Raw genomic sequence first — 115,343 nt, 5'->3', positions numbered from 1 at the left:
GGCCAGTGCCCTGATCGACGCGGGGCCGGACGGGCACCACGATCTTCCGTTGAACAGTCGCTGAACAGCTGGAATCCGCTGAAGGTGTGAGAACCGCGGGGCGGCTGGGAATAGACCAGGGAGTGCCGCGGTCCGGGGCGGGAACAAACAGGGGAGGGGGAAGACTTGCAGCCCAGAGTGAACACGACCATGGTCCCCGCACACGAAGCGGGCAAGGCGGTACGGTGGGGTCGTGACATCTCGATCCGCAGTCCGAGGAGGGAGCCACCGATGATCCTGCTCCGTCGCCTCTTGGGTGACGTGCTGCGTCGGCAGCGCCAGCGCCAGGGCCGCACACTTCGCGAGGTGTCGGCCGCCGCACGAGTCTCGCTCGGATATCTCTCCGAGGTCGAGCGCGGGCAGAAGGAGGCCTCCTCCGAGCTGCTCTCCGCGATCTGCGACGCACTCGACGTCCGGATGTCCGAGGTCATGCGAGAGGTGAGCGACGAACTGTCGCTGGCCGAGCTCGCTGCGATGGCCGCGCTCTCCGAGGGCGACCTGCTGCGTCCGGTGCTCGAACCGGTGCAACTCCCGGCCCCGAGCGACCGGATGAGTTCGATCACTCCGAAGGCCGCGGCCGTGGACGTCGTCGCAGCCTGACCTCGCCCTGATCGGGGGATCGAGAGAAGGAGTCGCGGGTGCGCGGTTCTGCCGACAGCGGGACCTCGGGCCGAATAGGCCCGGGCGTCTCAAGTCGTTCTTTAAGGCCAGCACAGGTTTCGGTTCTCCGTGGCCGCGTTTCGGGTGGGTTGCTGCGCTGGGCCCTCGCCGTTCCGCTGGGTGTGCTGTGCTGGTGGCTGCTGCTGACCGGCGGTCCGCCGCCGGGCCCCTTCGGTGCCGTGCTCGGGCTGCTCACGCTCGGCGGCTGGGGCCTCGGCGTGCTGCCGGTGCACTGCGACCGCCGGCTGACCGGCCCCCGGCGGCGGCTAACCGCGCAGCCGCAGACCGCGGGTGGTGGGGTGGAAACCGGCCCCCTCCAGGACGGTGCCCAGCGGTGAGGTGAGCGCCGGCTCGCCGTTCGCACGCTCCACCGTCACGCTGCTCAGCGCCCCCTGCCCGACCGCCTCGGCGAGGGCCCGCGCGGCCGCCGCCAGGATCTCCGGCTCCTCGGACCAGGCCAGCAGCGACTTGCCGCCGCGCTCCACGTAGAACACCAGCTCGCCGTCCACCAACACCACCAGGGCGCCCGCCTTGCGGCCCGGCCGGTGCGCGGTGGCCTGCTCCCCCGGCGGGTCGGGCCAGGGCAGCGCGCCGCCGTACGCGTTGGCCGGATCGGCCGCCGCCAGCAGCTGCACCGCGGGCTCCCGCCCCCGGTCGCGCTGCGGCTGCGTCCAGTCGGACGAGGACGAGGCCGTGCGTTCGAGCTGTCCGTGCACCGAGCGCAGCCGGTCGACCGCGCCGTCCATCGCGAACTGCGCGCCGCCCAGCCCCTCCACCAGGTACCCCCGGCGGGCCCGGCCGCGCTCCTCCAGGGCCGAGAGCACCCGGTAGACGGCGGCGAAACCACCCTGGATCCGCTCGGCCTGGACCGCGCCGCGGGTGAGCACGCCGTGCCGGTCGAGGAGCAGCTGCGCCTGGGCAGTGGCCCGCAGCGTCGGGTCTGCGGCGGGCTCGGCCAGCAGCGACCAGCGGCCGACCACCGTCGGATCGCCGGAGCGGGTGGCGGGGGTGCGGCCCAGCCCGCCGTACCGGCCGCGCGGGACGGCCCGCGGGGAGCGGTGCGCGGTGGAGCCGGCCGTCCGGCCCGAGCCGAGCAGGGCGCGCAGCGGGGCCAGCGTGTCGTTGCTGACGTACCCCGACCAGGTGAGATCCCAGAGCGCCGCGATGACCTCCGGCTCGGGGCTGGGCGCGACCCGCTCCATCAGCTGGCGGAAGAACAGGCCGTAGCCGCCCGCGAGGGCGTCCAGCAGGGCCTGGTGCAGCGGCGTAAGGGTGAGCGGGACGGGTTCGGGGCGCACCAGGTGCGCGGAGTCGGCCAGATGCAGGCTGACCCAGCCGTCCTTGCCCGGCAGCGCGCCGGCCCCGGACCAGCCGACCTCGCCTGCGGCCATCAGCTCGTCCAGCAGGCCGGGGCGGTAGTCCGTCAGCCGGGCGGGCAGGACCAGCTTCTCCAGGGCGGAGGCGGGCAGTGCGGCGCCCTGGAGCTGCTCGACCACCCGGAGCAGGCCGTCCGGGCCGCGCAGCCGGTGGCCGCCGAGGTGCTGCCACTGCGGGAGGAAGGCGGCCAGCGCGCGCGGCGGGACGGCCTCCACCTCCTGGCGCAGCGCGGCCAGCGAGCGGCGGCGCAGTCGGCGCAGCACGTCGGCGTCGCACCACTCGGCCTCGCCGCCGCCGCCCGCCTCGACCGGCCGGAACTCGCCCTGGACCAGCCGCCCGGCGGCGACCAGCCGCTGCAGCACGCCGGCGACCACGGCGCTGCCGAGCCCGAACCGGGCGGCGGCCTGCTGGGCCGTGAACGGACCGTGGGTGCGGGCGTGCCGGGCCAGCAGATCGCCGAGCGGGTCCTTGACCGGCTCGGTGAAGGCCTCGGGGATGCCGACCGGCAGCGGGGTGCCCAGGGCGTCGCTGAGCCGCCCGGCGTCCTCGATCGCCGCCCAGCGGTCCTGACCCGCGATCCTGACCTGCACCACCCGGCGGGCGGCCTGCAACCCGGTGCTCCAGGCGGGCTCGGCGCCGCGGACCGCCAGCTCCTCGCCGCTGAGCGGGCCCAGCAGGCGCAGCGCGTCGGCGACGCCCTCGGCGTCCTTGATCCGCCGCTCGGGGGTGAGCCGTTGCAGCTCGGCCTCCAGCTCGGCCAGCACCGCCGGGTCGATCAGCTCGCGCAGCTCGGCCTGGCCGAGCAGCTCGGCCAGCAGCCGGGAGTCCAGCGCCAGGGCGGCGGCGCGGCGCTCGGCGAGCGGGGAGTCGCCCTCGTAGAGGAACTGCGCGACGTAGCCGAAGAGCAGTGAGCGGGCGAAGGGGGAGGGCTCGGGGGTGGTGACCTCGACCAGGCGTACGGCGCGCGATTCGAGGTCGCGCATCAGCTCGACCAGGCCGGGGACGTCGAAGACGTCCTGGAGGCACTCCCGGACGGCCTCCAGGACGATCGGGAAGGACCCGAACTCGCTGGCCACCTCCAGCAGCTGGGAGGCCCGCTGGCGCTGCTGCCAGAGCGGGGTGCGCCGGCCCGGGCTGCGGCGCGGCAGCAGCAGGGCCCGGCCGGCGCACTCGCGGAACCGCGAGGCGAACAGGGCGGAGCCGCCGACCTGGTCGGTGACCAGCTGCTCGATCTCGGCCGGGTCGAAGAGCGCGGTGTCGGCGCCGACCGGCGCCTCGTCGGCCACCGGGGCGTTCGGGTCGGGGAAGTCGAGCAGGTCCATGTCCGGCAGGCGGAGCACGATGCCGTCGTCGCCGTGCATGACCTGCGGGTCCAGGCCGTGCCGCTCGCGCAGCCGGGCGCCGAGCGCGAGCGCCCAGGGGGCGTGCACCTGGGCGCCGAAGGGGGAGTGGATGACGATCCGCCAGTCGCCCAGCTCGTCGCGGAAGCGCTCCACCACGATCGTCCGGTCGTCGGGCAGGTGGCCGGCGGCCTGGCGCTGCTCGGCGAGGTAGGCGAGCAGGTTGTCGGCCGCCCAGTCGTCCAGACCGGCGGCGAGCAGCCGCTCGCGGGCGGCGGGCTCGGGCAGCGCGCCCAGCTCGCGGACGAAGGCCCCCAGCGCGCGGCCGAGCTCCAGCGGGCGGCCGAGCGAGTCGCCCTTCCAGAACGGCAGCCGGCCGGGCACGCCCGGGGCCGGGGTGACCATGACCTTGTCGTGGGTGATCTCCTGGATCCGCCAGGAGCTGGTGCCCAGGGTGAAGACGTCGCCCACCCGGGACTCGTAGACCATCTCCTCGTCCAGCTCTCCCACCCTTCCCCCACCCTTCTTGGGGTCCGAGCCGACGATGAAGACGCCGAACAGGCCTCGGTCGGGGATCGTGCCGCCGGAGGTGACGGCGAGCCGCTGGGCGCCGGGGCGGCCGGTGACCGTGCGGGCGACGCGGTCCCAGACCAGGCGCGGGCGCAGCTCGGCGAAGGCGTCCGAGGGGTAGCGGCCGGCCAGCATGTCGAGCACTGAGTCGAAGGCGGACTGCGGGAGGGCGGCGAACGGCGCGGCCCGGCGGACCAGGGCGAGCAGCTCGTCGACGTCCCAGGTGTCCAGCGCGGTGATCGCCACCAGCTGCTGGGCCAGCACGTCCAGCGGGTTGCGCGGGATCCGCAGCGCCTCGATCCGCCCGGCCCGCATCCGCTCGGTGACCACAGCGGACTGCACCAGGTCGGCCCGGAACTTGGGGAAGACCACGCCCGTGGAGACCGCGCCGACCTGGTGGCCGGCCCGGCCGACCCGCTGCAGGCCGGAGGCGACCGAGGGCGGCGACTCGACCTGGACGACCAGGTCGACCGCGCCCATGTCGATGCCCAGCTCCAGGCTGGAGGTGGCCACCACGGCGGGCAGCCGGCCGGCCTTCAGCTCCTCCTCCACCAGCGCGCGCTGCTCCTTGGAGACCGAGCCGTGGTGGGCCCGTGCCAGCACCGCCGGGGCGCCCTTGGCGACGCCGGACTCGGCCATCAGCTGGGCCGGGGCGTGCGATTCGGGCAGCGCGACGCCGGTGGCCCGCTCCTGGGCGATCTCGTTCAGCCGGTTGCACAGCCGCTCGGCCAGCCGCCGGGAGTTGGCGAAGACGATGGTCGAGCGGTGCGCCTGGACCAGGTCGACGATCCGCTCCTCGACGTGCGGCCAGATCGAGGCCTTCTGCGCCGGGTCGTCGGTCGCGGGGGAGGGCGAGAGCTCGGCCAGGTCGGCCACCGGCACGACCACGGACAGGTCGAAGCGCTTGGTCGACGGGGGCTGCACGACGGTCGCCCCGCGCCGGGGGCTCAGGAAGCGGGCCACCTCCTCGACCGGGCGGACGGTGGCGGACAGGCCGATCCGGCGGGCCGGGCGCTCCAGCAGCTCGTCCAGCCGCTCCAGGCTGAGCGCCACGTGGGCGCCGCGCTTGGTGCCGGCGACGGCGTGCACCTCGTCCAGGATCACCGTGTCCACGCCGCGCAGCGCCTCGCGGGAGGCGGAGGTGAGCAGCAGGAAGAGCGATTCGGGGGTGGTGATCAGGATGTCCGGCGGGTGGCTCTGGAAGCGCCGCCGGTCGGCCGCCGGGGTGTCGCCGGAGCGGATGCCGACCTGGATCTCGGGCTCGGGCTCGCCGAGCCGGACAGCGGCCTGGCGCAGGCCGACCAGCGGGGCGCGCAGATTGCGCTCGACGTCGACCGCGAGGGCCTTCAGCGGCGAGATGTAGAGCACCCGGCAGCGGCGGCGCGGATCGGCGGGCGGCGGGGTGGTGGCGAGCCGGTCCAGGGCGGAGAGGAAGGCGGCCAGCGTCTTGCCCGAGCCGGTGGGGGCGACCACCAGGACGTCGGCCTGCTGCCGGATGGCGGCCCAGGCGCCGGCCTGGGCGGTGGTCGGGCCGTCGAAGGCCGCGTCGAACCACGCCCTGGTGGCGGGGGCGAACCCGGCCAGGGGGTCGGTGGAGAGCTGCTGGTCCGCCATGCCCCCATGGTGCCGGGTGGCACTGACAGAGCGGGCCTGGACGCGGCTGTGCCGGTGCCTCCGGATGGCGGGCAAAGAGGGGGCAACTCACATAATCCGCTCATATGGTGATGATTCATGTTGCCAATGAGTGGAGGGCACACCATGGCAGAGGTGCGCATGGTGTCCCGCCGCTGCGGCGGACGCCGCTCCCTCCTGCTGCGCAGCTCGCCGGCGGTGCTGGCGCTGATGCTGCTGCTGGGCGGCGCGATGCCGTACGTCGCGGGGGTCGGGCGCTCCTTCCTCAGCTACCTGGTGCTGGCCGAGCGCGTGGACGCGCAGGGGACCGCGACCGCCGAGGACGAGGTCCGGTCGGCCGGCGGGCAGGTGGTCCAGGGCTACCCGCAGATCGGCGCCGTCCTCGCCTACGCCGCGGACGCGGCCTTCGCCGGGCGGCTGCGCGGCCGGCCGGGGATCGCCGCCGTCGGCGCCAGCCGGACGGCGCCGGTGCCCGGGCCGCCCGGGCCGCTCGGCGGCGCGGGGGACTTCCGGCACGGCGCGGCCGCGGACGCCGTCCAGGGGCTGGAGGCGGACGACACGCCGACGGTGCCCGACCCGGGGGAGCGCGAGGGCTGGAACCTCGCCATGATCGGCGCGCCGACCCGGCAGCGGACCCCGGTCGCCCTGCTCGGCACGGCCGCCGCCGACCGCCCGGGACCGGCGACGGCGGCGCTGCGCCGGGTCACCGTCGCGGTGCTGGACTCCGGGGTCGACGACACCCACCCGGACCTGCGCGAGGCCGTCAGCCCCGCCGACTCGGTCTCCTGCGCCGACGGACGCCCGGACGCCCGGTTCGGCGCCTGGCGCCCGGACCCGGGCGTCACCGAGAGCGGCCACGGGACGCACGTCGCGGGCATCATCGGCGCCGCCCGCGACGGGCGCGGTGTCACCGGGGTCGCACCCGGCGTGCGGATCGCGGCGGTGCGGCTGCTCGGGCCGCTCGGCCAGTACTACCCGGAGAACATCGTCTGCGGCCTGCTCTGGGCTGCCGACCACGGGTCCGTCGCGATCAACGACAGCTACTTCGCCGACCCGTGGAAGTACAACTGCCCCGAGGACCCGGACCAGGCCGCGCTGATCCTGGCGGTCGGCCGGGCGGTGGCCTACGCCCAGCAGCACGGCGCCCTGGTGGTGGCCTCGGCCGGCAACGACGGGCTGGACCTCACCGGGCCGCGCACCGACGAGCGCAGCCCCAACGACCGGCTCTCCGGTCCGGCGGAGAGCCGCCGGCTGGGCGCCGAGTGCATCCGGCTGCCCGGGGAGCTGCCCGGCGTGCTGGCGGTGAGCGCGGTGGACCGCAGCGGTGCCGTCGCCGCCTACTCCAACGTCGGCGAGGGCCGGATCGCCCTGGCGGCCCCGGGCGGCGACCCGGACGGCGGCCCGGGCGAGGCGATCGTCTCGGACTGGCCGGGCGGGCGGTTCGCCGCGCTGGCCGGCACCTCGATGAGCGCCGCCCACGTCACCGGCGCCATCGCGGTCGCGGCGGCCGCGCACCCGGGCTGGGGCCCGGACCAGCTGCGTGAGCTGCTGCTGAGCCAGGCCCGGGCGGACTGCCGCTCCGGTCCGCTGCCGGGCCGCTGCCAGGACCAGCGAGGCTACGGCGCCGGGATCGTGGCGCTGCCGCGCTGAGTGCGGGCTGCTGTGCAGTGGGCTGCTGGATACTGGAGCGCATGAGGCTGACCGAGTTCTGGCGACGGATGGACGAGCACTTCGGCACGGCGTACGCGGAGTCCTTCGCGCGCGACCACGTGATGACCGAGCTCGGCGGCCGGACGGTCCAGCAGGCGCTGGACGCGGGGTGGGAGGCCAAGGAGGTGTGGCGGGTGGTCTGCCAGGTGATGGGCGTCCCGGCGCTGCTGCGCTGACGCGAGCGCGCCCGATCGGTTGTGGACAACCGGGGTCGGGTGCGCGACGTGATTCGAACTAATGTTCCCTATACTGAATTCTCGGCGAGTTTTCCACAGGCTGAGCCGGTCCGGGGCCGATTGTCGGTGGCAGGCGCTAGCGTCGAGGACGATGAAGAGCACAGCACAGAAACCGAGGGTGGAAGCCATGGCAGGCACGGACCGCGACAAGGCACTTGAGAACGCGCTCGCCCAGATCGAGCGGCAGTTCGGCAAGGGCTCGGTGATGCGCCTGGGCGACCAGTCGCGCGCCCCGATCGACGTGATCCCGACCGGATCCACCGCACTGGACGTCGCCCTCGGTGTCGGCGGCCTGCCCCGCGGCCGGGTGGTCGAGATCTACGGCCCCGAGTCCTCCGGCAAGACGACCCTGACCCTGCACGCCGCCGCCAGTGCGCAGAAGCTCGGCGGGACGGTGGCCTTCATCGACGCGGAGCACGCGCTCGACCCGGAGTACGCCCGCAAGCTCGGCGTCGACACCGACGCCCTGCTGGTCTCCCAGCCGGACACCGGTGAGCAGGCGCTGGAGATCACCGACATGCTGATCCGCTCCGGCGCGGTCGACCTGATCATCATCGACTCGGTGGCCGCGCTGGTGCCGCGGGCCGAGATCGAGGGTGAGATGGGCGACTCGCACGTGGGTCTGCAGGCCCGTCTGATGAGCCAGGCGCTGCGGAAGATCGCCGGTGCGCTGAACCAGTCGAACACCACGGCGATCTTCATCAACCAGCTGCGCGAGAAGATCGGCGTCATGTTCGGCTCGCCGGAGACCACCACCGGTGGCCGCGCGCTGAAGTTCTACGCCTCGGTGCGCCTCGACATCCGCCGCATCGAGACCCTGAAGGACGGCACCGAGGCGGTCGGCAACCGCACCCGCGTGAAGGTCGTCAAGAACAAGGTCGCCGCGCCGTTCAAGCAGGCCGAGTTCGACATCCTCTACGGCCACGGCATCAGCTGGGAGGGCGGCCTGATCGACATGGGTGTCGAGCACGGCTTCATCCGCAAGGCCGGCGCCTGGTACACGTACGAGGGCGACCAGCTCGGCCAGGGCAAGGAGAACGCCCGCAACTTCCTGCGCGACAACCCGGCGCTGGCCGAGGAGATCGAGAAGAAGATCAAGACCAAGCTGGGGATCGGCGTCGACCCGAACGCCCCGGTCGAGGGCGCCCCCGAGGCGGTGGCGGAGGCGGACGGCGCGGCCAAGCCGATCACCGCCACGGCGGCCAAGGCCGCGCCCGCGAAGAAGGCAGCGGCGGCGGCCAAGGCCTGAGCAACTGATGAGGAGTGAATCGGGTCGCGCGGGCGGCGACGACCGCGCCCCGCAGGGCGGTGCGGACGGGTCGGGCGAGTGGGGGCCGCGCGACTGGTGTGCCAGCGGCGTCGGCGGTGAGAGCTTCGAGCTCGCCGCCGAGCCGGCCGTCGGCCTGCGTACGGGCGCCGGGGGGCGCCGGAGCGCGGCCGGGCCCGAGCACGGGGGCGAGCGCGACGCCGAGACCGGGGGCGGTGCGGAGCGCGCGGCCTGGGGTGAGGGCGCGGGTGGTCGCGGGCGACGGCGCGGGGGGCGCCGGGCGGGTCGCGGCCAGGGGGGCGCGGGTGACGGTGCCGAGCGCCGGTCCGGGGGGTTCGGTGCCACGCGCGGGGAGCGCTCGGCCGAACCTCCCGCCGATCCGGCGGCCCGGGCCCGGGACATCTGCCTGCGGCTGCTCACCGGCACCGCCAAGACCCGCAAGCAGCTCGCCGACGCGCTGCGCAAGCGGGAGATCCCGGACGAGGTGGCCGAGGAGGTGCTCGCCCGCTTCGAGGACGTCGGCCTGATCGACGACGCCGCGTTCGCCGCCGCCTGGGTCGAGTCCCGGCACGCCGGACGCGGGCTGGCCCGGCGGGCGCTGGCCCAGGAGCTGCACACCCGTGGAGTCGCCGCTCCGGTGGTCGAGGACGCGGTCGGCCGGCTCGACCCCGACGAGGAGACGGCCACCGCCCGGGCCCTGGTGGAGCGCAAGCTCCGGGCGACCGCCGGGCTGGACCGGCAGGTGCGGATGCGGCGCCTGGTCGGCATGCTGGCGCGCCGCGGCTACTCCGAGGGCCTGGCCTTCCGGGCGGTGCGGGAGGCGCTGGACGCGGAGGGTGAGTCGGCCGAGGAGCTGGAGGACTGGTCGCTCGGCGACCGGTAGTTCTGACCGCGGGTGCGAAAAACTGACGGTACGTATACCGGCGAGTCCTGATGATGACCTGTCAGTGACGGTCAAAGGTCAGGATTCGGTTACATCTTGACCGTTTCGTAACCCGCGCCTAGCCTCACAACCAGCGAGCGATCATTGGATGTGGGGCGGGATGAGGATCGCACTGAGTACCGGATCGCTGGGTCCCCTGCTGCTGGTCGGCCTGCTCTGCCTGCTGGCCGCCGGGTCGGGCCTGCTGGTCCGTCAGTACCGGGCCGGCTCGGCGCGGTTGCGGGCCGAGCTGGAACGCCGGGAGAAGCGGCTGGTCGAGCGGGAGGCCAGGCTCGACGCCGAACAGGCCCGGCTGCGCGCCGAGAGCGAGGAACTGACCTCCCGCTCGGGCGCGTTGGAGCGCACCCGGGTCGAGTTGGCGCAGACGCAGAGCGAGCGCCGCCGGGTGCTGGAGCTGACGGCCGGCCTGAGCGCCGAGCAGGCCCGCGCCGAACTGCTGCGCGCCGTCGAGGAGGAGGCCAAACGGGAGGCCGCCGTGACGGTGCGGGAGATCGAGCGGCAGGCCAAGCAGGAGGGGGAGGGCCGGGCCCGCGACATCATCGCCCACACGATCCAGCGCCTGGCCGGCGAGCAGACCGCGGAGTCCGTGGTCGCCGTCGTCGCGCTGCCCAACGACGACATCAAGGGCCGGATCATCGGGCGCGAGGGCCGCAACATCCGGGCCTTCGAGGCGGCCACCGGCGTCAACCTGATCGTCGACGACACCCCGGAGTCCGTCCAGCTCTCCTGCTTCGACCCGGTGCGCCGCGAGACGGCCCGGCTGACGCTGGACACGCTGGTGGCCGACGGCCGGATCCACCCGCAGCGGATCGAGGAGGTCCACGAGCGCAGCCGGGCCGAGATCGAGCGGCTCTGCGTGCGGGCCGGCGAGGACGCGCTGCTGGAGGTCCGCGTCACCGACATGCACCCCGAGCTGGTCCGTACCCTGGGCCGGCTGCGCTACCGGACCTCCTACGGGCAGAACGTGCTCGGCCACCTGGTGGAGTCCGCGCACATCGCCGGCATGATGGCGGCCGAACTGGGCGTCGACCCGGCGCTGGTGAAGCGCGCCACGCTGCTGCACGACATCGGCAAGGCGATGACCCACGAGGTGGAGGGCAGCCACGCGGCGATCGGCGCGGAGTTCGCCCGCCGGCACGGGGAGTCCGCGGAGGTGGTGCACGCGATCGAGGCGCACCACGGCGAGGTGGAGCCGCGCACGGTGGAGGCGGTGCTGACCCAGGCGGCCGACGCCTGCTCGGGCGGCCGGCCGGGGGCGCGGCGGGAGTCGCTGGAGGCGTACGTCCGGCGGCTGGAGCGGCTGGAGGAGATAGCCGCCGCGCACGAGGGGGTGGCGAAGGTCTTCGCGATGCAGGCGGGACGCGAGGTGCGGGTGATGGTGCAGCCCGAGGTGGTGGACGACCTGCGGGCGCAGGTGATCGCCCGGGAGGTGGCCAAGCAGGTGGCCGACGAGCTCACCTACCCCGGCCAGATCCGGATCACGGTGGTGCGGGAGAGCCGGGCGACCGAGTTCGCGCGCTGAGCCGGGCCGAGCCTTCAGGCTCGGCCCGGCTCAGCTCAGGCCGACTGCTCAGCGCTGGTGAGCGAGGCCGGCCCGCCGCGCGCGCGGTCGGCCAGCGCCTTGAGGTCCTCCGCCCGGCAGCCCTGGGTGATCCCGACCAGATGCCCGTCCGGCCGCACCAGCAGCACCGTGTGCGGGCTGGCCCCGGGGTAGTCCTCGGTGACCAGCACCTCGGCCGGCACCGGCAGCGCGGCCGCCACCTCGGCCAGCTGCGGCATCAGTCCGGCGCTCATCCAGCGCTCCGAGGACCAGACCGCCGTCCCGGGCGCGACCAGCAGCAGCAGGAAGGTGGCTCCGAGCCGGGAGTACAGCTGGTCGACGGCGCCCTCGGCGGTGACCACCGGGACGTCGGGGACCAGCACACCGGGCGCGGTGGCCGGCAGGTTCTCGGTCAGGGTGGTCGCCCGGGCCGGGCCGCGCGGGGTGTTGCGCTGCACCGGCAGGCCGGCCGGCACCCCGGAGGGCGCGCCGGGGTAGGCCGGCGCCCCACCGAACCGGCCGGTGCCGAGCAGGCCGTCCGCCAGCAGCGGCGCGTGCTTGCGGAACGAGCCGGTGAGCAGCGAGCGGCGGGTCTGCTGCCAGCCGCGCAGCGGCCGCAGCAGCGGCATCGCCTGGTCCACGGCGCGCAGCCGGGCCCCGACCGCGCCGCGCCGCTCCGCCTCGTAGCCGTCCAGCAGCGAGCCGCCGGGCTGCGGGCCGCCCGCGTGAAGGTGCCAGGCGACGGCGAGCCGCCAGGCGAGGTTGTCGGCGTCCCGCAGGCCGTCCGCGAGGTTCTGCATGCCCAGGGCGCCGTGCAGGTGCGCGGCGTCCCCGGCCAGGAAGCAGCGGCCGCTGCGGAACCGGGCGGCCAGCCGCTGCTGGGCGGTGTGGTCGGCCGCCGCGAGCAGGTCGTAGCGGGGGAGTTCGCCGCACCAGCCGGTCAAGGTGGATTTCACCCTTGTGAGCAGGGTGTCTCCGGTGACGATGCCGGGCCAGGTGGCATGCGGGTCCACCGGTTCGGTGGGTGCGGGCCGCCCGGGGGGCAGCCGCCAGTCCAGCCGCCACAGGCCGTCCGGCAGCGGGCGGGCGGAGGCCTCGCGGTCCCCGCGCCAGGGCGGTTCGCGGTGCAGCCGGGCTTCGCCGGCGAACGGCAGGTCGACCCGGACGGTGGCGATGGCGTGCCGGTCCACCGCGGGCCGGCCGGGGAAGCGGATCTTCAGCAGCTTGCGCACCGTGGAGCGGGCGCCGTCGCAGCCGACCAGGTGGCTGGCCCGCCACCAGGTGTCCGAGCCGTCCTGCGGGTGCCGGCTGCGCACGCTGACGCCGTCCTGGTCCTGGGTGAGCTCCTCCACGCGGGAGAGCGGCACCAGCTGGATCAGCGGCGTGGCGGTGACCGCGTCGCGCAGCCCGCGCTGCAGGCGGTGCTGCGGCAGGTGCAGCACCGGATGGTCCGCCAGGTCGAGCCGCAGCACCTCCTGCCGGCGCCGCCAGACGGTCAGCTGTTCCCAGCGTGCGGAGTCCGAGGCCGCCCGCAGATAGCCGAGCCGGGTCAGGAAGGCGATGCTCTCCGACCCGAGCACGGCGCTGCGCGGGCCCTCGGGGCAGACCCCGCTGCCCTGGTCCAGGACGATGCTCGGCACCTCGTGCCGGGCCAGTGCCAGCGCCAGCGCCAGGCCCACCGGCCCGGCCCCGACCACGATCACCGGGTCCATGAGCGGCCTTGCCGGTCGGCGTCGCGGCGGACCCCGGGGCCGGCCGAGGGCGATCCCGTGTCAGGTGGAGCGGGGGAGGTCCCGGGTGGTGTCACGAAGAGCAATGCAACAGATCACCTGGGTGTCCGTCAAGCAGGGGCCGGTGTGCGCCGGTTCGCGCCGCGGCGCCCGCGGGACTCGATCCACCGGGCCAGCGCCGTCAGCGCGAGGCAGAGCGCGATGTAGATCGGTGCGATCACCAGGACCACGGGGATGTAGGGGTAGCCCTGCGGCGTACTGGTGTTGCCCGCGATCAGCTTCCCCGCGTAGAGCAGTTCGGTGTAGGTGATCACGAAGCCCAGCGAGGTGTCCTTGAGGGTGACGACCAGCTGGCCGATCATCGCCGGCAGCATCGCCCGGACGGCCTGCGGCACCAGCACGGTGGCCATCACCTGGGTCTTGCGCAGCCCCAGCGCGTACGCCGCCTCGCTCTGGCCGCGCGGCACCGCGTTGACGCCGCTGCGGATGATCTCGGCCTGCACCGAGCCGTTGTACAGACCCAGGCCCAGCACCAGGGCCCACAGCGGCTGGGAGCTGAACACCGCCTGGTAGAGCGCGAAGATCATGATCAGCAGGGGCATCGCACGGAAGAACTCGACCACCGCGGAGGCCGCCCAGCGCACCGGCCGGTGGTCGGAGAGCCGCCCGGCCGCCAGCAGCGCGCCGAGCACCAGCGAGAGCAGCGCGGCGAGTCCGAAGGCCGTCAGGGTGTCCCGCACCCCGTTCAGGATCAGCTGCTGGACCGCGGTGTACTCGAAGGGGGCCCACATCTGCGCGCTGAACTGGCCGTGCTCGGCCAGCTGGGCGTAGACGTACCAGAGCAGCGCGGCGATGCCGGCTGCGCCGAGCACGCCGAAGGCCCGGTAGCGGGCCCTGGCGCGCGGGCCCGGGACGTCGTAGAGCACACTCGCGCGGGCGGTCATCGGGCCACCGCCGGGCGGTGTTCGAGCCGGCGGAAGGCCAGCCCGACCGCCGCGCTGATGCACAGGTAGGCGAGCGCGACCCAGAAGAAGAGGACGAAGATGGCGTAACCCCGTTCGGACAGTGTCTGCTGCACGCTGTACAGCTCGGCGACGTTGAAGGCGCCGGCGATCGCGGAGTTCCTCGGCAGTGCGATGAAGATGCTGCTCATCGGTCCGAGCACGGCCCGGCCCGCCTGCGGAAGGACGATCTGGACCAGGGTCTGACCGAAGGTCATGCCCAGGCTGCGGGCGGCCTCGGCCTGGCCCACCGGGACGGTGTTGATCCCGGAGCGGACCACCTCGCAGACGAAGCTCGCCGTGTAGCAGCCGAGCGCGAGCACCGCGCCGACGAAGGCCGAGAGGTGGACGTCCACCCGGGGCAGGCCGAAGGTCACCGCGAAGAAGAGCAGGGTCAGCGGGGTGTTGCGGAAGACGCCGACCCAGACGGTCGCGAAGCTCCGCAGCACCGGCACCGGCGAGACCCGGAAGGCGGCCAGCAGGGTCCCGAGGAGCAGGGCCAGCACGGCACTGGCCGCGCTCAGTTCGACGGTCCGCAGGAAGCCGTCGCGAAACAGCCCGAAGTTCCCGTCCTCGAACAGCATGCCCATCTCAGTAGCGTTCGAGGGCGGGCGGCTGCGGGGCGGCCGAGCCCGAGGTGCCCAGCGTCCGGTCGTAGGCGCTCTTCCAGTCGCCGTTGTCCTCGTGCGCCTTGAGCGCGTCGTCGATCGCGGCGCGCAGCACCTTGTCGTCCTTGTTCAGGCCGACGCCGTACTTCTCGGTGCTGAACGGCTTGCCGACCACCTTGAGTTGGGTGGCGTTCTGGGCCGCGTAGCCCTTGAGGATCGCGTCGTCGGTGGTGACCGCATCGACGTCCTTGGTGATCAGCTTGTCGACGCAACTCGAGTAGGAGCCGAAGGTGGTCACGTCGGCGCCGTAGGTCCTGATGGTGTCCACCGAGGTCGATCCGGTGACCGTGCAGACCTTGCGGCCCTTGGTCGACTCGGGCCCGGTGATGTCGGTGTTGTCCTTGCGCACCAGCAGGTCCTGGCCGGCGAGGTAGTACGGGCCGGCGAAGGAGACCTGGGCCTTGCGCTTGTCGTTGATGCTGTAGGTGCCGACGTAGTAGTCGATCTGGCCGCCGGCCAGCGCCGTCTCGCGGTTGGCCGAGTCGATGGTCTTCCACTCGATCTGGCTGTCCGAGAAGCCGAGGTCGGCGGCGACCATCCTGGCGATCTCGATGTCGAAGCCGTTGCGGGTGTTGGTGGTGATGTCCTCGAAGCCGAGGCCCGGCTGGTCGGCCTTGGCGCCGATGACCAGCTTGCCGCGCGCCTTGGCCGCGGCGAAGGTCGGCGAGCCGTCCAGCTTCGCGTCGGTCTTCACGGTGTAGCCGGTGCTCCGCGCGCTGTCCGCGCCGGTGGAGGGCGAGCCGCTCTTGCCGCAGGCGGCGGTGGCGGTGAGCGCCAGCAGGGCCAGGGCGGCTGCGGCGGGCCTGCGGGAGGGCATACGAACGGGCCTGCGAACGGGCATGGTGAAGTGGCTCCTAAGCCGGGAGGTTGCGGTCCGGCGCGTGCGGCCGGAGGGGAACGCCGAGCCGTGCTCAGGCGTGGATGTGCGGGGAGGTTGACGTGCTCAGTGGCGGAGGATCTTGGAGAGGAAGTCCTTGGCCCGGTCGCTGCGCGGATTGGTGAAGAACGCCTCGGGGGTGTTCTCCTCGACGATCCGGCCATCGGCCATGAACAGCACCCGGTTCGCGGCGGAGCGGGCGAAGCCCATCTCGTGGGTGACCACGACCATCGTCATGCCCTCGGCGGCGAGGCCGCGCATGACGTCCAGGACCTCGGTGATCATCTCCGGGTCGAGGGCGGAGGTGGGCTCGTCGAAGAGCAGCACCTTCGGGTCCATCGCCAGCGCGCGGGCGATCGCCACCCGCTGCTGCTGGCCGCCGGAGAGCTGGGCGGGGAACTTGTCCGCCTGCGCCGCCACCCCGACCCGGTCGAGCAGCGCATGGGCCTTGGCCTCGGCCGCCGCCCGATCGGTCCGGCGCACCTTGACCTGGGCGAGCACCACGTTCTCCAGCACGGTCTTGTGCGCGAAGAGGTTGAAGCTCTGGAACACCATGCCGACCTCGGCTCGCAGCCGGGCCAGCTCCCGCCCCTCGGCGGGCAGCGGCTCGCCGTCGATGGTGATCCGGCCGGCGTCGATCGTCTCCAGCCGGTTGATGGTGCGGCAGAGCGTCGACTTGCCCGAGCCGGACGGGCCGATGACGACCACGACCTCGCCCTGGCTGATCGTCAGATTGATGTCCTGGAGGACGTGCAGGGCGCCGAAGTGCTTGTTGACCCCGGTCAGCTCGACCAGGGCCTTGGGCCCGGAGTCCGCGGTCTCGGTCATGTCGCCCCTGCTCCCTGGTACGGCCGGCAGGAGCGACTCCCCCCGGGTCGGACTGGCACCGGGGGCTGATGAGCCGGCGGAGCCCGCAGCCCCCGGTGAGACGACCGTAGGCCGCCTGACGGTGCCACGTCAGCCTATCTGAGCGGAACTTGAGCATCACGAAAGAGACACACGCCCCCCATCGGAGCTTCTCGCCATCCAGGGGCTGGCCCGAGCGGCGACGGTGGGGGAGGATGAGCGCTTCGCCGACAGCCGAGGGCTGCCGGGAGGCGGTTTCCGAGCGGGAAGGTGTGGGATGCGGCTGCTCCTCGTCGAGGACGATGACCGGGTCGCGGCTGCGCTGGTCGCGGTGCTGAGCCGGCACGGCTTCCAGGTGCGGCACGCGCGCAGCGGGCACGAGGCGCTGGACGCCCTGGTGCCGGACGGCTCCGACCCCTACCGGGTGGTGCTGCTGGACCTCGGGCTGCCCGACCGGGACGGGTTCGAGGTGTGCAGCCGGATCCGGGCCGGCAGCGGTGTCCCGGTGATCATGGTCACCGCGCGGGCCGACATACGGTCCCGGATCCACGGGCTCAACCTCGGCGCGGACGACTACATCACCAAGCCCTACGACATGGGTGAGCTGCTCGCCCGGATCCACGCGGTGGCCCGGCGCTTCCAGCCCCCGGCCGCAGGCCAGGCCGAGCAGCCCGAGGCGGTCGGCGGCCTCGGCTCGCTGGAGTCCTGGGGCATCAGCATCGACCGCGAGCGCCGCCGGGTCAGCGTGGCCGGCCGCGACGTCGCCCTGACCCGCAAGGAGTTCGACCTGCTGGCCCTGCTCGCCCAGAGCCCGGGCGTGGTCTACCGCCGCGAGCAGATCTTCAGCGAGGTCTGGCAGAGCGGCTGGGAGGGCAACGGCCGGACCCTGGAGGTGCACATCGGTTCGCTGCGCACCAAGCTCGCGCTGCCCGGACTGGTCGAGGCGGTGCGCGGGGTCGGCTACCGGCTGATCCCGCAGTCGCCCTCGCAGTCCCCGTCGCAGCCCCCGGCGGGCTGATCCGGGCATGCGCACCCGCCTGCTGGGCATCCTGCTCGCCCTGATGGGCTGCGTCATGGCTGCCCTCGGAGTGCCGCTGGCCACCGTGATGGCGGCCGCGGAGCAGAGCCAGGTGGTGGTGGACCGGATGGACGACGCCACCCGGTTCGCCCAGGAGGTGCCCACCCAGGGCCTGCCCTCGCGCTCCGACTCCAGCCAGGACACCGCGTCCGGCGCCGCGCTGCCGGACGCCGCCCAGCTGCACGAGCTGCGGGCCGAGGTGCAGCGCTACCACGACCTCTACGGGGTGAAGATCGGCCTCTTCATGACCGACGGCAGCGTGCTGGCGATCGCCCCCGGCGACTGGAAGCGCCCCGACACCGGCGTCGGCGGCCGGGCGGTCCAGGAGGCCGCCGACGGGCGCCGCAGCCAGGACCCGCCGCAGGTCTGGCCGTGGACCCCGGACCGCACGCTGATCGTCGCCTCCCCGGTGATCCGGGACGGCGACGTGGTCGCGGTCGTCGTCACCGAGTCCCCCTCGGACGCCCTGCGGGTGCGGATCGAGCACCTCTGGATGCTGCTGGCCGCCGGCGAGGCCGTTGCCGTGATCGTCTCGGTGCTGTTCGCGGTGCGGCTCACCGAGTGGGTGCTGCGCCCGGTGCGGACCCTGGACCGGGCGGCCCACGACATCGCCACCGGCCAGATGAACGCCCGGGTGGCCGCGGCCGGCGGGCCGCCCGAGCTGCGCCGGCTGGCGCACTCGTTCAACGACATGGCCGACCACGTGGTGCTGGTCCTCGACCAGCAGCGGGCCTTCGTCGCGGACGCCTCGCACCAGCTGCGCAACCCGCTCGCGGCGCTGCTGCTGCGGGTCGAGCTGCTCGGCCTGGAGCTGCCCGAGCAGCACGAGGCGGATCTCGGCAGCGTGCGCGAGGAGGGGGTCCGGCTGGCCCGGGTGCTGGACGACCTGCTCGGTCTGGCGACCGCCGAGGGCACCCGGCCAGAGCCGGAGCCGGTCGACCTGACGGCGCTGGTGCTGGCCCGGGTGGACGCCTGGCAGCCGCTGGCCCGCCGGCGCGGCCTGGCCCTGACCTCGACGGCCCCGCCGTCGGCCCGCGGCTGGGCCGATCCGATCGGCTTCGGCAGCGCGCTGGACGCGGTGCTCGACAACGCTCTGAAGTTCGGACCGCCGGGCAGCGGGGTGACGCTGGTGGTGGAGGTGCGGGCGCAGGAGGTCGCGGTCACCGTGGCGGACTGCGGTCCCGGCCTCACCGAGGAGGAGCTGGCCCGGGTCGGCGACCGCTTCTGGCGCAGCCCCAGGCACCAGAACGTGGACGGCTCCGGCCTCGGGCTCTCGATCGCCCGGACCCTGCTGACGGCGGGCGGCGGCTCGCTGGAGTTCGCCGCGGTGCGGCCGACCGGGCTGGCCGTCACCTTCACCGTGCCGCGCGCCCTGCTGTAGCGGGCCTCAGGGTTTGGCGGAGCGGTAGTAGCGCTTGGCGCCGTCGTGCAGTTCCAGCGGGTCGGTGTAGACGGCGGTGCTGCGGTCCACCACCTGGGCGGCGTGCACCTGCTGGCCTATCGAGTCCCGGCTGTCGATCACCGCCTTGGTCACCGTCTCGACCAGCGAGGGGTCGACGTCGGCCCGGGTGATCAGCAGGTTGGGCACCGCCATCGTCAGCACCGGGGTGCCGAAGGGCTGGGCCTTCGGGTAGACATCGGCGGGCAGCACGGCGGCCCGGTACGCGCCGGTGTCGCCGCCCTCCTTGTGGAGCGCGTCGATCAGGTCGCCGAGCGGCACCAGCCGGATCGGGAACCGGTTGGACAGGTCGGTGAGCGCGCCGGTGGGCAGCCCGCCGGACCAGAAGAAGGCGTCGATCTTCCCTGACTGGAGCTCGTTCGCGGCGTCCTCCACCCCGAGCGGCTCGGCCGTGATCCCGGTGTCCGGATCGATCCCGGCGGCCGCCAGCAGCTGGTGGGTCACCAGGCTCACGCCGGACTTGGGCTGTCCGACGCCGACCCGCAGGCCCTTGAGCTGGGAGGCCTGGGTCACCGGGGAGTCGGCGGGGACGATCAGCTGGAGGTAGTCGTCGTAGAGCCGGGCGATCGCGCGCAGCCGGTCGCTGCCGGTCTCGTTGAAGTCGGCCACCGAGTCGGCGGTGGCGATGGCGAAGTCGTCGCGGCCCTGGGTGACCCGCTCCAGGTTGTCCACCGAGCCCTGCGAGCCGTCCAGTCGGAGCTGGATGCCGGGCATCTTGTCGTTCAGGTAGTGCCGCAGCAGCTGGCCGTACTTGTCGTAGACACCGCTCTGCACGCCGGTGGCGAAGCCGTACACGCCCTTGGGGTAGGAGGCCGTGCCGCCGCCGTCCAGCCACCAGCCGGCCAGCGCTCCGACCACCAGCAGGAGCGCCGCGGCCGCCCGCCAGAGCCGGTTGCGCGCGGCGGCGCGCATGCGTCCGGTGCTCGGTGTCATGGGGGGATCCTGCCAGGCGCGCGCGGGATCCGGGAGGGGGTGCCCCGGGGCAGCGCCCCTTCTGGGGCTGCCCGGGCTGCCCGTACCCTTGCTGTCGTGGGTATGGGAGAGAGCTTGCGAACTTACAAAGTCGTCACGTACGGCTGTCAGATGAACGTCCACGACTCCGAGCGGCTGTCCGGCCTGCTGGAGGACGCCGGATACGTGAAGGCCGACCAGGGCGGCGACCCCGACCTGGTGGTCTTCAACACCTGCGCGGTGCGCGAGAACGCCGACAACAAGCTGTACGGCAACCTCGGCCAGCTCGCCCCCGCCAAGGCCGCCAGGAAGGGCATGCAGATCGCCGTCGGCGGCTGCCTGGCCCAGAAGGACCGCGCGACCATCGTGCAGAAGGCGCCCTGGGTGGACGTCGTCTTCGGCACCCACAACATCGGTCACCTGCCCGCCCTGCTGGAGCGCGCCCGGATCGAGCAGCAGGCCCAGGTGGAGATCCTGGAGTCGCTGGAGACCTTCCCCTCCACGCTGCCCACCCGCCGCGAGTCGGCCTACGCCGCCTGGGTGGCGATCTCGGTCGGCTGCAACAACACCTGCACCTTCTGCATCGTCCCCGCGCTGCGCGGCAAGGAGGAGGACCGCCGCCCCGGCGACGTGCTCGCCGAGGTCGAGGCGCTGGTCGGCGAGGGCGTCATCGAGGTGACCCTGCTCGGCCAGAACGTCAACGCGTACGGCTCCGACCTGGGCGACCGCGAGGCCTTCTCCAAGCTGCTGCGGGCCTGTGGGCAGGTCGAGGGCCTGGAGCGGGTCCGCTTCACCTCGCCGCACCCGCGCGACTTCACCGACGACGTGATCGCGGCGATGGCCGAGACGCCGAACGTGATGCACCAGCTGCACATGCCGCTGCAGTCCGGCTCGGACACCGTGCTGCGGGCGATGAAGCGCTCGTACCGCCAGGAGCGCTTCCTCGGGATCATCGAGAAGGTGCGCGCCGCGATGCCGGACGCCGCGATCTCCACCGACATCATCGTCGGCTTCCCCGGCGAGACCGAGGAGGACTTCGAGCAGACCCTGCACGTGGTCCGGCAGGCCCGCTTCACCAATGCCTTCACCTTCCAGTACTCCAAGCGCCCCGGGACCCCGGCCGCCGAGATGGCGGACCAGATCCCGAAGGCCGTGGTGCAGGCCCGATACGAGCGGCTGATCGCCCTCCAGGAGGAGATCTCCTGGGAGGAGAACAAGAAGCAGGTCGGGCGGACCCTGGAGATCCTGGTCGCCGAGGGCGAGGGCAAGAAGGACAACCGGACCGACCGGCTCTCCGGCCGGGCGCCCGACAACCGGCTGGTGCACTTCGAGCGGCCGGCCGATCCGGTGCGCCCGGGGGACGTGGTCACCGTGGAGATCACCTACGCGGCCCCGCACCACCTGCTCGCCGAGGGCCCCACGCTCGCCGTCCGCCGCACCCGGGCGGGCGACGCCTGGGAGCGGCGCACGGCGGCGCCGGCGGCCAAGCCGGCAGGCGTCATGCTGGGCCTGCCGACCGTCGGTGTGCCGGTGCTGAGCGCCCCCGCCACCGAGGGCGCCTGCTGCAGCACGGACTGATCCGGGGGCCGCTCGCGGTTTAGAGTGATCGACATGCTGGTTGCCGCCGCCGTCTGCCCCTGTCCGCCGCTGCTGGTGCCCGAGGTCGCCTCGGGTGCCGCAGCCGAGCTCGACGCCCTGCGCGCGGCCTGCGCCGAGGCGGTCGCCGAGCTGCTGGCGGCCGGACCCGAACTGCTCGTGCTGGTCGGGTCCGGCGCCGAGGCCGAGGTGTGGACGGAGGGCGGGGCCGGCACGTTGCGCGGCTTCGGCGTCGACCTCGCCGTCCGGCTGCCCTCCGGCGGGGTCGACGGGCCGCCGCTGAGCCCGGCCCTGACCGTCGGCGCCTGGCTGCTGGACCAGGCCGGCGCCGCCCTGCCGACGCACGCCTGTGCGGTACCGGCCGACGCGCCCGTCGAGCGGCTGCTCGGACTGGGCAAGGGCCTGGCCGGCCTGGCGGACCGGGTCGGACTGCTGGTACTGGGCGACGGCAGCGCCTGCCGCACCGTCAAGGCCCCCGGCTACCTGGACGACCGGGCCGAGGCGTACGACGCGCAGGTCGCGCGGGCGCTGGGCGCGGCCGACACCGCCGCGCTGGCCGCCCTCGACCCCGCGCTCTCCGCCGCTCTGCTGGCCGAGGGCCGCGCGCCCTGGCAGGTGCTGGCCGGGGCCGCGCAGGACGCCGGGCTCGGCGGCCGGCTGCGCTATGAGGACGCGCCGTACGGGGTCGGCTACTTCGTGGCCACCTGGAGCTGACGACGCGGCGGGGTCGGAGAGCGTGCTCTCCGGCCCCGCCGCGTTCGGACGTCAGGACTGCGGGGTGTCGCCCTGCTCGGGCCGGTCCGGCTTCTCGGCGAAGTCGTCGACCACGCCCTTGGCCTTCTCCGTGCCGCTGGCGATCTTGTCGCTGTACTTGCCCTTGGTGGCCTTGTCGATCGCCTCGCCGGCCTTGTCGACCACCTCGTCGATCTTCTCGACGTGCTGACCGGCCAGGTGGCTGGCCTTCTCCTTGAGCTCCTCGGCCTTGCCCTTGAGGTTGTCCATCACGCCCATGGCTTCGTCTCCTGTGTCGGGCCGCTCGGGTCGGCTCTCCTGGTGGCTGTGCTCGGCCGTTACCCGGACCTGCGCCGCCGCGAGCTCCGCGGGCGCGGCGGAGAGCAGCTCGGCGGCGTCCGACGGGCTGTCGGACGGGACCGCGACGATCAGTTCGTCCCGCTCCGCCGGCACCTCGTCGTCCGCCACCGCACCACTCTGCGCCGCGTCCGCGGCTTCGAGCACGACATCGGCGTCCGGGGCGGTCCGGGCGGCCGGGACGCCGTGCAGCGACTGCTGCTCCTCGTCGCCGGCGGGCTCCTGCTCGGTCCGGTCCTGCGGGTCCAGGACGGCGATCGCGCCGCCCGCCTGGTCCTCGATGGCCCGTACCCCGGATCCACGGCGGCGGAACCAGCTCAAAACACTCATATCTTCTCCCAACCTACGCGGTCTGCGGCGGTCCCGGCCGGTTCTGCGGCGAGCCGGTGCAGGGTGCCGCCCACCCGGCCAACGAGCGGGTCGGTGGCCGGTCACGTCCCCCGTTCGGGTCGGCGCCGTCCTTTTGCGAGACTGGGCGGGTGAGCAGCTCTCTTTCCCCCCTCCCGGTGGTCTCGGTGGTCGGTGCGACCGCGGCCGGCAAGTCCGACCTGGCCGTCGCCCTGGCGCGGGCGCTCGGCGGCGAAGTGATCAACACCGACTCGATGCAGCTCTACCGGGGCATGGACATCGGCACCGCCAAGCTCACCACCGCCGAGCGCGGCGGCATCCCGCACCACCTGCTGGACGTCTGGGAGGTGACCGAGGCCGCGAGCGTCGCCGAGTACCAGCGCCTGGCCCGGGCCGAGATCGACCGGCTGCTGGCGGCCGGGCGCACGCCGGTGCTGGTCGGCGGCTCGGGCCTGTACGTCCGCGCGGCGATCGACGAGATGGAGTTCCCGGGCACCGATCCGGCCGTCCGTGCCCGGCTGGAGGACGAGCTGGCCGCCGAGGGCCCGGCCGTCCTGCACGCCCGACTGGCCGCGCTCGACCCGGCCGCCGCGGCCGCCATCCTGACCAGTAACGGGCGGCGGATCGTCCGGGCGCTGGAGGTCATCGAGATCACCGGCCGGCCGTTCACCGCGAGCCTGCCCAGCAACACGGCGGTCTACCGGGCGGTCCAGATCGGGGTGGCCGTGCCGCGGCCCGAACTCGACGCCCGGATCGCGCTGCGGGTCGACCGGATGTGGGAGGCGGGTCTGCTGGACGAGGTCCGCGCGCTGGAATCGGCCGGACTGCGCGAGGGCCTGACGGCCAGTAGGGCGCTCGGTTACCAGCAGGTGCTCGCGCACTTCGCGGGCGAGTGCACCGACTGGGCGGCGCGCGAGGAGACCGTGCGCGCCACCAAGCGGTTCGCACGCCGTCAGGAGTCCTGGTTCCGCCGGGACGACCGGATCCACTGGCTCGCCAGGCCCGCCGGAGCGGACCCCGCCGACCTGCTGGAACGCTCGCTGGAACTGATCGGCGCGGCATCCTGAGCCGGCGTCCGGCCGGTTCCGGCGACCGGATCCGGCCATCCGCCGGTGCACCTGCTCACGCGTCTGCAGGTGCACGGCGAGGCGGGTGTTACAGGCGGATCACGTCCTGGCCACGGATCATCCGGTGACCCGCGCTACGCGCTGTGAGCGAGCCGAGACATGCCATTATCGAACCCAAGAGGGGCCAGTCGCGCGGGCCGGTCCCGCCGTTCGAGAGTTCGTACTCGCGTCGAACTGTCAGGGGAGGCCGCGTGTCCACGGGTCCCGGCCCTGAAACCGAGCAGTTCCGCCTCGCTGCGGACGAACCCTTCGTGCTGCCCTCGCCCGAGCTGCTGCTCGCCGCGGACCCCGACGCACCGCGCGGTCTGCCGGACGACTCCCCGCTGCTCGAACGGGAGATCCGCCCGCGCCGCCGGCTGCGCTGGTGGCAGATCCTGCCGATAGCAGTGATCGGCATCGTCGGCTCGCTGATGTTCGCCTTCCCGTTGGCCTTCGGTTCGGGCAGCGGCGCCGCCATGGTCGCGATGCTCGGCCTGCTGCTCACCGCCGCCTCGCTCGGCTGGGGCGCGATGGCGGCCAGACGCGCCGGCTACGCCTGGCCCGGGCTGCCCCGCCGGGGCTCCGGTCGGCGCGCGAGCTGGCGGTCCATCGTGGTCTACACCCTGATCGTCTGCGCGGCACTCGCGCTGGCCGTCTGGCGCGTCGTCCACCTGCGCGGCTGACGCCGCCCCGCGGCCGGTCAGTACCATCGGCAGGGTGAGCGAAACCACTCAGCGACCCAGCGGCCTCCCCTTCCTCAAGGGACACGGCACCGAGAACGACTTCGTGATCCTCCCCGACCCGGACGGCCTGCTCGACCTGGGTCCCGAGGAGGTGGCCCGGCTCTGCGACCGGCGGGCCGGCCTCGGCGGGGACGGCCTGCTGCGGGTGGTCCGCGCGGCCAAGGACGAGGCCTCGGTGGCCCTGGCCGACCAGGCCGAATGGTTCATGGACTACCGCAACTCCGACGGCAGCATCGCCGAGATGTGCGGCAACGGCGTCCGGGTCTTCGCCCGCTACCTGGTGCACGCCGGACTGGCCGAGCCGGGTCCGATCGCGGTGGCCACCCGGGCCGGCCTGCGCCGGGCGCTGGTCGCCGAGGACGGGCCGGACGGCGCGCCCGGCGAGATCACCGTGGAGATGGGCCGCGTCGCGCTGCCCGGCCCGGACGGCATCGAGGTGACGGTGGGGGAGCGGCACTGGCCGGCCCGCAACGTCAACATGGGCAATCCGCACGCGGTCGCCTTCGTCGCGGACCTCGCCGAGGCCGGCAGCCTGTTCGACGCGCCGCTGGTCGCCCCGGAGGGGGTCTACCCGCAGGGCGTCAACGTCGAGTTCGTGGTCGACCGCGGCGAGCGGCACGTGGCGATGCGGGTGCACGAGCGCGGCTCCGGCGAGACCCGTTCCTGCGGGACCGGCGCCTGCGCGGTGGCCGTCGCCGCGGCCCGCCGGGACGGCGTCGACCCGGCGGTCACCGGACAGCCCGTCAGCTACACGGTCGACCTGCCCGGCGGGCGCCTGGTGATCACCGAGCACCCGGACGGCCGAGTCGAGATGACCGGGCCCGCGGTGATCGTGGCGAGCGGTACCTTCGACCCGACCTGGCTGTAAGGGAGACCCTTTACCCCGTTCCGCGGGGCTGCGAATCCGCCCGTTCGGGTGATCCGGATGACAGACCGGAAGCGCAGCCTCGCGGAACGTGTTGTCCTCGGTAGCATGGACCACCGGGGCAGTCGTCGCTCCGGTGCCCGCTGCCGGAGGTTGCCATGACCGTCGAGACCGGCCGGCCACAGACCGGCCAGCCCACCCCGCCCGCGCCCCCGCAGACCAGACGCCGCCTCGGCCGTGCCGCACTCGGCCGGGCCGGGCGCGCGGCCCTGCTCGCCACCGGCCGCCCGCCGGTGCCGGACGCCATCGAGCCGATCGTCCAGGCGCACCGCCGCCACCATCCGCAGGCCGACCTCGCGTTGCTCAGCCGCGCCTACCGGACGGCCGAGGCCAGCCACCGCGGCCAGAAGCGCAAGAGCGGCGAGCCGTTCATCACGCACCCGCTGGCCGTCACCATGATCCTGGCTCAGCTCGGCGCCGAGACCACCACCCTGGTCGCCTCGCTCCTGCACGACACCGTGGAGGACACCGAGGTGACGCTCGATCAGGTCGCCGCCCACTTCGGCCCCGAGGTGGCCTATCTGGTCGACGGCGTCACCAAGTTGGAGAAGGTGGACTTCGGCGCGGCGGCCGAGGCGGAGACCTTCCGCAAGATGCTGGTCGCCACCGGCGACGACGTCCGGGTCATGGTGATCAAACTCGCCGACCGGCTGCACAACATGCGGACGATCCGTCACATGAAGCCCGCCAGCCAGGTCCGGATCGCCAAGGTCACCCGTGACGTGCTGATCCCGCTGGCCGAGCGGCTGGGCATCCAGGTGGTCAAGACCGAGCTCGAGGACATCGTCTTCGCCACCCTGCACCCCGAGGAGTACGCCCGCACCCGTGCGCTGGTGGCCGGCCACGAGGCGGAACAGGACGAGCTGCTCCCCCCGTTCGCCCTCGCGCTGCGCCGTCAGCTGGCCGAGGCCGGGGTGGCGGCCGAGGTCACCGTCCGGCCGCGGCACTGCGTGTCGGTGCACCGGATGCTGCTCAAGCGCGGCGCCGCCACCGGTCCGTCGCCGGCGCACCCGGCGGACTTCGCCCGGCTGCTGGTGGTGGTCGAGGAGAACGCCGACTGCTACGCCGTCCTCGGCGAGTTGCACACCTGCTGGACCCCGCTGCCCGGCGAGTTCACCGACTTCGTGGCGGCACCCAAGTTCAACCTCTACCAGTCGCTGCACACGGCGGTCTCGGTCGACGGCGCCGCGGTCGAGGTGCTGGTCCGCACCCCGCAGATGCACCGGGTCGCCGAGTTCGGCGTGGTCGCGCTCGGCAGCCCGCAGGCGTCGGGTTTCGAGCAACCGGGCGGTGAGGGGGACGAGCTGGACGGCACCGACCCGGCCAGGCCGGGCTGGCTCAGCCGCCTGCTGGAGTGGCAGCAGGAGACGCCCGACCCGGACGCCTTCTGGTCCACCCTGACCGCCGACCTCTCCGGCGACCGGGAGATCACCGCCGTCACCGAGGAGGGCGACACCGTCGTGCTGCCGGCCGGGGCCAGCTGCGTGGACGCGGCGTACCAGCTCGGCGAGCAGATCGGCCACCGCTGTATCGGCGCGCGGGTCAACGGCCGGCTGGTCGCGCTCTCCACGCCGCTGGGCGACGGGGACGTGGTGGGCATCCTCACCGAGGCGGTGCACCCGCCGGGGGAGGGCGAGCCCTCCGGGCCGAGCCCGCAGTGGCTGGAGCACGCGCGCACGGCGGGGGCCCGGATCGCCATCGAACGCTGGCTCGCCGAGCACCCCGCGCACGCCGACGAGGCATCCGAGCCCTTGGAGCCGTCGGCACCGCCCGCTGCCCCCGCTCAGGAGCCGGGCCGGGTGCCGGGCGGGCGGTCGCGCCCGGTGCTCGTCCCCGGGCACCCGCGGGCGGCCGTCCGGCTGGCGCGCTGCTGCACCCCGGTTCCACCGGACCAGGTCACCGGTTTCGAGATCCGCGGCGGCTCGATCGCCGTGCACCGGGCCGACTGCCCTACCGGAGAGCGGATGCGCACGTCCGGGCGCGGGCCCGTCCAGCTCGGCTGGGCCCCCGGCGCCGGTGCGCCGACCGACCGGCCGGTGACCTACCGGGTCACCCTGCAGGCCGAGGCGCTGAACCGGCCCCGGCTGCTGGCCGACCTGACCGCCGCGATGTCCGCCACCGGCCTGGACATCGTCTCGGCGGTGGTCGAGCCGCCGCAGGAGCTGCGGGTCCGCCACACCTACACCGTCGAGCTGCCGGACGCCCAGACGCTGCCGGTGGTGATGCGCGCCATGCTCCGGGTCTCCGGCGTCTACGACGTGCGCCGCCCCGGGCTCGAGGAGGCGCCCAGGCCGCCGCGGCTGCGCCCGCACAGTCGCGGCACGGTGGTAAATACTGGTGACCAGGCCGCACCGCCCGTGCGACCATCGTGGGGAATTCACGGTGACCCCGCCGCGTTCTCAGGGACGAGTGGGGCACCGGACGCCCACCACCAGTAGCCAGCTAAGGACACGATGACCTCCACGTTCGACACCCGCGACGAATCCAGCGAGTCCGCCGGCCGCAGTTCCCGCCGACCCGCTGACCTCCGGGCCGATGCCCTGATGGACGAGGACCTTGCGGCGATCGACGAGGACTTCGGCCACAGCTACGACGGCGACCAGTACGACCGCAGCGACCGCGCCTCGCTGCGCCGCGTCGCCGGCCTGTCCACCGAGCTCCAGGACGTCACCGAGGTCGAGTACCGCCAGCTGCGCCTGGAGCGCGTGGTGCTGGTCGGCGTCTGGACGGACGGCAGCGTCCAGGAGGCGGAGAACTCGCTCGCCGAGCTCGCCGCCCTCGCCGAGACGGCCGGTTCCGAGGTGCTCGACGGCGTGATCCAGCGCCGCGACAAGCCCGACGCCGCCACCTACATCGGCTCCGGCAAGGCCAAGGAGCTGCGCGACATCGTCGCGAGCACCGGCGCCGACACCGTGGTCTGCGACGGTGAGCTCACCCCGGGCCAGCTGATCCACCTGGAGGACGTGGTCAAGGTCAAGGTCGTCGACCGGACGGCCCTGATCCTGGACATCTTCGCCCAGCACGCCAAGTCCCGAGAGGGCAAGGCGCAGGTCTCGCTCGCCCAGATGCAGTACATGCTGCCGCGCCTGCGCGGCTGGGGTGCCTCGCTCTCCCGTCAGATGGGTGGTGGCGGCGGCTCCTCGGCCGGCGGTGGCGGCGGTATGGCCACCCGTGGTCCGGGTGAGACCAAGATCGAGACCGACCGGCGCCGGATCCGCGAGAAGATGGCGAAGCTCCGCCGGGAGATCGCCGACATGAAGAAGGGCCGGGACACCAAGCGCCAGGAGCGCAAGCGCCACCAGGTTCCCTCGGTCGCGATCGCCGGCTACACCAACGCCGGCAAGTCCTCGCTGCTCAACCGCCTCACCGGCGCCGGCGTCCTGGTGGAGAACTCGCTGTTCGCCACCCTGGACCCGACCGTCCGCCGCGCGCAGACCCCGGGCGGGCGGCTCTACACGCTGGCCGACACGGTGGGCTTCGTCCGGCACCTGCCGCACCATCTGGTCGAGGCCTTCCGCTCGACCATGGAGGAGGTCGCGGACGCCGACCTCATCCTGCACGTGGTGGACGGCTCGCACCCCGAGCCGGAGACCCAGCTGGCGGCGGTCCGCGAGGTGATCGTCTCGGTCGACGCGCAGCACGTGCCGGAGATCGTGGTCATCAACAAGGCAGACGCCGCCGACCCGCACGTGCTGCAGCGCCTGCTGCGCCGCGAGCCGCACGCGATCGTGGTCTCCGCCCGTACCGGTCTGGGCATGGACGAGCTGCTCAAGCTGATCGACGACGAGCTGCCGCGGCCCGCTGTCGAGGTGCACGCGCTGGTCCCCTACACCCGCGGTGACCTGGTCTCCCGGGTGCACGCCGAGGGTGAGCTGCTGGAGACCGAGCACACCGGCGACGGCACGCTGCTGCGCGCCAAGGTGGCCGCCGAGCTGGCCGCCGAGCTGGAGCGCTACGCGGTGGCCGTCCAGCGCTGATCATCCGTACGCCGAAGGACCCCGGTCACGAGACCGGGGTCCTTCGGCGTACGCGGCGGCGTCAGGCCAGCGTCAGGCCAGGTGGGTCATGAAGTCGAACATCTGCGCCGCCTGGTCGTCCAGCGCCGGACCGGCCAGCCAGGACGCCGGGGTCGGGCCGATCGAGGTGTTGCTGACCAGGGCGGGCCTGCCGTCCGGGCCGGTGGCCAGCCAGCCGCCGCCGCTGGCGCCGCCGGTCATCGCGCAGCCGATGGTCAGCATGGTCGGCCGGGTCGGGTCGTAGGAGAGCCGGGAGGCCCGGGCGCTGGTGCAGTGCTCCAGCTCCTGGCCGTCGAACGGCGGGCCGGCCGGGAAGCCGTAGGCGGTCACTGCGCCGATCCGATCGCGCGGGGCGTTGAACCAGATCGGGACCGAGCCGCCGACGGCCTGCTCGAGGGACTCGCCCGGCAGGTCCGGGTCGGTCACCCGGATGATCCCGGAGTCGTACTGGTTGACGGCGCCGCCGCTGTCGTCGCTGCCCTCCGCCATCCACTGCGGGGCCACCGTCGCGTAGTTCGCCCACCAGCGGCCGTCGGGGGCGACCTGCGCCAGGGGCGCCGACCGGCCGCCGCTGGCCGCGCCGGAGTCGTTGTAGGCGGGGATGAAGGCGATGTTCTTCAGCCAGTCGCCGCCCTTGCCGCCGTGCAGGCAGTGGCCGGCGGTCCACACCAGGTTGCTCCTGCCGGGATGCTGCGGGTCGGAGACCACCGTGCCCGAGCAGACGTAGGTGCCCTGCGGGCTCTTCGCGACGATCCTGCCGAAGACCGCGAGCGGGGCGGGGTACGGGTGCTGCTCGGCCAGCGCCGGGGCGGCGGGCGGCAGCGGGTCGTTCTGGTCGTCAGCCGACTTGCTGGGGGTTGGCGCCGGAGCGGGCGAGGGCGCGGGCGCCTTCAGGGCGTCGGGCGACCACAGGTCCTTCGCGATCTGGTTGGTGAAGGCGTGCTGGTGCGCCCAGGCGGCCCAGTCCGCCGACTTCCAGTTCTTCAGGTTCCGTAGCGCGCCGGTCAGCCCGTGCCCGGGCTGCGGGCCCGGCGCGGGATCCGATCCGCACCCGGCGGTGGCGAGGATCAGCGCGGTGGCCAGCGCGGCCGCCGCCGGGATTCGGCGGGAGGTGCGGTGTGCCATGGGTCCGGTCTCCCTGCTGGTGGTGCCGGTGGCCCCGGGCGGGGCCACCGGCTGGGGGTCAGCCCTTCTTGGAGATGTAGTCGAAGGCGCTGGAGGCGACGTCGTCCAGGTACGGGCCGGCCAGCCAGGCGGGGTTGTCCGCCGGGCCGATCGAGGTGTTGCTGACCAGGTAGGCCTTGCCGTTGTAGACCGCGAACCAGCCGCCGCCGCTGGACCCGCCGGTCATCGTGCAGCCGATGGTGTACATCGCCGGACGGGTCGAGTCGAAGGACAGCTTGCTCGGCTTGCCGCCGTTGCACTGCTCCATCTCCGCGCCGTCGAAGGGCGGGGCGGCCGGGTAGCCGATCGCGCTCAGCGAGAGCTGGTCGCGCGGCGCGTTGAAGAGGACCGGGACGGAACCGCCGACGGTCTCCTCCAGCGACTTGGTGCCGCCGTCGGGGTTGCCCACCTTGATGATGCCGAAGTCGTACTGGCTGGCGGGGCCGCCGCTCTCGGTGCCCTCGGACGTCCACTGCGGCGAGCTGATCGCGCTCAGGCCGGGCCACATGCCGAGCGGGGCGAACTTGTCAGGGGTCGACGTCTTGCCCTTGCTGACGGCGCCGGTGCTGTTGAACTCGGGGATGAACGTGACGTTCCGGGCGGGCGAGCCGTCCTTGCCGCCGTCCACGCAGTGGCCCGCGGTCCACACCAGGTTGCTCTTGCCGGGGTGCGCGGGGTCGGAGACCACCGTGCCGGAGCACACGTAGTGCTTGCCGTCCGACTTGTCGAAGAAGATCTTCCCGTCCACCGCGTTCTTCACGCTGTACGGGTGGGGCACGGCGGTGGCCGGAATCGCGCTCGGCAGCGGGTCGTTGCTGCCGGCGCCCGGGTCGGTCGGCGGCTGGGTGGGGGCGACCGGGGCCGCGGGCTTGGCCTGGAGCATCTTCTGGAAGTCCCAGAAGCCCTTCGCAGCCGGGGTGATCACGTGCTGCTTGGCCCAGTTGTCCCAGTCGCCGGCCTTCCACTTCTTCAGGTCGGCCAGGCTGGGCAGCCCGGCCGGCAGGCCCCCCTTGGCGGAGGGGACGGCCGAACTCGGGGCCGGTGCACTGCTCGGCGGCGGGTTCGGGGTGTCGTCCGGACCGCACGCGGTGACCCCGAGCAGGGTCAGGACGGTGACCGCCCCGGCGGCCGCGGCACGCCCGCCGCGGCGCGCGGCGGTGCGGCCTGACGTCGGACGATCGTTGTTCGGGTGTGCTGACATACCTTCGGTTCCCCCATGGGATTTCACTCGGACGGCTGACGAGCCGCCATCGGGCATCAGGGAGTCTCCCATCCGCGGGGGAGGACGGCGCATACCACCCCCTGGTTGCCGGGGCTGACGGAAAGTCACCGTTCTGTGATCGGCCGACCATCGACGCGCTGACGCGGCCGTGATCCCCGGGCCGTTCTCTCGTTAGACCAAGTGGATGTCCCCGCAAGGGCGCGAGCCCCCCGCATCCGCAGTCCGACGCGTCGCAAGGAGCAGCCTTGAGCACCGCCCTGACCGGAGCCCCGGCCACCGTCCCCCGCCAGCTGGACCACTCCGCCGAGTCGGACCCGCTGCTCCACCAGGACCCCGCGGTCGCCGCCGGACAGGCCGCGGTCGAGGCCCTGCTGCGCTGCTGGACCCGGGAGACCGGGGCCGTGCCGGACCCGGACGGCGTGCTGCGGATCCCCGTCCTGGGCGGAGCCGCGCGACTGCTGGCGGACGTCCGGCACTGGTCGCTCTGCGGCTGGCACCGCTTCGGACCGGCTGTGCTGGCACCGGGGCAGGCGGAGAGCGGCGTTGCGGTGGACGCGGTCACCGCGGCCGCGCTGCTGGCCCGTTCGGCCGGCGAGCACCCGGACCCGGAGCAGGTCGCCGACCTCGCCGGACGGGTCGCCGACTCGGTGCGGCGCACCGCCGACATCCTGCTGCACCGGCGCGAACACCCGGGTGCTGGAGGGGAGTCGGCCTTCCTGAGGGCCGAGCAGTCGCTGCTGCTCGGCCACCCGCTGCACCCCACCCCCAAGAGCCGCGACGGCCTCGGCCCGGCCCAGAGCGCCGCCTACTCGCCCGAACTGCGCGGCTCCTTCGCGATGCACTGGTTCGCCGTCGACCGCGAACTGCTGGCCTCCGGCTCGGCGCTGGAGAGCGACGCCGCCCGGCTCACCGCGGACCTGCTCGGCGCCCCCGGCCTGCTGCCGCCCGGCACCGCCGCGCTGCCGCTGCACCCCTGGCAGGCCCGCGAGTTGGCGCTGCGTCCGCAGATCGCCCGGCTGCTGGACGACGGGCTGCTGCACGACCTCGGCGCGCACGGTGAGCCGTGGCACCCGACGTCCTCGGTCCGGACCGTGTTCCGCCCCGGGACACCGTGGATGCTCAAGCTCTCGCTCGGCCTGCGGATCACCAACTCCCGCCGGGAGAACCTGCGCAAGGAGCTGCACCGCGGCGTGGAGGTGCACCGGCTGCTGGAGGCCGGCCTGGGGGCCGAGTGGCGGGCCGCCCACCCCGGCTTCGACATCGTCCGCGACCCGGCCTGGATCGGCGTGGACCTGCCCGGCCTGGACGAGCGCACCGCGAGCGGCCTGGACACCGTCCTGCGGCAGCAGCCCTTCGCGCCGACCGACCGCGCGCTCTGCGTGGCCGGCCTGGTCGCCGAACGCCCGCTCGGCGAGCCCGCGCCCGGCGTACCGTCCGAACTGGGCGACGTGCTGCGGACGCTGGCCCGGCGCAGCGGCCGGCCGCTGCCGACCGTGGCCACCGAGTGGTTCCTGCGCTATCTGGACGCGGTGGTGCTGCCGGTGCTCTGGCTGGACGGTCGGGCCGGCGTCGCGCTGGAGGCCCACCAGCAGAACAGCCTGGTGCTGCTCGACACCGCCGGCTGGCCGGTCGGCGGGCGCTTCCGCGACAACCAGGGCTACTACTTCCGCGCCTCGCACGCCGAGCGGCTCGAACAGCGGCTGCCCGGGCTCGGCAAGGCCAGCGACACCTTCGTCGAGGACGCGGTGGCCGACGAGCGGTTCGCCTACTACCTGGGGATCAACCACATCCTCGGCCTGATCGGGGCCTTCGGCTCGCAGCGGCTGGCCGACGAGCGGGTGCTGCTCGCGGCCCTGCGCCGCTTCCTCTCCGGCCCCGCCGCCACCGCCACCGGCTCCACCCTGCCCGCCCACCTGCTGGACTCCCCGCAGCTGCGCTGCAAGGCCAACCTGCTCACCCGGCTGCACGGCCTGGACGAGCTGGTCGGGCCGGTGGAGACGCAGTCGGTCTACGTCACCGTGCCCAACCCGGTGGCCGCGCGGTGACTGTTCTGCCGACCACCGCAGGGGAGTTCCGGCTGCGACCGGTCGAACCGGCCGACCTCCCGCTGCTCGCCGACTGGATGAACGACCCGGCGGTGGCCGCCTTCTGGGAGCTGGACGGCCCGCCCCAGCGCACCGCGCTGCACGTCCGCAAGGAGCTCGACGCCGGCAACGCGCTGTACCTGGGCGAGCTGGGCGGTGTCCCGATGAGCTACTGGGAGGTCTACCGGGTCGAGCACGACCGGCTGGCCGGGTACTACCCCGCCCAGCCCGGCGACATGGGGCTGCACCTGCTGCTGGGCCCGGCCTCCCACCGCGGCCGGGGCCTGGGCGCCGTGCTGCTCGCCGCGGTCGCCGAGGACCTGCTGCGCGGCGCTCCGCGGGTGGTGGCCGAGCCGGACGTCCGGAACACCGCCTCGATCCGGGCGTTCCGGCGGGCCGGGTTCGCCGCGGTCAGCGAGATCGACCTGCCCGAGAAGCGTGCGGCCCTGATGGTGCGTGAGCGCGCCCGACCTCAAGGAACCGTCTGATGGACACTCGCCCTCCGTACGATCTGCTCGGCGTCGGGATCGGCCCGTTCAACCTCTCGCTGGCCGCGCTGGCCGACCGGGTGGACGGCCTGCGTGCGCTGTTCTGCGACGCCAAGCCGGAGTTCCGCTGGCACCCGGGGATGCTGGTCGAGGGGGCCAGGATGCAGGTGCCGTTCCTGGCCGACCTGGTATCGCTGGTCGACCCGACCAACCCGTGGTCCTTCCTCAACTACCTGCGCGAGCAGGACCGGCTCTTCCCGTTCTACTTCTCCGAGCGCTTCCAGCTGCCCCGCCGGGAGTACGACCACTACTGCCGCTGGGCGGCCGAGCGGCTCGCCTCCTGCCGGTTCGCCACCCAGGTCACCGCGGTGGCCTGGGCGGACGGCGCGTTCACGGCGACGCTGCGGACGGCGGGAGCCGAGCAGCAGGTGCGGGCCCGCAACCTGGTGCTCGGGGTCGGCACCGAGCCGGTCCGCCCGCAGGCCTTCGACGCGCTGGCCGACCACCCCGCTGTGTGGCACTCCGGCGAGTACCTGGAGCGCCGGGCCGGTCTCGACCGGGCCCGCGACATCACCGTGGTCGGCTCCGGCCAGTCCGGCGCCGAGGTCTTCCTCGACCTGCTGCGCACCAGGGCCGGCGACGGCACCCGGCTGCGCTGGCTGACCCGGACCCGGGCGATCGCCCCGATGGAGTACTCCAAGCTCGGCCTGGAGCACTTCACCCCGGACTACACCCGCTACTTCCACACCCTGCCCGGCGAGGTCCGCGACCGGCTGGTGGCCGAGCAGTGGCAGCTGCACAAGGCCGCCAGCGCGGAGACCCTCGCGGAGATCCACGACCTGCTGTACGAGCGGACCATCGGCCGCCCGCCGACCGCCACCGGCGCCGAGATCGCGCCCGGCACCGAGGTGACCCTCGCGCTGCCCGGCCCCTGCGGCGGCCTGGAGCTGCGCTGCCTGCACAGCGACTCGGGTGCGCCCCGGCTGGTGCGCACCGACGCGGTGGTGCTGGCCACCGGCTACCGGGCGGTCCGACCGGCCGCCCTGGAGCCGCTCGCCGAGCTGATCGACTGGGACGAGCAGGGCCGCTACCGGGTCGGCCTGGACCACCGGGTGGCCACCCGGCCGGAGCTGACCGGCGGCCTGTACGTGCAGAACGCCGAGCTGCACACGCACGGCGTCGGCACTCCCGACCTCGGCCTCGGCGCACACCGCGCGGCCGTCATCCTCAACGCGCTCTGCGGCCGGACCGTCCACCGGCTGCCCGCCCGCACGGCGTGGACCAGCTTCGCCCCGTCCGCGCTGCCCGCCCAGTCCGCCGCCTTCTCCGAGGAGTGGAACCGTGCCCCAGCCACCAGCTGTTGAGACGCCCCTGAACCAGGACCGCTGGCGCCGGGCCTGCCGGGCGCTGCTGGCCAAGATGATCGGCGAGTTCAGCTACGAGGAGCTGCTGCACCCCGAGCCGGTGCCCGGCGGCTACCGCCTCGCGCTGCCGGACGGTCCGGAGTACCGCTTCGCCGCGCGCCGCGGCGCGTACGGCAGCTGGCAGGTCGAGCCGGGTTCGGTGCGCGCCGACGGCGTGCCGGCCGAGGACCCGCTGGACTTCCTGCTGGCCGCCCGCGGGCTGCTCGGGCTCTCCGGTGACACCACCGGCCACCTGGTCCGGGAGCTGACGGCGACCCTGCTCGCCGACGTCCGGCTGGCGGCCGGCGAGCTGACCGCCGCCGAACTGGCCGAACTCGGCCACACCGAACTGGAGGGGCACCAGGGCGGCCACCCGTGGATCGTGCCCAACAAGGGCCGGCTCGGCTTCTCGGCCTCCGACGCCGCCGCCTGGGCCCCCGAGGCCCGCACCCCGCAGGCGCTGCCCTGGCTCGCCGTGCACACCTCGCTCGCCCGGTACCGGGGCGTCGGCGAACTGGCCGAGGCCGAGGCGCTCTACCGCGACGAGCTCGACCCGCAGGTGCTGGCCGGCTACCGGGAGCTGCTGGCCGGCCAGGGCCGGGACCCGGGCGCGTACCTGCTGCTGCCCGTCCACCCCTGGCAGTGGGACGAGACCGTGCTGCCGCTGTTCGCCCCCTGGATCGCGGACGGCCGGATCGTCCTGCTGCCCGCCGACCGGGACCGGCGGCTGCCCCAGCAGTCCATCCGCTCGTTCTTCAACGCCACCACCCCGCACCGGCGCACGGTCAAACTGCCGCTCGCGATCCTCAACACGCTGGTCTGGCGCGGACTGCCGACCGAACGCACGCTGGCCGCACCCGCCGTCACCCGCTGGATCCACGGGCTGCGCGACAACGACGCCTTCCTGCGCGAGGAGTGCCGGGTGGTGCTGCTCGGCGAGGTGGCCTCGGTCACCGTCGAGCACCCCTACTACGCCCGGCTGCCCGAGGCGCCCTACCAGTACAAGGAGCTGCTCGGGGCGATCTGGCGCGAACCGCTCGGCGCCCAGCTGGAGCAGGGCGAGCGGGCCCGTACGCTCGCCTCGCTGCTGCAGAGCGGCTCCGACGGGCGCGCGCTGGCCGAGGAGCTGATCCACCGCTCCGGGCTGAGCCCGCGCGCCTGGGTGGGCCGGCTCTTCGCCGCGATGTTGCCGCCGCTGCTGCACTTCCTCTACCGCTACGGGACCGTCTTCTCCCCGCACGGCGAGAACGCGATCGTGGTGTTCGACGCCACCGACACCCCGGTGCGGCTCGCGGTCAAGGACTTCGTGGACGACGTCAATATCAGCGACCAGGACCTGCCCGAGCTGCGCGCGCTGCCGACCGAGGTCTCGAGCGTGCTGCTGCGCGAACCCCCGGCGTTCCTGTGCCAGTTCCTGCACTCCGGGCTCTTCATCGGCGTCTACCGCTACCTCGCGCCGCTGCTGGAGGCCCGGCTCGGCCTGCCGGAGGCGCAGTTCTGGGCGCTGCTGCGCGCCGAGATCCTGCGCCACCAGCAGCGGTTCCCCGAGCTCGGCGAGCGCTTCGCGCTCTTCGACCTGTTCACCCCGGTCATCGACCGGCTCTGCCTGAACCGCAACCGGCTGCTGCTGGACGGCTACCGCGACCGGCCCGAGCGCCCGCACGCGGCCGTCCACGGGCAGGTCGCCAACCCGCTGCATCCGCTCGGTGCGGCGACCCTGCCGCAGCCTCGGGACCGAACTGTCAGTCCTGCCCCGTAGGCTGGGAGCGTCATGACGAACGACTCCGAAACCCAGCTGCCGCCCGACGACGAGGCGGCCGAGTCCGCCTCCCCGCAGCCCGTCGGCCGTGCCCGCATCCCCGAGCTGCTGCACGCCGCGGTCACCGCGGTCGGCGGCGTCGAACGGCCCGGGCAGATCCGGATGGCCGAGGCCGTCGCCGAGGCCGTCGAGAACGCCGAGCACCTGCTGGTGCAGGCCGGCACCGGCACCGGCAAGTCCCTCGCCTACCTGGTGCCCGCCCTCGCCCACGGTGACCGCGTGGTGGTCGCCACCGCCACCCTGGCGCTGCAACGCCAGCTGGTGGAGCGCGACTTGCCGCGTACCGTGGAGGCGCTGCACCCCGTGCTGCGCCGCCGCCCGCTGTTCGCGATGCTCAAGGGCCGCTCCAACTACCTCTGCCTGCACCGGGCGCACGAGGGCACGCCCAGTGACGAGGGCGAGGGCCTCTTCGACCCGGCCGAGGCGCTCGGCGGCCCGAGCGGCAAGCTCGGCCAGGACGTCCTGCGGCTGCGCGACTGGGCCGACGAGACCGAGACCGGCGACCGCGACGACCTCACCCCCGGCGTCTCCGACAAGGCCTGGGCGCAGCTCTCGGTGAGCTCCCGCGAGTGCCTGGGCGCCAGCCGCTGCGCGTACGGCCAGGAGTGCTTCGCCGAGAAGGCCCGGGAGCGCGCCAAGCTGGCCGACGTGGTGGTCACCAACCACGCGCTGCTGGCGATCGACGCGCTGGAGGGCGCGCCGGTGCTGCCCGAGCACGAGCTGCTGATCGTCGACGAGGCGCACGAGCTGGTCAACCGGGTCACCGGCGCGGCCACCGCCGAGCTGACCGTCGGCGCGGTCAACCGCGCTGTGAAGCGGGCCGCCCGGCTGGCCAACGAGAAGGCGGTGGACGCCCTGCAGGCCGCCGCCGAGAGCTACCACGGCCTGATGGAGACCGCCCAGGCCGGCCGGGTCGAGGAGCTGCCGGAGTACCTCGCGTACGCGGTCACGGCGATCCGGGACGCCAGCCGCCAGGTGATCACCTCGCTCGGCGAGACCCGGGACAAGAGCCTCAGCGACGAGGACGCGGTGCGCAAGCAGGCGATGGCGATGGCCGAGACCCTGCACGACACCACCGACCGGCTGCTCGGCGACTCGCCGTACGACGTGATCTGGATCGAGCGCAACGACCGCTTCGCGATGGGCACCGCCTCGCTGCGGGTCGCGCCGATGAGCGTCTCCGGGCTGCTGCGCGAGAACCTCTACAAGGAGCGCTCGGTCGTCCTCACCTCCGCCACCCTCAAGCTGGGCGGCGACTTCAACGGCGTGGCGGCCTCGGTGGGCCTGCCGGGCGAGGGACGGCTGCCGGACGAGCGGACGGCCGCCGAGCCGGAGCGCGGCGAGCGGGGCGAGGACGCCCCGCCGCTCTGGCGCGGGCTGGACGTCGGCTCGCCGTTCTCCTACCCCAAGCAGGGCATCCTCTACGTCGCCAAGCACCTGCCGCCGCCCGGCCGCGAGCCGGAGCGCCCGCAGATGCTGGACGAGCTGGCGGAGCTGATCGAGGCGGCGGGCGGGCGCACGCTCGGCCTGTTCTCCTCGATGCGGGCCGCCCAGACGGCGGCCGAGCAGCTGCGCGAGCGCCTGGACGTCCCGATCCTGCTCCAGGGCGAGGACACCCTGGGCGAGCTGATCCGCAACTTCGCGGCCGACCCGCAGACCTGCCTCTTCGGCACCCTCTCGCTCTGGCAGGGCGTCGACGTGCCCGGCTCGGCCTGCCAGCTGGTGGTGATGGACAGGATCCCGTTCCCGCGTCCGGACGACCCGCTGATGAGCGCCCGGCAGAAGGCGGTGGAGGAGGCCGGCGGCAACGGCTTCATGGCGGTGGCGGCGACGCATGCCGCGCTGCTGATGGCGCAGGGGGCGGGCCGGCTGGTGCGGGCCGCCGAGGACCGCGGCGTGGTCGCGGTGCTCGACCCGCGGTTGGCGACCGCCCGGTACGGCGGCTTCTTCCGCTCCTCGATGCCCGACTTCTGGTACACCACCGACCGCAACCAGGTCCGGCGCTCGCTGGCGGCCATCGCCGCCTCCGCGCCGCCGCCGCGTCCGGTGGCCAAGCGCGGCTGAAACGCGGCCGAGGGACCCTCCGAGCCGGAGGGTCCCTCGTGCATGTGCGCGGCGTCAGAGCCGGCGCAGCACCGCGACGACCTTGCCCAGGATGGTCGCGTTGTCGCCCGGGATCGGGTCGTAGGCCGCGTTGTGCGGCATCAGCCAGATCCGGCCGTCCTCGCGCTTGAGGCGCTTGACGGTGGCCTCGCCGTCGATCATCGCGGCCACGATGTCGCCGTTCTCGGCGACCGGCTGGCGGCGGACGGTGACCCAGTCCCCGTCGCAGATGGCCGCCTCGATCATCGAGTCGCCGCGCACGGTGAGGGCGAACAGCTCACCCTCGCCGACCAGCTGGCGCGGGAGCGGGAAGACGTCCTCGACCGTCTGCTCGGCCAGGATCGGACCGCCGGCGGCGATCCGGCCGACCAGCGGCACGTAGGAGGTGGACGGCCGGCCGGCCGCCTCGGCGGTGTTCGGCCGGCTGACCTCGACCCCGCGCACCTCGTAGGCCCGCGGGCGGTGCGGGTCGCGGCGCAGGAAGCCCTTGCGCTCCAGGGCCATCAGCTGGTGCGCCACCGAGGAGGTGGAGGAGAGGCCGACCGCCTGGCCGATCTCGCGCATGCTCGGCGGGTAGCCGCGGCGCTGGACCGAATCCCGGATGACCTCGATCACCCGGCGCTGGCGCTCGGTCAGCCCGGCCTCGTCGGTCCGGATGCCGGGCGGGCGGCCCGGGAGTGAGCGGGCCTGGCCGTTCGACAGGCCGAGCGGGACGTCCTGGGCGGGCGCGTGCTCGACCTGGGGGTCGGGGAGGTAGCCCGGCGCTCCGGCGGGGCTGTCGCTGCGATCCATGCTCTGGTCCATGCTCTGCTGGTCCAAGGCCGGCCGCCCCCCGGAGTACTGGGAACGGTCCTGCACCGGGATGGTGTGGCTCTCGGCGGTGCTGTTCTGGGTCAGGACGGTGCTGTTGCTGCTGGTCTGTACGGTGCTCACGACGGCCCCTCTCGACGGGCGTTCTCCCTTGTCCAGCCCAACGGCAGCACCTATCGAAAGGTTGCGCCAAACACACGTTCGAGTGAATTATTGAGGAGTCGGCTGACTCGATCAAGGCTTTGGGTGTATGTCGATTAAATGTTCGATCGCCTCATTCTATGGGCGCTCGGGCCCGCCCGCCGAAACCGGGTCGAAGCTGGCCGGAAGGCGCCGCCGAGATGTCTCCGGTGTGCCGTGCCACACGCCTTGGGGCCGGATGGGCGACCCCCGCGGAATGCCGATCAGCGCTGACCAGCACCGATCGCGCCACGTGATGCGGAAGCTACGACACGCGCGGCCGGATGCCACGACACGAACCTAGATCTAGTGGTTACATAGGTGCTCGCAGCCCACAGGTTGTGGTCCCCGGTTTTTTGATCATGGGGGCTTCGCCTAGACTTGGGGAGCCCGGGGGTCCGGTCGGATCCCACGCGGCCAGGTTTCGCCAGTTCCGTCAGGAAGGGAGTCGTACGTGCACTGCCCCTTCTGCCGGCACTCCGACAGCCGAGTCGTCGACAGTCGTACGACCGACGACGGCAGCTCGATTCGCCGCCGCCGCCAATGCCCGGACTGCGGTCGCCGCTTCACCACGGTGGAGACCGCGGCACTGATGGTCATCAAGCGCAGCGGTGTGACCGAACCGTTCAGTCGGGAGAAGGTGATCTCCGGCGTCCGCAAGGCCTGCCAGGGACGCCCGGTCACCGAGGACGCCCTCGCGCTGCTCGGCCAGCGGGTCGAGGAGTGCCTGCGGGCCAGTGGCAGCGCCGAGCTCTCCACCCATGACGTGGGTCTGGCCATACTCGGTCCGCTCAAGGACCTGGACGTGGTCGCCTACCTGCGGTTCGCGTCGGTCTACCAGGCGTACGACGGACTCGCGGACTTCGAGGCGGCCATCGCGCTGCTGCGCGGCACCGAGGGTCCCCCCGGCGAGCAGAGCGGCGGCACGGCCGTCCCCGTTCCCGCCGCAGCAACCTAGGAACCAGGGCGGCGCAGCGCATCCGGCTCGGGCCGGTGGCGCGCGACCAGCCGTCCTGGGTCCACGCGCGCCCTGAAACGGCGCACAGAACATGACAAACCATGCGAACCGGTCGGGCACCCCGACCTGCCCGCATGCCAGGAGAAGCGAAGCAGCAGTGCCCCCTCGGAGCGCGTGGCGCACCGAAAGAAATCGGGCACTCAGGGCGTTTGCCCAGGAGGAGGAGCAGAAGTGACAGACACGACGAGCGGTTCCGCACGCGGGTCGAAGTCCGACAAGGCAGCGAAGGGAGCCGGCAAGGCTCCCAAGGGCGGTCTGCGGATCGAGCGCATCTACACCACCCCTGGCGTCCATCCGTACGACGAGGTCAGCTGGGAGCGGCGCGACGTCGTCATGACCAACTGGCGTGACGGCTCGATCAACTTCGAGCAGCGCGGCGTCGAGTTCCCCGACTTCTGGTCGGTCAACGCGGTCAACATCGTCACCAGCAAGTACTTCCGCGGCGCGGTGGGCACCCCGCAGCGCGAGTGGAGCCTCAAGCAGATCATCGACCGGGTGGTGCTCACCTATCGCGCCGCCGGTGAGAAGAACGGCTACTTCACCTCGCCCGCCGACGCCGAGGTCTTCGAGCACGAGCTGACCCACGCCCTCCTCCACCAGGTCTTCAGCTTCAACTCGCCGGTCTGGTTCAACGTCGGCACCAAGCAGCCCCAGCAGGTCAGCGCCTGCTTCATCCTGGCCGTCGACGACTCCATGGAGTCCATCCTCGACTGGTACAAGGAAGAGGGCATGATCTTCAAGGGCGGCTCCGGCGCCGGCCTGAACCTCTCCCGGATCCGCTCCTCCAAGGAGCTGCTCTCCTCCGGCGGCAACGCCTCGGGACCGGTCTCCTTCATGCGCGGCGCCGACGCCTCGGCCGGCACCATCAAGTCCGGCGGCGCCACCCGCCGCGCGGCCAAGATGGTCGTGCTGGACGTCGACCACCCGGACGTCGAGGCCTTCATCGAGACCAAGGTGAAGGAGGAGGAGAAGATCCGCGCGCTGCGCGACGCGGGCTTCGACATGGACCTCGGCGGCGACGACATCGCCTCCGTCCAGTACCAGAACGCCAACAACTCGGTCCGCGTCTCCGACGAGTTCATGACCGCGGTCGAGAACGGCACCGACTTCGGCCTGCGCGCCCGGATGACCGGCGAGGTCATCGAGACCGTCGACGCCAAGAAGCTCTTCCGCAAGATGGCCGAGGCCGCCTGGGCCTGCGCCGACCCGGGCATCCAGTACGACTCGACGATCAACCACTGGCACACCTGCCCGGAGTCCGGCCGCATCAACGCGTCCAACCCGTGCAGCGAGTACATGCACCTGGACAACTCCAGCTGCAACCTCGCCTCGCTCAACCTGATGAAGTTCCTGCGCGACGACGACACTTTCGACGCCGAGCGCTTCGCCAAGGTCGTCGAGCTGGTCATCACCGCGATGGACATCTCCATCTGCTTCGCCGACTTCCCGACCGAGAAGATCGGCGAGACCACCCGCGCCTACCGCCAGCTGGGCATCGGCTACGCCAACCTCGGCGCCCTGCTGATGGCCACCGGCCACGCGTACGACTCCGAGGGCGGCCGCGCGCTGGCCGGCGCCATCACCTCGCTGATGACCGGCACCGCCTACCGCCGCGGCGCCGAACTCGCCGGCGTGGTCGGCCCGTACGACGGCTACGCCCGCAACGCGGCCCCGCACCAGCAGGTCATGCGCCAGCACGCGGAGGCCAACAGCGCCGCCGTCGCGGTCGACGAGCTGGACGCCCCCGTCTGGGCCGCCGCCACCGAGACCTGGCAGGACGTGCTGCGGCTCGGCGCGCAGAACGGTTTCCGCAACGCCCAGGCCTCGGTGCTCGCCCCCACCGGCACCATCGGCCTGATGATGGACTGCGACACCACCGGCGTGGAGCCCGACCTCGCGCTGGTCAAGTTCAAGAAGCTGGTCGGCGGCGGCTCGATGCAGATCGTCAACGGCACCGTGCCGCGCGCGCTGCGCCGGCTCGGCTACCAGGCCGAGCAGGTCGAGGCGATCGTCGCCCACATCGCCGAGCACGGCAACGTGGTCAACGCCCCCGGCCTCAAGCCGGCGCACTTCGAGGTCTTCGACTGCGCGATGGGCGAGCGGGTCATCTCCGCGATGGGCCACGTGCGGATGATGGCGGCGATCCAGCCGTGGATCTCCGGCGCGATCTCCAAGACGGTCAACATGCCCGAGGTCGCCACCGTCGAGGAGATCGAGGAGATCTACTTCGAGGCGTGGAAGCTCGGCGTCAAGGCGCTGGCGATCTACCGCGACAACTGCAAGGTCGGCCAGCCGCTGTCGGCCAAGACGAAGGCCCCGGCCGCCGTCGAGCCCGCCGCAGCGAAGGCCGTCGAGAAGGTCGTCGAGTACCGCCCGGTCCGCAAGCGCCTCCCCAAGGGCCGCCCGGGCATCACCACCTCGTTCACGGTGGGCGGCGCCGAGGGCTACATGACGGCCAACTCCTACCCGGACGACGGCCTCGGCGAGGTCTTCCTGAAGATGTCCAAGCAGGGTTCGACCCTCGCCGGCATGATGGACGCCTTCTCGATCGCCGTCTCGGTGGGCATGCAGTACGGCGTCCCGCTGGAGACCTACGTCTCGAAGTTCACCAACATGCGCTTCGAGCCGGCCGGTCTGACGGACGACCCGGACGTGCGGATGGCGCAGTCGATCGTCGACTACATCTTCCGCCGCCTGGCGCTGGACTTCCTGCCCTTCGAGACCCGCTCCGCCCTCGGCATCCACTCCGTCGAGGAGCGCCAGCGCCACCTGGAGACCGGCTCCTACGAGCCGCTGGACTCCGACGAGGACATGGACGTCGAGAGCCTGGCCCAGTCGGCGCCGCGCGCCGTCGCCGAGCCGGTCCGGGTCGAGGCCCCCAAGGCCGCCCCCGCCAAGGCCCAGCCGCACAACTCGACCGAGCTGCTGGAGATCCAGCTCGGCCTGAACGCGGACGCGCCGCTCTGCTTCTCCTGCGGCACCAAGATGCGCCGCGCCGGCAGCTGCTACCTCTGCGAGGGCTGCGGCTCCACCAGCGGCTGCAGCTGATCACCTGAAGTAGGTCGAAAGGGTGGGGCGAGGACTTCGGTCCTCGCCCCACCTTTTGCGTTGCGTCTCAGCCTTCGGGTGGTTCGCACCCTGACGTCACTTGTCCGGACCGGGGAGAGCACAATGCGTCAACTGACCGGTTGAGACGCGCATCTGAATCGATATGATCTGTTGACTGCGTGAACTGATCATGTATCTCCCGGTGACGGGAGAGAGGTCCGCCGTCACCCGTTCTGACTCCGACGCTCACCCCGAGGATCAGCTGATGACCGCACGCCTTCGACGCCCGACCGGTGCACCGGTCGGGCTGCTCTGTGCCCTCGCGGCCGTGCTGGCGGGCGCCGGTGCCGTCGTCGCCGCCCGCGCGGCGGCGCCTTCCGCGGAGCGGTCGGTGGTCGCGCTCTGGGCGTCGGCGGCGGCGCTGGCCTGGTGTGCGGCGGTGGTGGCGGCCGTCGTCCTGCGTGGGCGGGTCGGGCGGTTGCGGGTCCAGCTGGCGGAGGGGCAGGCCAGGGTGGAGGCGGCGCACGCCGCCGCGCTGCGGGCCGGTACCGACACGGCGGCCGCGGTGTCCGAGGCGCAGGCCTCCCGGGCGCGCGCCAACGCGGCCCGCACGGAGGCCGAGGCGGCCCGGATCGAGCTGCTGGCCGCCCGTTCGGAGACCGTCGAGGCCCGCGCCGAGGCCGCCGCCGCCCGCGCCGCGGCGGACGACGAGCGGGCCGAACTCGCCCGGCTGGCCGAGCAGACGATTCCCCAGGTGGTGGGCCGGCTGCGGGCCGGGGCCTCGGTGGACACCGTCCTGGTGGAGCACCGGCAGACCGCGCACGAGGACCTGCTGCGGCTGATGGCCCGGGAGGTCGCCTACGGGGAGCGGCAGCGGGCGGCGGCGCTGGCGGTCTGCGCGACGGCCGCCGGGCGGGTCCAGGCACTGGCCACCAGCATGCACGCCGAGCTGCGCGAGATGGAGCACCGGCACGGCGAGGAGGTGCTCGGCGACCTGCTGCGGCTGGACCACAGCACCGCGCAGGCGGGACGGATGGCCGACAGCATCGCCGTGCTCACCGGCGCCCGTAGCGGCCGCCGGTGGACCAAGCCGATCGCGGTGGAGAGCATCCTGCGCGGGGCGCTCGGCCGGATCGGCGCCTACCAGCGGGTCCGGCTGCACTCCGCGAGCACCGCCGCGGTGGCCGGCTACGCGGCCGAGGGCGTGATGCACGCGCTCGCCGAACTCCTGGACAACGCCACCAACTTCTCGGCCCCGCCGGCCGAGGTGCACGTCTACGTCGAGGAGTTGCACTCAGGCCTGGTGATCACCGTCGAGGACGGCGGCCTGGGCCTCTCCGAGGTCTGGCTGCGCCGGGCCGAACGGGCCGTATCGGGCGAGGCGTTGGACCTGACGGCGCTGTCGGCCGGCACCCGGCTCGGCCTCGCCGTGGTCGGCGCGCTGGCGCGCAAGCACGGCCTGTCGATCTCCTTCCGCCCCTCCTCGCGCGGCGGCACGGGCGTCGTGATGCTGATCCCGGAGCAGCTCGTCGCCCACCCCGAGCCCGCCGCGGCGCAGCCGGTCCGGGTGACCGCCCGGCCCGCGCCGGCGGCCACCGCGCCGCAGTCCGTCCCGCCGCCGCCGATCACCGACGGCGGCCTGCCCAAGCGCCGTCGCGGCCAGACCATGTCGGCCGCCACCGGATCGGTCGCCGCCCCCGCGGCGAAGACCGGCCGGCCGGAGACGGCCGGCCGGTTCGGCGCGTTCCGGCAGGCCGTCCAGGGCCCGCAGTCCGTACCTCCCCACCCTGCTCCCCCCGCTGACCTCCCGAAGGACAACTCCTGATGAGCAGCACTGCCGACCGCGATCTCGACTGGCTGTTGGAGAACCTGCTGACCGACACCCCCGGTGCCAGACACGCCCTGGTGCTCTCCGCCGACGGCCTGAAGCTCTGCCACAGCGCCGCGCTCGGCACCGACCAGGCCGACCAGCTGGCCGCGATAGCCTCCGGCATCCAGAGCCTGTCGCACGGCGCCTCGATCGAGTTCGGTGACGGGACGGGCGGGGTGCGCCAGTCGATGACGGAGTTCCACGGCGGCATCCTGTGCATCGTGGAGGCCGGCGCCGGCGCGCACCTGGCGGTGGTGACCGACGAGAGCGCCGACGTCGGGCTGGTCGGCCACCGGATGCACGCGCTGGTGGAGCAGATCGGCACGTTCCTCAGCTCGCCGCCGCGCGGGATCGACGCCACCCCGGCGCCGTGACCCGGGTCGGGCAGCCGGCCCGGGACGACGATCCGGACCGGCTCTACACGGTGACCGGCGGCCGCAGTCAGGCCCCGCAGCACGCCTTCGACGTGGTGACCCTGATCGTCTCGGAGGACGAGCCGCAGCCCGGGATGCAGTCCGAGCACGCCAGGATCCTGCGGCTGTGCGCGCGTCCGACCGCGGTGGTGGAGGTGGCCGCCGAGCTGGGCCTGCCGGTCAGCGTCGTCAAGATCCTGCTCGGCGACCTGCTGGAGGCGGGCCGGATCACCGCCCGCCACCCTCGGTTCGTCCCCGCCCAGGCGAAGTTGCCCGACCTCGACATGCTGAAGCAGGTGCTCCATGGACTCCAGAAGCTCTGATGCCGCGGTTCTGCCCCCCGCCGCGCGGACGCCGCTGCGGAGCACCGCCGACAACGCGCTGAAGATCGTGGTGGTCGGCGGCTTCGGCGCCGGCAAGACCACGCTGGTCGGCTCGGTGAGCGAGATCCGGCCGCTGGCCACCGAGGAGGTGATGACCCGCGCCGGGATCGGTGTCGACGACCCGTCGGCGGTCCGGGACAAGCGCGCCACCACGGTGGCCTTCGACTTCGGCCGGATCACGCTCTCCGCCGAGAGCGTGCTGTACCTCTTCGGCGCCCCGGGGCAGGAACGTTTCTGGTTCCTCTGGGACCGGCTCTTCACCGGCGCGCTGGGCGCGGTCGTGCTGGTGGACACCCGGCGGCTGGACGAGTCCTGGTACGCGATCGACCGCCTCGAGCACCACGGGACGCCGTTCGTGGTGGCCCGCAACAACTTCGAGCCGCCGCGGCACAGCCTCGCGGAGGTCCGCGAGGCCCTGGACCTGTCGCCCGGAGTCCCGCTGCTGGACTGCGACGCACGTGACCGGGAGTCCAGCAAGCAGGTGCTGATCGAGCTGGTCCGCCACCTCTATGCCCGCGCCGAAGCCGAACATCCGCACCGCGTCGAACTGGAGAGCGCACCGTGACCGAGCCAGCGACCACCCCACCGCCGGGCTGTCCGGCGCACGCCGCCGCGGCCCCGCTGCACGGCCCGCGGTTCCAGACCGATCCGAGCCAGGTCTACCGCGAACTGCGCGGCGCGCACGGCCCGGTGGCGCCCGTCGAGCTGGCCGGTGGGGTGCCGGCCTGGCTGGTCATCGGCTACCGCGAGCTCCAGCTGGTGACCAGTCAGCCCAAACTGTTCGGCCGCGACTCCTCCCGCTGGAACGCCTGGCCGAGCATCCCCGCCGACTGGCCGCTCAAGCCGATGATGGCGCCGGTCCCGTCGATCCTGTACGCCGAGGGCGCCGAGCACCAGCGCCGGTCGGCGGCGGTCACCGACGCGCTGTCGGCGGTGGACCCGTACGAGCTGAAGAAGAAGTGCGAGCAGATCGCCGACCTGCTGATCGACGAGTTCGCCGGGCGCGGTGAGGCGGACCTGGTCGCCGAGTACGCGCACCGGGTGCCGCTGCTGGTGCTGTGCTGGATGTTCGGGCTGGACGACGCCCAGGCGCCGGTGCTGATCCGCGGCCTGCTGGACATGCTGGACGGCGGTGCGGACGCGCAGAGCGGGGCGCAGCGGCTGCTCACCGTCATGCTGGAGCTGGTGGAGGCCAAGCGGGACCGGCCGGGATCGGACGTCACCACCAGCCTGCTGATGCACCAGGCCGGGCTGAGCGACGAGGAGATCATGCGCGACCTGCGGGTGCTGCTGATCGCCGGCCACCAGCCGACCTCGTACTGGATCGCCAACGCCCTGCGTCTGATGCTCACCGACGAGCGTTTCGCGGCCTCGCTCTCGGGTGGTCGCCGGAGCATCGCACAGGCGCTCACCGAGGCGCTCTGGGAGGACACCCCGACCCAGATCTTCGCCGGCCGGTGGGCCACCCGGGACACCCGGCTCGGCGGCCAGCAGATCGCCGCCGGCGACATGCTGCTGCTCGGCCTGGCGGGCTCCAACGCCGACCCGGCGGTGCGCCAGGAGAACGGCGCGGCCGCCGAGGGCAACCACGCGCACATGAGCTTCTCGCACGGCGAGCACCGCTGCCCGTTCCCGGCCCAGGAGGCGGCGGAGGTGATCGCCGGCACCGCGATCGAGGTACTGCTCGACCGGCTGCCGGACCTGCGGCTCGCGGTCGCCGAGCACGCCCTGGTCTGGCATCCGTCGGCCTGGGTGCGGGCGCTGGTGGCGCTGCCCGTCGGGTTCACGCCGGGGTTCCGGACTTCTGATGGAGGAGCACTCTGATGAGCACACCGATCGTGCTGGATCCCTTCGCCCGCGACAGCGCCGGCGAGGGCGCGCTGCTGCGGGCCGCCGGTTCGGTGGCCGCGGTGGAGCTGCCGGGCGGCGTCCAGGCCTGGGCGGTCACCCGGCACGCGGCCGCCCGCGCGCTGCTGACCGACCAGCGCCTGGTCAAGGACGCCGCCCACTGGGCCGCCTTCCAGCGCGGCGAGGTGCCCAGGAGCTGGCCGCTGATCGGCCTGGCGGTACCCGGACCGAGCATGGTCACCACCGACGGGGAGGCGCACCGGCGGCTGCGCGCGCTGGTCGCGCAGGCCTTCACGCCGCGTCGGGTGGAGTTGATGCGTCCGCAGATCGAGGCGATCACGGCCGAGTTGCTGGACGGTCTGGAGGCGGGCGCGGCGGAGGTCGACCTGAAGACCGCCTTCGCGTTTCCGCTGCCGATGACGGTGATCGGCACCCTGCTCGGCGTGGACCCGGCCGACCACGCGTACCTGCGGGAGCTGTACGAGCGCTTCTTCAGCAGTGTGCCGGACCCGGCGGGCATCCAGGCGACGATCGCCGCGCTGAACGCCTTCGTCGGCGGTCTGGTCGAGCAGCGGCGCAAGGAGCCGGGCGAGGACCTGACCAGTGCCCTGCTGGCCGCCGACGTCGACGACAGCGGCGGCCAGGGTGACGGGCTGAGCGACGCCGAGGCGGCGGCCACCCTGCGGGTGATCATCGCGGCCGGCCACGAGACGACCGTCAACCTGATCACCAACGCGGTGCGGGCGCTGCTCACCCACCCCGACCAGCTCGCGCTGGTGCGCTCGGGCGAGGTGTCCTGGGCGGCGGTGGTGGAGGAGTCGCTCCGCTGGACGCCGCCGACCAGCAACTTCCTCTTCCGCTTCGCCGCCGAGCCGATCACGGTCGACGGCGTGCTGATACCGGCCGGCGACCCGGTGCTGATCTCGTACAACGCGATCGGCCGCGACCCGTTGCAGCACGGCGTCACGGCGGAGCTCTTCGACGTGACCCGGGACCCGATCCGCCACCTCTCCTTCGGCCACGGCCCGCACGTCTGCCCGGGTTCGCCGCTGGCCCGGCTGGAGGCGCAGGTGGCGCTGCCGGCGCTCTTCGCGCGCTTCCCCGACCTGGCGCTCGCGGTACCGGACGGGGAACTGCGCCCGGGCGCCTCGATCGTGGTCAACAGCCTGCAGACGCTGCCGGTGCGCCTGCGTTGAGTTGAAGCCCTTTTGTGGATAAACCTGAACGTGTCCCTTCACCTCAGGGGGCGGGTGCGTTAACGTCTCCAAGCCAGTGACGGCTTTCGATCTCCGGTTCAGCGCAGCGCCAACTCGTCTCCACCAGGCCGCAGGAGAGCGCTTTGAAGACCACGAAGAGTGTCCGGCTCCGCAATCGTCTACTGGTGGCTCCGGCCGTACTGGGCTTGGCCCTGACCGCCGCCTGCTCCAACAGCTCCAGCTCGGGCGGCTCGGCCCATGCGGGCGCCACCCTGACCGGCGACTGCGCCAAGTACCAGCCCTACGCCGGACACGCCGGGACGCAGGTGACGATGTTCGCCTCGATCCTCAGCCCGGAGTCGGACTCCCTGCAGAAGTCCTGGTCCGAGTTCAGTACTTGTACCGGCATCAAGATCTCCTACGAGGGCTCCAACGACTTCGAGTCCCAACTCCCGGTCCGGGTCGCCGGCGGAAACGCACCCGATCTCGCGATCATTCCGCAGCCCGGTCTGCTCGCCCAGATGGTCAAGACCGGAAAGGTCGTCAAACCGCCGGCCCAGACGGTCGACAACGAGAACAAGTGGAGCCCGGTCTGGAAGACCTACGGCTCGGTCAACGGGACGTTCTACGCCGCGCCGATGAGCGCCAACATGAAGTCGCTGGTCTGGTACTCGCCCAAGGCCTTCCAGCAGGCGGGCTACCAGGTGCCCAAGACCTGGAAGGACCTGATGGCACTCAGCGACAAGATCGCCAAGGCCGGTGGCAGCAAGCCCTGGTGCGGCGGCATCGGCTCCGGCACGGCCACCGGGTGGCCCGCCACCGACTGGCTGGAGGAGGTCGTCCTCGGCGGCCAGGGCGGCGACGTCTACGACAAGTGGGTGAACCACACGATCAAGTTCAGCGACCCGCAGATCACCTCCGCCATGCAGACCGTGGCCGACTGGATGCAGAACCCGGCCTGGGTCAATGCGGGCATCGGCGACGTGAAGTCGATCGCCACCACGACCTTCCAGGACGCGGGCGCCCCGATCCTCACCGGCAAGTGCTGGATGCTGCAACAGGCTTCGTTCTACGAGGCGCAGTGGCCCAAGACCGCCAAGGTCGCGCCCGACGGTGACGTCTTCGCCTTCCAGCTGCCCGCGGTGAACCCGGCCATCGCCAACCCGGTGGAGGGCGGCGGCGAGTTCCTGGCCGCGTTCTCCAGTCGGCCGGAGGTGCAGGCGGTGCAGAACTACCTCTCCACCGCGGACTGGGCGAGCAGCCGGGTGAAGGTCGCCAGCGGGTGGGTCTCGGCCAACCAGGGCGTCGACAAGAGCCTCTACACGGACCCGATCGACCAGCTCTCGGCCGCCGCGCTGACCGACCCGACCGCGACCTTCCGCTTCGACGCCTCGGACATGATGCCCGCGGCGGTCGGCTCGGGCCAGGAGTGGAAGTCGCTCACGGCCTGGTTCGCCGAGGGGCAGTCGATCCAGCGGGTGGCCGCCGACATCGACGCGTCCTGGCCGCAGTAGGAGGGACATCGTGCGCATGCTCCTCGCCGGCACCCAACTCGCCGACTCCGCCTGGAACGACGCCGCGATCAAGCTGGGCAACAGCCTCGGCGCGATCGCCGGCTTCCTGGGCATCCTCCTGGTGGTCTTCTTCGTCGCGGGCCGGGCGACCGGGCGGCTCGGGCGGCCGACGGCGATCGCGGTTCTGCTGGGTCCCGCGGTGCTGCTGCTCCTGGTGGGGCTGGTGGCACCGCTGATCCGGACCCTCTACCTGAGCTTCCGCAACGACGACAGCACCCGCTTCCTCGGCGGCAGGAACTACGGGTGGGCGCTGACCACCGACTCCATCCACCAGGTGCTGCTCAACACGCTGCTCTGGCTGCTGGTCGCGCCGCTCGCGGCGACCGGTCTGGGTCTGGCGCTGGCCCTCGCGGTGGAGCGGATGAAGTGGCAGGCGCTCTACAAGTCGCTGGTCTTCATGCCGATGGCGGTCTCGCTGGTCGGCGCCAGCATCATCTGGAAGTTCGTCTACGAGTCCCGTGAGGCCGGCCAGCCGCAGATCGGCCTGCTCAGCGAGCTGGTCGGCCGGCTCGGCTGGAAGCACCCGCCCAACTGGATCCTCGACCACCCGCTGAACGACTTCCTGCTGATGGCCGTGATGGTCTGGGTGCAGACCGGCTTCGCCATGGTGGTGCTCTCCGCCGCGATCAAGGCGATCCCGGACGAGGTGACCGAGGCCGCCAGGCTGGACGGCGCGAGCGGGCTGCGGCTCTTCTGGTACGTCACCGTCCCGATGATCCGCACCACCCTGGTCGTCGTGCTGACCACCGTCATGATCGTCACGCTGAAGGCCTTCGACATCGTGCGCACCATGACCGGCGGCAACTTCGGCACCCAGGTGCTCGCCAACGAGATGTACTCGCAGTCCTTCGTGCAGTTCAACGTCGGCCGGGGCAGCGCCCTCGCGGTGATCCTCTTCCTCGCGGTGCTCCCGCTGGTCGCCTACAACATCGTCCAGCTGCGCAAGGAGCGGACCACCCGATGACCAGTCAGACGTCCACGGTCTCCGTGCCGTTGCCGGCGGCGAAGGCCGTCCGCAAGTCCTTCAGCAGCCCGCTTGCCTCGGTCTTCGTCGTCGTGGTGACAGTGCTCTGGACCATCCCCACCTTCGGGCTGCTGGCCACCTCGCTGCGCCGTCAGCAGGACGTGGCCGACAGCGGCTGGTGGAACGTCTTCACCCACCCGGAGTTGGTGCTCTCCAACTACCACACCGTGCTCTTCGAGGGCGGGTTCGGCGTCAGCGGCGGCCTGATGCCCTACCTGGTCAACTCGTTGGCCATCAGCGTCCCGGCGACGGTCTTCCCGCTGGTGCTCGCCTCGATGGCCGCCTACGCGCTGGCCTGGGTGCGGTTCCGGGGGAGCGACACGCTCTTCTTCGTGATCTTCGCGCTGCAGGTGGTGCCGCTGCAGATGGCGCTGATCCCACTGCTCCAGCTCTTCTCCGGCGGCGCCCACCTCGGCGGGGTCACCATCGTGCCGTCCTTCGACCTGAGCGGCACCTACCTGCCGGTCTGGCTGGCGCACACCATGTTCGCGCTGCCGCTGGCGATCTTCCTGCTGCACAACTTCATCTCCCAGCTGCCCAGGGACCTGATGGAGGCGGCGGTGGTGGACGGCGCCTCGCACTTCAGGATCTTCCGGTCGATCGTCCTGCCGCTCTGTGCGCCAGCGCTGGCATCGTTCGCGATCTTCCAGTTCCTCTGGGTGTGGAACGACCTGCTGGTGGCGCTGACCTTCGCGGGCGGGACCCCGGACGTCGCGCCGATGACCGTGCGGCTGGCGCAGCTCTCCGGGTCGTTCGGCGGGCGCTGGGAGCTGCTCACCGCGGGGGCGTTCCTGTCGATCATCATTCCGCTGATCGTCTTCTTCAGCCTCCAGCGGTACTTCGTGCGGGGGTTGCTCGCCGGGTCGGTCAAGGGCTGAGCGGATCCGCGCGTCGACGGCTCCGGCCGCCGTAGGGTGAAGCCGACAGCTCGACGCTCTGCCCGAAGGACCACCTGCCATGCCGTACACCCCGCCGACCCACAGTGTGGAGCGCTCCCTGCGCCGGGCCGGAGCGACCGTCGTGGCGGGCCTGGACGAGGTGGGGCGCGGCGCCTGGGCGGGGCCGGTGACCGTCGGCGCCGCCGTGACCGGTCTGCGGCGGCCGCCCGAGGGGCTGACCGACTCCAAGCTGCTCACCGAGCGCCGCCGTACCCAGCTGGCCCCGGTGCTCGCGGACTGGGTCACCGCGCACGCCCTCGGCCACGCCTCCGCCCAGGAGTGCGACGAGCTCGGCATGACGGCGGCGCTGCGGCTCGCGGCCGAACGCGCCCTGGAGGCACTGCCGGTCCGGCCCGACGCGGTGATCCTGGACGGCAAGCACGACTACCTCGGCGGATCGTGGAACGTGCGGACCGTGATCAAGGGCGACCAGAGCTGCGTCTGCGTCGCGGCGGCGTCGGTGCTGGCCAAGGTGCACCGGGACGGCGTGATGGCCGAGCTCGCACCGCAGTACCCGGCATTCGGGTTCGACGACAACGCGGGCTACCCCTCGCCGGTGCACCGCGCCGCGCTGGAGGAGTACGGACCGACCGAGTACCACCGGCTCTCCTGGGCCTACCTCGACGCACTGCCGCAGTGGCGCCACCTCAAGATCACCCGCGAGCTGCCGGCGCCCGCCGACGGGAGCGAACAACTCACGCTGGGTTTCTGACGATCACTCATGAGTAGTCGCGGGCGGTGTACTGCGCCGATCGGCTCGTTCGGACGATGCCCAAAAGGTGGGGCGCCCGTGCGCATCCGACTGGCATTTGATAGATATCCGGGTATGCCTGTCTTCCCCGAGGAGCCGGAGATTCACGAGAGCATCCCGGGCCCCGGCGTTCCCTTCCCCCGCGAGTCGGACGCACAAGCCCTCAGCACGCCTGCCGTCGGCGGCGTTTCCCCTGTCCACCCCGCCCCTGCGGGCGCCGCCGTACCCGGGCCCCGGCCCGGTCCGCCGCGCCCCGCGGCACCGCGTCCCGGGCCGCCGCGGCCCGGAGCGAGGGCGGCGCAGATCCCGATGCCCGGACCGCGCCGGGCCCCGGCCGGCCCGGCCGTCCAACTGCTGCCGTCCACCCCGGCCGCGGCGCTGGAGCGCGCGGACGAGGCGGTCGACCAGCTGCTGGAGTCGGGGCGCGACCCCGGCGACATCCTGGTGCTGACCGCGGCCGCGCCGCACCCGTGGCAGCAGCACGAGCTCACCTTCGGTGAGCAGCACTACTGGGCGCAGCTCGCAGAGGGCGCCGACGTGTTCTACGCGGACCTGGCCACCTCCCGTCCGGTCCGCCGCGAGGTGGTCGTGCTGGTCCTCGACGGGACGTCAGCAGCCAGTGCCGCACAGGCTCTGCAGAAGGCGCTCACCCATGCCGGTGCGCTGCTGGTGGTCTGCGGCGCCACCGCGGGACTGGCCGGGCATCCGGCCGTCGGCGGACAGACCGTCCGGGCCTGACCGGGTCGCGCCGCGCGCGGCGCGACCCGGCCGGCCCTGGCGGTGGCGCCTGCGGGCGCCCGGGCTCAGTGTGCGGCGCGCCGTACGTGCTCGGGCTCGGACGGTACGACCGGGTACCACGCCCACGCGGAGCGCGCGAGCTCAGCACCGCTACGCCCGTCGTCGACGCCCCGCGTCGGCAGTTCGGAGACGGTGCGCACGGGACGCTCGGCCCAGGAGCCGGCGTGCGGGGTGCGTCCGACCCGATCGTCGCCGAACGCCTGCCATCCGGCCGGCGTCAGTGCCACATACGCACCGCATCGCAGGCCGTGCAGCGACGAGGCGTCGCGCAGGGCCCACATCCATGCCCCGTCCTGCTCCGTCCAACCGGGCGCGCCCTCGCGGCAGCGCAGCAGCACGGCGGTCCGCCGGGGTGTGGCGAGCCGCAGGTCGTGCGGGATCACCCGGCGCAGCTGGCCGAGGATCGCGTTGCGGTGGTGCCAGCCGTCCGTCACGTGCGGCCGGGCCGTCACCGAGGCGGAGGCCACCACCCGATGGTCGCCGTCCAGCACCGCGACCACGCTGGTGCCGGGCGGGGGCAGATGGCGCTGGTGCAACTCGGTGACCAGCTCGCGGGGATCGCGCAGCGGCGGCACCGCCGCGTTCGCCCAGCTCTCCAGGTCAATGCTCCGGCGTGGGACGGAGGGGAGCCGATCGCGGTCGATCCCGTGGCGCACGATCCTCCTTCCCGATCCCGCGGAGCGCGCGGGCGCGTGTGTGCGTACGCCGAAAACACGGTCCTGAGGGACCGAGTTCGGGGTACCGGGCAATTGTCACGTCAGATGGGCCTCAGCGGCAACGACGCACTGGCGAATCCCGCCCGAAAGCTCTGTGTCCCCTGGACATATTCCCCGGATGGCCCGCCCTCATCCGGGTGCCGCAGCAGTACGCCGGCCGCCGGGGGGCTATCCCTGCACCGCCAGCACCAGGGGCAGCACGGCTTCCGCTCCGGCCCGGCGGAGCAGCCGGGCGGCGACGGTGACCGTCCAGCCGCTGTCCACCAGATCGTCCACCAGCAGGACGGGCCCGGGCGTGGCGGCGAGCGCCTCGGTGAGCTCGGGAGGCAGCACCAGCGAGCCGGCCAGCGAGTGCAGCCGCTGCGCGCTGTTGCTGCGGGCGCCGTACGGTGCGCGGCCGTCCACGTACTCGATCCGGCCGAGCAGCGGGAGTCGGCCGATCGCGCCGATTCGGGCGCCCAGGCTGGCGACCAGCTCGGGCCTGGAGGCGGACGCCATCGTGACGACGCCCACCGGCCGGGCGGTCTCCGGGCCGCTCCCGGCCCAGCCGCCGGGGCCGCGCGCCCAGTCCGCCAGCACGGTGACCAGCGCGTCCAGCACGTCGGGTGGGACGGGGGCGTCCGGTGCGCCCGCGGTCAGCATGGTGCGCAGCCGACCGCCCCAGCCGATGTCGGAGAGCCGGCCCAGCGCCCGGCCGGACTGCGCCTGCTCGCCGGCCGGGATCCGGCCCTTGAGCGGCACTCCCAGCGCGTCCATCCCGGTCGGCCAGAGCCTGCGCGGCTCGAAGGCCACGCCGGGGCGGCCGAGTGCGGCCCGGGCGGCATCCAGCGCCTCGGCCGAGACGTCCGGCTTCAGCCGCGGGCCCGCGCAGACGTCGCAGCGACTGCAGCTGGTGGCCTCCTCGTCGTCCAACTGGCGGCGCAGGAACTCCATCCGGCAGCGGTCGGTGGTCGCGTACTCGCGCATGGCCTGCTGCTCGGCCTCGCGGGCGCGGGCCACCTTGGCGTACCGCTCGCCGTCGTAGGCCCAGCTCTCGCCGGTGGCGAGCCAGCCGCCGCGCACCCGGCGGACGGCGCCGTCCACGTCCAGCACCTTGAGCATGGTCTCCAGCCGGGCGCGGCGCAGGTCCACCCGGGCCTCCAGGGCCGCGGTGGAGAGCGGCCGACCGGCCTCCTCCAGTGCGGCGAGGGTGCGTCGGACCTGCTCCTCAGGCGGGAAGCCGAGCGAGGCGAAGTAGCGCCAGATCGCCTCGTCCTCTCGGCCTGGGAGCAGCAGAACCTCGGCCCGGTCCACCCCGCGGCCGGCGCGGCCGACCTGCTGGTAGTAGGCGATCGGGGAGCCCGGCGAGCCCAGGTGCACCACGAAGCCGAGGTCGGGTTTGTCGAAGCCCATGCCCAGGGCCGAGGTGGCCACCAGCGCCTTGACCCGGTTGGCCAGCAGGTCGGCCTCGGCGCTGCGGCGCTCGGCGTCCTCGGTCCGGCCCGAGTACGAGGCGACCGCGAAGCCCCGGCCGCGCAGGAAGTCGGTGACCTCGTCGGTGGCGGCCACCGTGAGGGTGTAGATGATGCCCGAACCCGGAAGTTCGTCCAGGTGGTCGGCCAGCCAGCCCAGGCGATGGGCCGGATCGGGGAGGGGGAGCACGGCCAGGCTGAGGCTCTCCCGGTCCAGCGGGCCGCGCAGCACCAGGGCCCGGCCGTCGGAGCCGGCCGTGCCCAGCTGCTCGGCGACGTCCTCGGTCACCCGGGCGTTGGCGGTGGCGGTGGTCGCGAGCACCGGGACGCCGGGGGAGAGTTCGGCGAGCATGGTGCGCAGCCGGCGGTAGTCGGGCCGGAAGTCGTGGCCCCAGTCGGAGATGCAGTGCGCCTCGTCGACCACCAGCAGGCCGGTGGAGGCGGCGAGCTTGGGCAGCACCTGGTCGCGGAAGTCGGGGTTGTTCAGCCGCTCGGGGCTGACCAGCAGGATGTCCACCGAGCCTGCCGACACCTCGGCCTGGATCTCGTCCCACTCCTCCGGATTGGCGGAGTTGATCGTGCGGGCCTGGATACCGGCCCGGGCTGCGGAGTCCACCTGGTTGCGCATCAGGGCGAGCAGCGGCGAGACGATCACCGTCGGGCCGGCTCCGGCGGCGCGCAGCAGCGCGGTCGCGATGAAGTAGACGGCCGACTTGCCCCAGCCGGTGCGCTGGACGACCAGCGCCCGGCGGCGGTCCAGCACCAGCGCTTCGATGGCCAGCCACTGGTCCTCGCGCAGCTGCGCCGCAGGGCCGGCGAGCTCTTGCAGCACCGCCTCGGCGCGGGCGCGGGCCGCCGCGCGGTCGGCGGGGGTGGGAGCGAGGTCGTTGGTGTGCGGCACGGGCTGGTCCATGGGGTCCATGGGGTCCATGTAACAGCGTGCGGCGGACAGCAGGCCAACCGTTGCCCGGAACCTGTGGACAAGTGAACGGGGGAAGCGAGGGTGCTTCACCCGTTCGGAGGCTTGTACGGCCGTGTGGGTGACAGTGATTGTCCCCAGGGAGGTGGTTGTCCACAGGAAAAAAAGAAATCCGGGCTGCGGGCCGAATCGGTCGCACGCTTCCGTCATGACTCACGACGATTCCACCCGCTCGCCCCGCGGTCAGCTCCCCGGCGGGCTTCCCGCCGGGCTGCCGGTCAAGATGCGCAGCCCGGCCGACATGGCCGCGATGCTGCCCTACCTGTTGGGCTTCTACCCCGACGACAGCATCGTCGCCGTCGGGCTCCAGGGCAGCTCGCTCCGCCAGGGCGGGGCGATCCGGCTCGACATCCCGGACGATCCGCAGAGCTGGCCGTTGGTCGCCTCGGAGAGCGCCCGGCTGCTGCTGGAGCTCTCCGAGGAGCGCGACCGCCGTCCGGCGGGCGTGCTGCTCTACCTGTGCCGGGATTCGACGCCCGGCGCACCCCCGGTGGCCGCCGCGCTGCGACCGCTGGCCGATCATCTCGTCCGGGCTTTCCGGGCCCTCGACCTTCCCGTGAAGGAGGCGCTCTGCCTCTGCGACGGTCGCTGGCGGTCGTATCTGTGCCTGGATCCGGCCTGCTGTGATCCGGCGGGGACGCCTGTGCACTCCGGGCACGACCCGGGCGCCGCGGTGGCTGCGGCCACCTTCGCGGGCCTGGCGCCCCGCGGTAGCCGCAAGGCCATCACGGACGCGCTCGGTCCGGTCACAGGCCCCGTCGCCGAGCGTCAACGGGAGGCGTTGCAGCGCCATGCGGACGCCCTGCTGACGGCCGTCGGCGAGCAGGGCGGCCGGGACCGGCTGCTGGACCGTACCGGCCGGCTGATCGACGAGGCGGTGGCCGAGTTCCGGGCAGGCGCCCTGCTGCTGGACGACGAGCGGGCGGCGCGGTTGATTCTCGGCCTGCAGGACAAGATCAGCCGGGACCGGGCCGCGGAGTACGCCGAGGCAGCGGAGCTCGCGCCCGCGCAGCGGCTGTGGCGGTTCCTGGCCCGGCGCTGCGTCCCGCCGTTCCAGGACTGCGCGGCCGCGCCGCTCACGCTGCTCGCCTGGACGGCCTGGCTCGCCGGGGACAGCGCCATCAGCCGGGTGGTGCTGTCGCGGGCGCTCGATCTCGACCCGGACTACACGCTCGCCCAGCTGCTCTACCACTCGCTCAACACCGGCCTGGAGCCGGACCAGCTGCGGGAGACCGTCCGCGCGGAGCGGGCCCGTCGACACCGGCCCGGGGAGCCGCCCGGGACCGCGGTCGCGGACGATCCGGAACAGCCCGGCGGTCCAGTCCCCGGTGGTCCAGTCCCCGGTGGTCCAACCCCCAGTGGTCCAGCCCCTGGTGGCGCCGACCGTCCCGGCGGACCGGCAGGGCGGGCGCAGCAGAGTCGGCCGGCCACCCACACCAGCGATGCCGGGGCGCCCGGCGTGCGCATTCCCGGCCAGCGGTGCGGCGGCGGCAGCCCGCCACCGCCCCGGCTCCCCGGCGGGGTGAGCCGGCCGCCCGGCTCGGACACCCCGCCGAGCGCCGCCGCGGCAGGGCAGCCGGCCGCTGGACACCGCGCGCGGCCGGCCCGCAGCAGCGATCGCCGAACCCTTCGTACCGTCCGTGACACCTCGATCGGAGCCTGAGATGACTCAGCATCAGCACATCGGCACCGGCCCGCAGCCCCGCACGGCAGCGTTCACCGCCTCGCACGACCCCGCGCGCCTCGGCCCCCGGCGCCCGCGACGCCCTCAGCGTCCCGAGCCGCTCCGCCCGCCGGAGCCGTCCCAGCCCTCGGCCACCGTTCAGCTGCGGCTCGCCCCACCGGCCCCGCAGGCGAGGTGCCGAGCCTGGCTGCGCCGCGTGGTCCGCGGGCCGAAGCACCTGCGCGGCCGGCGCCGACCGGCGGCGGTGCGCCGACGCACTCCCCGTTTCCCGTACGGCGGGCGGCTGCTACAGCTCGCCGCGGGACATCCGGATCAGCCGGTCCAGGACGTGGTTGCCACTGACCCGCAGCCCGTCGTGCTCCCACTCGTTGGTCACCCAGGTCCGGAGCCCCCGAACCGAGTCGGCCGTCGCCAGGGAGTCGGCCGTGTCCACGTACATGTCGTCGTGGTAGACCGCTGCCACCACCGGCACCTGATTGGCCGCCAGCACCGCCGGCGCGTACAGGTCGGGCCAGTCGGTGCGCTGGGCGAGCAGCTCGGCGGCCCCCCGCAGCGGGCGCAGCGCCGGGTCGGTCTCGAACATCCAGGGGTAGATCATCTCCCCGGTGAAGTGCACCGGGGTCCCGGCCTCCAGCGCCTGCACGGCGTCGAACTCCGGGAACTCGCTCCGGACGCGCTCGGCGGCCCAGTCGGTCGCCCCCGGGTCCACCGAGCGCTGCCCGTAGATGGACTCGTGCAGCACCGCGTAGAGCGGCCCGTCCGCGTGCGAGAGCTTCGCCTGGGCCCCGGCCAGGAAGCTGTCGGACAGTTCGAGCCCCGCGCTGCCGCGGACCCACGCCTCCTCGAGCAGGTAGTGCAGCGTGTCCGACCCGCTGCCGGCGCCGAGCATCAGGCCGAGCGACTGGAAGGCCTCCACGGTCAGCAGGCCGCCGTCGGGCAGCGGCGCCGCCGTCACAGCCAGGTGCTCGACGATCCGCCGGACCGCCTCGACGTCCTGGGGGTAGCGGGCGTAGTGGCTCTTGTTCTTACGGGCGACCCGGGGGTAGGCGGCCCGGTACACGTCGGCGGCGCTGCTCCGCAGACCGGCCAGCCCACCCGTCACCATGGCCTCGCGCAGGCCCTCGGGGGCGAGCGAGAGGTACGTCAGGGTGCAGAAGCCGCCGAAGCTCTGGCCGAGCAGCGTCCACTGGCCCTGCTCACCGATCAGCTGGCGGCGGATCAGTTCGGCGTCCCGGACGATCGAGTCGGCACGGAAGAACGCGAGGTACTCCGCCTGCTCCTGCGCGCCGCCGCGCAGCAGGAGGGTCTGGCGGGTCGCCGGGGTCGACCGCCCGGTGCCGCGCTGGTCGAGCAGCAGCACCCGGTAGTCGTCCAGCGCCCGGTCCAGCCAGGCGTCCCGGCCCAGCGGCCGCCCAGCCTTGCCACCCGGTCCGCCCTGGAGGAAGAGCAGCCACGGCAGGTCGGCCCGCTCCTTGCCCGCCGCCACGACCTCCCGAGCGTAGACCTCGATCTGCTCACCCTGGGGGGCCTGATGGTCCAGCGGTACCTGGAACAGATGGTCGGTCAGAACGATCCCGGGCTGTCGGCTGACGACGGACATGAGGCTCCTCGGTCTTTGCTCGGTCTGCTGGGCGGTCGCATCAGGTCGGCTGCTCCGGGTGCGACGCCCGTGCTGTTCACGGGCGAGCCCAGGCGCCGGTCGGAGGTCGTTCCGACAGGGTTGGCGCCACCCCGGCACCGTATCCTGACGCCGGGTGAGCCGGATGGGGGCCGTCCTGACCCGGCGACCAGCGTCTTTGTCCCGCCACAGCGGGCGCTGCGGGCCGGCGCCTGTAGGACCGCACGGTCGGCCGATCCGAGCCGCCGCCACCTTGGGCGTGACCTGCGCCCGGTGCACCGCGTTCACTCTGCGGAGCACCGCCGAGGCCGCAGCGCACGGTGGTGGTGCCTGCGGGAGAGCGGGGACGGGCTGCACCCGGATCTGCCCTACCGTGCCCCGGGTGCTCCACGGCGAACCGCCCGAGCGGATCCGCACGGGCAGCAGACGATCCACGGCAGTTGTGGCCCACGGGCCCGCCCTGCCGACCGACAGGAGGAGAACCCGGTGACGGCCCCCAGGCCAGCACAGACTGCGATGCCGGCCGAGACCGTTGGCGGGTCCCGGCCCATGACGCCGGGACGGCCCGAGCCCGTCTCCGCCGGTCCCGTCAGGCCCGCCGCTCAGGCACGACGACAGCCCGTCTCCGCCCACGGCGACGTGCTCTGCGTCAATGCCCCGGCCATGGCGGCCTCAGGCCCCGACGGGCAGCTGCGCGGCGAAGGGCTGCACGGGTTCTTCCGATCGGGCGTCCGGACGCTCAGCAGGATGGAGCTCAGACTGGGCGGGATCGAACCGCTGGCCCTGCAGGGCGACCTCTCCTCCGCCGCCCAGGCCCGCTTCCTGGCCGCGGTGCGCACCCCGGGCGATCTGGACCCCGACCCCGCGCTGACGGTGGAGCGGCTGCGGCACGCCGACGGCGTGGAGACGATCACGGTCCGCAACGCGGGCAGCAGGCCGGCCCGCCTCCCGCTGGAGATCACGCTCGGGACGGATCTCGGCAACCTCGCCGACATCGCTGCCGGACAGCGTCCGCCGGACGTCCCGGGTCAGGTTCAGTCCGCCGGGCTGCGGTGGTCGGCCCGCGGGCACGGAGCAGTCGTCTCGGCCCGGCCCTCGCCGCACGCCGTGCTGGCCGGGGCGGGCGTGCTGCGCTGGGATCTGGAGGTTCAGCCGGGAGCCCGCTGGTCAGTCGAGCTCCAGGTCGAGCTGGAGAGTGCGCCGACGGCGGTGCGACCGCCGATCGGCCGGGGAGCCGGTGTCGCGATTCCCTGGCCGGACCTGGCGATCCGCTGCGACGACTCGCGCGCCGAGGTGCTGGTGCGGCGTTCGCTGGACTCCCTCGGCAGCCTGCTGCTCGCCGACTCCGACCGGCCGACCGATCTGTACGCCGCGTCCGGTGCGCCGTGGAGATTCGGGCTGGCCGCGGCCGACGCCCTCTGGGCGGCCCGGTACTCCCTCCCGCTCGGCACCAGGCTGGCCGGGGGGACACTGCGGGCGCTGGCCCGCCGTCAGCAGGTCGCGGCAGGACCGTCCGGCCGCGCGGAGGGGCTCATCCCCGGGGCGCTGCGCCACGCCGGTCCGGAACTGCCGCCCTCCTGCACGGCCACCGAGGCCACCCTGCTCTTCGTCACCGTGCTTGCCGAGGCCTGGCGTTGGGGGCTGCCCCGACAGGAGGTACTGGAGCTGCTCCCGGCAGCCGAGCGTGCCCTTTGCGCGTTGCGGGCGACTGCGGAGAGCAGCGCCGTCGAGGGCTTTGTCACCGACCTCGGGCGGGCCCCCGACGAACGCGTCGGCTACCTCCCGGCCGCCCGCTGCGAGGTCCAGGCCCAGGCCCATCGCGCGGCGCTGCACGGAGCGGAGCTGCTGGAGGCCTTCGGACGCCCCGGCGGGGCGCAGTGGCGGGAGTGGGCGGCCGGCCTGCGCAGCCGTTTCCGGGAGCGGTTCTGGGTCGACGACCTGTCGGGGGGCCGTCCGGCCGCCGCGCTGACCGCTGACGACCGCACGCTCTCCGCCGTCGCCTGCTCCTTCGTCCATCTGCTGGACCTCGGTCTGGCGGCCGAGGGCGACTCGCTGCCGGGCCTGCTGGACCGCGAGCAGACCAGGCTGCTGGCGCAGCGGCTCGCCGCGCCGGAGCTGGACTGCGGCTGGGGGCTGCGGACACTCAGTTCCAAGTCGGCGCGGTTCAACCCGCTGGGTCACCGCAGCGGCGCCGTGCGGGTCCACGAAACCGCGATGGCGGTGTCCGGGTTGGCGGAGGCCGGGTTCGAACGCGAGGCCGGAGCGCTGCTGGAGGGCCTGCTGGCGGCCTCCGCGCACGCGGGCGGCCGGCTCCCCGAGATGTACGCGGGGGAGCAGCGCCTACCGGACTGCCCGCCCGTCCCGCATCCCGCCGCCTGCCGTCCGGCCGCGGTCTCCACGGCCGCCGCCGCACACGCGGTCTTCGCGCTGGCCGGCGTGCGCCCCGACGTCCCGGCGCGCCGCGTCGTGGTCAGGCCCGCCAGCACCGCGCCGCTGGGGGAGTTGGAGCTCTCCGGGCTGCGGGTGGCGGGCGAGCCGTTCGCGGTCAGGATCAGCCGGATCGGGGTGGCGGTGGTCGAGGAGGCGTCCTCCGAGCTCCAGTTGGGCGCTCGCTGACACCCGGCCGCAGGCGGGTGCGCGGCGAGGTGTGACGCACCCTGTGCTTATCGTCAGAAAGACGACTATGATCGCCCTCATGTCGCGCTATGACCCGTCGGCCTTCCCCCCATTCGCAGTCACGGTCGACCTGGTGGTGCTGACTGTCAGAGAGCACGAGCTCTGCGCGCTGCTGGTGCGCCGCGGCGAGCCGCCCTTTCAGGGCTACTGGGCCCTGCCCGGCGGTTTCGTGCGCCCGGACGAGGGGCTCGGCGAGGCGGCTTCCCGCGAGCTGGCGGAGGAGACCGGTCTGCGCGCCCACGCGACGCCCGGCCAGGGGAGCTCCGGCGCACACCTGGAGCAGCTGGCCACCTACGGCCACCCCCAGCGCGACCCGCGGATGCGCGTGGTGAGCGTGGCCCATCTGGCCCTCGCGCCGGACCTGCCGACCCCCAAGCCCGGTGGTGACGCCCGCGGAGCCCGCTGGGCGCCGGTCAGCGAGCTGCTCGGTCCGGGCCTGGCCGACCACGAGCCGCTGGCCTTCGACCACGCCCTGATCCTGGCGGAGGGAGTCGAGCGGGCCCGCTCCAAGATCGAGTACTCCGCCCTGGCGACCGCGTTCTGCCCCAAGGAGTTCACGGTCGGGGAACTGCGCCGGGTCTACGAGGCGGTCTGGGGCGTGGTTCTGGACCCGCGCAACTTCCACCGCAAGGTCACCGGCACACCCGGCTTCCTGGTCCCCTCCGGGGGCACCACGACCCGGCAGGGCGGCCGCCCGGCCCAGCTGTTCACCGCCGGCCGGGCGACGGTCCTCAACCCGCCGATGCTGCGCCCGGAGTCGTGACCACGGCTGACGCGGAGGCTGTCGCCTGATCGAGTGAGGCGGGCCGCCGAGTTGCCCGTGCCGCTTCCGCAATGCCCGGTTTCTCCCCCCGCTCGTCCTAGGGTGCTGGGACCGGGGCGACCCGCGCCGTCCCGCCAGGGCAGCCGAGCATGTGGGAGCAGCCAGTGATGATCCAGGTCAACGGCCTCACCAAGGTCTACCGCCGCGGCTGTCGCCCGGCGCTCCTCGACCTCGGGTTCGACGTCCGGCCCGGCACCGTCACGGCGCTCCTGGGATCGGCCGACGCCGGCAAGACCACCGCGCTGCGCCTGATGCTCGAACTGGAGCCGGGCCAGGGCGTGACACTCTTCGGCGGCCGGACCTATCGCCGACTGCGCCGACCCGAGCGCGAGGTCGGCGTGCTGCTGCCGCCCGGCCATGGTGCACCCGGCAACCCGGGCCGCACGGCCCGGGGTCACCTGCGGATGCTCGCCGCCGCAGTCGGCGCGCCGGCCCGGCGCGCCGAGGAGCTCCTGGAGCAGACCCGGCTGGCGACGGTGGCCGATCACCGCCTGCGAACGTTCTCCCCCGGCATGAGCCGGCGTCTGGCGCTGGCAGTGGCCCTGCTCGGCGAGCCGAACACCCTGCTGCTCGACGCCCCCTCCCAGGGTCTGTCGCCGCGCAACGCCGAGTGGCTGCACGCCTTCCTACGGGCCTTCCCGGCCGGCGGCGGGACGGTGCTGGTCACCACGCGCAGCCCGCAGGAGGCCGCCCTGCTGGCGGACCGGGTGGTGACGCTGGACGGCGGACGGATGGTCGCGGACCAGCCGATCAGCGACTTCCGCCGCACCAGGCTGCACCCGGAGGTGGCGGTGCGCGGCCCGCAGATGGCCCGCCTCGCCGACCTGGTGCGGGCCCAGGGCGCACAGGTCCGCCAGGACGGCGGCGCGGGTATCGCGGTGAGCGGTCTGGACCGCACGGAGATCGGCGAGTTGGCCTATCGCAGCGGGATCCTGCTGCACGAGCTGGCGGACCGGGTCGTGGAGCAGCCGGCTCCGCGGGCGCTCCAGGTCACCGCCGCCCGTTCCGCCGTGGCCCCGGCGGTGCAGCTGCTCGGGTCGACGGCGCTGACGGTCGGTGCGGCGCGCAGGAGCCGCGAACTCCCTGGCGCCCCGCTCGCAAGTCCCGTCGACACCATCGCGATGCCCACGGTGTCCGCTGCTCCCGCTGCTCCCGTCGGTCCGGCTGCTCCCGCCGTCGCTCCCGTTTCCGTGCACGGCTCGGAAACCGATCTCCTCCCCGAGCCCCTGACCGGGCCCGACCACTGGAACGGGTGATCCTGTGCGCGTCCTGGCCTACGAGGGACGGCGGCTGTTCGGCCTCCGCTCGACCTGGCTGATCCTCGCCGCCGCGCTGTTCGCCGATGCGGCCGTGGCAGCGGTGGTCTCCCGTCAGGCGGCCCCCGGGCCGCTGTCGGTGACCGACGGGACCCGGCTGATCACCGCCGCCGTTCCGCTGCTGCCGATCCCGCTCGCCGCGCTGGCCGCCGGTGCGCTCGGCGCGCTCTCCTCGGCTCACGAGGTGCGGCACCCGGGCCTGGCGGCCTCGCAGGTCCGCTACCAGAGCCGGCTGCGCCTGCTCGCGGCCAAGCTCACGCTCAACGCCGCGGTCTCGGCGACCCTGGCCGCGCTGTCGCTGGCGGTGGACGCCGTGGTCGTCCGCTTCGCCCTGCCGCCCGGTACGTCCGCCGCCCGCCTCTACACGCCGATGTTGCTGCAGGCGGACCCGCGCCCGCTGCTGGTGCTGGTGACCTTCGCCGCCGTGGTGGTCGCGGCGGGCTGGACGGGTCTGCTGGCGGCCGCGCTGACCCGCAGTGCCGCCGCCGGCGTCATCCTGCTCTGCGCGCTGCCCACCCTGATCGAGCCGGTGGCGGCGGCGCTGGCGGAGCGTGCCGGAGCGGGCTGGGCGGTCCGCGCGGAGGAGGCGCTGCCGCTCCAGTACGGCGTGGACCGGCTCTACGGGGCCGGCAGCGGACTGCGGCCGACGGGGTTGGCGGAATCGGTGCGGTCGGCCGGTTCGTCGTTCTCGTCGGGCTCGCTCGCCTCGCTGTTCGAGCTGGCCGACCCGCTCGCCGTGGCGGCCCTGCTGGCGCCGGTCGCCCTGTTGCTGCTGGGTTGTCTGCTGGCGCAGCTGCGCCGGCGCTCGCTCTGACCCCGCGCCCCGCGCCCCCGCGTCAGGTCCCCGGTCCCCGCTGTCGCCGCGTCCGCGTGACGCGGCGGCCGGGGGCCGGTCGGCCTGTGGTCAACTCTCCCACCAGCCATGACCGGTATGGCCATTTCTTCCTGATAAGAAGTCAATTATCCAGTCATGGGCGATCACCCTTTCGTGTGCTTTTCACGAGAATTCTCAAGCCGGACCCGCCGATCGCCGACAAAGGAGCTGTGAGTACCCTTGCGCACCCCGCCATGACCGTCGCTCGCCCCGCCGAGGCCGCTGCCCCCGGCGCTGGCGAGCTCGACCGCTTTTCCTACGCCGATCGGCCCACCCCGCCCGTCCCCCGATGGGACGGTGACAACGACCTCTCCCGGGTCGGCCGCAAGACCACCAGCAGCCGCGGCCGCGGGCTGCACGGCCAGCTCGTCCAGCAGCTCGGCCAGATGATCGTCTCCGGCGACCTGGGCGCCGACCGCCCGCTCGTCCCGGAGGAGATCGGCCAGCGCTTCGAGGTCTCGCGCACCGTCGTGCGCGAGTCGCTGCGCGTGCTGGAGGCCAAGGGCCTGGTCAGCGCCAGGCCGAACGTCGGCACCCGGGTCCGTCCGGTCAGCGACTGGAACCTGCTCGACCCCGACATCATCGAGTGGCGCGCCTTCGGCCCGCAGCGCGACGAGCAGCGTCGCGAGCTGTTCGAGATGCGCTGGGCGATCGAGCCGCTGGCCGCCCGCCTCGCGGCGGGTCACGGCCGGGAGGAGGTCCAGCAGCGACTGGTCGAGATGACCGAGATCATGACCCACTCGGCCGCCCAGGGTGATCTGATCACCTTCTCGCGCGCCGACGCGGAGCTGCACAGCCTGGTCCTGCAGATGGCCGGCAACCGCATGCTGGAGCACCTGGCCAGCATCGTCGGCTCCTCGCTGCAGGTCTCCGGCGGCCCGGCCACCGCCTGCGAGCGTCCCTCGGACTCCTCCGTCAGCGTGCACGCCCGCCTGGTCGACGCGCTGGGCACTGGTGACGGCAGCGCGGCCGAGGCGGCGATGCGCTCGCTGCTCACCGCCGTCCACCCCGACGTCGAGCACTCGGTGCCGGCCCCGCGCGAGCACTGAGCGGGGACGGCCACGGACCCGCTGGGAGTGAGCAGAGCCCTCCGGTCGTCCCGCGCGAAGCCGCGGCGGCAACCGGAGGGCTCGCGGCGGATTGGATCACCTGCACGACGGCGTGTGACCTGTGCCACGAGCGGCATGCGTAACACTTGGGGGGCGGCAGCGATATGTACGGAGCGGAAGCAGCTCCGGAATACCGCGCCATGTCAGAATGCTGTGTTGGTCTGCGGCGCTGCTGCCGTCCCACACACCCAGCGTTCTGCAAACCCAGTCCTCAAGTCCGAGCCGGTCGGAACCGACGTCGTGCCCTGTGGCACGTGATCATTCCTCGCCCTCTCGGGCGTCCGGTACGGGTTCGAGTTCACTCTTCGTCCGAGAGGTTGTTCGTGTCGGCCAGCACATCCCGTTCGCTCCCCCCCGAGATCGCCGAGTCCGCGGCACTGCTTGCGCTCATCGAGCGGGGCAAGGCCCAGGGGCAGATCGCCGGTGACGACGTGCGTCAGGCCTTCGAGGCGGACCAGATCCCGGTCACCAAGTGGAAGAACGTCATGCGCAGCCTCAACCAGGTGTTGATTGAGGAAGGGGTGGACCTGATGGTCAGCGCGGCCGAGCCGTCCGCTGCCAAGCGCAAGAGCGTTGCGGCCAAGAGCACCACCAAGCGCACCGCCACCAAAGCGGTCACCACGCGTACTCCCACTGCCCAGACCAAGCCGCCGGTGCGGATCGCTCCCGCCGCGATGATCTCCCCTTCCGCCGTGACGGTCGAGGCCTCGCTGGGCGACCCCGCCGAGGGCGGTGCCGCCGCACCCAAGAAGATCGCCGCCGCGGCTCCGGCCAAGAAGGCCGTCGCCAAGAAGGCCGCCGCTCCGGCCAAGAAGACCGCTGCCAAGAAGACCGCTGCCAAGGGTGACAAGCCCGAGGACGAGCTGCTCGGCGAGGAGGAGCTCGAAGACGTCGCGACGCCCGGCGCGGCCAAGGCCGACGCCGAGGGCACCGAGGAGGAGGAGGGCACCGAGGGTTTCGTCCTCTCCGACGACGACGAGGACGACGCGCCGGCCCAGCAGGTCGCCGTGGCCGGTGCCACCGCGGACCCGGTCAAGGACTACCTCAAGCAGATCGGCAAGGTCCCGCTCCTCAACGCCGAGCAGGAGGTCGAGCTCGCCAAGCGCATCGAGGCCGGCCTCTTCGCCGAGGACAAGCTCAGCGCTTCGGACAAGCTGGCCCCCAAGCTCAAGCGCGAGCTGGAGATCATCGCCGAGGACGGCCGCCGCGCCAAGAACCACCTGCTGGAGGCCAACCTCCGTCTCGTGGTCTCGCTGGCCAAGCGCTACACCGGCCGCGGCATGCTCTTCCTGGACCTGATCCAGGAGGGCAACCTCGGTCTGATCCGTGCGGTCGAGAAGTTCGACTACACCAAGGGCTACAAGTTCTCGACCTATGCGACGTGGTGGATCCGCCAGGCGATCACCCGCGCGATGGCCGACCAGGCCCGCACCATCCGTATCCCGGTGCACATGGTCGAGGTCATCAACAAGCTGGCCCGCGTCCAGCGCCAGATGCTCCAGGACCTGGGCCGCGAGCCCACCCCGGAGGAGCTGGCCAAGGAACTCGACATGACCCCTGAGAAGGTCATCGAGGTCCAGAAGTACGGTCGCGAGCCGATCTCCCTGCACACCCCGCTCGGCGAGGACGGCGACAGCGAGTTCGGTGACCTCATCGAGGACTCCGAGGCGGTCGTCCCCGCGGACGCGGTCAGCTTCACGCTGCTTCAGGAGCAGCTGCACTCGGTGCTCGACACACTGAGCGAGCGCGAGGCGGGCGTGGTCTCGATGCGCTTCGGCCTGACGGACGGTCAGCCGAAGACGCTGGACGAGATCGGCAAGGTCTACGGGGTCACGCGTGAGCGGATCCGGCAGATCGAGTCGAAGACCATGTCCAAGCTGCGCCACCCGTCGCGTTCCCAGGTGCTGCGCGACTACCTCGACTGACGGAGCCGCCGGGTAGCCGGCGGACCGCAGGCAGTGAACCGGAGGCCCGGGGCGATGACCGCCCCGGGCCTCCGGCGTCCCGCCCTCGGGGTGATCCGCGTCATCCGGAGCTGACCGAGGTCCCCCGTCCGGGTGTCCGGGCGCGCGGCAGCGCACACGCATGGTGATCAAGAGACTACTCTGTGGCGGTTGCCTGCCCTCGAGTCGCTCGGAGCGCCCTGTGATGTCCACCTCGCCCGCCCTGCTCGGCCGCCGCAGGATCGACCCCCGCAGAATCGATCGGGGTCGGCGGCGCCGGTCGGCCGCTCTGGTGGTGCTGGCGGTGCTGCCGGCCGCGCTGGTCTCGCTGGGGGCCGCTCCCGCGCAGGCCGACCGCCGGATCATCGGCGGTGCGGCGGACAGTACGGAACAGCACCCGTGGGTGGTGGCGATCTCCAGTCGGCCGCAGTTCGGGGAGGCCCGGTCCGGGCAGTTCTGCGGCGGGACCCTGGTCTCGCCGACCAAGGTCGTCACGGCCGCGCACTGCCTCTACGACGAGAGCACCGGTCGCCCCACCGACCGGCCGGGGCTGACGGTGATCGTCGGGCGCACCGACCTGACCACCCGGGCCGGCTCCGAGGTCGCGGTGTCGAACGTCTGGATCCACCCGCAGTACTCGTTCGAGCAGAACATGCAGGATGTGGCGGTGCTCACGCTCGCGGTTCCGCAGAACGGTGTCCCGGTGCTGCCGATGGTCGCCCAGGGCGATCAGGGGCCGTACGCGGTCGGGACGCGCGCGCAGGTCTACGGCTGGGGGGACACCACCGGTCGGGCGAACTACGCGGCCGCGCTGCGCGAGGTGGATGTGCCGATCGTCGCTGACGATGTGTGCGCGCGCGACTACCCGGGCGGACCGGACGGCGCCTACGACGCGCGCGGCATGGTCTGCGCCGGTGAGGCGCGCGGCGGCAAGGATGCCTGCCAGGGCGACAGCGGCGGCCCCTTGGTGGTGGAGGGCCACCTGGTGGGCCTGGTCTCCTGGGGCGCCGGCTGCGCGGAGGCCAGGCACCCGGGCGTGTACACCCGGCTCTCCGCCGTGGCGGCTGCGGTCAACGCCCAGCTGTGACCGGGCGATGACCGAGTGTCAGGGTCGGGGAGAACGCTGAGCGGCAGGCTGCATACAGCCTGCCGCTCAGCGGCCGACCCGCAAGGGTCGACCTCAGCCCGTCATGGGAGCGTCGTGATCAGCGCTCGTCGGTATTGGCCGGGGCCGCCGTGGTGGCGAGACGACCGCTCTCGTCCTGTATGTCCACAGCGATCTTCTTGAGCTCCGGCTCGAACTTACGCCCGTGGTGGGCGCAGAAGAGCAGCTCTCCGCCACTCGCCAGTACGACGCGCAGGTATGCCTGGGCGCCGCAGCGGTCGCAGCGGTCAGCCGCGGTGAGCGGGCTCGCAGGTGTCAGAACAGTAGTCACGTCGCCTCTTCTCTAGCTCGACGAGCTGTCGTACCAGGGTCAACATCCAACCAGGCCGAAAACGTTCCCGCTCGTGGCTTTTCTTCTTTGAGGATTCTGCTTGTGTTGATGAGGACGTGCCCCGGCTGCCGGTGGTTCATGCCTACTGGAAACCGTGACCTGTCGATCACTCGAACATTCCATCGAACTGTTGTCCGAGGGTGGGCGTAGCATAATCCTCTACTGGGTTGGAGCATAAGCCCCGTCCTGGGCACCGGTAGCCTGCATCTCAGCAGTTCCAGAGCTCGCGGTTCGTTCGACGGTCCGCCAGGACCCGCGGGGCAGGGGTGAGATGGCGCTTCGGCGCGGCAACCCGGGCCCGGCCCGTGTTCGCGCAGCGCGTACAAGCTGCGGGGTGCGGGCGGAGTGTGCAGCGGGAGCCGAGTAGGGCAGTGTGCGGTCCGGCGGTGTGCGGCCGCTGCGCACCGCACCGGCCGCTGGTGGGACCGCCGCCGGGATCGAGATCAGACGTTCTCATTGGAGGAGTGCACCGCGTGAGTGCCGAAACGACCGTGCCGCCCGCCCTGCGCGCCGCGGATGACGGATCCAACTACACCGCTCGGCACCTGCTCGTCCTGGAGGGGCTCGAGGCGGTGCGCAAGCGCCCCGGCATGTACATCGGCTCGACCGACAGCCGGGGCCTGATGCACTGCCTGTGGGAGATCATCGACAACGCGGTGGACGAGGCCCTCGGCGGTCACTGCGACCACATCGAGGTCGTGCTGCACGAGGACTCCTCGGTCGAGGTCCGCGACAACGGCCGCGGCATCCCGGTCGACGTGGAGCCCAAGACCGGCCTCTCCGGCGTCGAGGTCGTGATGACCAAGCTGCACGCCGGCGGCAAGTTCGGCGGCGGCTCCTACGCCGCCTCCGGTGGCCTGCACGGTGTCGGCGCCTCCGTCGTCAACGCGCTCTCGGCCCGACTGGACGTCGAGGTGGACCGCGGCGGGCACGCCCACGCGATCAGTTTCCGGCGCGGCACCCCCGGCCTCTTCGCCGAGTTGAGCCCGGACGCGCCGTTCGACCCCGCCAGCGGTATGACCAAGGCCCGCAAGGTCCCCAAGACCCGCACCGGCACCAGGATCCGCTACTGGGCCGACCGGCAGATCTTCCTGAAGGAGGCCAAGCTCTCGCTGGAGGGCATCCACAGCCGCGCCAGGCAGACCGCCTTCCTGGTCCCCGGCCTCACCATCGTGGTGCGTGACGAACGCCTGACGGAGAGTGAGAAGGTCGAGCAGACCACCTTCCGCTTCGACGGCGGCATCGGCGAGTTCTGCGAGTTCCTGGCGCCCGACAAGCCGATCTGCGACGTGCTGCGGCTGCGCGGCGAGGGCACCTTCAAGGAGACCGTCCCGGTCCTGGACGACCTCGGCCACATGACCCCGACCGAGGTCACCCGCGAGCTCGGTGTGGACATCGCGCTGCGCTGGGGCGCCGGTTACGACACCACGCTGCGCTCCTTCGTCAACATCATCGCCACCCCCAAGGGCGGCACCCACGTCACCGGTTTCGAGCGCTCGCTCGCCAAGACCGTCAACGAGGCGCTGCGTTCGGCCAAGCTGCTCCGGGTGGCCGAGGACGACATCACCAAGGACGACGCCACCGAGGGCCTCACCGCGGTGGTCACCGTCCGGCTGGCCGAGCCGCAGTTCGAGGGCCAGACCAAGGAGGTGCTCGGCACCTCGGCCGCCAACCGGATCGTCGCCGCCGTCCTGGCCAAGGAGCTCAAGGCCTTCCTGACCTCGGCCAAGAAGGACGAGAAGCTGCAGGCCCGGGCCGTCCTGGAGAAGGTCGCGGCGGCCGCCCGGACCCGGGTCGCGGCCCGCCAGCACAAGGAGGCCCAGCGCCGGAAGACCGCACTGGAGACCTCCTCGCTCCCCGCCAAGCTGGCCGACTGCCGCAGCGACGACGTCGAGCGCAGCGAACTCTTCATCGTCGAGGGCGACTCCGCGCTCGGCACCGCCAAGCTGGCCCGCAACTCCGAGTTCCAGGCGCTGCTGCCGATCCGCGGCAAGATCCTGAACGTCCAGAAGGCCTCGGTCTCGGACATGCTCAAGAACACCGAGTGTGCGGCGATCATCCAGGTGATAGGAGCGGGCTCCGGCCGGACCTTCGACATCGACCAGGCCCGCTACGGCCGGGTGATCTTCATGGCCGACGCCGACGTCGACGGCTCGCACATCCGCACCCTGCTGCTGACGCTCTTCCAGCGCTACATGCGCCCGATGGTGGAGCAGGGCCGGGTCTTCGCGGCGGTCCCCCCGCTGCACCGGATCGAGCTGACCAACCCCAAGCGCGGCATGGAGAAGTACCACTACACGTACTCCGACGCCGAGCTGCGCCGCACCATGCTGGAGTTCCAGAGCAAGGGCCTGCGCTGGAAGGAGCCGATCCAGCGCTACAAGGGCCTCGGTGAGATGGACGCCGACCAGCTGGCCGAGACCACCATGGACCCGCGCCACCGCATCCTGCGCCGGATCAACCTCGGCAACCTGGACGCCGCCGAGCAGGTCTTCGACCTGCTGATGGGCAACGACGTGGCACCCCGGAAGGAGTTCATCGTCGACTCGGCGGCCACCATGGACCGCTCGCGCATCGACGCGTAGCCGGCCCGTCCGAAGGGCTCTCCACCCAGGGGTGGAGGGCCCTTCAACCGTTGCTTCAACCCTGGCGCCGATCAGCCGCGGGGCCGCGATCCGTACCGTCGGAGAAGTCAGCAAGAACCCTTCCGGTGGGACGGAGCGAGTCCGATGAGCGGCCTTGTGAACATCGTTGTGATCGTCGCGGTAGTCGCCCTGGTCGTGCGGCGCCAGTTCCGGGCGCAGAAGTTCGACACCGAGCGGCGCTTCTGGGTCCTGCCGGTGGTGCTCGGGGGGCTCGCACTGCGCGACCCGCACCTGATCGACCCGAACCACAAGGCGGCGGCCATCGCGCTGCTGTTCGCCTCCGTCGTGCTGGTGATGGCGATGGGCACCGTCTGGGGCTGGACCGTACGGCTCTGGCGGGAGGCCGACGGCAGCCTCTGGGTCAAGGGCACCGCCGCCACGCTGGCCGCCTGGGCGGGCATGATCGTCCTGCGGTTCGGCCTCTACGGCATCGGCTCGGCGATGCACGTCCACCAGAGCACCAACGCGCTGCTGCTCACCGTCGGCGTGCTGCTGCTGATCCGCGGCGTCGTGGTGAACTGGAGGGCCCGCAGTGTGGACGCCCTGCCGGGCCTGCGCGCGGTGGGCTGATCACCATCGAGACCACGGAGGGACCGGACGTGCCGCTGGAGACCTGGACCCGCTGGCCCTCCGTGGAGGCCCTGGCCCAGGAGCGGCGCTCCCGGCCCCGGCAGCTGCTCAACGGCTTCAGCCGGACGGTCCTGGTGACGGTGATCGTCTGGGGGACGTACGCGACCGGCCGGTTCACCGGCTGGTCCGCCGTGCTGATGGCAGGCCGACTGCTGATCATCGGCGGACTGTTCTACCTGCTGACCCGGACCAGCAGGCTCCATCGGATCGGGCCGGCCCTGGTGGCGGTGGGGGCCTTGCTGGCCTCCGCGGCACTGGCCCACCACGGCGGGGCGATGCTGCTGGCGAACGCTGTCTGGTGCGGGGTGGCGGTGATCGGACTGCTTCGGCTGCCGCTGGCCGCGGCGCTGCCGACCTGTGCGGCGGCGCTCGCCTCCTACGCGGTGGGCAGCGGCGACGGGTTCGTGGCGATGATGGCCACCGTGGTGGGGATGGTCCTGCTCGGCTATCTGCTCCGGCTGGACGGTGAGGCGCGCAGCAGTGCGCAGCGCCTGGTGGAGCAGGAGCTGGCGGCCCGGGCGGCCGAGGCGGAGAGCGCCGCGCTGGCGGAGCGGGCCAGGATCGCCCGCGAGATCCACGACGTGCTGGCGCACAGCCTCTCCGCCCAGTTGGTCCACCTGGAGGCGGCCCGGTTGATGCTGGACCGGGGTGCCGAGCGGGAGCAGATCAGGGAGCGCGTGGTGGCGGCCCGCCGGATGGCCCAGGACGGGCTGGTCGAGACCCGGCAGGCGCTCTCCGCACTGCGCGGCGAGTTCACCCCGGTCGGGGAGTTCCTGGTGGAGCTGGCCGGTGCGCAGGGGGCGGTGCTGACGGTGCACGGCACGCCGCGCCCGCTCGTCGCCGAGGCCGGCCTGGCCGTGCGGCGCACCGCGCAGGAGGCGCTGACCAACGTCCGCAAGCACGCCTCGGGCGGCGCCTGCACGCTGCGGCTGAGCTACCTGGCCCACGAGGTGGAGCTGGAGATCCGCAACGCCGCGAGCGCTCCCGGCGAGGTGTCGCCAGAGCTGGCGTCCAGTGGCAGCGGGTACGGTCTGCTCGGGATGCGCGAACGCGCGGAACTGCTCGGCGGCAGCCTGCTGGCGGGCCCGGACGACGGAGGATGGCGCGTGCTGCTGCGGGTGCCGGCGTGAGCGGGCAGAGCCCCACCAGGGTGCTGGTGGCCGACGACCAGACGGTGGTGCGCGAGGGCATCGTGATGCTGCTGGGGCTACTGCCCGGCATCGAGGTGGTCGGCGCCGCCGCGGACGGTGAGGAGGCGGTCCGGCTGGTCGCCGAACACGCCCCGCACGTCGTCCTGATGGACCTGCGGATGCCGCGCTGCGACGGGGTGGAGGCCACCCGGCGGATCCGCGCCGAGTACCCGGGCACCGAGGTGGTGGTGCTGACCACCTACGCCGACGACGACTCGCTCTTCCCGGCGCTGCAGGCGGGGGCCCGGGGCTACCTCACCAAGGACGCCGGGGCGGATGAGATCGCCCGGGCCATCGCCGACGTCCGATCCGGCGCGGCCGGGCTCTCCCCGCAGGTGCAGCGGCGGCTGCTGGAGCGGCTCTCCGACCCGGCGCAGCCGCAGCAGGCGTCCCAGCCGCCGTCGAAGTCCGCTCAGCGGGTGCTGCCGGACGGCCTCACGGTGCGCGAGGCCGAGGTGCTCGCGCTGATCGCGGAGGGCCTGTCCAACACCGAGATCGCCGCCGCGCTCTTCGTCAGCCCGGCCACGGTGAAGACCCACATCAACAACCTCTTCGCGAAGACCGCTGTGCGAGATCGTGCACAGGCGGTCAGTTATGCATTTCGTCATGGCATTTCTCGTAGTTCGTAAACTGACTGATCTTCACCATAATGGGTGAAGATTCCTGCTGAATGCCGCAAAATGGTTTCTGACCCGTCATCATGGTCCCGTCAGGGTGCCGTCGGTACGCCGGTTTGGATCCGGGCCGTCCGGAATGCCCGGCGCCGATACCGACGCCCACCGCTCGGTGGCGCATTACGGGCCAGGAGCAGCATTGGCACATCAGGAAGTCACCGGACCAGCGGGTCGTAGGCCCCGAGCGGGCCAGCGGTTCGACTGGTGGTCGGCGCCCGGCCCGGCCGTCGTGGCGCAGCGGGCCAAGGGCCCATCGGCCGCCAAGCCAGTCGTCGCCGTCACCGCCGCTGCCGTCGTCCCGGCGCCGCGTCCGCAGCCGCCGGCCGAGCGCCCGCCGGACCCGGCCGCGGCGCAGGTCTACCGGGAGGTCCAGCGCAGCGACGCCTTCCAGGAGATCCGCCGCAGCTATCGGAAATTCGTATTTCCCGCCACCGCGGTATTCCTCGGCTGGTACCTGTTTTATGTGGCCGCGCAGGCGGCCGCGCCCGACCTGATGCGCCATCAGGTCGCCGGGCCGTTCAGTGTGGCCTGGCTTCTTGGATTGCTCCAGTTCGTCTCCACCTTTGTGATCACCTGGCTTTACTCCCGCAACGCCCGCACGAAGCGCGACCGGGCCGCCCTCGGTCTGCGCTGGGACACCCAGGACCAGCTCCGATGAAACTCTCCGAGGTCCCCGTGCCTCCCGTACCGCCCCTGCCCGTCCACCGGCTGGCGCCGCCACCGCCGCCGGCCGGCCAGCACCACGACCTGGCTATCGTGCTCTTCGCGCTCGTGGTCGTGGTCACCCTGGCGATCACCCTGTGGGTCGGCCGCCGAGGTCAGGCCACCGAGGACTTCTACGCCGGCGGCCGCGACTTCGGGCCGCTGCAGAACGGCATCGCGCTCTCCGGCGACTACCTCTCGGCCGCCTCCTTCCTCGGGGTGACCGGGCTGATCGCGATCTACGGCTACGACGGCATGCTCTACAGCATCGGCTTCCTGGTCGCCTGGCTGGTCGTGCTGATGTGGGTGGCCGAACTGGTCCGCAACACCGGCCGCTACACGCTGGCCGACGTACTGGCCACCCGGATGCGCCAGCGCCCGGTCCGGGCCGCGGCCGGCATCTCCAGCGTGGTGGTCACGCTGCTCTACCTGATCGCCCAGATGGTCGGCGCCGGCAGTCTGGTCGCGCTGCTGCTCGGCAGCACCGGCGCCGCGGCCAAGACCTGGACCATCGTCGCGGTCGGCGCCCTGATGATCATCTACGTCACGGTCGGCGGTATGCGCGCCACCACCTGGATCCAGATCGTCAAGGCGCTGATGCTGATGGTCGGCGCGGTGCTGCTGACCGTCCTGGTGCTGGTCCACTTCCGCGGTGACTTCGCCGAGTTGATGCATGCCGCGGCCCGCGGCAGCGGCGCCGGGGATAAGTACCTGGAGCCCGGTCTCAAGTACGGCGTCAGCGCCACCAGTCGGCTGGACTTCGTCAGCCTGGGCCTGGCCCTGGTGCTCGGTACCGCCGGCCTGCCGCACATCCTCTCGCGCTTCTACACCGTGCCCACCGCCCGCGCCGCGCGCCGCTCCACGATCTGGGCGATCGGCCTGGTCGGCTGCTTCTACCTGATGACCGTGGTGCTCGGCCTCGGCGCCACCGCGCTGGTCGGCTCGAAGGCGGTGCGCGCCGCGAACTCGGCCGGCAACACGGCCGTCCCGCTGCTCGCGCTGAAGCTCGGCGGTGGCGAGGGCAGCACCGGCGGGACGCTCTTCTTCGCCATCACCTCGGCCATCGCGTTCGCCACCATCCTGGCGGTGGTCGCCGGTCTGACCCTTGCCTCGTCGGTCTCCTTCGCGCACGACCTCTATGCGCAGGCGTTCCGCAGCCCGGCCAAGCCGCCGGTCACGGACCGCCGGGAGGTGGTGGTGGCCAGGTTGGCGGCTGTGCTGATCGGCGGGCTGGCGATCGTGCTCAGTCTCTTCGCGCAGCGGCTGAACGTGGCCTTCCTGGTCAGTCTGGCCTTCGCGGTGGCGGCCTCGGCCAACCTGCCGACCCTGCTCTACAACCTGTTCTGGCGCCGCTTCACCACCCGCGGTGCCTGCTGGGCGACGTACGGCGGGCTGGTGCCGGCGCTGGTGCTGGTGCTCTTCTCGCCGGTGGTCTCCGGCAGCAAGACCGCGATGTTCCCCGGCGTCGACTTCCACTGGTTCCCGCTGGAGAACCCCGGGTTGATCTCCATCCCGCTGGGCTTCCTGCTCGGTTGGGTCGGCACGGTCAGCGGTGAGGAGCGCGCGGACGCGGACAAGTTCGCGGAGCTGGAGGTCCGCTCGCTCACCGGCGCCGGCGCCGTCTGAGGAGCCCGCGACAGACGGCCGTCCCCGGCAGCGCGCGCTGCCGGGGACGGCCGTCTGCGACGGTCGCGGGGTCAGGGCCGACCGGTCTGGGTCGGCCAGTTGCCGCTGTTCAGGTGGGAGATCCGGACGTTCGTGCCGGGGTGCGCCGCCTCGACGTACTGGTTGTCGCCGAGGTAGATGGCGGTGTGGTGGATCTGGCCGGGGGAGCCGTCGTAGGACCAGTAGAGCAGGTCGCCGCGCTGCAGATCGCTGGAGCTGATCGGCGTGGTGGCGCCGTACTGCTCGTCGGCGATCCGCGGCAGCGAGATGCCGGCGCGCAGGTAGGCCTGCTGGACCAGGCCCGAGCAGTCGTAGTCGTCCGGCCCGTTGCCGCCCATCTCGAACGGCTTGCCGACCTGGGCGAGGGCGAACTCGACGGCCGCCTCGGTGTCGCCGCTGCCGCGGGCGGCGGAGTCCGAGGGGCCGGAGGCCGTGCTGTCACCGGCAGAGCCGGATCCGGAGCCGGATCCGATCCGGTCGAGGTAGATGTCCTCGTGGCTGGTGTAGCGCCAGGTGCCGCTGCTGTTCTTGAACCAGTAGACCGATCCGTCCCAGCCCTGCTGGATGTCGCCGTTCGAGGCGCTCGGGCCGTCGCTGCCGCTGTCGTTGTAGCTGCTGTCGGAGGAGTAGCCGCTGTCGTCGGCGCCGGTCCGCTCCAGGTAGATGTCCTGGTGGCTGGTCCAGCGCCAGTCGCCGTCGCTGTTGGTGAACCAGTAGACCGAGCCGTCCCAGCCCGCATGGCTGGGGGCGGGCTCGGCGCTCGCGGTTCCGGCGGCGGCGCCGAGGCTGATCGCCCCGGCACCCGCCACCACCGCGGTGGCGATGCCGATGCCGCGCCGAAGTCGGGCGGCCCGGTGGCCGCGCGGTCGGTCCGGTTTCACGACGGTCTGGGTGCGTATGTCCATGGCGCCACGCTAGGCACCGGTTCGGCCGCGGCGCCCGGTGGAATCCTCCGGACGAGCGGTCACGCCTGGTGAGCGCCCACCGGATCCACCGCCGTGACGGAGCGGACGGCCATCCGGCTCGGGGTGCCCGGCGTCTTGCCGCAGCTCTCCGGACGCGCGGGCAGGCTCAACTCCTGTGCCACCTCCACCTGCCAGCTCCGGCCGTCCAGGTGCGACACCAGGCAGTCCCAGTGCTCCTCGCCGGCCGGCTGCTGGGCGATCGTCAGGACGTCGGCGGCCGTGTCGCCGGTGAGTTCCCGTACCGCCTGCTCGGCCGCCTGCGCCGGACGGTCCCAGTACGAGCGCCCCCGGGAGAATTGCGGCACCGTGTGCCCGGCGGCCGTCGCGGCCAGGATCTCCTTGGCGCGGGCCTCGGTCAGCCGTCCGTAGGCGTATCCGTAGGGCAGCACCAGCATGGTGGGGGAGAAGCGGTGGCCGCCGAGGTGGGTGACCTCCCAGACCTCGCTGTGCCCGGCCGCCGCCAGCTCGGCGGCCAGCGGACGGCCCAGCAGCGCGCAGCAGCGGTCGCGGCGGCCGTTGGTGCACACCAGCGCCAGCGGGCCGCCGGTGTGCGCGGCGCCGAAGCCGCCGTGCTCCCCGGCGCCCGCGGCTGCCAGATCCAGCGTCAGCAGCTCGCTCAGGTCGGCGAGTTCGGCCCGTCGCAGCCAGGAGTTGCCCGGCGCTGTGTGCGCCAGCACGACCTGGTGCCCGGAGTCGGCGTGGGTGTCGGCATGCCGTCCCGGGCGCCGGATCAGCGCCGGGCGCACGCCGGTTCCCGCGCAGGCCGCGTCCAGGGCTCGGCCCAACCCCGCAGGGAGGTGGCTCTCATCGAGCGCCTTGGCACCCCACGGCCCGGACTGCTCTATCAGCAGCCACGTGGTGGCAGTGGCGGCGGTGGCGGACAGGGGCTCGGTCAGCTCGCTCGACAGCGTCGCACAGGTGGTCACTTAGGTCACCCTACCCGCGCCGGCGGACGGGTGACCCAAGCGAGCGCCCGTCTGTGAGACCGGTCAGGCCGGTCCCGCGACGGCGGCGACCGGCGTGGTCACCGGCGTGCCCGAGCCGTCCCTGCGCGGGTCGCGCTCCGGCAGTTGCACCGGCGCGCCGTTGGCCGCGGCCGCCCGGGCCGGTACCGCGCCCGCCCAGGCGAACGCCAGTGCGTCCTCGCCGCGCAGGAAGCGCTGGCAGCGCACCCCGCCGGTGGCCCGGCCCTTGCGCGGGTACTGCTCGAAGGGCGTCACCTTCCAGCTGCTCTGCGCCTCGCCAGTGAGCGTCCCCGAGGCGCCGGCCACCGAGACCACCACGGCGTCCACCGCCGGGTCGACTGCCGTGAAGGAGAGCACCCGGGCGCCGTCGGTCAGCTTGATGCCGGCCATCCCGCCCGCCGGGCGGCCCTGCGGGCGCACCTGGCCGGCCGGGTAGCGCAGCAGCTGGGCGTCGCTGGCGATGAAGACCAGGTCCTCCTCGCCGGTGCGCAGCTCGACCGCGCCCACCACCTCGTCGCCGTCCTTGAGCGAGATCACCTCGAAATCGTCCTTGTTGGCGGGCCACTCCGGCACCACCCGCTTCACCACGCCCTGCGCTGTGCCCAGCGCCAGGCCGGGCGAGGACTCGTCCAGCGTGGTCAGCGCGATCAGACGCTCACCCGGCTCCAGCCGGAGCAGCTCGCCGACCTGCGCCCCGCCGGCCAGCGAGAGCGAGGGCTGCGGCGGCAGCGCGGGCAGGTCGATCACCGGCAGCCGCAGCACCCGCCCGGCCGAGGTCACCGCGCCGACGTCGGCCCGTGCGGTGGCGGGCACCGCGGAGACGATCACGTCGTGCTTGGAACGGCTCGTCGAGGGCTCCCCCAGCTCGACCGGCTCGCCGTCCGCGGTGCGGGCCAGCAGCCCGGTGGAGGAGAGCAGCACCCGGCACGGGTCGTCGGCCACCTCCAGCGGCACCGCCAGCGCGGCCGACGGCAGCGCCCCGGCCTCCAGCAGCACGGTGCGCCGCTCGGTGCCGAACTGCTTGGCCACCGCGCCCATTTCGTTGGAGACCACGCTGCGCAGCTTGCTGTCCGACTCCAGGATCTCGGTCAGCTCGGCGATCTCGGTGGAGAGCTTGGTCTGCTCCGCCTCCAGCTCGACCCGGTCGAAGCGGGTCAGCCGGCGCAGCGGCGTGTCGAGGATGTAGGCGGTCTGCACCTCGGAGAGCGAGAAGCGCTCCATCAGGCGCTCCTTGGCCTGCGTCGCGTTGTCGCTGGAGCGGATCAGCGCGATGACCTCGTCGATGTCGACCAGCGCCACCAGCAGGCCCTCGACCAGGTGCAGCCGCTCCTGGCGCTTGCGGCGACGGAACTCGCTGCGTCGGCGGACCACCTCGAAGCGGTGGTCGACGTAGACCTCCAGCAGCTCCTTGAGGCCCAGCGTCAGCGGCTGGCCGTCCACCAGCGCCACGTTGTTGATGCCGAAGGTCTCCTCCATCGGCGTCAGCTTGTAGAGCTGCTGGAGCAGCGCCTCGGGGACGAAGCCGTTCTTGACCTCGATCACCAGCCGCAGGCCGTGCTCGCGGTCCGTGAGGTCCTTGACGTCCGCGATGCCCTGCAGCTTCTTGGCGCCGACCAGGTCCTTGATCTTGGCGATCACCTTCTCCGGGCCGACCGTGAACGGCAGTTCGGTCACCACGATGCCCTTGCGGCGCGGGGTGACGTCCTGGACCGTCGCGGTGGCGCGGATCTTGAAGGTGCCGCGGCCGTTCTCGTAGGCGTCGCGGATGCCGGAGAGGCCGACGATCCGGCCGCCGGTCGGCAGGTCCGGGCCCGGGATGAAGCGCATCAGGGTGTCGAGGTCGGCGCTCGGGTGCTTGATCAGGTGCCGGGCGGCGGCCACCACCTCGCTGAGGTTGTGCGGCGGCATGTTGGTCGCCATCCCGACCGCGATCCCCGAGGCACCGTTGACCAGCAGGTTCGGGAAGGCGGCCGGGAGCACCGCCGGCTCCTGCTCGCTGCCGTCGTAGTTCGGCCCGAAGTCGACGGTGTCCTCGTGGATCGACTCCACCAGCGCCATCGAGGCGGCCGTCAGCCGGGACTCGGTGTAGCGCATCGCGGCCGGCGGGTCGTCGTTGCCGAGCGAACCGAAGTTGCCGTGGCCGTCGATCAGCGGCACCCGCATCGAGAACGGCTGTGCCATCCGGACGATCGAGTCGTAGATCGAGGCGTCCCCGTGCGGGTGAAGCCGACCCATCACCTCGCCGACCACGCGGGCGCACTTCACGTGCGAGCGCTCCGGGCGCAGGCCCATCTCGTTGGCCTGGTACAGGATTCGGCGGTGCACCGGCTTGAGGCCGTCCCGCGCGTCCGGCAGAGCACGGGAGTAGATCACCGAGTAGGCGTACTCCAGGAACGAACCCTGCATCTCGTCCACAACGTCGACATCGAGGATCCGCTCCTCGAAGTCTCCGGGCGGCGGGGTCGGCGAACTGCGGCGGGCCATCGCGGCGGGGCTCCCTTGCGTCTGTCAGCTGCATCACGTGTCGTCACCGGGGTACGGCGCCCCCCATTGTGGACCCTCTTACCGACAGCGCCCGCCAAGGGCCGCCCCCGTGCCCACTTCCGCCGCTGGCGAACGGCCCATCCGCGCGGACGCGGCTACGGCCCTGGCACGTTGCACCACAATGGGGGCTGCTGACAACCGATGATCCCCCCGACCCCAAACTGACGGGAAGGACCCGAGCGCATGGCCAACCCGGCCCCCGCCTCCACCAAAGGCATCGCGATCACCGAGCACCGCCTGGCCAACGGCCTGCGCGTGGTGCTCTCAGAGGACCACCTCACCCCGGTGGCCGCCGTCTGCCTCTGGTACGACGTCGGTTCCCGCCATGAGGTGAAGGGCCGTACGGGTCTGGCGCACCTCTTCGAGCACCTGATGTTCCAGGGCTCCGCCAACGTCTCGAACAACGGCCACTTCGAACTCGTGCAGGGCGCCGGCGGTTCACTCAACGGCACCACCAGTTTCGAGCGCACCAACTACTTCGAGACCATGCCGACCCACCAGGTGGAGCTCGCGCTCTGGCTGGAGGCCGACCGGATGGGTTCGCTGCTCGCCGCGCTGGACGACGCGTCGATGGAGAACCAGCGCGACGTCGTCAAGAACGAGCGCCGCCAGCGCTACGACAACGTGCCCTACGGCACGGCGTTCGAGAAGCTCACCCGGCTCTCCTACCCCGACGGCCACCCCTACCACCACACCCCGATCGGCTCGATGGCCGACCTGGACGCGGCCACCCTGGAAGACGCCCGCACGTTCTTCCGTACGTACTACGCCCCCAACAACGCGGTGCTCTCGATCGTCGGCGACTTCGACCCCGAGCAGACCATCGCCTGGGTCGAGAAGTACTTCGGGTCCATCCCCGCGCACGACGGCAAGCAGCCGCCGCGCGACGGCACGCTGCCCGAGGTGATCGGCCAGGAGATCCGCGAGCTGGTCGAGGAGGAGGTCCCCTCCCGCGCGCTGATGTCCGCCTACCGCCTGCCGCACGACGGCACCCGGGAGGCCGACGCCGCCGACCTCGCGCTCACCGTCCTCGGCTCCGGCGAGTCCAGCCGCCTCTACAACCGGCTGGTCCGGCGCGACCGCACCGCCGTGTCGGCCGGCTTCGGCCTGCTGCGACTGGCCGGCGCCCCCTCGCTCGGCTGGCTCGACGTCAAGACCTCCGGCGACGCGACGATCGCGCAGATCGAGAGCGCCGTCGACGAGGAGCTCGCCCGCTTCGCCGCCGAGGGCCCCACGCCCGAGGAGCTGGAGCGCGCGCAGGCGCAGATCGAGCGGGAGTGGCTGGACCGGCTGACCACCGTCAGCGGCCGGGCCGACGAACTCTGCCGCTTCGCCGTGCTGTTCGGCGACCCCAAGCTGGTCAACGACGCGCTCGGCAAGGTCCTGGACGTCACCGCGGAGGAGGTCAGGGCGGTCGCCGCGGCCCGCCTGCGACCCGACAACCGCGCCGTGCTGGTCTACGAGCCGCTGGCCACCGCCGACGCCGACTCCGACAACGCCGAGGAGGACGCCGCATGAGCACCTTCGTCCCCACCATGACCTTCCACCCCCAGCCTCAGCCTGGCACGCCGTCACCCTGGGCCTTCCCCGCGCCCAGCCGCTCGGCGCTGGCCAACGGCCTGACGGTGCTGCACTGCGACCGTCCCGGCCAGCAGCTGGTGGCCGTCGACGTGCTGGTCGACGCCCCGCTCGCCGCCGAGCCCACCGAGCTGGAGGGCGTCGCGACCATCCTGGCCCGGGCGCTCAACGAGGGCACCGACACGCTCACCGCCGAGCAGTTCGCCGGCGAGCTGGAGCGCGCCGGCGCCACCCTGGACGCGAACGCCGACCACCCCTGCATCCGGGTCGCCCTGGAGGTGCCGGTCTCCCGTCTGGAGCGCGGCCTGACGCTGCTCGCCGACGCGCTGCGCTCTCCCGCGCTGCCCGAGGACGAGATCGAGCGGCTGGTCGCCAACCGCCTCGACGAGATCGTCCACGAGCAGGCCAACCCGGCCCGGCGTGCGGCGAAGGCGCTCTACGCCGAGCTCTTCGACTCCGCGGACCGCCTCTCGCGCCCGCGGGCCGGGAGCGCAGAGAGCGTCAAGCGGATCGACCGCAGCGCGGTCAAGGCCTTCTACGACGCGCACGTCCGCCCCTCCACCGCCACCGTGGTCGTCGTCGGCGACCTCACGGGCGTGGACCTCCCGGCGCTGCTGGAGTCCACCCTGGGCACCTGGACGGGCGACCGGGCCGAGCCCAGCAAGGCCGCGCCGGTCACCGCCGACGACACCGGCCGCGTGATCATCGTCGACCGGCCCGGCGCCGTCCAGACCCAGCTGCTGATCGGCCGGATCGGACCCGACCGGCACGACCCGGCCTGGGCCGCGCAGGTGCTCGGCACCTACTGCCTCGGCGGCACCCTCACCTCCCGGCTGGACCGGGTGCTGCGCGAGGAGAAGGGCTACACCTACGGCGTACGGGCCTTCGCCCAGCCGCTGCGCTCCGCGCCCGACGGCTCGGGCCGAGCGCTGCTCGCCATCAGCGGCTCGGTGGACACCGCCTCCACCGCTCCCGCGCTGGCCGACACCTGGACCATCCTGCGCACCCTGGCCGCCGAGGGCCTCACCGACGCCGAGCGCGAGGAGGCCGTGCAGTACCTGGTCGGGGTCGCCCCGCTCCGGTACGAGACCGCCGGCTCGGTGGCCAGCACCCTCGCCGACCAGGTGGAGCAGCACCTGTCCGACGACTTCCAGGCCGAGGTCTACCGGCAGATGGCCGTCCTGAGCACGCAGGCCGCCACCGACGCCGTGGTCAGCGGCTTCCAGCCCGACCGACTGGTGACCGTGCTGGTCGGGGACGCCTCGGTGATCCGCGACCAGGTCAAGGAACTCGGCCTCGGCGAGGTCACCGTCGTCACCTCCTGACGCTGTTTCGACAGTTTCGACGTTTTCGACAGGTGGTACCGAGGCCCGGCGGATGATCCGCCGGGCCTCGGTAATTCCCTTGCCCGGGACCTCGGTTCCGTGGGTTGATACTCCCGTCGCACAGCGCGGCGGACGGCATTGGGAGAGGAGGCGGTCACCATGCGGGTCGAGCAACCAGGCAGGCGCGTCAGCGCTCTGCGCTCCCCGAGGAGGCCGTCCGTTGCCTCCTGCCGCTCGCGACGAACCGCCTGAGCCCTGCCGCCCGGCCGTTGATGTCGGGCCGTTGCTGTTGAGCTCCATCCAGACTTCCCGAGCCACGCCGGACTCTTCGCGTGGCAGTCCTACCCTGGAAACGTCGACCTTTGGGGGTCAGTCTCACCATGTCGTACACCGAAGTACCCGGCGCGCGTGTCCCGATCCGGATGTGGACCGATCCGGCGACGGTCGAGGGCGCTGCACTCCAGCAGCTGCGCAACATCTCCGGCCTGCCCTGGCTGCACGGCCTCGCCGTGATGCCGGACGTCCACCTGGGCAAGGGCGCGACCGTCGGTTCCGTCATCGCCATGAAGGACGCGGTCTGCCCGGCCGCGGTCGGCGTCGACATCGGCTGCGGGATGAGCGCGGTGAAGACCTCGCTGACCGCCCGCGACCTCCCCGACGACCTCGGCCGGCTGCGCTCGCGGATCGAGCAGCTCATCCCGGTCGGCCGCGGCCTGCACACCGACCCGGTCGACCCGAAGTCCCTGCAGGACCTGACGACCACGGGCTGGGACGGCTTCTGGAACCGCTTCGACCAGGTCGCGCCGGAGGTGAAGTGGCGGCGTGAGCGGGCGATGCAGCAGATGGGAACGCTCGGGTCCGGGAACCATTTTGTCGAATTCTGCTTGGATACGACCGATTCTGTCTGGTTGATGTTGCATTCGGGATCGCGCAACATCGGCAAGGAGTTGGCAGAGCACCACATGGGCGTCGCCCGTTCGCTCTCGCACAACCAGGGCCTGGTTGATCGGGACCTCGCCGTCTTCCTGGCGAAGACCCCGGAGATGGACGCCTATCGGCAGGACCTCTTCTGGGCGCAGGAGTACGCCAAGCGCAACCGGGCCGTCATGATGGCGCTCTTCCAGGACGTCGTGCGAAGCCAGTTCCCCCGGGCCGAGGTCGCCTTCGACCAGGTGATCAGCTGCCACCACAACTACGTCAGCGAGGAGCGGTACGACGGCGTCGACCTGCTGGTCACCCGTAAGGGCGCGATCCGGGCCGGCTCCGGCGACCTCGGGATCATCCCGGGCTCCATGGGCACGGGTTCGTACATCGTGCGCGGTCTGGGCAACGAGGCTTCGTTCAACTCCGCCTCGCACGGCGCCGGCCGCAAGATGAGCCGGACGGCGGCCAAGAAGAAGTTCACGGTGAAGGACCTGGAGGAGCAGACCCGGGGCGTGGAGTGCCGCAAGGACAGCGGCGTGGTGGACGAGATCCCGGGCGCGTACAAGTCCATCGACAAGGTCATGGCGCAGCAGCAGGACCTGGTCGCAGTGGTCGCCAAGTTGAAGCAGGTGGTCTGCGTCAAGGGTTGACGTCATGCCAGGGCGCGCGGAAGGCGCGCCCTGGCTCTTCGTGGGTAACGGCGCTGTCGGACCCGGCTGCGACGATCACTGGCATGAGCAATGACGACGACCTTCTGCGGCGAGTTGCCGAGCGTGCCCGAAGCCAGGCCCCGGTGCTGGCGGCGCCCGTGAGTGTGGTGGAAATCGCGGCGGTTGAGGCGGAGTTGGGGTTTGCTCTGCCTGTTCTGCTGCGGCGCCTGTACGGGGAGGTGGCGAACGGCGGGTTCGGGCCGGAGTATCTGCTGTTTCCGCTGGTCGGGGACGGCGAGACGGTCGTGTCCGTCTATCGGGCCGAGTGCGCGCCGGACGATGCGGAGCCGTCCGACCACTGGCCGCGCGGTGTGTTGCCCGTGCTGACCTGGGGGTGCGGGATGTACGCGGCTGTGGACTGCCTGCGTCCCGGGGGCCCGGTGCTGCTCTTCGAGCCGAATGCCGGGCCTGACGACTGGGCAGATGCCTGGTTCCAGGACTCGCCGTCGCTGGCCGAGTGGCTGAAGTCGTGGCTGTCGGGCACCGGGTGGTGGGCGGATGACGAGGAACTGATGGACGAAGATGGCGAGTTCGCTGAGCCGACGCCGCCCTCCATTTGCCGGTCGGTCTAATTCGGTTGCGCCCTGCGCGGTGGTCGATAGGGTCGTCGTGTTCCTGCGGGATCGGGCGCTCGGTGCCCGGCCGTGACGAGAGAGAGGGGAGGTGCGCCTCGGTGATTGCCGCCACGACGCGGCGCGCTGTTCCCTGCGCGCCAGACGCTTCCTCTCGTTATCTGCCCGCCGGCTGACGTCCTTCGCCGACGCACCCCTCCGGTGGGCCCACTCCGCAGGAGACCACCGCAGTGCGTAAGAGCTTTTCCGACAGTGAGTCCTTCGCCCGCATCCGTCCCAAGGGCGGCAAGGGTGCAAACCGAACCACGCGATACGACGACGACGCCTTCGCCGACTACACCGCGCGCTTCTGGCCGGAGGCGTCCGAGGACGTTCCCGCCGATGGTGCCGCGGTGACCGACGGGCCTCCCGAGGGGGACCGCTGGTCGACCTGGGACGTGTCGACGCCGACCGAGAAGGGGCCCGAGCCGCGCCCCGACTGGGTGGTGACCGATCTGGCCGCCGTCGACACCGAGTTGGGCATCGTGAAGACCGGCAAGGAGGCCGACGTCTTCCTGCTGGAGCGCGGCGTGCCCGGCAGTGACCGCCGCACCCTGATGGCGGCCAAGCGCTACCGCGACGGTCAGCACCGGCTGTTCCACCGCGACTCCGGCTACCTGGAGGGCCGCTCGCACAAGGAGTCGCGGGTCAGCCGCGCGATGGAGAAGCGCTCGGCCTTCGGGAAGCAGGCGATCGCCGGCCAGTGGGCCGCCGCCGAGTTCGCTGCGCTGTCCCGGCTCTGGCTGGCGGGCGCGGCCGTGCCGTATCCGGTGCAGATCGTCGGCACCGAGATCCTGATGGAGTTCATCGGCGACCGGTCCGGCGCGGCGGCCCCGCGACTGGCCCAGACCCGGCCGCAGGGAGAGGAGTTGGACGACCTCTGGGAGCAGCTGGGCCGCAGTCTGTCGCTGCTCGCCCGGGACGGCTTCGCGCACGGGGACCTGTCCGCGTACAACATCCTCGTCCACGAGGGCCGGCTGGTCGTCATCGACGTCCCGCAGATCGTGGACGTGATCGCCAACCCGCGCGGCCGGTCCTTCCTGGAGCGCGATGTGCGCAACGTCGGAGCGTGGTTCGTCTCGCAGGGTCTGCCGGAGCGGCGGGTGGAAGAGCTGGCGCAGGCGCTGGCCTTCGACGCTCGCCTCGACTGACGCGCTGGGACGCAGGCCTGCTCAGGCAGGGGTGGGTCGCAGCAGCAGCGCGGCGAAGCCGTTGGCGCCGCGCTGCTCGCGGAGCCAGCGGGTGCGGTGGGCGGCGGCGGCTTCCAGGGTGGGGGCGGCGTCGGGGTCGTCGGGGTGGTCGAGGGCCCAGGCGGCGAGGGAGCCGGTGCGGGACCACTCGTAGTCGTCCAGTTCCTGTTGGGTGCTGATGTGCCCGTGGACCGGCGTCCAGCCCTCGGCGGTGATCCGCTCGACGAGGGTGGCGAGGTCGTGGGCGGCCTCGGTGGCGCCGTAGCCTTCGCCGACCAGCACGGCGCCGCCCGGGGCGAGGTGGCCGCGGGCGGCCGCGAGGGTGGGCAGCAGACCGCCGAAGGCGTGCGCGGCGCCGATGCTGAGCACCAGGTCGTAGCGGTGTGGTGCGATGAAGTCGGCCGCGGCGATGTGGTGCAGGCCGAGTCGGCGGGCCACTCCCAGCTGTTCTGCGGTCTGCTGAGCCCGGGTCAGGCCGGCTGCCTCGCGGTCGACGCCGTCGCCGGTGGCGCCGGGGTGGGTGGCCAGCGCGCGCAGCAGCCAGGTGGCCTCGCCGCAGGCTGGGTCCAACAGGCGTTCGTCACCGCGCGGGAGGGCGCGGGCCAGCAGAGCGGCCACCGTCGCGTCGCTCAGCGGGGCGGCGACGGCGTGGTGGGCGTGGGCGCGGAGGGAGGTCAGATGGCGGTCCATCCTGGAAGCGTCTCAGCCGATGGGCCGGGCCGCACCGGATTGCGGCTTCCGAGTTGTCCCTGACGCATCGTCACACGGCCGCGATGTACGCGGCTTTGAGGTCGCGCCGGCGCAGACCGAGGCGCTCGTAGAGGCGGATGGCGGCCGGGTTGTCGTCGTCCACCATGAGGGCGGCGCGACCGCGGCGGCGCAGCATGGCGTCGAGCAGCAGCCGGCAGACGGCCTCGGCGTGTCCCCGTCCGCGGCCGCGCACGGGGTGGGCGGCGACGCCGGCCAGGTAGCCGACCTCGGGGGAGCTCCAGGCGTCGGCGGCGAGCGCGGTGAGCCGGCCGGCGCTGTCGCGCACGCCGGCCCAGGCGCGGCTGCCGGGCCGCAGCGGGTGGGCGTGGGAGCCGGGGAAGACCTCGTCGAGCAGGGCGGCGGCTTCGGGGAGTTCGGCGGGGGTGAGCAGCTGGGCGAGCGGCTGGGCGAGCGGCTGGGCGAGCGGCGACACGTCCAGCGAGGGGCCGTTCAGTTCCATCCAGCGGAACGGGCCGACCGCGCGTAGTTCGGGGACGGCTGCGACCAGCTCGTCGATCAGCGCGCTGTCGCCGACCGGGCGCAGGCTGGGGCCGAACTCGGCCAGCGCGTGCCGGGCCAGCCGGGCGGCGGGCCGGGGCGCGCCACGGACGGCCAGCCGGTCGCGGCGCGACAGTGCGGGGGAGGCCACCGCGACCGCGCCCTGGTGGGCCCAGGCCCGCACGCCGGGCGCGAGGCCCTGGGCGGCCCAGAGGACGAGGGAATCGCCTTCGGCGGCATCGCTCAGCTCGGCGGAGGTGTGGAGTTCGAACACCCCGCGATTGTCGCAAAACCGAGCAGGACAGGCCGAAGGGGTGGCACCGCGCGTGCGGTACCACCCCTTCGGTGCGGCTCAGGCCTCCGGCAGTGCGTCCAGGCCGCCCTGGACCATGGCGGCCAGGCGTCCCAGCGCACCCTCCGCGCCCTCGGCGTCGGAGGCGAGCACGACCTCCTCGCCGCCCTCGGCGCCGAGCGCCAGCAGGCCGAGCATGGAGGCGGCGTTGACGGGGGCGCCGCCGGCCTTGGCGATGGTGACGGGCACGCCGACGGCGCCGACCGCGCGGACGAAGACCGAGGCGGGACGGGCGTGCAGGCCCTCGGGCCAACCGATGGTGACGCGGCGCTCTGCCATGAGACGTGCCTTTCAGGTGGTGCTGCTGGAGCTGTGTTGTCTAGACCATTCTGGCATGGCTGCGGCCGAACCCGACCCGACCGCGCCCGGCCGGGGGCCGAGCGGCCCGTCGCCCGATAGCCTGGCGGTTGTGGACGACCCCCAGACCTCGGCCGCCGCCGCACCGGGCAACGCGATACCGGGCAGCGCGGCGCCGGGCGACGCGCACAGCTACCCCCAGCACTGGGAGGCGGACGTCCTGCTGCGGGACGGCGGCACCGCGCGGATCCGGCCGATCACCCCGGCCGACGCCGACCGGCTGGTGGCGTTCTACGCCCTGGTCTCCGACCAGTCGAAGTACTACCGCTTCTTCGCCCCCTACCCGCGGCTCTCCGCCAAGGACGTCCGCCGCTTCACCCACCACGACTACGTCAACCGCGTCGGCCTGGCCGTCGTGGTGCGCGACCGCTTCATCGCCACCGTCCGCTACGACCGGATCGATGAGGTCGGCCGCCCCTCCGAGACCGGCACCGACGCCGAGGTGGCGTTCCTGGTGCAGGATGCGCACCAGGGCCGCGGGGTCGCCTCCGCGCTGCTGGAGCACATCGGCGCGGTCGCCCAGGAGCGCGGCATCCGGCGCTTCGTGGCCGAGGTGCTGCCGGAGAACCGCAAGATGGCCAAGGTCTTCACCGACGCCGGCTACGTCCAGCAGCGCAGCTTCGCCGAGGGGGTGCTGCACCTGGAACTCGACCTCGAACCCACCGCCGCCTCCCTGGCGGTGATGCGCGCCCGCGAGCACCGCGCCGAGGCGAGGTCCGTCCAGCGGCTGCTGACGCCGCGCTCGGTCGCGGTGGTCGGCGTCTCGCGCACCGAGCGGTCGGCCGGCCGGGCGCTGCTGCGCGACCTGTCCGGCAGCGGGTTCCGGGGCGAGGTGTACGCCGTGAACAGCGCGGCCCCGCCCGGCACCGTGCTGGACGGCGTGCCGTTGCACCGCTCGATCGCGGACATCCCCGGACCGGTGGACCTGGCGATCATCGCCGTGCCCGTCGGCGCTGTCCCGGCGGTGGTCGCCGAGTGCGGCGCGCGCGGCGTGCAGGGCCTGGTGGTGGTCACCGCCGGGTACGCCGAGACCGGGCCGGAGGGCCGCGACCGCCAGCGCGCCCTGGTCCGCCAGGCCCGCGCGGCCGGCATGCGGGTGATCGGGCCCAACGCGTTCGGCCTGATCAACACCGATCCGGCGCACCGGCTGAACGCCTCGCTGGCCCCGGCACTGCCCGCGGCCGGCCGGTTCGGGCTGTTCTGCCAGTCCGGCGCGATCGGTGTCGCCCTGCTGGAGGCCGCGCACCGCCGGGGACTGGGCGTCTCCTCCTTCGCCTCGGTCGGCAACCGCGCCGACGTCTCCGGCAACGACCTGCTCCAGTACTGGGAGGAGGACCCGGCCACCGACGTGGTGCTGCTCTACCTGGAGTCGTTCGGCAATCCGCGCAAGTTCACCAGGATCGCCCGCCGGCTGGCCTCCGCCAAGCCGGTCGTGGTGGTCAAGGGCGCCCGGCACACCGGCAGCCTGCCACCTGGCCACGCCGTCCCGTCCGTCGCCTCCGCGCTGCGCGACGCCACCGTGGACGCGCTCTTCCAACAGGCGGGTGTGGTGCGGGTGGAGACCATCACCGAGCTCTTCGACGCCGGTGAGCTGCTGGCCCACCAGCCGCTGCCGGCCGGCGACCGGGTGGCGGTGGTCGGCAACTCCGACTCGCTCGGCCTGCTCACCTACGACGCCTGCCTGAGCGCGGGCCTGCGCCCGCGCACCCCGGTGGACCTGACCACCGCCGCCACCGGCGAGAACTTCCGGATCGCCCTGGAGACCGCGCTCGGCGACCCCGGCGTGGACGCGGTGATCGCGGTGGCGATCCCGCCGATCTCCGGGGCCGTCCCCGGCGACCAGCCGCTGCCCGGCACCGACCCGGAGATCGGCGAGGCGCTGCTGGCCGCCGCGAGCAGTGCGCGCCGACGCGGCAAGCCGCTGCTGCTGACCCATCTGAGCCTCACCGACCTGCCGACCCGGCTGCGCACCGACGAGCACACCGTGCCGACCTACCCGGCGCCCGAACGCGCGGTACGCGCCCTGTCCCACGCCGTGCGCTACGGCGCCTGGCGCCGCACCACCGAGGCCGCGGAGCAGACCGCGCGGGTCCCCGAGCTGGACCGGATCGACGAGGCAGCCGCCCGCCGCCTGGTCGAGCAGCACCATGTGAGCGGCCGGATCACCCTCCCCGACCGGGACGCGGCCGCCCTGCTGGCCTGCTACGGCATCGAGGTCCAGCCCACGCTGCCCGCCCCCGACGAGGAGCGCGCGGTGCTGGCCGCCGCGACGCTCGGCTACCCGGTCGCGCTCAAGGCCACCGCCGGGCACCTGCGCCACCGCCCGGACCTCGGCAGCGTCCGGCTCGACCTGACCGGCGAGCCGGGCCTGCGCCGCGCGCACCGCGAGCTGGACGCGCTGCTCGGCGGCGCGGCCCAGGCCGAGCTGGTGGTGCAGCGGCTGGCGCCGCGCGGGGTGGACACCGTGATCGCCGCCACGGTCGACCCGGCGGTCGGCGCGATCCTCTCCTTCGGCCTGGCCGGCGCCCCCGCCGAGCTGCTGGGCGACCTGGCGCACCGGCTGGTCCCGGCCACCGACCTGGAGGTCGCCGCCCTGGTCCGCGAGGTGCGGGCGGCGCCGCTGCTGTTCGGCTGGCGCGGCGCCGACCCGGTGGACACCGACGCGCTGGAGGAGCTGCTGCTGCGGGTCTCCCGGCTGGTCGACGACCTGCCCGAGGTGGCCTCGGTGGACCTGGAGCCGGTGGTGGTGGCCCCGCACGGCCTGACCGTCCTGGGGGCCCGGGTGCGGATCGCCCCGCTGCCGATGCGCAGTGATCTGGGCCCGCGCAGCATGAGCACCCTGTAGCCTTCCTGGGTTGCGCCCGCTCGGGCCACGGCCGGTGCACCCGGTCGCCGGGACGTACGGCGCAGTCCAGCCCGCTCCGTCGGCGGGACATGCCAGGATGGAGTTATGGCGAAGACCGGTACCACCACCACGCAGGACCTGCGCTCGGCGATCGAGCGCAGCGGCTACTACCCCGCGTTGGTGTCCGAGGCCGTGGAGTCCGCGGTGGGCCCTGAGCCGATCAGTTCCTACCTGGTCCACCAGGAGACCACCTTCGACGCCAACGAGGTGCGTCGGCACGTGACCGTGCTGGTGCTGACCGCCTCCAGGTTCGTGGTCAGCCACACCGACGAGCAGGCCGCCGACGCGACCAGCCCGGTGCCCTACGCCACGACCTCCACCGAATGCGTGCGCCTGGACCGGATCGGCTCGGTCGTGCTCAGCCGCATGGTGGCCAACCCGGAGACGTACACCCCGGGCACGCTGCCGCGCGAGGTGGTGCTGACGATCGGCTGGGGAGCGGTCCAGCGCATCGACCTGGAGCCCGCCGGCTGCTCGGACCCGAACTGCGAGGCCGACCACGGCTACACCGGTTCGGCCACCGCCGACGACCTGTCCCTGCGGGTCAGCGAGGCGGGCGACGGACCGGAGACGGTGGCCCAGGCCCTGGTCTTCGCCCGGGCGCTGTCCGAGGCCACCATCAGCACCCGCTCCTGAGGCCCGGCACCCCGCGATGTCCTACACCCCGCCGTCGGATCACGACGCCTTCGAACTGCTCGTCCCCGCCGACGCGCCCGTCCCCAGCTACGGCACCGGCTCGCTCTGCGACCTGCTGCCCTCGGTCGCGGCCGGCCTCGGCGTGCCCGGCTTCACCAGCACGCTGCCGATCGAACCGGCCGACCGGGTCTGCGTCTTCCTGGTCGACGGCATGGGCTGGGAGCTGATCAAGCGCCACCCGGAGTACGCGCCCTTCCTGACCTCGCTGCTGCCCAGCTCGCTGGGCGGCACGGCCCGGCCGCTCACCGCGGGCTTCCCGTCCACCACCGCGACCTCGCTGGCCTCGGTGGGCACCGGCCTGCCGCCCGGTCTGCACGGCCTGGCGGGCTACACGGTGGCGATCCCGGGGCGCAACCAGCTGATGAACCAGCTGCGTTGGCAGCCCCCGGTCGACCCCCGCGAGTGGCAGCCGTACCCGACGGTCTTCGAGCGGGTGCACGCGGCGGGTGTGGCGGCCAGTCAGGTCTCCTCGCCGCTCTTCGCGCAGACCCCGCTCACCCAGGTCGCGCTTTCCGGCGGCGAGTTCCTCGGCCGCACCACCGGCGAGGAGCGGATGGACCTGGCGGCCCGCCAATTGGCCGCCGCGGACCGGACGCTGGTGTACACGTACGTCAGCGAGCTGGACGGCATGGGCCACCGCTACGGCGTGGACTCCGACGAGTGGCGGATGATGCTCAACACGGTGGACCGGCTGGCCCAGCGGCTCGCCGAGCAGCTGCCGCCGCGCTCGGCGCTGTACGTCACCGCGGACCACGGCATGATCGACATCGCGCCGGAGGACCGGATCGACTTCGACGACGACTGGGAGCTGAGCGCAGGCGTCGCGCTGCTCGGCGGTGAGGCCCGGGCCCGGCACGTGTACGCCGTCCCCGGCGCGGCCGCCGACGTGCAGATGGTCTGGAGCGAGGTGCTCGGGGACCGGATGTGGGTCGCCACCCGGGACGAGGCGATAGCGGCCGGCTGGTTCGGCCCGTCCGTGGACGACCGGGTCTACCACCGGATCGGCGACGTGGTCGCCGCAGCCCGTGACGACATCGCGGTGATCGCCTCGCGCAGCGAGCCGGGGGAGTCCGCGATGACCGGGCTGCACGGATCGATGACCCCGGTCGAGCAGTTCGTGCCGTTGCTCGAAGTCCGCGGCTGATCACCCCCATCCCGAAAGGCCCACGCTCCACCCATGGCTGACCTGGTGTTCTTCTCCGGCACGATGGACTGCGGCAAGTCGACGCTGGCGCTGCAGATGAACCACAACCACGCCGCCCGCGGCCGGCAGGGGATCATCTTCGCCCGCCACGACCGCGCCGGGGCCTCCACCATCTCCAGCCGGCTGGGCCTGCGGGCCGAGGCGGTCGAGGTGACCGAGGGCTTCGACTTCCACCTCTACGTGGTGCAGTTGCTCTCGGCGGGCGGCCGGGTGGACTACCTGATCTGCGACGAGGCGAACTTCTACGCCGCCGACCAGGTCGACCAGCTCGCCCGGGTGGTGGACGAACTGGGCATCGACGTCTTCACCTTCGGGATCACCACCGACTTCCGCACCCGGCTCTTCCCCGGCTCCCAGCGGCTCGTCGAGCTCGCCGACCGGGTGGAGATCCTTCAGGTCGAGGCGCTCTGCTGGTGCGGCGCACGGGCCACCCACAACGCCCGTACGGTGGGCGGGGTGATGGTGGTCGAGGGGCCGCAGGTGGTGGTCGGGGACGTCGCGGTCAGCGAGGACGAGGTCGGCTACGAGGTACTCTGCCGCCGCCACCACCGCCGCCGGCTCACCGCCGCCACCGCCCGCGCGGCCGCCCTCTCCCCGGACGTGCTGCCCTTCGAGGGCTGAAAGTCCCTTCGGCTACGGCAGTTTCACGATCGAGAACCGGCCGCCCTCCGGATCGGCCAGCCGGGCCACCCGTCCGTACGGCGTGTCGTAGGGCGCCACCAGCAGGCTGCCGCCCAGGGCAAGCGCCTGGTGCACGGTCGGATCGACGTCCGCGACCGCGAAGTAGACCCGCCAGCGCGGCGGGCCGTCCCGCAGGTCGCCGGTCTGCCGGATGCCGGCCACCCGGTGCCCGTCCACCTGGAGCGTGGCCTCCTCGTCCCCGCGGGCCAGCGCCGACGGGTCCGCCTCGACCACCGCGCGGCCCAGCACCGAGCCGTAGAAGGCGGCGGCCAACGGCTCGTCGTTGGTGACCAGTTCGCTCCAGACCGGTGCGCCCGGCTCGCCGACCACCTCCCAGCCGAGGTGCTCGCGTCCCTCCCAGAGGCCGAAGAACGCGCCCGAGAGGTCGGCGGCGACGGCCAGGCGCCCGGCCGCCCCGGACTGCAGCGGACCGACCGCCACCGTTCCGCCGCACTCGCGCACCCGCTGCGAGACGTCGTCGGCGCTGTCCACCGCGAAGTAGGTGGTCCACTCGGTCGGCAGTGCGGAGTCGGCCGGGGCCAGCCCGATCCCGGCGACCTTCGCGCCGTGCAGGCTGGCCCGGACGTAGCAGCCGAGTTCGGCCGGTCCGGGGGTGAAACTCCAGTCCAGCAGCGGACCGTAGAAGGCCTCGGCGCCTTCCAGGTCATGGACCACCAGGCTCACCCAGCAGGGCGTTCCCTGCGCCACCCGGACCTTCACCGCAGTCATCACAGGCCTCCTCGCGGGGGCACCCGGCCCGGCGGCGCGGGCCCCAGGCCCAGATGCTCCCACTCCCCGCGGACGACACACCGCAGGAGCGCGCGGACGCCACGGCAAAGACCGTACAAAGAGCACTCCGTAGCCCGAAGCGACCGTCGAAGGCGGCACAATGGCCGCCATGGACAAGACTTCTCCGTTGATCTCCGCCGACGAGCTGGTGCAGGCCCTGGCCGGTCCGCAGCCGCCGGTACTGCTGGACATCCGCTGGCAGTTGGGCGGCCCGGCTGGCATCGAGGACTACGCGGCCGGCCACCTGCCGCAGGCCCACTTCCTGGAGCTGGATCGCGAACTGGCCGCCCCGCCCGTCCCGGTGGGCGTCGGCGGGCGCCACCCGCTGCCGGACCCCGAGGAGTTCGGCGCCGCGCTGCGCCGGGCCGGGGTCGACGCGGACCGTGCGGTGGTGGTCTACGACGCGAACACGTCGATGGCGGCGGCCCGGGCCTGGTGGCTGCTGCGCTGGGCCGGCCACGGCGACGTCCGGGTGCTGGACGGCGGCCTGGCCGCCTGGCGCGCGGCCGGCGGGCCGGAGACGACCGAGGTTCCGCCGCCGGGCGAGGGCGACTTCAAGCCCGTCCCCGGGCAGCTGCCGACGCTGGACGCCGACCAGGCCGCCGAACTGGCCCGCGGCGGCCTGCTGCTGGACGCCCGGGCCGGCGAGCGCTACCGCGGCGAGACCGAGCCGATCGACCCGCGGGCCGGGCACATCCCGGGCGCGGTCAGCGCGCCGACCAACGAGAACCTCGGTCCGGACGGGCGCTTCCTGCCCGCCGCCGAGCTGGCGGAGCGGTTCCGCGCGCTGGGCGCGGAGGGACAGGCGGTCGGGGTCTACTGCGGCTCGGGGGTGACCGCGGCGCATCAGGCACTGGCCCTGGAGCTGGCGGGGCGTCAGGCCGCGCTGTACCCGGGCTCCTGGAGCGAGTGGTCCCGCGACCCGGCCCGGCCGGCCGCCACGGGGGCCGAGCGCGGCTGAGCAGGACGAAAAGGGGGGCCCTCCGTGGAGAGGGCCCCCCTTAGACCGACCGGCAGGTCGGTCTTCGCTACTCCTGCTTCTTGCGGCGGCTGCCGAAGACGATCTCGTCCCAGCTGGGCACGGTGGCCCGGCGGCCCGGGCGCACGCCGTCCGCCTCGGCCTGCCGGTCGGTGGTGCCGACCAGCCGCTCCCGGTGCGGTGCGACCGCCCGGGGCATCAGGATGTCCGCGTACGCCGAGCCCGCACCGACGGCCGGTGCCGCGGCGGCAGCCGGCTCCTCGACCAGCTGGCCGTCCTCGACCGGCGGTGCCGCCTCGATCGCCGAGGGGCCGACCGCGAGGTCGCCGCGGAAGGCCGGGACCACGTCCAGCAGGCTGGTCAGCGAATCCCGGGCCTCGGCCGTGGCGGCGGTGGCCGCCGCCTCGCGGGCCGCGATCCGCTCGGGCGGCGGGGACATGATCCGGTCCGCCGAGGGGCGCTCGATCATCGGGCGCATCGGGCGGTCGTGGGGGAGCCGGGCGATCCGCGGGATGAACGGGAAGACCGAGTCCTCCTCGCGCTCCACGTTCTCGCCGATCAGCGCGCGGGCCTCGTCGTCGATCGGCTGGACCAGGCGCCGGGGCGGGTCGTACGTCCAGCTCGCCGAGCGGCCCTCGCCGTCGGCGCGGTAGTAGAGGACGACCTCCCAGGTGCCGTCGTCACGGCGCCAGGAGTCCCACCGCTCGGTGTCCTTCTCGGCGCCGCGCAGCACCAGCCGCTCGGCGACGGCCTCGCCCAGCTGCGGTCCGGTGCTCTCGCCGTGCCGACGGATCGGGGTCTTGCGGGCCCGCTCGGCCATGAAGGCGCGCTCGGCGAGCACCGGGCCCTCGAAGCGGCGGACCCGGTCCACCGAGATCCCGGCGGCCTGGGCGACCTCCTCGGCGGAGGCGCCGGCTCGTATCCGCGCCTGGATGTCGCGGGGGCGGAGGTGGCTCTCCACCTCGATCTCGATCTGGCCGAGGCGCGGTCGGTCACCACGGATGGCGGCGCGCAGCCGCTCGTCGATGGGGAGGGTGTACTCCGTGCTGTCGGCAGCCTTGAGGACCAGCCGTGTGCCGTCATTGCTGACAGCCACGACGCGCAGTTCGGGCACGGTTACCTCCCGGGTGGTGCCTGCCGACGTCACCTGCGTCGCTGCTCCCGTACTGAGTGTGGCCTGCCCACTGGCGAGTTGCCACAACCTTGCAGAGTTCTCCGGCGTGTCGGACTTCCGTCCAGTCACGCCGCTGTGGCACGGTTGCCTGTTCGCCGCGTCGACCTGCGACGCCGCGCCCTGGCTCCCTGCCGTTCCCCGCACGTGGATGTGGAGCGACGGTTCGGGTCGAGCGCCGCCGTGCGTGCCCGGGCCGGGTTGTCCGTTCTGCCGTGTTGACGGGCAGTCGAGAGCATGACCGAGGGCTCAGGCTCCACGAACAGTACTCCATTCGTGGCATCCACAGGGGCGGCTCGCCGCTCAAGTCTCCCGCGATTCACGGGAATCTCAAGACTGCTGACTCCGATGGCGGACCGCCGATCAGTTGACGGTGATCATCTTCACATATATCGACTGCAAGGTGGTGGATTTTCGACCCTTGTGTCCTTCTTTGTGCAAGATGGTTGGACTTATCGGATGGATGGACGAATTGTGCGAGACATTGAGGGAGGGGAACCGATGCCGCAGCAGAACGGGCGGGCGGTCACCGGGGACCGGGCCGAGCCCGGTGGTGGCCGGGCCGGCGGGGCAGCCGAGGGGCGCAAGCGGATCGACCTGAGCGTCGCCCAGGTCGCGGCCAGCGCACTCGCCGCGGTGGTCGGCGCGGTGCTCGCCTCCGAGCTCGGGGTCTACGGCACGATCATTGGCGCGGCGGTGGTCAGCGTCGGCGCGACCACCGGCGGCGCGGTCTTCCACCATGTCTTCCGGCGCACCGGCGAGCAGCTGCGCGAGGTCACCGACCGGGCGGCCGGACCCGGCGTCAACGCGCTGACGCAGGTGCCGCTGACCGACACTGCCCCCGTACCGGCCGCCTGGCTGCCCGACGGGCCGAGCGGCGAGTGGAACGACTCCCCGGTGCTCAGGGCACGCCGGCGCTGGACCTGGAAGACCTACACGGCCGTCTCGGCCCTGGTCTTCGGGATCGCGATGGTGCCGATCGTGAGCGTCGAGCTGGCCTGGGGGAAGAGCGTGCACTCGATGACCACCGGCCAGGACGGCGGCGGCACCTCGATCTTCCCCGGCGGCGGTGGCAAGCCGGATCGTGCGCCCGAGCGGCCCCCGGCCGAGCGGCAGAGCCCGAGCGCGCCGACGACGCCGCGCTCCTCGACGAGCGCGGGCGCGAGCGCCGGAGCCTCGGACTCCGCCTCGCCGTCCCCGACGTCCTCCCCTGACGCCTCGCGCTCCTCCGGCGCCGCCTCCCCGAGCCCGTCCGCGACCCCGACCCCCACGCCCACCGCCACGCCCACCCCGACGCCGCCCCCGGCCCACTCGGCGACCCCGTCGGAGGCCGTCCCGCCGGCCGCGTCCGGGGCTGCGACGCCATCCCCGTGAGCTACTTGCCGAGGACGCGCCGCAGGTAGTCGTTGGCGAACCGGCGATCCGGGTCGACCCGGTCGCGCAGCGCCGTGAAGTCGGCGAAGTGCGGATAGACGCCTGACAGGTAGTCGGCGTCCCGGGTGTGCAGCTTGCCCCAGTGCGGACGGCCCTGGTGAGCGGCCATCAGCTGCTCGACGGCGGTGAAGTAGCCCTGCTCGGCGGTGCCGCGGTAGAGGTGGACGGCGATGTAGACGCTGTCCCGTCCACTGGCGGTGGAGAGCCACAGGTCGTCGGCGGGCGCGGTGCGGACCTCCACCGGGAAGCTGATCCGCCAGCGCGACCGCTCGACCAGCGCCTTCAGCTCGCGCAGCACGCCGACGGCCGCCTCGCGCGGCACCGCGTACTCCATCTCGGTGAAGCGCACCCGGCGCGGGCTGGTGAACACCCGGTACGCGGCGTCGGTGTAGGTGCGCTCCGACCAGGCCCGGCTGGCGATCGAGGCGATCGTCGGAATGCTCGCCGGGGCGGCCCGGCCGACCCGGCAGGCACCCTCCCAGACGGTGTTGGAGAGGAAGTCGTCGTCCAGCCAGGCCTTGAACCTCGGCAGTGGGGCGGCCGGTCCCTGGCTGCGGTTGTTGCGCTTGGTGCTGCAGCGGTCGGTGTGCGGGAACCAGTAGAACTCGAAGTGCTCGTTGACCGCGGTCAGGTCGTCGAAGTCCCCGATCACCTGGTCGAAGCTCATCGGCTGCTCGTGGGCGGTCAGCAGGAAGGCCGGCTCGACGCCGAAGGTCAGCGCGCTCACCAGGCCGAGCGCGCCCAGGCCCAGCCGGGCGCCCTGGAACAGCTCGGGCTGCTCGGTGGGCGAGCAGTGCTGGACCGTGCCGTCGGCGAGCACCATCTCCACGGCCTTGACCTGGGCGGACAGCGAGCCCGAGTCGCGCCCGGTGCCGTGCGTGCCGGTGCTGGTCGCCCCGGCGACGGTCTGCACTTCTATGTCGCCCATGTTGGTCAGCGACAGGCCCGAGTCGGCCAGCAGCCGGTTGAGGTGGGAGAGCGGCAGGCCGGACTCCACGGTGACGGTGCCGGCCGCGCGGTCGAGCTCGCGGACGGCGGTCAGGCCGTGCGGTCGTACCAGGACGCCGTGGCCGGCCGAGGCGATCGCGGTGAAGGAGTGCCCGGAGCCGACGGCCTTGACCGTCCGCCCGTCCTCGGCGGCCTGCCGGACCACCGCCGCCAGCTCGTCGGTGGAGGAGGGCGTGACCACCTGGCAGGGATCGGCACTCTGGTTGCCCGCCCAGTTGCTCCAGCGGCCGGGGGTCACGGTGGGGGGCATGCGGGGGCCTCCTGCTCAGGGCGCTACCAGTGGGTAGGGAGCCTAACCACCAGCCCGGCGCGGGTAAATGCCCCTGCGGTCACCCGTGGGGGACCGGCACGGCCTCGGAGGCGGTGGCCTCGTCCGCGGTGCGGAGCCACCGGCCGCCCGCCAGCGCGGTCAGCGCGGCGAACACGCCGCCGGCCACCGGCACCCAGTACCCGGTGGCCGCGCCCGCCCGGTCCACCACCACGCCGGCCACCGAGGAGCCGAGCGCCACGCCCATCGCCAGCCCGGTCGTCGTCCAGGTCATCCCCTCGGTCAGCTGGGCGGCGGGGACCAGCCGCTCGACCAGGCCCATCGCCGTGATCATGGTCGGCGAGATCGAGAGCCCGGCCACGAAGAGCGCACCGCCGAGCGCCACCAGCCCGGCCACCCCGGTGACCCAGGTCGCCACCAGCACCAGCGGCACCATGCTGACCGCCATCACCGAGACGCCGACGCGGAACCGCTGGCCGAGCGTGCCGGGCAGCTTCAGCGCGCCGAAGGCCACCCCGGCCAGGCCCGAGCCGAGCGCGTAGACGGCCAGCACCAGGCTGGAGACGGCGGTGTGCCCCTGCTTCTGGGCGAAGGCCACGGTGACCACCTCGACCGCACCGAAGATCGCACCGGTGGCCACGAAGGTCAGCACCAGCACCCGCAGCCCGGGCGAGCGAACCGCCGAGCCGCCCGACCCGCCGGCCTCCGGGTGCACCGGTGGCTCGGTCCGGCGCTGCGCGGTGAAGAGCGCCACGCCGACGGCCAGGAAGGCCACCGACATCATCAGTCCGGCCTCCGGGAAGACCGAGGTGGCCAGGCCGATCGCCAGGATCGGTCCGACGATGAAGCAGATCTCGTCGACCACCGCCTCCAGCGAGTACGCGGTGTGCAGCTTGGGACCGTCCTCGCGGTACAGGTGCGCCCAGCGGGCCCGGACCATCGCGCCGGTGCTCGGCATGCAGCCCATCCCGGCCGCGCAGACGAAGAGCACCCAGTCGGGTGCGCCGTAGTGCGCGCTCAGCAGCAGGGCGATCGCAAAGAGCACCGTCAGCACGGTGGCCGGACGTGCGACCCGGCGCTGCCCGAGCCGGTCCACCAGCCGGGAGACCTGGGGCCCGAGCGCGGCCGCCGAGACCGCCACGACCGCCGACACCGCGCCTGCCAGGCCGTACGAACCGCGCAGCTCGGCGAGCATGGTCACGATGCCGATCCCGGTCATCGAGATCGGCAGCCGGGAGACGAAACCGGCGCTGGAGAAGGCCAGACTTCCCGGCGCAGCGAAGATCTGACGGTAGCTGGACAGCACGAGGGCTCCGGGTGGTAAGGAACGTTGGTCCTCTAGATAGCTTACGAAGCTTGGCAAACGGGATCCTGCGCTCGCGACCCGCGTGGCCCGGCCCGCGGCCCTCCCGCGCGCAGTGGCAGGATCGGTGCCATGTCCGACGCGCAGACCCTCACCGACCCCGCCCCCTACGACGCGCTGCTGCTGCTCTCCTTCGGCGGCCCGGAGGCACCCGAGGACGTGGTGCCGTTCCTGGAGAACGTCACCCGCGGCCGGGGCATCCCGAAGGAACGGCTGGCCGAGGTCGGCAAGCACTACTTCCTGTTCGGCGGTGTCAGCCCGATCAACGAGCAGAACCGCGAGCTGCTCGCCGCGCTGCGCGAGGACTTCGCCGCGCACGGCCTTGGACTGCCGGTCTACTGGGGCAACCGGAACTGGGCCCCCTACCTGGTCGACACCCTGCGCGAGATGGCCAAGGACGGTCACCGCCGGATCGCCGTCCTGGCCACCAGCGCCTACGCGGGCTACTCCGGCTGCCGCCAGTACCGCGAGAACCTCGCGGACGCGCTCGCGCAGCTGGCCGAGGAGGGGCTGCCGGCGCTGACCATCGACAAGCTCCGGCACTTCTACAACCACCCCGGCTTCGTCCGCCCGATGATCGACGCGACCCTGGCCGCAATCGCCGAGCTGCCCGCCGACACCCGCGACGGCGCCCGGCTGGCCTTCACCACGCACTCGATCCCGCTCTCGATGGCCGAGTCCTCCGGCGCGCCCGAGGACCCCGCCCGCGGCACCCCGGGCGGCGCGTACGTCGCCGAGCACCTGGAGGTCGCCCAGCTGGTGGCCGAGGCGGTGGCCGAGGCGACCGGGGTGGCCGGCCGGCCCTGGGAGCTGGTCTTCCAGAGCCGCAGCGGCGCCCCGCACATCCCGTGGCTGGAACCCGACATCTGCGACCACCTGGAGGCGCTGCACGCCGCCGGCGCGGCCGCTGCCGTGATGGTCCCGATCGGGTTCGTCTCGGACCACATGGAGGTCAAGTACGACCTCGACACCGAGGCCGCCGCCCGGGCCGCGGAGCTGGGCCTGCCGGTGGCCCGTGCAGCGACCGTCGGCGCCGACCCGCGCTTCACGGCGGCGGTGCGCGAACTCGTGCTGGAGCGGGCGGCGGCCGAGCGCGGCCTGGCGGTCGAGCGCTGCGCGCTGGGGGCGCTCGGCGCCAGTCACGACGTCTGCGCCGTCGCCTGCTGCCCCAACCCGCGGGCGCCGCGCCCCGCCGCCGCCCAGCGCTCCTGACCCCGCCCGTTCCTTCCTGGAGGACCACCGTGCCCGACCAAGATCTGCTGGACGAGCTCCTCGCCGTCGCCCTGGAGGCTGCCAGGCAAGCCGGCGAACTGCTGCGCGACGGCCGCCCGGCCGACCTCGGGGTGGCGGCCACCAAGAGCAGCCCGGTCGACGTCGTCACCGAGATGGACCTCGCCTCCGAGAAGCTGATCGGCGAGCTGATCGCCGACCGCCGCCCGCTGGACGGCTACCTGGGCGAGGAGGGCACCGAGCGGTCCGGCCGCAGCGGTGTCCGCTGGGTGGTCGACCCGCTCGACGGGACCGTCAACTACCTGTACGGGCTGCCCGGATGGGCGGTGAGCGTGGCCGCCGAGCTGGACGGCCAGGCGGTGGTCGGCGTGGTCGCGGCACCGGCCCGCGGCGAGACCTTCCAGGCGGTCCTCGGCCGCGGCGCACTGCTGGACGGCCGCCCGATCGGCTGCCGCCCGGCGCCGCCGTGGGGGCAGGCGCTGATCGGCACCGGATTCAACTACGTGCAGTCGGCTCGCGTGCACCAGGCCGACGTGCTACGGCAGTTGATGCCGGAGCTGCGCGACATCCGGCGCGGCGGCGCGGCGGCGGTCGACCTCTGCGACGTCGCGGCCGGCCGGCTCGACGGCTACTACGAGCGCGGGCTCGCCCCCTGGGACCTTGCCGCCGGTGCGCTGATCGCCCGGGAGGCGGGCGCGCTGACCGGAGGCCGTCCGGGTGGGCAGGCCTCGGGCGAGCTCACCGTCGCCGCCCCGCCCGGCGTCTTCGAGCTCCTCCAGGACCGCCTGGAGACGCTCGGCGCCTGGCACGACTGAAGCCCTGTGGGAGATGGACCGAGCCCCGGCGCAGTGGGTCGCGCCGGGGCTCGGAACGTCTAGGGGGCCGGTCAACCGGCCCGGAAGGGGAGTGAGGATCGGACCGGGGGAGCTGTGGGACCCCGGTCCGTAGCGCCAGGTCAGGCGCTACGGGGCAGAGCAGAGACCGTTTCGACGCCGTGATCGGCGGCGAGACGGCGAAGGTCGTCGAGCTCGGACTGCTCCACTTCGGCAAGGAACTCGTCCCCTGACTCGAGAGCGCGGTGCAGATCCTGCTCGGCGTTCTGAATACGCTGCAGAATTCCGGCGGTGAAGGCGTCCATGCGGCAGGCCCCCTTGCTGTGTCGGACGTGCGCGGTCGTGCGTTCTCCGGTTTGGGGAGGTGCGAGGTCCTTCGGTTGCGCCCGACCGGTCGGCTGGCCCCGGCACCGGCGCTGCTGCGGCCTCGGGCCGCTCCGTGAACTGCGATCCCCCGACCGGTGCGGATGAAACGCGCGGCGGGTGGGTGCGATCGACCTACGGCGTGATCGCGGGTGTGCAATCGTCCTCCCCAGCCACATCGCGCGGAAACCTCCTCAGGTCGAGAAAGTTGCCTTTGTCACAATCCGCGCCCTTGCCGTCGATGGCCGGAGCCGGTCGCCCGCCGGGCCCCGGGAGGGGGTCGGCGGCCCCTCTTACCGGTGCTTTACGCACGCACCAGGCAGGATGGAGGGACCGTCGGAGCCGTAGCCCGAGCCACGGGACCCTCCGGATCCCGCCGCGCGTGCCCGGCTCCGGTGCCCGGGTCCGCAGGCCCACCCGGGCCCTCGCGGTGGGCCGGGAGACAGCGGATCGGGCAGGGCCGCGGCAGCCGCCGGCGACCGCCCGCGCCAGAGAAGGGAAACCGCCGTGCGGGTACTTGTCGTCGAGGACGAGCAGCTGCTCGCCGAAGCCGTCGCCACCGGCCTGCGCCGCGAGGCCATGGCGGTCGACGTGGTGTACGACGGCGAGGCCGCACTGCAGCGGATCGCGGTCAACGACTACGACGTCGTGGTGCTCGACCGCGACCTGCCGCTGGTGCACGGCGACGACGTCTGCCGCAGCATCGTCGAACAGGGCCTGGCCACCCGGGTGATCATGCTGACCGCCTCCGGCGACATCAGCGACCGGGTGGAGGGGCTGGAGATCGGCGCCGACGACTACCTGCCCAAGCCGTTCGCCTTCAGCGAACTCGTCGCCCGGGTCCGCGCGCTCGGCCGCCGCTCGACCGCTCCGCTGCCGCCCATCCTGGAACGCGCCGGCATCACCCTGGACCCGGGCCGCCGCGAGGTGCTGCGCGACACCAGGCCCGTCCAGCTCGCGCCCAAGGAGTTCGCCGTCCTGGAGGTCCTGATGCGGGCCGGCGGGGCCGTGGTCTCCGCCGAGCAGCTGCTGGAGAAGGCCTGGGACGAGCACACCGATCCGTTCACCAACGTGGTCCGCGTGACCGTGATGACGCTGCGGCGCAAGCTCGGCGACCCGGCCGTCATCGTCACCGTGCCGGGCTCCGGCTACCGGATCTGACCCCCGCCTCCCCCTCCCACTCACTCTCCACGCCTCTCCACGCAAGGGGACGACACTCATGACCACCCCGCCCACCGCCGGCGGGGCCTCCGGCAGCTCCCGTACCGTGCCGCCGCGCCCCGACCGCCCGCCACATCCGGCCGGCTGGCCGCAGCCCGAGGAGTACCGGCCGGGTGACGGGCTGAGCTGGCTCCCGTTCCGTCCGACGATCAGGATCAGGCTCACGCTGCTCTACGGCGGGATGTTCCTGATGGCCGGGGTGCTGCTGTTGCTGCTGATGTACTTCTTCGTCCGGCAGGCCTTCGAACAGGCCACCCTGCCGAAGATCAACATCAGCCCGGACGTGGTGGTGCGCACCGCCGACGGTCAGCTGCTGACCGGACCCCAGTTCAACGCCTACATCGACAGCATCCAGAACTCGCAGTCGCACACCGCGCTGGACACCCTGCTGCGCAAGTCGCTGACCGTGTTGGTGGCGCTCGCGCTGATCGCCTTCGCGGCCGGCTACGCGATGGCCGGCCGGGTGCTGCGCCCGCTCGGCCGGATCACCCGGACGGCCCGCGAGGTGGCCAGTTCCGACCTGCACCGCCGGATCGAACTGGACGGCCCGGACGACGAGCTCAAGGAGCTCGCCGACACCTTCGACGGGATGCTCGACCGGCTGGACCGCTCCTTCGACTCCCAGCGCCGCTTCGTGGCCAATGCCTCGCACGAGCTGCGCACGCCGCTGGCGATCAACCGGACGCTGCTGGAGGTGCAGCTGTCGGATCCGAACACCTCCGCCGACCTCCAGCAGCTGGGCAAGACCCTGCTGGCCACCAACGAGCGCAGCGAGCAGCTGGTGGAGGGTCTGCTGCTGCTGGCCCGAAGCGACAACGAGCTGACCGACCGCAGACCGGTCGAACTGTCCGAGGTGGCCGTACGCGCGATCGAACAGATCCGGTCGGAGGCGGCCAAGCGCGAGGTGGAGATCCGCTCGACGCTGACGCCGGCCACCGTCTCGGGCAACGGCGTGCTGCTGGAGCGGATCGCGCTGAACCTGCTGCAGAACGCGGTGCGCTACAACCTGCCGGACGGCTGGGTGGAGATCACCACCACGATCGGCCCCGGCGGCCTCGGCGAGCTGGTGGTCAGCAACACCGGTCCGGTCGTCCCCGGCTACGAGCTGGAGCACATCTTCGAGCCGTTCCGCCGGGTCAAGGGCGCCGACCGCACGCGCAGCGACAAGGGCGTGGGGCTGGGCCTGTCGATCGTCCGCTCGGTGATCCGGGCGCACGGCGGCTCCATCGAGGCGTCCACCCGTCCTGGCGGCGGACTGACCATGCGGGTGCGGATTCCCGGCGCCTGAATCGGTCCCGGTCGACCCTCGTTGCCCTGGTCCGCCCCCTCGCGCAGTGCGAAGGGGCTGGCCAGGGCACTTGTCATTTGCGGTCCGAACAACTTACGGTGGCGTAACCTACGCATCCGTAAGTGTCCCGTCCCCTCAGGAGCAACCGTCGTGACCATCGCACCCGCCCAGCGCACCGGTTCGACCGTCTGGACCGATGCCCGACTGATCCTCGCGCTCGAAGAGGTGGTCGAGACCGAGCTCAACCGGCACCTGGCCATAGCCAAGGAATGGATGCCGCACGAGTACATCCCGTGGAGCCAGGGGCGGGACTTCGACGGTGTGCTCGGCGGCGAGGCCTGGGCGCTCGAGCAGTCCAAGGTCACCCCGCTCGGCCGGATCGCGCTGGTGGTCAACCTGCTCACCGAGGACAACCTCCCCAGCTACCACCACGAGATCGCCACCATGTTCGGGCGCGAGGGTGCCTGGGGGACCTGGGTGCACCGCTGGACGGCCGAGGAGGGCCGCCACGGCATCGCCCTGCGGGACTACCTGCTGGCGACCCGTGCGGTCGACCCGGTGGCCCTGGAGCGGGCCCGGATGGAGCACATGGCGGAGGGCTTCCAGTCCGACAACTCGCACAGCATGCTGCACTCGGTGGCCTACGTGGCCTTCCAGGAGCTCGCCACCCGGATCTCGCACCGCAACACCGGCCACTACGCCGGTGACCCGCTCTGCGAGCAGCTGCTGGCGAAGATCGCCAACGACGAGAACCTGCACATGGTCTTCTACCGGAACCTGCTCAAGGCCGCCCTGGAGATCGCTCCGGACCTGGCCATGCAGGCCGTCCGCGACGTCGTCACCGACTTCCGGATGCCCGGCCACGGGATGCCCGGCTTCGAGCGCTCGGCCGCCCAGATCGCCATCGGCGGCATCTACAACCTGCGGATCCACCACGACGACGTGCTGCAGCCGGTGCTGCGCCACCTCAAGGTGATGGAGATCGGCGGCCTCGGCCCGGCCGGCCTGCAGGCCCAGCAGGAGCTCGGCCTCTTCCTGGAGGGCCTGGACACCCAGGCCACCCGCTTCGACGAGCGGCAGGCCGCGCTGCTGGCCCGACGCGCTGCCAACGCCGCCCGGAAGTAGTCTCCGGCGGCGCCGGCGGGCGGGGCGGTTCCAGCAGTTTCGTCCGAAAAATACCGCAACGTGACGAACGTCACATCTGGCGGCCCCACTCGTTCGGATGATCTCTCTGAGTGATCGTCCGGCGGGTGGTGATCATCGCGGAGCGTAGCCGTATCCGGGGGCGGCCACTCCGCTCAGGTGGATGGCAAACGGGGTTCCCACCTGGGCGGAGGGGGCCTGGCGCACCGGCCCGGCAAGGCGTACCATCACCTTCCGTATTCGAAACCGGTGGACCGTCGACCTCCGGCGGCAACACTGCGCAAGCCCTCGGAAGAGTGGTTCGATCACCTGATCGGGCCCGTCGCTGAGTGTCGATTGAGTAACAGGGCTTGAAGTAAGGCACAATCTCGGCCTCGGGTCGGGCACAACACCGGCCCCTCATGCGTTACGTGCGCTGGAGATACCGCACACACCCAGAGGGGGAGAGCGAACATGGCAACGGACTACGACACCCCGCGCAAGACCGATGACGACCTCAACGAGGACAGCATCGAGGAACTCAAGGCGCGTCGAAACGAGAAGTCGACCAGCTCGGTCGACATCGACGAGTTCGAAGCGGCGGAGGGCCTCGAACTGCCCGGCGCTGATCTGTCCAACGAGGAACTCTCGGTCAGGGTGCTGCCGCGCCAGGCCGACGAGTTCACCTGCATGAGCTGCTTCCTGGTGCACCACCGCAGCCAGCTGTACAGCGAGAAGAACGGCAACCCGATCTGCCGGGACTGCGGGGCCTGATCATCGGGCGGCAATGGTCCGGGCCCGGTGGCCCCTGTGCGAGGCACAGTCACCGTCCCGGCACACCGCCCCGTCCGGGCCGGGTGACCGGCCCGGAGGCTGATCTCGCGACCGCAACCGTTGCGGCCGCACACAGTAAGGAAAGGGACGATCCCGCGCTCAGCGGGACCGTCCCTTCGCCTTTGTACCGCTGCTGTGCAGGTCAGCCCTTGGCCTGCGCGATGGCGGCCGCCAGGCCGTCCGGGTCCCGGGTGGAGAGGTAGAGGTACGGCGTCGGGTCGGCGGGGTCGGTGACCTCCACCCGCAGTGCCGTACGGACGTAGCTGCGAAGCAGCATGAAGGCCCGCGGATCGGCCTTGACCGACCGCCACGCGACCGCCTGCTCGGCGTCGAGCGGCTGGGCGCGGCCCAGCGCGGAGAGCGGGATCCGGGCCTTGCCGGCCACCAGCGAGCCCTGCACCACCCGGATCCGGGCGGAGGCGTAGCTGCTGAGCCCCATCGATCCCGCGACGATTCCCGCCACCAGGCCGATCAGGCCGGGGACCGGGCCGAAGCGCAGAAAGACCAGGCCGAACGAGAGGCCGCAGCCGATCGGCAGCAGCCACCAGGAGCGGGGCGCGGTGAGGCGTTCGTCGTACATGCCCCCATTGTGAGCACGATTCCTCGGCGGCTCGGCGCAGCCCCCCCGGATCGGCGGCCGTGGACACCCGGTGCGGCGTTTCCTACCGGCCGGTAGGGTCGGCGTCTGTGACCGGACCCCTTGCCTCCTCTTCCGCTCCGCAGGGCTCTGCCGCGCCCGCCGAGCAGGACCGCCCCTCCCAGCCGGCGACCGGCTACCGCTCGCCCGCCACCCCGCCCGACGACGCCCGGACACCGGAACGCCACGCGCTGGCCCCGGCTCCCGGCACGGTGCTGAACTCGCACTACGCGCACTGCTTCGGATGCGGACCGCAGCAGAGCGGCGGGCTCCAGCTGGAGGCGCGGGCCGGAGAGGGCGTGGACGTCACGGCCGAGTTCCTGGTCCGGCCGGTCCACCAGGGCGGACCCGGGCTGGCCCACGGAGGCCTGCTGGTCACGGCCATGGACGAGACCCTCGGCACGCTCAACTGGCTGCTGCACACCTCCTCGGTCACCGGGCGGCTGGAGAGTGACTTCGTCCGGCCGGTGCCGGTCGACTCACTGCTGCACATCCACGCCTGGGCGACCGGCGTGCACGGCCGGAAGATCTACTGCGCGGCCGAGGGCCGGATAGGCGGGCCCGAGGGACCGGTCGCGATCCGGGCGCAGGCACTCTTCATCCAGGTGAAGCTGGAACACTTCACCACGCACGGTCGTCCCGAGGACATCAAGGCAGCCTTGGGGGACCCTGACCTGTTGATGCGTGCCAGAGCCTTCGAGGTGAATCCGTGAGTAGCACCGCCCGCCCGCAGATCGATGTCCTGATCCGGCGGCTCGACCCAGATCTTCCGCTGCCCTCGTACGCCCAGCCGGGCGACGCCGGCGCGGACCTCTGCGCCGCCGCTGACGCGGACCTGGAACCCGGCGAGCGGACGGTCATCCCGACCGGTGTCGCCATCGCGTTGCCGGATGGTTACGCCGCGTTCGTCCACCCGCGTTCAGGACTGGCAGCTCGTTGCGGAGTTGCGCTCGTGAACGCCCCAGGGACGGTCGATGCCGGGTACCGTGGTGAGATCAAGGTGATCGTCGTCAACCTGGATCCGCGTGAGCGGGTCAGCTTCCGCCGTGGGGACCGTATCGCTCAGCTGGTGATCCAGCAGGTCGAGAAGGCCCGCTTCCACGAGGTGGCCGAACTGCCCGGGTCTGCACGAGCCGAAGGCGGGTTCGGGTCGACCGGTGGCCATGCCGCGGTCTAAGGGACCGCAGCCGCTCAGGTATTCGCATCGGTCTTGCGACCGGGAAGGACAGTGACCGTGTTCCGTCGTCGCCAAAAGAGCGAGGACGCTGTCGAGCCGCTCACCGAGGACGCCATCAGCGCCGACGAGACGGCCGATGACGTCGAAGGTTTCGCCGACTCCGAGAGCGAGCCGCTGACCGACGCCGAGGAGCTGGAGGTGGACCCGGCCGACCGCGTGGGCCTGCCGCCCGCCCCCCGCCCGGACGGTCCGTGGGACCACTCCGAGCTGGAGAGCCCCGAGGAGGGCCGGGTCGACCTGGGCGGTCTGCTGGTCCCGGGCGTCGAGGGCATGGAGCTCCGGGTGGAGGTGGCGGGCGACGCGATCGTCGCGGCCACCCTGGTGCTCGGCAACAGCGCCATCCAGTTGCAGGCTTTCGCCGCCCCCAAGTCCGAGGGCATCTGGGGCGAGGTCCGCGAGGAGATCGCCAACGGCATCACCTCGCAGGGCGGACTGGTCGAGGAGGAGGAGGGCCCGCTGGGCTGGCACCTCCGCGCCCAGGTTCCGGTGCAGCTGCCCGACGGCACGCACGGCGTGCAGCTGGTGCGCTTCGTCGGCTGTGACGGCCCGCGCTGGTTCCTGCGCGGCGTCATCTCTGGTCAGGCAGCAGTCCAACCGGAGTCCGCGAGCGTGCTGGAGCAGGTCTTCCGGCAGACCGTGGTCGTCCGGGGCGAGACCCCGATGGCTCCGCGCGACCCGATCGTGCTCAAGCTGCCGGAGGACGCCCAGATGGTGGCGGACGGCGGTGTCGGCACCCCCGAGGCCGAGGCCTCGCGTTTTGGTGACGCGACGCTGAGCCCGTTCGCGCGCGGCCCGGAGATCACCGAAGTCCGCTGAGTCATCGCCCTTGGGCCCGGTCGTTCCCTGCCTCCTCCGGGAGGGCGGAAGACCGGGCCCGAGGCGTCTGCGGAGCGGATTTGCCTGGGGCGCCGCGGGCCACGTACAGTTCCACGGTCGCGTCGTTGACCGGCCCAATCGGGCAGGTCGGCAGGAATATTCAGATGCGGCCGGCGGGAAAAGGCGGTCAGGGAAACCTGATAGAGTCTGGAAGCGCCGAAGGGCAAGGAAGATAAAGCGAAACTCCGGGTAAAACGGAGTGAAACTTATCTGATAAGCTTAGCGCAGAACGAAACACTCGGAGAGCTTGCGAGAGCGGCTTGAAGACAGTGTCCGTTCCTTGAGAACTCAACAGCGTGCCAAAAGTCAACGCCAGATATGTTGACATCCCCGGCCTCGATCTCTGATCGGGGTTGGAGATTC

The 115,343-nt window shown here is 72.8% G+C and carries 95 protein-coding genes (1 of these 95 running past the window's edge); 68 read left to right on the top strand and 27 right to left on the bottom strand.

Features of this window, described 5'->3' with window-relative positions; all coding sequences use genetic code 11:
- A protein-coding gene (locus P3T37_RS27435; RefSeq protein WP_280726571.1) for a CinA family protein crosses the window boundary here: on the top strand, positions 1 to 64 show its end. It extends 461 nt beyond the left edge of the window; the window shows 64 of its 525 coding nt (coding positions 462–525); the start codon falls outside the window, past its left edge; the stop codon is at positions 62 to 64.
- A gap of 206 nt (positions 65 to 270) precedes the next feature.
- A complete protein-coding gene (locus P3T37_RS27430; protein ID WP_280726570.1) occupies positions 271 to 639 on the top strand; it encodes a helix-turn-helix transcriptional regulator in 369 nt (122 codons plus the stop codon).
- Between the two features lie 326 nt (positions 640 to 965).
- Here P3T37_RS27430 and P3T37_RS27425 read toward each other — a convergent pair whose 3' ends face one another.
- On the bottom strand, positions 966 to 5,600 hold the full coding sequence (locus tag P3T37_RS27425; RefSeq protein ID WP_280726569.1) for an ATP-dependent helicase: 4,635 nt from the start codon (positions 5,598 to 5,600) through the stop codon (positions 966 to 968).
- 144 nt (positions 5,601 to 5,744) lie between these two features.
- Between P3T37_RS27425 and P3T37_RS27420 the strand changes: the two genes are divergently transcribed.
- The 5 genes from P3T37_RS27420 (at position 5,745) to rny (ending at position 11,296) form a co-directional block, all read left to right on the top strand.
- Entirely contained in the window at positions 5,745 to 7,268 is a 1,524-nt protein-coding gene (locus P3T37_RS27420; protein ID WP_280726568.1) for a S8 family serine peptidase, read from the top strand.
- Between the two features lie 41 nt (positions 7,269 to 7,309).
- Positions 7,310 to 7,504: a DUF3046 domain-containing protein gene (locus P3T37_RS27415; RefSeq protein WP_280726567.1), complete on the top strand. Its 195-nt coding sequence runs from the start codon at positions 7,310 to 7,312 to the stop codon at positions 7,502 to 7,504.
- A gap of 187 nt (positions 7,505 to 7,691) precedes the next feature.
- On the top strand, positions 7,692 to 8,813 hold the full coding sequence (gene recA, locus P3T37_RS27410; protein ID WP_280726566.1) for a recombinase RecA: 1,122 nt from the start codon (positions 7,692 to 7,694) through the stop codon (positions 8,811 to 8,813).
- Between the two features lie 7 nt (positions 8,814 to 8,820).
- Positions 8,821 to 9,714 (top strand): recombination regulator RecX, encoded by an 894-nt coding sequence (gene recX / locus P3T37_RS27405; protein ID WP_280726565.1) that lies wholly within the window; start codon positions 8,821 to 8,823, stop codon positions 9,712 to 9,714.
- Between the two features lie 160 nt (positions 9,715 to 9,874).
- On the top strand, positions 9,875 to 11,296 hold the full coding sequence (gene rny, locus P3T37_RS27400; RefSeq protein WP_280726564.1) for a ribonuclease Y: 1,422 nt from the start codon (positions 9,875 to 9,877) through the stop codon (positions 11,294 to 11,296).
- Positions 11,297 to 11,331: 35 nt separating this feature from the next.
- On the opposite strand, the gene P3T37_RS27395 is transcribed toward rny, so the two are convergent.
- From P3T37_RS27395 to P3T37_RS27375, 5 genes are all read right to left on the bottom strand, one after another.
- Positions 11,332 to 13,026: an FAD-dependent monooxygenase gene (locus tag P3T37_RS27395; RefSeq protein WP_280726563.1), complete on the bottom strand. Its 1,695-nt coding sequence runs from the start codon at positions 13,024 to 13,026 to the stop codon at positions 11,332 to 11,334.
- A gap of 128 nt (positions 13,027 to 13,154) precedes the next feature.
- Entirely contained in the window at positions 13,155 to 13,988 is an 834-nt protein-coding gene (locus tag P3T37_RS27390) for an amino acid ABC transporter permease (protein ID WP_280726562.1), read from the bottom strand.
- Positions 13,985 to 14,635, bottom strand: coding sequence for an amino acid ABC transporter permease (locus tag P3T37_RS27385; protein ID WP_280726561.1), 651 nt, complete (start codon positions 14,633 to 14,635; stop codon positions 13,985 to 13,987). The genes P3T37_RS27390 and P3T37_RS27385 overlap by 4 nt, the downstream gene beginning before the upstream one ends.
- 1 nt (position 14,636) lies before the next feature.
- Positions 14,637 to 15,530 carry a glutamate ABC transporter substrate-binding protein gene (locus P3T37_RS27380; RefSeq protein ID WP_280726587.1) on the bottom strand — a complete coding sequence of 298 codons (894 nt, stop codon included), beginning with the start codon at positions 15,528 to 15,530 and terminating at the stop codon, positions 14,637 to 14,639.
- Positions 15,531 to 15,656: 126 nt separating this feature from the next.
- Positions 15,657 to 16,418: an amino acid ABC transporter ATP-binding protein gene (locus P3T37_RS27375; RefSeq protein WP_280726560.1), complete on the bottom strand. Its 762-nt coding sequence runs from the start codon at positions 16,416 to 16,418 to the stop codon at positions 15,657 to 15,659.
- Between the two features lie 295 nt (positions 16,419 to 16,713).
- Here P3T37_RS27375 and P3T37_RS27370 point away from each other — a divergent pair, with 295 nt between their 5' ends.
- Together P3T37_RS27370 and P3T37_RS27365 are read left to right on the top strand one after the other, a co-directional pair.
- Positions 16,714 to 17,454 carry a response regulator transcription factor gene (locus P3T37_RS27370; RefSeq protein ID WP_280726559.1) on the top strand — a complete coding sequence of 247 codons (741 nt, stop codon included), beginning with the start codon at positions 16,714 to 16,716 and terminating at the stop codon, positions 17,452 to 17,454.
- A 7-nt stretch (positions 17,455 to 17,461) separates the two neighbouring features.
- A complete protein-coding gene (locus tag P3T37_RS27365) occupies positions 17,462 to 18,895 on the top strand; it encodes a HAMP domain-containing sensor histidine kinase (protein WP_280726558.1) in 1,434 nt (477 codons plus the stop codon).
- Positions 18,896 to 18,901: 6 nt separating this feature from the next.
- On the opposite strand, the gene P3T37_RS27360 is transcribed toward P3T37_RS27365, so the two are convergent.
- Positions 18,902 to 19,906 carry a TAXI family TRAP transporter solute-binding subunit gene (locus P3T37_RS27360; RefSeq protein WP_280726557.1) on the bottom strand — a complete coding sequence of 335 codons (1,005 nt, stop codon included), beginning with the start codon at positions 19,904 to 19,906 and terminating at the stop codon, positions 18,902 to 18,904.
- Positions 19,907 to 20,008: 102 nt separating this feature from the next.
- On the opposite strand from P3T37_RS27360, the gene miaB reads away from it, so the two are divergent.
- Together miaB and P3T37_RS27350 are read left to right on the top strand one after the other, a co-directional pair.
- Positions 20,009 to 21,502 (top strand): tRNA (N6-isopentenyl adenosine(37)-C2)-methylthiotransferase MiaB, encoded by a 1,494-nt coding sequence (miaB, locus tag P3T37_RS27355; RefSeq protein WP_280726586.1) that lies wholly within the window; start codon positions 20,009 to 20,011, stop codon positions 21,500 to 21,502.
- 33 nt (positions 21,503 to 21,535) lie between these two features.
- Positions 21,536 to 22,234: a hypothetical protein gene (locus P3T37_RS27350; RefSeq protein WP_280726556.1), complete on the top strand. Its 699-nt coding sequence runs from the start codon at positions 21,536 to 21,538 to the stop codon at positions 22,232 to 22,234.
- A 51-nt stretch (positions 22,235 to 22,285) separates the two neighbouring features.
- On the opposite strand, the gene P3T37_RS27345 is transcribed toward P3T37_RS27350, so the two are convergent.
- The gene (locus P3T37_RS27345) at positions 22,286 to 22,939 is read right to left on the bottom strand and encodes an antitoxin (protein WP_280726555.1); all 654 of its coding nucleotides are present in this window, start codon (positions 22,937 to 22,939) and stop codon (positions 22,286 to 22,288) included.
- Positions 22,940 to 23,088: 149 nt separating this feature from the next.
- Between P3T37_RS27345 and miaA the strand changes: the two genes are divergently transcribed.
- The 5 genes from miaA to hflX all read left to right on the top strand — a co-directional run bounded on the left by miaA (position 23,089) and on the right by hflX (position 29,708).
- Positions 23,089 to 24,024, top strand: coding sequence for a tRNA (adenosine(37)-N6)-dimethylallyltransferase MiaA (gene miaA / locus P3T37_RS27340; protein ID WP_280726554.1), 936 nt, complete (start codon positions 23,089 to 23,091; stop codon positions 24,022 to 24,024).
- Between the two features lie 251 nt (positions 24,025 to 24,275).
- Positions 24,276 to 24,746 (top strand): hypothetical protein, encoded by a 471-nt coding sequence (locus P3T37_RS27335; RefSeq protein WP_280726553.1) that lies wholly within the window; start codon positions 24,276 to 24,278, stop codon positions 24,744 to 24,746.
- A gap of 34 nt (positions 24,747 to 24,780) precedes the next feature.
- Positions 24,781 to 25,674: a diaminopimelate epimerase gene (gene dapF / locus P3T37_RS27330; protein ID WP_280726552.1), complete on the top strand. Its 894-nt coding sequence runs from the start codon at positions 24,781 to 24,783 to the stop codon at positions 25,672 to 25,674.
- A 155-nt stretch (positions 25,675 to 25,829) separates the two neighbouring features.
- Entirely contained in the window at positions 25,830 to 28,169 is a 2,340-nt protein-coding gene (locus tag P3T37_RS27325) for an HD domain-containing protein (RefSeq protein WP_280726551.1), read from the top strand.
- A gap of 105 nt (positions 28,170 to 28,274) precedes the next feature.
- Positions 28,275 to 29,708 (top strand): GTPase HflX, encoded by a 1,434-nt coding sequence (hflX, locus tag P3T37_RS27320; RefSeq protein ID WP_280726585.1) that lies wholly within the window; start codon positions 28,275 to 28,277, stop codon positions 29,706 to 29,708.
- A 72-nt stretch (positions 29,709 to 29,780) separates the two neighbouring features.
- Here the strand turns inward: hflX and P3T37_RS27315 are convergent, their stop codons facing one another.
- Positions 29,781 to 30,872: a hypothetical protein gene (locus tag P3T37_RS27315; RefSeq protein WP_280726550.1), complete on the bottom strand. Its 1,092-nt coding sequence runs from the start codon at positions 30,870 to 30,872 to the stop codon at positions 29,781 to 29,783.
- A 58-nt stretch (positions 30,873 to 30,930) separates the two neighbouring features.
- Positions 30,931 to 32,112, bottom strand: a complete 1,182-nt coding sequence (locus tag P3T37_RS27310) for a hypothetical protein (RefSeq protein WP_280726549.1) — start codon at positions 32,110 to 32,112, stop codon at positions 30,931 to 30,933.
- A gap of 278 nt (positions 32,113 to 32,390) precedes the next feature.
- Here P3T37_RS27310 and P3T37_RS27305 point away from each other — a divergent pair, with 278 nt between their 5' ends.
- Genes P3T37_RS27305 through P3T37_RS27285 form a run of 5 tightly spaced genes read left to right on the top strand, consistent with a single transcriptional unit; the run spans position 32,391 to position 39,991 of the window.
- Complete coding sequence (locus tag P3T37_RS27305) at positions 32,391 to 34,178, top strand: IucA/IucC family protein (protein ID WP_280726584.1); 1,788 nt, start codon at positions 32,391 to 32,393, stop codon at positions 34,176 to 34,178.
- Entirely contained in the window at positions 34,070 to 34,705 is a 636-nt protein-coding gene (locus P3T37_RS27300; protein WP_280726583.1) for a GNAT family N-acetyltransferase, read from the top strand. The genes P3T37_RS27305 and P3T37_RS27300 overlap by 109 nt, the downstream gene beginning before the upstream one ends.
- Positions 34,705 to 36,069 (top strand): SidA/IucD/PvdA family monooxygenase, encoded by a 1,365-nt coding sequence (locus P3T37_RS27295; RefSeq protein ID WP_280726548.1) that lies wholly within the window; start codon positions 34,705 to 34,707, stop codon positions 36,067 to 36,069. The genes P3T37_RS27300 and P3T37_RS27295 overlap by 1 nt, the downstream gene beginning before the upstream one ends.
- Positions 36,047 to 37,867: an IucA/IucC family siderophore biosynthesis protein gene (locus tag P3T37_RS27290; RefSeq protein ID WP_280726547.1), complete on the top strand. Its 1,821-nt coding sequence runs from the start codon at positions 36,047 to 36,049 to the stop codon at positions 37,865 to 37,867. The genes P3T37_RS27295 and P3T37_RS27290 overlap by 23 nt, the downstream gene beginning before the upstream one ends.
- 12 nt (positions 37,868 to 37,879) lie before the next feature.
- Entirely contained in the window at positions 37,880 to 39,991 is a 2,112-nt protein-coding gene (locus P3T37_RS27285; protein ID WP_280726546.1) for an ATP-dependent DNA helicase, read from the top strand.
- A gap of 54 nt (positions 39,992 to 40,045) precedes the next feature.
- Here the strand turns inward: P3T37_RS27285 and lexA are convergent, their stop codons facing one another.
- A complete protein-coding gene (gene lexA / locus P3T37_RS27280) occupies positions 40,046 to 40,963 on the bottom strand; it encodes a transcriptional repressor LexA (RefSeq protein WP_348533287.1) in 918 nt (305 codons plus the stop codon).
- 511 nt (positions 40,964 to 41,474) lie between these two features.
- Here lexA and nrdR point away from each other — a divergent pair.
- From nrdR to P3T37_RS37100, 13 genes are all read left to right on the top strand, one after another.
- Positions 41,475 to 41,978 (top strand): transcriptional regulator NrdR, encoded by a 504-nt coding sequence (gene nrdR / locus P3T37_RS27275; protein WP_280726545.1) that lies wholly within the window; start codon positions 41,475 to 41,477, stop codon positions 41,976 to 41,978.
- A 231-nt stretch (positions 41,979 to 42,209) separates the two neighbouring features.
- Positions 42,210 to 45,086 (top strand): vitamin B12-dependent ribonucleotide reductase, encoded by a 2,877-nt coding sequence (locus P3T37_RS27270; RefSeq protein WP_280726544.1) that lies wholly within the window; start codon positions 42,210 to 42,212, stop codon positions 45,084 to 45,086.
- 265 nt (positions 45,087 to 45,351) lie between these two features.
- Complete coding sequence (locus tag P3T37_RS27265) at positions 45,352 to 46,911, top strand: ATP-binding protein (protein WP_280726543.1); 1,560 nt, start codon at positions 45,352 to 45,354, stop codon at positions 46,909 to 46,911.
- Complete coding sequence (locus P3T37_RS27260) at positions 46,911 to 47,330, top strand: roadblock/LC7 domain-containing protein (RefSeq protein WP_280726542.1); 420 nt, start codon at positions 46,911 to 46,913, stop codon at positions 47,328 to 47,330. The genes P3T37_RS27265 and P3T37_RS27260 overlap by 1 nt, the downstream gene beginning before the upstream one ends.
- Entirely contained in the window at positions 47,327 to 47,692 is a 366-nt protein-coding gene (locus tag P3T37_RS27255) for a DUF742 domain-containing protein (protein WP_280726541.1), read from the top strand. The genes P3T37_RS27260 and P3T37_RS27255 overlap by 4 nt, the downstream gene beginning before the upstream one ends.
- Positions 47,673 to 48,317: an ATP/GTP-binding protein gene (locus tag P3T37_RS27250; protein WP_280726540.1), complete on the top strand. Its 645-nt coding sequence runs from the start codon at positions 47,673 to 47,675 to the stop codon at positions 48,315 to 48,317. The genes P3T37_RS27255 and P3T37_RS27250 overlap by 20 nt, the downstream gene beginning before the upstream one ends.
- Positions 48,314 to 49,576 (top strand): cytochrome P450, encoded by a 1,263-nt coding sequence (locus tag P3T37_RS27245; RefSeq protein WP_280726539.1) that lies wholly within the window; start codon positions 48,314 to 48,316, stop codon positions 49,574 to 49,576. The genes P3T37_RS27250 and P3T37_RS27245 overlap by 4 nt, the downstream gene beginning before the upstream one ends.
- Positions 49,576 to 50,796 carry a cytochrome P450 gene (locus P3T37_RS27240; RefSeq protein ID WP_280726538.1) on the top strand — a complete coding sequence of 407 codons (1,221 nt, stop codon included), beginning with the start codon at positions 49,576 to 49,578 and terminating at the stop codon, positions 50,794 to 50,796. The genes P3T37_RS27245 and P3T37_RS27240 overlap by 1 nt, the downstream gene beginning before the upstream one ends.
- A gap of 143 nt (positions 50,797 to 50,939) precedes the next feature.
- Positions 50,940 to 52,310 carry an ABC transporter substrate-binding protein gene (locus P3T37_RS27235; protein ID WP_280726537.1) on the top strand — a complete coding sequence of 457 codons (1,371 nt, stop codon included), beginning with the start codon at positions 50,940 to 50,942 and terminating at the stop codon, positions 52,308 to 52,310.
- A gap of 16 nt (positions 52,311 to 52,326) precedes the next feature.
- A complete protein-coding gene (locus P3T37_RS27230) occupies positions 52,327 to 53,334 on the top strand; it encodes a sugar ABC transporter permease (protein WP_280726581.1) in 1,008 nt (335 codons plus the stop codon).
- A complete protein-coding gene (locus P3T37_RS27225) occupies positions 53,331 to 54,272 on the top strand; it encodes a carbohydrate ABC transporter permease (RefSeq protein ID WP_280726536.1) in 942 nt (313 codons plus the stop codon). The genes P3T37_RS27230 and P3T37_RS27225 overlap by 4 nt, the downstream gene beginning before the upstream one ends.
- 79 nt (positions 54,273 to 54,351) lie before the next feature.
- The gene (locus tag P3T37_RS27220; protein WP_280726535.1) at positions 54,352 to 55,044 is read left to right on the top strand and encodes a ribonuclease HII; all 693 of its coding nucleotides are present in this window, start codon (positions 54,352 to 54,354) and stop codon (positions 55,042 to 55,044) included.
- Positions 55,045 to 55,392: 348 nt separating this feature from the next.
- A complete protein-coding gene (locus P3T37_RS37100; RefSeq protein ID WP_348533286.1) occupies positions 55,393 to 55,821 on the top strand; it encodes a hypothetical protein in 429 nt (142 codons plus the stop codon).
- A gap of 65 nt (positions 55,822 to 55,886) precedes the next feature.
- Here the strand turns inward: P3T37_RS37100 and P3T37_RS27210 are convergent, their stop codons facing one another.
- The gene (locus P3T37_RS27210; RefSeq protein ID WP_280726580.1) at positions 55,887 to 56,525 is read right to left on the bottom strand and encodes a hypothetical protein; all 639 of its coding nucleotides are present in this window, start codon (positions 56,523 to 56,525) and stop codon (positions 55,887 to 55,889) included.
- Between the two features lie 240 nt (positions 56,526 to 56,765).
- The gene (locus P3T37_RS27205) at positions 56,766 to 58,970 is read right to left on the bottom strand and encodes a RecQ family ATP-dependent DNA helicase (RefSeq protein ID WP_280726533.1); all 2,205 of its coding nucleotides are present in this window, start codon (positions 58,968 to 58,970) and stop codon (positions 56,766 to 56,768) included.
- A 205-nt stretch (positions 58,971 to 59,175) separates the two neighbouring features.
- Between P3T37_RS27205 and P3T37_RS27200 the strand changes: the two genes are divergently transcribed.
- Positions 59,176 to 60,690 (top strand): DUF4192 domain-containing protein, encoded by a 1,515-nt coding sequence (locus P3T37_RS27200; RefSeq protein ID WP_280726532.1) that lies wholly within the window; start codon positions 59,176 to 59,178, stop codon positions 60,688 to 60,690.
- 307 nt (positions 60,691 to 60,997) lie between these two features.
- Here the strand turns inward: P3T37_RS27200 and P3T37_RS27195 are convergent, their stop codons facing one another.
- On the bottom strand, positions 60,998 to 62,311 hold the full coding sequence (locus P3T37_RS27195; RefSeq protein WP_280726531.1) for an alpha/beta fold hydrolase: 1,314 nt from the start codon (positions 62,309 to 62,311) through the stop codon (positions 60,998 to 61,000).
- 534 nt (positions 62,312 to 62,845) lie between these two features.
- On the opposite strand from P3T37_RS27195, the gene P3T37_RS27190 reads away from it, so the two are divergent.
- The 7 genes from P3T37_RS27190 (at position 62,846) to P3T37_RS27160 (ending at position 72,157) form a co-directional block, all read left to right on the top strand.
- Positions 62,846 to 64,945 carry a glycogen debranching N-terminal domain-containing protein gene (locus tag P3T37_RS27190; RefSeq protein WP_348533288.1) on the top strand — a complete coding sequence of 700 codons (2,100 nt, stop codon included), beginning with the start codon at positions 62,846 to 62,848 and terminating at the stop codon, positions 64,943 to 64,945.
- Between the two features lie 79 nt (positions 64,946 to 65,024).
- The gene (locus tag P3T37_RS27185; RefSeq protein ID WP_280726529.1) at positions 65,025 to 65,768 is read left to right on the top strand and encodes an NUDIX domain-containing protein; all 744 of its coding nucleotides are present in this window, start codon (positions 65,025 to 65,027) and stop codon (positions 65,766 to 65,768) included.
- 149 nt (positions 65,769 to 65,917) lie between these two features.
- Positions 65,918 to 67,084: an ABC transporter ATP-binding protein gene (locus P3T37_RS27180; protein WP_280726528.1), complete on the top strand. Its 1,167-nt coding sequence runs from the start codon at positions 65,918 to 65,920 to the stop codon at positions 67,082 to 67,084.
- Positions 67,085 to 67,088: 4 nt separating this feature from the next.
- The gene (locus P3T37_RS27175) at positions 67,089 to 67,958 is read left to right on the top strand and encodes a hypothetical protein (protein ID WP_280726527.1); all 870 of its coding nucleotides are present in this window, start codon (positions 67,089 to 67,091) and stop codon (positions 67,956 to 67,958) included.
- A 176-nt stretch (positions 67,959 to 68,134) separates the two neighbouring features.
- Positions 68,135 to 69,067, top strand: coding sequence for a FadR/GntR family transcriptional regulator (locus P3T37_RS27170; protein ID WP_280726526.1), 933 nt, complete (start codon positions 68,135 to 68,137; stop codon positions 69,065 to 69,067).
- Positions 69,068 to 69,444: 377 nt separating this feature from the next.
- Positions 69,445 to 71,052, top strand: a complete 1,608-nt coding sequence (locus P3T37_RS27165; protein ID WP_280726525.1) for an RNA polymerase sigma factor — start codon at positions 69,445 to 69,447, stop codon at positions 71,050 to 71,052.
- 223 nt (positions 71,053 to 71,275) lie between these two features.
- Complete coding sequence (locus P3T37_RS27160) at positions 71,276 to 72,157, top strand: serine protease (protein ID WP_280726524.1); 882 nt, start codon at positions 71,276 to 71,278, stop codon at positions 72,155 to 72,157.
- Between the two features lie 118 nt (positions 72,158 to 72,275).
- Here P3T37_RS27160 and P3T37_RS27155 read toward each other — a convergent pair whose 3' ends face one another.
- Positions 72,276 to 72,506 carry a hypothetical protein gene (locus P3T37_RS27155; RefSeq protein WP_035797632.1) on the bottom strand — a complete coding sequence of 77 codons (231 nt, stop codon included), beginning with the start codon at positions 72,504 to 72,506 and terminating at the stop codon, positions 72,276 to 72,278.
- Between the two features lie 533 nt (positions 72,507 to 73,039).
- On the opposite strand from P3T37_RS27155, the gene P3T37_RS27150 reads away from it, so the two are divergent.
- From P3T37_RS27150 to P3T37_RS27125, 6 genes are all read left to right on the top strand, one after another.
- A complete protein-coding gene (locus P3T37_RS27150) occupies positions 73,040 to 75,151 on the top strand; it encodes a DNA topoisomerase IV subunit B (protein WP_280726523.1) in 2,112 nt (703 codons plus the stop codon).
- 144 nt (positions 75,152 to 75,295) lie between these two features.
- The gene (locus P3T37_RS27145) at positions 75,296 to 75,781 is read left to right on the top strand and encodes a CcdC protein domain-containing protein (RefSeq protein ID WP_280726522.1); all 486 of its coding nucleotides are present in this window, start codon (positions 75,296 to 75,298) and stop codon (positions 75,779 to 75,781) included.
- Positions 75,782 to 75,810: 29 nt separating this feature from the next.
- Positions 75,811 to 76,971 carry a histidine kinase gene (locus P3T37_RS27140; RefSeq protein ID WP_280726521.1) on the top strand — a complete coding sequence of 387 codons (1,161 nt, stop codon included), beginning with the start codon at positions 75,811 to 75,813 and terminating at the stop codon, positions 76,969 to 76,971.
- A complete protein-coding gene (locus P3T37_RS27135) occupies positions 76,941 to 77,660 on the top strand; it encodes a response regulator transcription factor (protein WP_280726520.1) in 720 nt (239 codons plus the stop codon). The genes P3T37_RS27140 and P3T37_RS27135 overlap by 31 nt, the downstream gene beginning before the upstream one ends.
- A gap of 184 nt (positions 77,661 to 77,844) precedes the next feature.
- Positions 77,845 to 78,363, top strand: a complete 519-nt coding sequence (locus tag P3T37_RS27130) for a DUF485 domain-containing protein (RefSeq protein ID WP_280726519.1) — start codon at positions 77,845 to 77,847, stop codon at positions 78,361 to 78,363.
- Entirely contained in the window at positions 78,360 to 80,033 is a 1,674-nt protein-coding gene (locus P3T37_RS27125) for a cation acetate symporter (protein ID WP_280726518.1), read from the top strand. Before P3T37_RS27130 ends, P3T37_RS27125 begins: the two co-directional genes overlap by 4 nt.
- Positions 80,034 to 80,104: 71 nt before the next feature.
- Here the strand turns inward: P3T37_RS27125 and P3T37_RS27120 are convergent, their stop codons facing one another.
- The 3 genes from P3T37_RS27120 to P3T37_RS27110 all read right to left on the bottom strand — a co-directional run bounded on the left by P3T37_RS27120 (position 80,105) and on the right by P3T37_RS27110 (position 84,486).
- Complete coding sequence (locus tag P3T37_RS27120) at positions 80,105 to 80,977, bottom strand: C40 family peptidase (protein ID WP_280726517.1); 873 nt, start codon at positions 80,975 to 80,977, stop codon at positions 80,105 to 80,107.
- Between the two features lie 59 nt (positions 80,978 to 81,036).
- The gene (locus P3T37_RS27115; RefSeq protein ID WP_280726516.1) at positions 81,037 to 81,963 is read right to left on the bottom strand and encodes a sucrase ferredoxin; all 927 of its coding nucleotides are present in this window, start codon (positions 81,961 to 81,963) and stop codon (positions 81,037 to 81,039) included.
- Between the two features lie 63 nt (positions 81,964 to 82,026).
- Positions 82,027 to 84,486: a DNA topoisomerase IV subunit A gene (locus P3T37_RS27110; protein ID WP_280726515.1), complete on the bottom strand. Its 2,460-nt coding sequence runs from the start codon at positions 84,484 to 84,486 to the stop codon at positions 82,027 to 82,029.
- 243 nt (positions 84,487 to 84,729) lie between these two features.
- Here P3T37_RS27110 and P3T37_RS27105 point away from each other — a divergent pair, with 243 nt between their 5' ends.
- From P3T37_RS27105 to P3T37_RS27085, 5 genes are all read left to right on the top strand, one after another.
- On the top strand, positions 84,730 to 86,064 hold the full coding sequence (locus P3T37_RS27105; RefSeq protein ID WP_280726514.1) for a pitrilysin family protein: 1,335 nt from the start codon (positions 84,730 to 84,732) through the stop codon (positions 86,062 to 86,064).
- Positions 86,061 to 87,449 carry a pitrilysin family protein gene (locus tag P3T37_RS27100; RefSeq protein ID WP_280726513.1) on the top strand — a complete coding sequence of 463 codons (1,389 nt, stop codon included), beginning with the start codon at positions 86,061 to 86,063 and terminating at the stop codon, positions 87,447 to 87,449. Before P3T37_RS27105 ends, P3T37_RS27100 begins: the two co-directional genes overlap by 4 nt.
- A 380-nt stretch (positions 87,450 to 87,829) precedes the next feature.
- On the top strand, positions 87,830 to 89,023 hold the full coding sequence (locus P3T37_RS27095; RefSeq protein ID WP_280726512.1) for an RtcB family protein: 1,194 nt from the start codon (positions 87,830 to 87,832) through the stop codon (positions 89,021 to 89,023).
- Between the two features lie 83 nt (positions 89,024 to 89,106).
- On the top strand, positions 89,107 to 89,655 hold the full coding sequence (locus tag P3T37_RS27090; RefSeq protein ID WP_280726511.1) for an SMI1/KNR4 family protein: 549 nt from the start codon (positions 89,107 to 89,109) through the stop codon (positions 89,653 to 89,655).
- Positions 89,656 to 89,885: 230 nt separating this feature from the next.
- Positions 89,886 to 90,845: an RIO1 family regulatory kinase/ATPase gene (locus P3T37_RS27085; protein WP_280726510.1), complete on the top strand. Its 960-nt coding sequence runs from the start codon at positions 89,886 to 89,888 to the stop codon at positions 90,843 to 90,845.
- 21 nt (positions 90,846 to 90,866) lie between these two features.
- Here the strand turns inward: P3T37_RS27085 and P3T37_RS27080 are convergent, their stop codons facing one another.
- The 3 genes from P3T37_RS27080 to P3T37_RS27070 form a co-directional block, all read right to left on the bottom strand.
- Entirely contained in the window at positions 90,867 to 91,574 is a 708-nt protein-coding gene (locus P3T37_RS27080; protein ID WP_280726509.1) for a class I SAM-dependent methyltransferase, read from the bottom strand.
- A 70-nt stretch (positions 91,575 to 91,644) separates the two neighbouring features.
- A complete protein-coding gene (locus P3T37_RS27075) occupies positions 91,645 to 92,406 on the bottom strand; it encodes a GNAT family N-acetyltransferase (RefSeq protein WP_280726508.1) in 762 nt (253 codons plus the stop codon).
- A gap of 78 nt (positions 92,407 to 92,484) precedes the next feature.
- A complete protein-coding gene (locus P3T37_RS27070; protein WP_280726507.1) occupies positions 92,485 to 92,763 on the bottom strand; it encodes an HPr family phosphocarrier protein in 279 nt (92 codons plus the stop codon).
- A gap of 175 nt (positions 92,764 to 92,938) precedes the next feature.
- Here P3T37_RS27070 and P3T37_RS27065 point away from each other — a divergent pair, with 175 nt between their 5' ends.
- The 4 genes from P3T37_RS27065 to P3T37_RS27050 all read left to right on the top strand — a co-directional run bounded on the left by P3T37_RS27065 (position 92,939) and on the right by P3T37_RS27050 (position 98,267).
- Complete coding sequence (locus tag P3T37_RS27065; protein WP_280726579.1) at positions 92,939 to 95,686, top strand: GNAT family N-acetyltransferase; 2,748 nt, start codon at positions 92,939 to 92,941, stop codon at positions 95,684 to 95,686.
- Between the two features lie 105 nt (positions 95,687 to 95,791).
- Positions 95,792 to 96,382, top strand: coding sequence for a DUF5998 family protein (locus P3T37_RS27060; RefSeq protein ID WP_280668616.1), 591 nt, complete (start codon positions 95,792 to 95,794; stop codon positions 96,380 to 96,382).
- Between the two features lie 16 nt (positions 96,383 to 96,398).
- Positions 96,399 to 97,586 carry an alkaline phosphatase family protein gene (locus P3T37_RS27055; RefSeq protein WP_280726506.1) on the top strand — a complete coding sequence of 396 codons (1,188 nt, stop codon included), beginning with the start codon at positions 96,399 to 96,401 and terminating at the stop codon, positions 97,584 to 97,586.
- Between the two features lie 33 nt (positions 97,587 to 97,619).
- Positions 97,620 to 98,267 (top strand): thymidine kinase, encoded by a 648-nt coding sequence (locus tag P3T37_RS27050; protein ID WP_280726505.1) that lies wholly within the window; start codon positions 97,620 to 97,622, stop codon positions 98,265 to 98,267.
- Between the two features lie 12 nt (positions 98,268 to 98,279).
- Here P3T37_RS27050 and P3T37_RS27045 read toward each other — a convergent pair whose 3' ends face one another.
- Positions 98,280 to 99,056, bottom strand: coding sequence for a VOC family protein (locus P3T37_RS27045; RefSeq protein ID WP_280726504.1), 777 nt, complete (start codon positions 99,054 to 99,056; stop codon positions 98,280 to 98,282).
- A 169-nt stretch (positions 99,057 to 99,225) separates the two neighbouring features.
- Between P3T37_RS27045 and P3T37_RS27040 the strand changes: the two genes are divergently transcribed.
- A complete protein-coding gene (locus P3T37_RS27040; protein ID WP_280726503.1) occupies positions 99,226 to 100,077 on the top strand; it encodes a sulfurtransferase in 852 nt (283 codons plus the stop codon).
- 67 nt (positions 100,078 to 100,144) lie between these two features.
- On the opposite strand, the gene sepH is transcribed toward P3T37_RS27040, so the two are convergent.
- On the bottom strand, positions 100,145 to 101,242 hold the full coding sequence (gene sepH, locus P3T37_RS27035; protein WP_280726502.1) for a septation protein SepH: 1,098 nt from the start codon (positions 101,240 to 101,242) through the stop codon (positions 100,145 to 100,147).
- A gap of 525 nt (positions 101,243 to 101,767) precedes the next feature.
- Here sepH and P3T37_RS27030 point away from each other — a divergent pair.
- Positions 101,768 to 102,640, top strand: coding sequence for a hypothetical protein (locus P3T37_RS27030; RefSeq protein WP_280726501.1), 873 nt, complete (start codon positions 101,768 to 101,770; stop codon positions 102,638 to 102,640).
- Between the two features lies 1 nt (position 102,641).
- Here P3T37_RS27030 and P3T37_RS27025 read toward each other — a convergent pair whose 3' ends face one another.
- Both P3T37_RS27025 and P3T37_RS27020 read right to left on the bottom strand, forming a co-directional pair.
- On the bottom strand, positions 102,642 to 103,958 hold the full coding sequence (locus tag P3T37_RS27025; protein ID WP_280726500.1) for a D-arabinono-1,4-lactone oxidase: 1,317 nt from the start codon (positions 103,956 to 103,958) through the stop codon (positions 102,642 to 102,644).
- 79 nt (positions 103,959 to 104,037) lie between these two features.
- Positions 104,038 to 105,282, bottom strand: coding sequence for an MFS transporter (locus tag P3T37_RS27020; protein ID WP_280726499.1), 1,245 nt, complete (start codon positions 105,280 to 105,282; stop codon positions 104,038 to 104,040).
- A 129-nt stretch (positions 105,283 to 105,411) separates the two neighbouring features.
- Between P3T37_RS27020 and P3T37_RS27015 the strand changes: the two genes are divergently transcribed.
- Together P3T37_RS27015 and P3T37_RS27010 are read left to right on the top strand one after the other, a co-directional pair.
- Complete coding sequence (locus P3T37_RS27015; RefSeq protein WP_280726498.1) at positions 105,412 to 106,551, top strand: ferrochelatase; 1,140 nt, start codon at positions 105,412 to 105,414, stop codon at positions 106,549 to 106,551.
- Positions 106,552 to 106,580: 29 nt separating this feature from the next.
- On the top strand, positions 106,581 to 107,384 hold the full coding sequence (locus tag P3T37_RS27010) for an inositol monophosphatase family protein (RefSeq protein ID WP_280726497.1): 804 nt from the start codon (positions 106,581 to 106,583) through the stop codon (positions 107,382 to 107,384).
- Positions 107,385 to 107,524: 140 nt separating this feature from the next.
- Here P3T37_RS27010 and P3T37_RS27005 read toward each other — a convergent pair whose 3' ends face one another.
- Positions 107,525 to 107,707, bottom strand: coding sequence for a hypothetical protein (locus tag P3T37_RS27005; RefSeq protein ID WP_280726496.1), 183 nt, complete (start codon positions 107,705 to 107,707; stop codon positions 107,525 to 107,527).
- A gap of 565 nt (positions 107,708 to 108,272) precedes the next feature.
- Here P3T37_RS27005 and P3T37_RS27000 point away from each other — a divergent pair.
- The 4 genes from P3T37_RS27000 to P3T37_RS26985 all read left to right on the top strand — a co-directional run bounded on the left by P3T37_RS27000 (position 108,273) and on the right by P3T37_RS26985 (position 112,170).
- Entirely contained in the window at positions 108,273 to 108,926 is a 654-nt protein-coding gene (locus P3T37_RS27000) for a response regulator transcription factor (protein ID WP_280726495.1), read from the top strand.
- Between the two features lie 58 nt (positions 108,927 to 108,984).
- Positions 108,985 to 110,274: a HAMP domain-containing sensor histidine kinase gene (locus P3T37_RS26995; protein ID WP_280726494.1), complete on the top strand. Its 1,290-nt coding sequence runs from the start codon at positions 108,985 to 108,987 to the stop codon at positions 110,272 to 110,274.
- A gap of 150 nt (positions 110,275 to 110,424) precedes the next feature.
- Positions 110,425 to 111,399, top strand: coding sequence for an acyl-ACP desaturase (locus tag P3T37_RS26990; protein ID WP_280726493.1), 975 nt, complete (start codon positions 110,425 to 110,427; stop codon positions 111,397 to 111,399).
- A gap of 471 nt (positions 111,400 to 111,870) precedes the next feature.
- On the top strand, positions 111,871 to 112,170 hold the full coding sequence (locus tag P3T37_RS26985; protein ID WP_035797594.1) for a DUF4193 domain-containing protein: 300 nt from the start codon (positions 111,871 to 111,873) through the stop codon (positions 112,168 to 112,170).
- 202 nt (positions 112,171 to 112,372) lie between these two features.
- Here P3T37_RS26985 and P3T37_RS26980 read toward each other — a convergent pair whose 3' ends face one another.
- Complete coding sequence (locus P3T37_RS26980; RefSeq protein ID WP_280726492.1) at positions 112,373 to 112,810, bottom strand: DUF3093 domain-containing protein; 438 nt, start codon at positions 112,808 to 112,810, stop codon at positions 112,373 to 112,375.
- 248 nt (positions 112,811 to 113,058) lie between these two features.
- Here P3T37_RS26980 and P3T37_RS26975 point away from each other — a divergent pair, with 248 nt between their 5' ends.
- The 3 genes from P3T37_RS26975 to P3T37_RS26965 are packed head-to-tail and all read left to right on the top strand — an operon-like array spanning position 113,059 to position 114,920.
- Positions 113,059 to 113,580 carry a PaaI family thioesterase gene (locus P3T37_RS26975; protein WP_280726578.1) on the top strand — a complete coding sequence of 174 codons (522 nt, stop codon included), beginning with the start codon at positions 113,059 to 113,061 and terminating at the stop codon, positions 113,578 to 113,580.
- Between the two features lie 20 nt (positions 113,581 to 113,600).
- Entirely contained in the window at positions 113,601 to 114,044 is a 444-nt protein-coding gene (gene dut / locus P3T37_RS26970) for a dUTP diphosphatase (protein WP_280726577.1), read from the top strand.
- A 57-nt stretch (positions 114,045 to 114,101) separates the two neighbouring features.
- Positions 114,102 to 114,920, top strand: a complete 819-nt coding sequence (locus tag P3T37_RS26965) for a DUF3710 domain-containing protein (RefSeq protein WP_280726491.1) — start codon at positions 114,102 to 114,104, stop codon at positions 114,918 to 114,920.
- Positions 114,921 to 115,343 lie beyond the last annotated feature (423 nt).

Source organism: Kitasatospora sp. MAA4 (assembly GCF_029893355.1).
Lineage (GTDB): Bacteria > Actinomycetota > Actinomycetes > Streptomycetales > Streptomycetaceae > Kitasatospora.
The sequence above is the reverse complement of the archived record's forward strand: the minus strand, read 5'-3'. Positions and strand labels throughout refer to the sequence as shown.

Coding starts and splice junctions, on each gene's coding strand:
- P3T37_RS26995 (WP_280726494.1), top strand. CDS start 108,985: ATGACCACCCCGCCCACCGCCGGCGGGGCCTCCGGCAGCTCCCGTACC.
- miaB (WP_280726586.1), top strand. CDS start 20,009: ATGGGAGAGAGCTTGCGAACTTACAAAGTCGTCACGTACGGCTGTCAG.
- P3T37_RS27180 (WP_280726528.1), top strand. CDS start 65,918: ATGTGGGAGCAGCCAGTGATGATCCAGGTCAACGGCCTCACCAAGGTC.
- P3T37_RS27080 (WP_280726509.1), bottom strand. CDS start 91,574: ATGGACCGCCATCTGACCTCCCTCCGCGCCCACGCCCACCACGCCGTC.
- P3T37_RS27265 (WP_280726543.1), top strand. CDS start 45,352: ATGACCGCACGCCTTCGACGCCCGACCGGTGCACCGGTCGGGCTGCTC.
- P3T37_RS27050 (WP_280726505.1), top strand. CDS start 97,620: ATGGCTGACCTGGTGTTCTTCTCCGGCACGATGGACTGCGGCAAGTCG.
- P3T37_RS27125 (WP_280726518.1), top strand. CDS start 78,360: ATGAAACTCTCCGAGGTCCCCGTGCCTCCCGTACCGCCCCTGCCCGTC.
- P3T37_RS27160 (WP_280726524.1), top strand. CDS start 71,276: ATGTCCACCTCGCCCGCCCTGCTCGGCCGCCGCAGGATCGACCCCCGC.
- P3T37_RS27025 (WP_280726500.1), bottom strand. CDS start 103,958: ATGCCCCCCACCGTGACCCCCGGCCGCTGGAGCAACTGGGCGGGCAAC.
- rny (WP_280726564.1), top strand. CDS start 9,875: ATGAGGATCGCACTGAGTACCGGATCGCTGGGTCCCCTGCTGCTGGTC.
- P3T37_RS27100 (WP_280726513.1), top strand. CDS start 86,061: ATGAGCACCTTCGTCCCCACCATGACCTTCCACCCCCAGCCTCAGCCT.
- P3T37_RS27325 (WP_280726551.1), top strand. CDS start 25,830: ATGACCGTCGAGACCGGCCGGCCACAGACCGGCCAGCCCACCCCGCCC.
- P3T37_RS27315 (WP_280726550.1), bottom strand. CDS start 30,872: ATGGCACACCGCACCTCCCGCCGAATCCCGGCGGCGGCCGCGCTGGCC.
- P3T37_RS27230 (WP_280726581.1), top strand. CDS start 52,327: ATGCTCCTCGCCGGCACCCAACTCGCCGACTCCGCCTGGAACGACGCC.
- P3T37_RS27005 (WP_280726496.1), bottom strand. CDS start 107,707: ATGGACGCCTTCACCGCCGGAATTCTGCAGCGTATTCAGAACGCCGAG.
- P3T37_RS27415 (WP_280726567.1), top strand. CDS start 7,310: ATGAGGCTGACCGAGTTCTGGCGACGGATGGACGAGCACTTCGGCACG.
- P3T37_RS27090 (WP_280726511.1), top strand. CDS start 89,107: ATGAGCAATGACGACGACCTTCTGCGGCGAGTTGCCGAGCGTGCCCGA.
- P3T37_RS27370 (WP_280726559.1), top strand. CDS start 16,714: ATGCGGCTGCTCCTCGTCGAGGACGATGACCGGGTCGCGGCTGCGCTG.
- hflX (WP_280726585.1), top strand. CDS start 28,275: ATGGACGAGGACCTTGCGGCGATCGACGAGGACTTCGGCCACAGCTAC.
- P3T37_RS27385 (WP_280726561.1), bottom strand. CDS start 14,635: ATGGGCATGCTGTTCGAGGACGGGAACTTCGGGCTGTTTCGCGACGGC.
- P3T37_RS27430 (WP_280726570.1), top strand. CDS start 271: ATGATCCTGCTCCGTCGCCTCTTGGGTGACGTGCTGCGTCGGCAGCGC.
- P3T37_RS27295 (WP_280726548.1), top strand. CDS start 34,705: ATGGACACTCGCCCTCCGTACGATCTGCTCGGCGTCGGGATCGGCCCG.
- P3T37_RS27135 (WP_280726520.1), top strand. CDS start 76,941: ATGGCGCGTGCTGCTGCGGGTGCCGGCGTGAGCGGGCAGAGCCCCACC.
- P3T37_RS27195 (WP_280726531.1), bottom strand. CDS start 62,311: ATGTCCGTCGTCAGCCGACAGCCCGGGATCGTTCTGACCGACCATCTG.
- P3T37_RS27220 (WP_280726535.1), top strand. CDS start 54,352: ATGCCGTACACCCCGCCGACCCACAGTGTGGAGCGCTCCCTGCGCCGG.
- P3T37_RS27070 (WP_280726507.1), bottom strand. CDS start 92,763: ATGGCAGAGCGCCGCGTCACCATCGGTTGGCCCGAGGGCCTGCACGCC.
- P3T37_RS27395 (WP_280726563.1), bottom strand. CDS start 13,026: ATGGACCCGGTGATCGTGGTCGGGGCCGGGCCGGTGGGCCTGGCGCTG.
- P3T37_RS27105 (WP_280726514.1), top strand. CDS start 84,730: ATGGCCAACCCGGCCCCCGCCTCCACCAAAGGCATCGCGATCACCGAG.
- P3T37_RS27420 (WP_280726568.1), top strand. CDS start 5,745: ATGGCAGAGGTGCGCATGGTGTCCCGCCGCTGCGGCGGACGCCGCTCC.
- P3T37_RS27030 (WP_280726501.1), top strand. CDS start 101,768: ATGCCGCAGCAGAACGGGCGGGCGGTCACCGGGGACCGGGCCGAGCCC.
- P3T37_RS27310 (WP_280726549.1), bottom strand. CDS start 32,112: ATGTCAGCACACCCGAACAACGATCGTCCGACGTCAGGCCGCACCGCC.
- P3T37_RS27260 (WP_280726542.1), top strand. CDS start 46,911: ATGAGCAGCACTGCCGACCGCGATCTCGACTGGCTGTTGGAGAACCTG.
- P3T37_RS27045 (WP_280726504.1), bottom strand. CDS start 99,056: ATGACTGCGGTGAAGGTCCGGGTGGCGCAGGGAACGCCCTGCTGGGTG.
- P3T37_RS27145 (WP_280726522.1), top strand. CDS start 75,296: ATGAGCGGCCTTGTGAACATCGTTGTGATCGTCGCGGTAGTCGCCCTG.
- P3T37_RS27225 (WP_280726536.1), top strand. CDS start 53,331: ATGACCAGTCAGACGTCCACGGTCTCCGTGCCGTTGCCGGCGGCGAAG.
- P3T37_RS27095 (WP_280726512.1), top strand. CDS start 87,830: ATGTCGTACACCGAAGTACCCGGCGCGCGTGTCCCGATCCGGATGTGG.
- P3T37_RS27185 (WP_280726529.1), top strand. CDS start 65,025: ATGTCGCGCTATGACCCGTCGGCCTTCCCCCCATTCGCAGTCACGGTC.
- P3T37_RS37100 (WP_348533286.1), top strand. CDS start 55,393: ATGCCCGGACCGCGCCGGGCCCCGGCCGGCCCGGCCGTCCAACTGCTG.
- P3T37_RS27250 (WP_280726540.1), top strand. CDS start 47,673: ATGGACTCCAGAAGCTCTGATGCCGCGGTTCTGCCCCCCGCCGCGCGG.
- P3T37_RS27200 (WP_280726532.1), top strand. CDS start 59,176: ATGACTCACGACGATTCCACCCGCTCGCCCCGCGGTCAGCTCCCCGGC.
- P3T37_RS27060 (WP_280668616.1), top strand. CDS start 95,792: ATGGCGAAGACCGGTACCACCACCACGCAGGACCTGCGCTCGGCGATC.
- P3T37_RS27365 (WP_280726558.1), top strand. CDS start 17,462: ATGCGCACCCGCCTGCTGGGCATCCTGCTCGCCCTGATGGGCTGCGTC.
- P3T37_RS27055 (WP_280726506.1), top strand. CDS start 96,399: ATGTCCTACACCCCGCCGTCGGATCACGACGCCTTCGAACTGCTCGTC.
- P3T37_RS27345 (WP_280726555.1), bottom strand. CDS start 22,939: ATGAGTGTTTTGAGCTGGTTCCGCCGCCGTGGATCCGGGGTACGGGCC.
- P3T37_RS27375 (WP_280726560.1), bottom strand. CDS start 16,418: ATGACCGAGACCGCGGACTCCGGGCCCAAGGCCCTGGTCGAGCTGACC.
- P3T37_RS27015 (WP_280726498.1), top strand. CDS start 105,412: ATGTCCGACGCGCAGACCCTCACCGACCCCGCCCCCTACGACGCGCTG.
- P3T37_RS27240 (WP_280726538.1), top strand. CDS start 49,576: ATGAGCACACCGATCGTGCTGGATCCCTTCGCCCGCGACAGCGCCGGC.
- P3T37_RS27425 (WP_280726569.1), bottom strand. CDS start 5,600: ATGGCGGACCAGCAGCTCTCCACCGACCCCCTGGCCGGGTTCGCCCCC.
- P3T37_RS27350 (WP_280726556.1), top strand. CDS start 21,536: ATGCTGGTTGCCGCCGCCGTCTGCCCCTGTCCGCCGCTGCTGGTGCCC.
- P3T37_RS26985 (WP_035797594.1), top strand. CDS start 111,871: ATGGCAACGGACTACGACACCCCGCGCAAGACCGATGACGACCTCAAC.
- P3T37_RS27190 (WP_348533288.1), top strand. CDS start 62,846: ATGCCGGCCGAGACCGTTGGCGGGTCCCGGCCCATGACGCCGGGACGG.
- P3T37_RS27380 (WP_280726587.1), bottom strand. CDS start 15,530: ATGCCCTCCCGCAGGCCCGCCGCAGCCGCCCTGGCCCTGCTGGCGCTC.
- P3T37_RS27040 (WP_280726503.1), top strand. CDS start 99,226: ATGGACAAGACTTCTCCGTTGATCTCCGCCGACGAGCTGGTGCAGGCC.
- P3T37_RS27110 (WP_280726515.1), bottom strand. CDS start 84,486: ATGGCCCGCCGCAGTTCGCCGACCCCGCCGCCCGGAGACTTCGAGGAG.
- P3T37_RS27390 (WP_280726562.1), bottom strand. CDS start 13,988: ATGACCGCCCGCGCGAGTGTGCTCTACGACGTCCCGGGCCCGCGCGCC.
- recX (WP_280726565.1), top strand. CDS start 8,821: ATGAGGAGTGAATCGGGTCGCGCGGGCGGCGACGACCGCGCCCCGCAG.
- P3T37_RS27285 (WP_280726546.1), top strand. CDS start 37,880: ATGACGAACGACTCCGAAACCCAGCTGCCGCCCGACGACGAGGCGGCC.
- P3T37_RS26980 (WP_280726492.1), bottom strand. CDS start 112,810: ATGTACGACGAACGCCTCACCGCGCCCCGCTCCTGGTGGCTGCTGCCG.
- P3T37_RS27120 (WP_280726517.1), bottom strand. CDS start 80,977: ATGGACATACGCACCCAGACCGTCGTGAAACCGGACCGACCGCGCGGC.
- P3T37_RS27205 (WP_280726533.1), bottom strand. CDS start 58,970: ATGGACCCCATGGACCAGCCCGTGCCGCACACCAACGACCTCGCTCCC.
- P3T37_RS27360 (WP_280726557.1), bottom strand. CDS start 19,906: ATGACACCGAGCACCGGACGCATGCGCGCCGCCGCGCGCAACCGGCTC.
- recA (WP_280726566.1), top strand. CDS start 7,692: ATGGCAGGCACGGACCGCGACAAGGCACTTGAGAACGCGCTCGCCCAG.